The following is a 114,506-nucleotide window of genomic DNA, read 5'->3' on the forward strand; positions in this document are numbered from 1 at the left end:
GCGCGTAGTAGCCGGAGTCCACCTCGACGACGGGCAGCCTGGAGGCGTAGTGCCGCAGCCGGCCCTCGGCGTCCCGCCGCCCGCGCGGATACCAGCCGCTCGTCACGAGCATGCGGTCCGTCCACGAGCAGGCCCCGACCAGGATGTCACCCATGGAAGCCCGGGTACCCCGGGCTCCCGCGCGTGTGTCCCCCTACTCGGTCGCCGTGGGCCGGCGTGAGGCCGCCGTCGCCTCGTCCACGTCGGTGAGCGGGCGCAGCCGGTAGGTGTACGTGTGGTCGCGGTCGGCGAAGAGCTTGAACTCGTCGTGGGTGTGCGCGCCCCGGCTGTTGTCGCCGCCGACGCCCATCTGGCGGTGGTTGACCCGCAGCACGACGGCGTCCCGCGGGGTCAGCTGGTAGTCGTGCCGGACGCCGGCCGACAGGTCCTCCGGGGTGAAGTGCGAGGCGTTGACCTCCAGGAGGGGTTCGCCCGACACCAGCAGACCGCGCCCGCCGCCGTCGGTCAGGGCCGCCCAGCGGACGTCGGTCTTGTTGCCGTTCTCCTGCGGGCGGATGCAGGGGGGCCACTGGTCGGCCACGGCCGACGTGTGAAGGCCCACGTCGGTACCGGTGTTGCGGTCCCAGTGGTTCTCCTCGGGGCCGCGTCCGTAGTAGTGCAGGCGGTCCAGGCGGCGCGGCAGGAACAGCAGCGTGCCGGCCTCCGGGATGTACGGCAGGTCCGGCGCGCCCGGACGCAGTGTGTTGTCGACCTTGATCTCGCCGTTGCCGAACACCGTGTAGGTGGTGGTGTACGTCGACTCGGTGGAGGTCGGCAGGGTGCCGCCGACCATGGTCTCGACGGCCCGCTCGCCGAGGGCCCGTACGGTGACGCCGGTGACCTTCCGCCGGGCGCCGGCGTCGCGCCAGGTCTGGTTGCGGGTGTGCCGGCCGTTGCCGTGGTCGTTGTCGGTGGGCGCCCGCCAGAAGTCGGGCACCGGCCCGGAGGTGATCAGGCGGGTGCCCTTCACCTCGTAGGAGGTGAAGGTGCCGCTGCTCCTGTCGACGGTGACCGAGAAGTCCCTGCCGGTGACCCTGATGTCGTCGTCGCGGTTCTCGTGGCGCAGGGCCGGGACGCGCGACAGCGGTACGGGGGTCACGGCCGGGCTCTTGGCGTCGAGCGGGAGCTGCTGCCGGGCCACCTCGAAGCCGGCCTCGGCCCACTTCGTGGACTCCTTGGTGGTGAAGGAGAGTTGGAGGACCGACGCCTTCCCCCTGCGTCACCTTCGACTGGAACCAGCGGCCGGCGGAGAACCACGGGTACCGCGAGCGGGTATCGATCACCGCGGAGCAGAAGGGGAAGGCCGCACCGCGGGCGAAGGCGCTGACCACCGCCTTGGGGAAGCAGGCGGACACCGGCGCCACGGAGGACGGGCTCCGCACGGCGGTCGCCGAGGCCGTCGGAGTACCGCCGGAGGGGGTCGAGATACGGCTGCGGGGCTTCGGGGTCCCCGATCACGGTGTGCTGGTCGGCGGCGGGAGTGCGAACCGGGTGTGCCTCGTCGGCACGGTCGACGCCGCCGACCGCGTCGAAGTGGAGGTCGTCGGCCGCACCGTCGAGGGCACGTGTCTGCCGGGCGAGGGCGGACACTGACATCCGGGGCGATGCCCCCGAGACTGCGGCGACGACCGCCCCGCACACCCGCGCGCCGCACACCGACCGCGACCGTCCGCCCCCGGGGGCGGGGTCAGCCGCGCCGCCAGGTCTGGTTGGCGGTGCCGGTGCAGGGCCACAGCTTGACCGGCGTGCCGTCGGCCTCCTCGCCCCACCACACGTCGGCGCACTTGTTGCCGGCTTTGAGCGACACCAGGTCCTCAGTGCCATTGATCTTGAACTTCTGCCCGCTCGACCCGTCGCACCGCTGCAGCCGGATGGCTGTGCCCTTCTCCACCGACCCTCCGTCCAGCCCCATGCACAGGTCTTCGCCGATGCGCAAGGTCCGGTCGGCGTCGTGGAAGGACCAGATCTGGGCGCCCGCCGAGGCTCCGCAGGACTGGATGACCAGTCCCGCCCCGACTCCCCGGGAGGTCGCGGTGAGGCACTTTCCGGTGCCGGCGCTGACGATCCGGGCGGTGGCGACGGTGAGCGTCGTGTCCGCCTTCTTCTCGGCCCGCCGGGCCGGCTCCTTCGCCGTGTCCTCCTCCTGCTTGCTCCGCGGGGCGGACTGCGGGCTTGCGTCGGCGACGGAGCCGGAACCGGAACCGGAACCGGAGTCGTCCGGGGGCGCCTTGCCGTCGTCCTTCCCCTCCTTCTGCCCGCCCTTCTCGTCGTCGCCCTCCTCGTCCTTCGACGAGTCGGCCGGAGCGTCGTCCTTCGAGGGCTCAGCGGCATAGACGCCCGGCGACTGCTGTGCCTCCTGACCGTCGAGCAGCTCCCGGGAGTCGGCAGCCGCGGTGGCGTGGCCCTCGCGCTGCTCGTCCCGGTCGTCGCCGGCCATGATCAGCAGCGGTACGGCGAGCAGGATCACCCCGGCGATTCCGGCGGCGGCCAGCATGGGGGCCTTCGGCCTCCCCGGCGCTCCGTCGCCGTCGCCGCTCCCCCTCCCGGCCTCGCCGGACCGGCGGGCGCCGCCGAGTGCGGCAGCCAGTCCGGACAAGGAGTCCGCGGCGCCGCCCGGCGACGCGGCGCGGGCCGGTGTGGCAGTGCGGGCCGGTGTGGCGGCGCCGCCCGGCGACGCGGCGCGGGCCGGCGACGCGGTGCGGGCCGGTGACGCGGTGCGGGCCGGTGTGGCGGTGTCCGCCGCCGAGGTCTCCGGCCGTTCCCCGCGGTCCGTGTCCGGTTCCGCGGCCTCTTCCCGTGCCTCCGGCTCGTTCGCGGCCGAGGCCGTTCCGGGCTCGGCAGTGGCAGTGGCAGTGGCTGTGGCTGTGGCTGTGGCTGTGGAGAGGGTTTCCGTCTCGTCCCGGCCGGTCTCGCCGGCCCCTGTGGCGCCTTCGGCGGTGGCGGCCGTGCCACGGCGCGGGGCGGGCCGCAGCACGGCCTGCTCCACGTCGTCGCCCACCGGGGGCAGCACCACCGCGCGGCGGACCGGTGGCCCGTCGTCGGTGCCGGCCGGGCGGGCGGACGCGCCGTCACCCGGCCTGTTCTGGCGTGACATCGCTCGTTCTCCTTCGGTCTCACGGTTGTCTGCCGCACGGCAGCCGGGGCGCGGTGCCGGGTTCACGGCACCACCGGCCTCCACCGGGCGTGGACGGCTGCCGCACGAAGAGCGTCCCGCCGGGGGGGTGACGAGCATGACGCCGTCCGGGGCGATCACCTCCGGCTCCCGGCCGTCGGCGACCCGCCCGGCCGGGCAGGGCCGGTCCGTCCGCTCGTGCCCGGCACCGGAGAGCACCGGCCGCACCCGGTCGGTACCCCGGTCCCGCGGGGTGTCCAGGACGCCGCACAGCCGCGCCCGGCGTGCGGGTGTCCCGCGCCGGCCGGCACGGTGGCCGTGTCCTCCCCCGCCGGCGGCCATGACCGCCACCGCCGCCTCGGCCGGGGCGGCCATGACCGTCACCGCCGCCTCGGCCGGGGAGGGAAAGCCGTCACCGGCCGGGGCAGCACCGCGCGCGGGGTGCCGCTCCCGCGCGTCCACGACGGCGGGACCGGATCGGTTCATGGCCACCGCGGCACTGTAGCGAGGGCGGGTGACCGCAAGACGTCCGCGCCGTCACTCCACCGACTCCCGCGCGTACCCTCCTGGTCACCTTTCCCGTCCCGTGGCGCACCGTCGACCCGGCCGGCCGTCGCCGGTGCCGTGGCCGAGGGCGGCGGTGGTCCCGGCGCCCGTCGGGCGGTACCCGGGATCCCGCCGTCGACGGTGCTCGGCCGGCTGCGCGGTTCCCGTGGTTCCCGTCAGCCGACTTGCCGGGAGAACGCCTCGTACGCCCGGTCGTCGAAGAGGACGAACCTCACCTCCTCGACGGCGGTCGGCGTGTTCCGGACCGTCTCCACCGCGATGCGGGCCGCGTCGTCCATCGGCCACCGGTACACGCCGGTGGAGATCGCCGGGAACGCGACCGTCCGGGCACCCAACTCGTCGGCCACGCGAAGCGACTCCCGGTAGCAGGAGGCGAGCGGCGCGGGATCGCTGTCCGAACCCTGGTGCACCGGGCCGACGGTGTGGATCACCCAGCGGGCGTCGAGGCGGCCGGCGGTGGTGGCGACCGCCTGGCCGGTCGGCAGGCCCCTGCCGTACCGGGAGGCGCGCAGGGTGCGGCATTCGGCCAGGATCTCCGGGCCGCCCCGGCGGTGGATCGCACCGTCCACGCCTCCCCCGCCGAGCAGGGACGAGTTCGCCGCGTTGACGATCGCGTCGGCGCTCTGACGGGTGATGTCACCCTGGACGAGCGTGATCGTGGGGGTCATGTCCGGCGCAGCCTCCTCCACACGGCCTTCGCCGCGTTGTGTCCCGACATGCCGTGCACACCGGGGCCGGGTGGGGTGGCCGACGAGCAGATGAAGACGGCCGGGTGCGGGGTCGTGTATGGGGACAGGGAGAGTTTGGGGCGCAGCAGGAGCTGGAGCCCGGAGACCGCGCCGGAGGCGATGTCCCCGCCGACGTAGTTGGCGTTGCGGGCGGCGAGTTCGGGCGGTCCCGCGGTGGCGCGGGCCAGGACGCGGTCGCGGAATCCGGGGGCGTAGCGCTCCAGTTGGCGTTCCATGGCGTCGGTGAGGTCGCCGGTCCAGCCGTTGGGCACGTGTCCGTACGCCCAGAAGACGTGTTTGCCGGCCGGGGCGCGGGTGGGGTCGGCGACTCCGGGCTGCACGGTGATGAGGAAGGGCGCGTCGGGGGCGCGGCCCTCGCGGGAGGCGGCGCGCAGGGCGGCGCCGATCTCGTCGCTGTCCGCGCCGATCTGCACGGTGCCGGCGGTGCGGGCCTCCGGCGCGGTCCAGGGCACGGGGCCGTCCAGCGCGTAGTCGATCTTGAAGACGCCGGGGCCGTAACGGTAGTTCGCGTAGTGGTCGCCGAAGCCGGCGATGCGGGCCAGGGCGGTGGGCGAGGTGTCGAAGACGTACGCCCGGGCCGGCGGCAGGTCGTCGAGGCGCTTGACCTCGTAGTCGGTGTGGACGCTGCCTCCGAGGTCCTTCAGATACGCGGCGAGGGCGTCGGAGATGGCCTGGGAGCCGCCGCGGGCGACGGGCCAGCCGCGGGCGTGCGCGGCGAGGGCGAAGACCAGGCCGACGGCGCCGGTGGCGAAGCCGCCGAGCGGGGCCATGACATGGGCGACGAGGCCGGCGAACAGGGTGCGGGCCCGCTCGTCGCGGAAGCGGCGCGTGAGCCACGTCGACGGGGGCAGGCCGAGCAGGCCGAAGCGGGCGAGGGTGACCGGGTCGCGGGGCAGCGCGGTCATCGGCAGGGACATGAAGTCGCGGGCCAGGGTGTCCCACTTGGGCAGGAAGGGCTCGACGAGCCGGCGGTACGCGCCGGCGTCGCGCGGTCCGAAGGAGGCGGCCGTCTCCCCGACCGACCGGGACAGCACGGCCGCCGTGCCGTCGGGGAAGGGGTGCGCCATGGGGAGTTCCGGGTGCAGCCACCGAAGCCCGTAGCGCTCCAGTGGGAGGGCGCGGAACGCGGGTGAGTTGACGGCGAGGGGGTGGGCGGCGGAGCAGGGGTCGTGGTGGAAGCCGGGGAGGGTGAGTTCCTCGGTGCGGGCGCCGCCGCCGACGGTGTCCTTCGCCTCGAACAGGGCCACCGAGAAGCCGCGCCGGGCCAGCTCCACGGCAGCGGTCAGCCCGTTCGGCCCCGCTCCCACCACGACCGCATCGAGCATCGACGGCACCTTCGGACTCCTTTGTCAGCCGACGGCCACTGGGGGATCAGGATATGCCTGGGCGCCGGCGTTCTCCCGGGGCCTTGGGCGGGGGTGTGCCATCAGGCTCCGTCCGTCAGCAGTTCCACCACCCGGCGGGCGGTGGCCGCGTCGCGGGCCGCGGCGAAGGGCAGGGTGTTGCCGCCCCTGATGCCGAAGGGCTCGCCCGCGCGGGTGAGGTGGGCGCCGCCCGCCTCCTCCACGAGGAGCAGACCGGCCGCGTGATCCCACGCGGCTTCCCAGCTGAACGCGGTGGCGTCGGACTCGCCGCGGGCGACGGCCAGGTACTCCAGTCCGGCGGAGCCGCAGGGGCGGGGTGCCACGCCGTCCGTCCACAGGCCGAGCAGGGCGCGCTTCTGCTCGTCCGTGGTGTAGTCCGGGTGGGAGGTGGCCACCCGGAGGTCGCGGCCGGGTTCCGGGGAGCCCGCGCGCAGCCGCTCGCCGTCGAGGTGCGCGCCCCGTCCCCGTACGGCCGTGGCGAATTGGTCGCGGGCGGGGGCGTAGGTCCAGGAGGCGTGCACGACTCCGCCCCGCGCGAGGGCGACCAGGGTGCAGAAGCCGCTTTCGCCGCGCACGAACTGGCGGGTCCCGTCGACGGGGTCGACGATCCACACCGGCGCCTCGGCCTGTATCGCCTCGTACGACGCCGGGTTGGCGTGCACCGCCTCCTCGCCGACCACGACCGAGCCGGGCAGCAGGGCGGCGAGCGCGTCCGTGAGATACAGCTCGGCGTTGCGGTCGGCGTCCGTCACCAGGTCGTGCGGGCCGGCCTTGAGGTCCACGTCGTGCTCGCCGAGCCGCCGCCAGCGCGGCACGATCTCCTGCGCCGCGGCCGTGCGGACCAGTTCCTCCACGTCGGAGGTGTGCCGGGCGAGAAACTCGTCGATGGTTTCGTTGGTCTCGATCATGCCTCCATGAGAGCACGCGCCACTGACAATCCCCGCCCGCCCGGTGCACAGCGGGTGGAATCGGGATGAAAACGGGGTGCCCGCCCACGGCGTCATGGGCTCAGCGGCCCACCGCGTAGCCCTGCATGCCGCGCGGGTTGGCCGCCGCGGAGAGGACGCCGGTGGCCGGGTCCCGGGCGACCGCGCAGAGCCGGCCCTCCGACCAGGCGTCGCCGACGACCACCTCGTGGCCGCGCCGGCGGAGCTCCTCCACCACCGCCGGGTCCGTGCGGGACTCGACGGTGACGCTGCCGGGGCGCATGCCGCGCGGGTAGAAGGAGCCGGGGAAGCTGTCGTTGTGCCAGTTGGGGGCGTCGACGGCGCCCTGGAGGTCGAGTCCGCCGCGTACCCGCTCGCGCAGGGCGACGGCGAGGAAGAAGTGCAGCTGCCACTGGTCCTGCTGGTCCCCGCCGGGCGTGCCGAACGCCATGACGGGCACCCCGTCGCGCAGGGCCATGGACGGGGTGAGCGTGGTCCGGGGGCGGCGGCCGGGGGTGAGGGTGCCCGGCAGTCCCTCCTCCAGCCAGGTCATCTGCAGCCGGGTGCCGAGCGGGAAGCCGAGTTCGGGGACGACGGGGTTGGACTGGAGCCAGCCGCCGCTGGGGGTGGCCGCGATCATGTTGCCCCAGCGGTCGACGACGTCCAGGTGGCAGGTGTCGCCGCGGGTGCCGCCGTCGGCGGAGACGTCGGGTTCGCCGGGCACGGGGGACGTCGGGCTCTTGGCGACGGTGGGCTCCCCGGCACCCATCGGACCGAATCCGGGGTCCTCGGTGGCCACCACGCGCGCGTGGGCGCTCAGCTTGGGGGTGCGCCCGCCGGGGCTGCCGGGCCGCAGGTCGTGGGAGGCGCGGGGGCCGACCCCGGTCCGCCGCTCGGCGTTGTACTCGGCCGACAGCAGGTCGTCGAGCGGCACCTCGGCCGCGTCCCCGTACCAGGCCTCGCGGTCGGCCATGGCGAGCTTGCAGCCCTCGATCAGCAGGTGCATGTACTCGGCGGAGCCGTAGCGGGGCAGTTCCGGCGGGAGCAGGGCGAGTTGCTGGAGCAGGACCGGGCCCTGGCTCCAGGGGCCGGCCTTGCACACGGTCCAGCCGTCGAAGTCGTACGTCACCGGGGTCTCGTAGGTGGCGGACCAGCCGGCGAGGTCGGCGGCGGTCAGGGTGCCGGTGTGGCGCTCGCCGCTGGTGTCCATGGTGGGGCGCCCGGCCTGCCGGACCAGTGCCTCGGCGATGAACCCGGTCCGCCACACCTCCCGCGCGGCGTCGATCTGCGCCTCCCGGTCCCCGGCCCCGGCGACCTCGGACAGCAGCCGCTTCCAGGTGGCGGCGAGGGCGGGGTTGCGGAAGAGCTCACCGGCGCGCGGGGACCGGCCGCCGGGCAGGTACACCTCGGCCGAGGAGGTCCACTCCGTCTCGAACAGCTCGCGTACGGTCTCCACCGTCCCGCCGACGCGCTCCACGGGCGGGTGCCCGTCCTCGGCGTACCCGACGGCGTACTTCAGGACGTCGGCGAGGGTCTTGGTGCCGTGGTCGCGCAGCAGGAGCAGCCAGGCGTCGAAGGCGCCGGGCACGGCCGCGGCGAGCGGTCCGGTGCCGGGGACGAGGTCCAGGCCGAGCCCCTTGTAGTGGGCGACGGTCGCCCCGGCCGGGGCGACGCCCTGCCCGCACAGCACCCGCACCTCGCCGCCGGCCGGCGCGAGCAGGATCGGCACCTCGCCGGCCGGGCCGTTGAGGTGCGGCTCGACGACGTGCAGGACGAAGGCCCCGGCCACGGCCGCGTCGTAGGCGTTGCCGCCGTCCTCCAGCACGGCCATCGCCGACTGCGAGGCCAGCCAGTGGGTGGAGGACACCATGCCGAAGGTGCCTTGAAGTGTGGGTCGAGTCGTGAACCGCATCTCTCACCTCGGTGTCGGCGTGCGTCGGTCGACCCATCCAACACCAAGCGCCCCGTGGGGAGAATCCGGGGAGGACGAGCGCGGGACCGTCTCCTCCGCGGAGCCGGCGCGGTGCCCCGCACCCACGGAACCGGCAACTCCGGTGGAGGATTTCGGACCTCACGCGGGCCGGGGACCCGAGTTCTCGTCCGCTCACGTCAGGGACCGGTCGGCGCCAAAGGTGTTGACAACGATGTCAAGCGCGTGATCTAGTCCGCTTCCGTCCAGCCGGATGCCGCTGATCGCACTGCGGGGGGAGGCTCACACCGATGACCTGCGCACGAACCGATCGGCCCATGTCGGGGTGCGTGCTCCCCGCCCCTGCCCGAGCACCGCACGTGTGACCGGTCGAAGGCGCCCGCTCCGTCCGTCGCTCGGAGTTCACCCCTCATGTCGCGCAGCACATGACGGGTGAGGAACAGGAGACCGCTTCCATGCACAGACCCCTCCGCCGGTTGCGTCACCGCGCATCGACGGTCCTCGCCGCACTGCTCGTCGCCGGCGGCGCCCTGGGACCGGTGCCGGCCGTCGCCCAGGCCCCCGCGGCCGACCCTCAACTCACCTCCCTGGTCAACCCGTTCATCGGCACACAGAACTTCGGCAACACCTTTCCCGGCGCGAGTGCCCCCTTCGGCATGGTCCAGGTCAGTCCGGACACCGGCGGCCAGGGAGGCTACGACCACCAGCAGGACAGGATCCACGGGTTCAGCCAGACCCACCTCTCCGGCGTCGGCTGTTCCGTCATGGGCGAGCTGCCGCTCATGCCGACCACCGGAGCGGTCGACGACGTCGACCCCGAGGCCTACCGCTCGGCCTACTCGCACGACGACGAGGACGCCGAACCCGGCTACTACCGCGTCGGGTTGAAGACGTACGACATCGACGCCGAACTGACCGCCACACCCCGCACGGGATGGCAGCGCTACACCTTCCCCTCGACCGACCGCGCCAACGTCCTGTTCAACACGGGCAAGGCCAACCAGCGGGTGTACAGCTCGGAGGTGCATGTCGTCGGCGACCGGACGGTCGAGGGCCGGGTCGAGGCGGGCAACTTCTGCGCGGGCAAGGACCGGCACACCGTCTACTTCACGGCGGCCTTCGACCGGCCGTTCGTCTCGCACGGCACCTGGCGGGGCACCACCCCCGCCCCCGGTGAGCGGGACGCGGCCGGCGAGGGCGGCAACGGCGCCTGGGTGACCTTCGACGCCGGCGCCGACCGTGACGTCGTCGTCAAGGTGGGGCTCTCCTACACGGGCCTCGACGGTGCCCGGAAGAACCTGGAGGCGGAGACGGACGACTCGTACGACTTCGACGCCACCCGCGCGGCACTGCACGCCACCTGGGAGCGGCAGCTCGCCGCCGTCAGGATCGGCGGTGGGCCGGCCGAACGGCGACGCGCTTTCTACACGGCCCTCTACCACGCGCAACTGCACCCGAACCTGGCCGGAGACGTCGACGGCCGGTACGCGGGCTTCGACGGCAGGACCCACACCGCGTCCGGGTTCACGCCCTACCAGAACCTGTCGCTGTGGGACACCCACCGGCCGCAGAACCAACTGCTCCAGATGCTGCAGCCGGAGGTCGCCCGCGATGTCGCCCTGTCGGTCGTCGCGATCGGACGGGACGGCGGCTGGCTGCCGCGCTGGTCGCTCGCCAACAGCGAGACCAACATCATGACCGGTGACCCGGTGACCCCCTTCCTCGTCGAGGCGTGGTCCAAGGGCCTGCTCGCGGGCCACGAGAAGGAGGCGTACGCGCTCCTGCGGAAGAACGCCCTCGGTACGCCGCCGGACGACTCCCCCTACAACGGCCGTGCGGGAAGCGTCACTTACCAGGAGCGTGGCTACATCCCCAGCGGGCTGGAACCGGGGAAGGACTGTCCGGACAAGGGCGGCGACAACGACTGCCGTCATCCCGCCTCGGCGACCCTGGAGTACGCGGCGGCGGACGCGTCGCTGGCGCTGATGGCCAAGGGGCTGGGGCACACCGCGGACGCCCGCGTGTTCGCGGCACGCGGTCAGTGGTACCGGAACCTGTGGGACTCCTCGATCAAGCAGTTCCGGCCGCGTACGACCGACGGCACCTGGCTGACGCCGTACGACCCCGTGGAGGCGGGCCACCAGTTCCACGAGGGCGGCGCCCACCAGTACCAGTGGCTGGTGCCCCAGGACCCGGCCGGGCTGGTGTCCCTGATGGGCGGCAGGCGGGAGGCCGAGAAGCGGCTCGACGCCTTCTTCGCGTACGACAAGCTCCTCGCGGACCCCGCCGGGACCGCCCGCGAGGACTGGATCTCGGCACCGTACGACTACTACGGGAAGCCGACCTACAACCCGAACAACGAGCCCGATCTGCACTCCCCGTACATGTACTTGTGGGCCGGGGCGCCCGCCAAGACCGCCACCGTGGTGCGCGCCGCGATGACGCTCTTCACGGACGGGCCCGACGGCATGACCGGCAATGACGACCTGGGCACCATGTCGGCCTGGTACGTCTTCTCGTCCCTGGGGCTGTACCCGACGACGAACGGCGGTGACTTCCTCGCCGTCTCCAGCCCGCAGTTCCCGTCGGCGGTCATTCGCATCGGCGCCTACGGGAACCGGCAGGGCGGCACTCTGACCGTCGAGGCGCCGGGCACGAGCGACACCGAACGCTACGTGGAGCGGGCGGAGTTCGACGGGAAGAACCTGCGCAGGACCTGGCTGGACTGGGACGCGGTCGCCAAGGGCGGAACCCTCGCCTTCGAGATGAGCGGCGAGCCGTCGGCGTGGGGCACGGGCAAGACCGCGGAGCCGCCGTCCGTGAACCGCGCGGCGGCCGATTCCCGCCGGCACCTCGACGCGTCGCTCCGCACCGGCTCCGACGTCCTGCCGACGGCCGGCAGCGCGCAGAGCGTCCGTCTGGACCTGGACGTGCTGGGCCAGTCCCCCGGCACGCTGCGGGTCGGCGTGGACGCGCAGGCCCCCGGCGGCTGGACCGTGAAGACCTCCGAGCCCTTCTCGCTCACGTCCCATCGGCTCCCGGTCCAGCGGACCGCGGCGGTGGACGTGACCGTGCCGGCCGGAACCGCACCGGGTACGTACACCGTGCGGATCACGGCGGACGCGAAGGGCGTGGGGAGCGTGGAACGGACCGCGACCATCGAGGTGCGCGCCGCGGCCCGCTGCGCGGCGGACACCGACGAGCAGTGTGCCGTGGACCTCGGCAAGGAGCTGAACCACGACGGAACCGCGACCGTCGCGGCGTCCGGCGAGGGCGACTTCGACGGAGGGGGATGGAGCTACGACGGTGATCTGCTGCCCGCGGCAGGTCCGGTCGTCCGGGACGGCGTGACCTACGACGCTCCCGATCCGTCCGGGACGGCCGCGAACTTCGTCGAGGCCCGCGGTCAGGCCATGCTGCTCCCGGCCGGCTCGTACGGCGCGCTGCGCCTGGTCGCCGCGGCCCACCACGGCCCGGTGACGACCACGCTCACCGTCCGCTACACCGACGGAACCACCGCCGGACTGCCGGTCACCGTGGGCGACTGGGCGGGAGCGGCACCGCAGGGCGGCTCCGTCGCCCTGGAGATGCCGCACCGGATCAAGCGCGGGCAGGGCGTGGACGGCCCGCCGGTGCGACTGTTCGGTTCCTCCGCGGAACTCGACGCGTCGAAGACGGTGCGTTCCGTCGGCCTGCCGGACGATCCCCGGGTGCAGATCTACGCGATGACCCTCGGGTAGGACTCCGTACGTTCGCCGGCCCTCGCCTCCCGGTCGGGAGGTCGCTCGGTGGCAGCGTGACCGTGGTGGTCACGCTGCCACCCGCGTACGGACCGCCACGAACCGGCGCCGTCCGCGGTGGCGCGGGCCCTTGGCCATGTCGTCCCGTCCCGCCGGGCGGCGGGTCACCGACCGGCGCCGGCGTCCTCACGGTCGGGTGTGGTCGCGGTGCCCTCGCCGGCGCGGCGGCGGGCGTCCTCGTCGGTGCGGGCGTCGTAGCTGATGAGCTTGGGCAGCGCGGCGGCGAGCAGGCCCACCGCGGCGACGCAGGCGAGGCCGCCGCTCCAGATCGCCGGGCGGGCGCCGGTCCAGCCGGCCATCGCCCCGGCGCGGACCTGGCCGAGCTGGGGGCCGACGCTGTAGGAGAGGACCTCGATGCCGGCGAGCCGGCCGCGCAGCCGGTCGGGGATGGTCTGGTTCCAGATGGTCGAGCGGCCGAGACCGCTGAGCATGTCCCCCGCTCCCGCCAGGCCGAGGCACGCCAGGACCAGCCAGACGTTCGACGTCCAGCCGGCCGCCGCCATGGCCAGGCCCCAGCCGGCGGCGCCGAACACCACCAGCAGGCCGTGCCGCCGGGTGCGGGAGACCCAGCCGCTGGTCAGGCTGAGCAGCAGTGACCCGACGGCGCCCGCCGAGTACATCAGGCCCAGTGACCAGTCGGCGTCGAGCTCGTCGGCGAGGAAGGGGAAGATGGTGTTGGGGAAGGCGAAGAACATCGCCGCCAGGTCCACCGCGTACGTGCCCAGGAGCACCGGCCGTGACCAGGCGTACCTGGCTCCTTCGGCGATGCCGCGCAACGACGGCTTGGCGGCGTGCTCGACGGGCGGCACGGGTGAGAGCCGGCGGCACATCAGGACCGACGCGAAGAAGCAGACCACGGTGGTGGCGTAGGCGGGGACGTTGCCCGCGTACGCCACCACGAGGCCGGCCAGCGCGGGTCCGCCGATCGCGCCCGCCTGCCAGCGCAGGGCGTTCAGCGCGGCCGCGGCGGCGAGCTGCTCGTGCGGGACGATCCGGGCCAGCAGTGAGTCCAGGGCGGGGCGCTGGAGCCCGGCGAGCGCCGCGACCCCGGCCGCCACCACGTACAGCGGCCACAGCATGGGGTGCGGCAGCAGCGCGTTCAGCAGCAGGACGACGGCCAGCAGTCCCAGTCCCACCTCGGTGAGCACGATGACCTTGCGCCGGTCGACCGCGTCCGCGAGTGCCCCGCCGTACAGGCCGAAGACCACCAGCGGCACCAGTTCGACGGCGCCCATCGCGCCCACCGCGAGCGGTGAGCCGGTCAGTTCCTTGATCTGGAGCGGCAGCGCGATCAGCGCCATCACGCTGCCGAGGTAGGTGACCAGGCCCTGCACCCACAGGAGGCGGAAGTCGCGGGAGGAGCGCCAGGGCGCCAGGTCGGGCAGTACTGCGGTGAGCTTCTCGATCATGGTTCAGCGGCTCCCGACCGCGTACCGCGGCGAGCGTGGTGTTCTCATCGACCCGTGTTCCACTTCCGGTCCGGGGTGCCGGGGCTCGCACGTCCGGACAGCGGGCTGTGGTCGGGAGCGGGGCACCGGACTTGCCGAGCAAGTCAGGTAAGGCTTACCTGGACAGCGTATGGAGTGGAGGCGCGCTGATCAATCGAGCTTTTCCGGCAGTCCTCGTGGCGATCGGGACATGGAGGGGGGTGCGGGCTCCCCGGTGCCCGGCCAGGTGACCAGGAACGGTCCGGGTGCCGGCGGGTCCCTGATGACACAAGTACGGGGACGCGGCCGGCGACGGCCTCGACGACCGTCCGCAGCGCCACCTCCCGCTGCCGGTCGGTGAGGAAGACGACCTCGCTGCTGGAGCCCAGGGCGAACGGCCCGTGCGCTCCCCCACCACCGGACCCCGCTCGACTCGGCTGCAAAGCACCGCTCACCGGAGCCGGCCCGATCCGAACGACACCCCCTGGCCCCGTCGGCCGGTGACGGAAGGGGACGGGGGCGCGGGGTCGTAGTACTCGGTGAACAGCTGGCCCACCAGCTCGCCGCGGCTGGACACGCCGAGCTTCCCGAAGATCGCCTTGATGTGGTCGCGCACGGTGTGCGGCGACAGATGGAGCTCCTCGGAGATGCCGCTGGTGGACAGGCCGCGCGCCACCCGCTGGGTGACCTCGAACTCCCTTTCCGACAGCTCGTAGGCCTGCACGATGAGCGGTGTGACGTCGGAGACCGGGGCGCGTTCGATGACCACCGCGGAGACCCCCACCCGTCCGTCGGCTCCCCGCAGGCAGGACGCGTGGCAGACCAGCCAGCGGCCGGTGCGGGTGCGCATCCTGATCCGCGCGGTGTCGCCGCCGCGCTCCTCCGCGATCGCCCTGGCCCGCATCGCGGTGCCGTGCACCCACAGCGGTACGCGGATGCCGAGCGCGGTGAGCGAGGCGGGGCCCTCCGGCATCTCCTCCAGATAGCGCCGTGCCTCGTCGTTGGCCGAGACCAGGGCGCCGTCGGCGTCGAACAGCAGCAGCCCGGTGCCGGTCAGCGCGTCTTCGGAGGGCTCGGGGCGCCGCTTGGCGTACGCCCTGAGCAGGCGGGCTATCGGCGTGCCCAGGTCCTCCAGGAACGCGCGCTCCCCGGTGCTGAACTCGGCCCGCCCCTTCTCGCGGAACAGGCTGACGTACCCGTGCGGCCTGCCGTCCACCCGCAGTACGGCCCGCAGTTCGTCGTGCACCCCGCGCGGTGCCAGGAAGCCCCGGTACAGGGAACTGCGCTCGGGCTCCCCGCCGGTGGCGGCCCACAGGCTCGCCACCGGCACCGGCGCCAGCGCGAGGTCCCGGAACAGGTTGACCTTCTCCGTGAACAGCTCGTACTGCCAGTAGACGGCGCAGCTGTGATCCTCGATGTTCTCCGCGAAGACCGGCGACGTGACCATCCCGGTCTCCGGGTCCGTGGCACGCCAGACGGCGGCGTCGTACGGGACCACCCTGCGCAGTTGCGTCGCGAGCGTGCTGAACAGCGTGTGCGGGCTGTCGGCACGTCCGGCACGTGAGATGAGCTCGTCGCGTCCGATGGCAGTGGGCATGCTCCGGCACTCCGTTCCGGGGTGACCTGTGGATGATGAGATGAGCCTTGCCTGTCCCCAATCGAACACCACCGTACGCCACTTGGCGGTACCGGGCCGGTGACGGCGGCCGGAGCCGGCCGCCGTCACCACACCTCGTCCGGCAACCACTGCGCATGACGGGACGCCCCGGCCAGGACGGACCCGTCCGCGTGGAGGTCCACGGCCGGCAGATCCGCCGGCTCCGGCATCCTCGGCATCTCCGGTCCGACGTAGAGCGGGTCGGTCCGGACGTCCTCGATCCCGAGCGGCCGGAGCAGCGCCAGGAGTGCGGGCCGTGACAACCGGATCCACCGCTGGGTGGGCCCCAGCGCCGCGTGGAGCCGTTCCTCGCCGGTGAAGGCGAGGCCGACCCGCTCCCGGCCGGCACCCGGCCGGGCCGTACGCACGACGGCCGGCGCGCCCTCGTGGTCGCCGGCCCGGACCGGAACGAACAGGAGCGCGTCCACTACGTCACGTCTCGAGGCAGAACTCGTCGAGCGGGTAGCCGACGTGCCGGTCCTCCGTCGGCAGGAAGCCGAGCACCTTGTCGCCGGGCTTGAGCTCGGTGCTGTTGAGGACCGTGCCACCCGGGCCCAGCACCCGCACGTGCCAGTCGTCCTGCAGGATCAGGTTGACCTCGCGGCCGTCGGCGGAAACCGCGTTCACCGAGATCAGCGGCCTGGTCTCGATCTTGACCCGGCCCACGGTGACGAGCCGGGTGCGGCCCTCGACGTCGGCGGCCACGACCTTGCTGCCCGCCTTCAGCTCGCTGAGGTAGTTGGTGCGGCCGTCCTTGGACAGCGTGTACGAGTGGATGGCGCCGGCGTTCACCCGGAACGGGCGGGTCGGCATGTACGGCAGCGGGTGGGTCTCGCTGACGCAGAGGATCATGCCCTTGGAGTGCGACCCGACCAGGATGCCCTCGTCCTTGCGGAAGTAGGTGCACGTGTCGACGCAGGCGCGCTCGCCCATGCCGACGTGCTCGGTGCTGACGACCTCGAGCTCGGTCAGGGTCAGGTCGGGGGTCTCGGCGTTCACCACGGCCTTCAGGGCGGTCGCGTCGCCGACCTTGCGGGGCGCCATCATGACGCCGTCGGAACCGTGCTCGAGCACGCCGAAGATGATCTCGGCCTCCTCCACGTCGGCGGCCACCGTGATCAGGCTGCCCCGGGAAGCGGCGGACGCCGCGATGACGATCTCCAGCGGGATCTTGGTGGGGTCGCGGAACAGCAGCAGGCTCCACTGCTCGGTGCGCGCCGACTGGCAGGCGTCCTCGAGCGTCTTCGCGTCGACGATCTCCACGAACCGGCCGAATTCCAGCCCCGGATGCCGGATCGCCAGCTCGGCGGGGGTGATCTTGTGGAAGTCCGGGTCCACGATGACCACGGTGGCCTCGCCGAAGTCCTCCGGGAGGGCCTTGCCCCGGGGGAACAGCACCTTGGTGACGGTCGGGGGCAGGCCCTCGAGGGCTGCCGGGTCCGACGCGACGATGCCGTCGACCCGCTGGTGCAGCGCCTCCTGGACGATGGCGTCCCGCGCCTCGTCGAGGTTCCGGATGTCCAGCCAACTGAGCTTCATGCGTAGGGCTCCTAGAGGTCACACACTGTGGATGAGGTGGGCCAGCTTCGCGGCCATGGCGCCGGGATCGGGCGCCTCGAAGACGTTGCGGCCCATGGCCACGCCCGCGACGCCCGCGCTCAGCGCCTCGCCGACCTGCGCCAGGACCTGGCCCTCGTCGTCGTTGCGCGGGCCGCCGACGGTGATGACCGGGACGGGAGAGCGGGAGGTGATCTCCTTCATCTCCGTCACCGAACCGACGTACGGGGCCTTCACCAGGTCGGCTCCGAGATCGGCGGCCAGGGACACCGCGTGCGCGACCAGTGCGGGATCGCGCGGATCGCTGATCCTGGGGCCGCGGGGGTACATCATCGCCAGCAGCGGCACGTTCCAGCGGTCGCAGGCGTCGGCGACCGCGGCCAGGTCGGATATCTGCTGCTGTTCGCTGTCCGAGCCCAGGTTGACGTGCACGCTCACCGCGTCCGCGCCCAGCCGCAGGCTCTCCTCGACGCCGGCCACCAGGTACTTGGCGTCCGGGTCGGCGGCGTGCACGGTGCCGGCGCTCAGATGGACGATGAGCGAGGTGCTGCCGAACCAGGCGGGATCGACGTGCCGGAGACTGCCCTTGTGCAGGACGACCGCGTCCACCCCATGGGTGGCCAACCGGCCCACGAGCGCGTCGAGCCCCTCGCCGCCGGTGATCGGACCGTCGCTCACCGAGTGGTCCAGCGGCACGATCAGCAGCCGTTCGGAATCGTTTCGGTAGAGGCGCCGCAGGCGGAGCCGCCTGCCGAACGCGCCGTTGGAGATCATGGGAGTTCCTCATTTCTCCGTGCCGGTCTTGGGAACAACCCTGATGAGGGCGGGTATCTCCGGCATCTCGTCCGGATATCGCGTACGGGGCGTTTCCGATATCGACGGAGAACATCAGCGGTCAAGACTCGTGGACAACCGGCGAGAAAGGTGTCCACAAGTGACGACCATGAAGATTGACGGGCACGGCCTGAGCATCGGCCAGACCGTGGCCGCCGCCTCCCGCGAAGGTTCGGATTTCGCGGTCTCCGAGAGCGCGTTGCGGGCCATGAACGCCTCCCGGAACCTGAAGCTGGAGATCCTCGCGACCGGCAAGCCCATCTACGGGGTGACGACGGGTTTCGGTGACAGCGTCAACCGGCAGATATCTCCCGAGAAGACCGCGCGGCTGCAGAACGAGCTGATCCGCTACCACCTGAACGGAACCGGCCCGCTGGCCTCCGACGAGGTCGTGCGCGCCACCCTGCTGATCCGCGCCAACTGCCTGGCCCGGGGCAACTCCGGCGTCAGCCTCCCCGTCGTGGACCTGCTGCTGGACTTCCTCCGGCACGACGTCCTGCCGACCATTCCCGAACGCGGCTCGGTCGGCGCCAGCGGCGACCTCGTCCCGCTCTGCTACCTCGCCCACGCGCTGACCGGCCAGGGCAAGGTGCGCCACCGCGGCGAGACGCGCCCGACCGCGGACGTGCTGGCCGAACTGGGCCTCGAGCCCGTGACGCTGGAGGCCAAGGACGGGCTCGCGCTGATCAACGGCACCTCCTTCAGCTCGGCGTTCGCCGTCCTGAACACCGAGGCGGCGGCCGAACTCGCCGAGGTGGCGGACATCTGCACCGCGCTGGCGAGCGAGGGCATGCTCGGCAACCGGGGCCACTACGCGCCGTTCATCCACGCCGAGAAGCCGCACAGCGGCCAGGGCGCCAGTGCCGCGCTCATCCACGAACTGCTCGAGGGCTCCGCGCTCGCCATGACCTACGACCAGGTCGTCGACCTGAACGTCCCGCTGGACGGCCGGCACTACCAGAAGCTCACGCGCAGCATCCAGGACCGCTACTCGCTGCGTTGCGCCCCGCACGTCAACGGCGTGCTGCGGGACATGCTGGACTGGGTCCGCACCTGGATGACGGTGGAGATCAACTCCTCCAGCGACAACCCGCTGTTCGACCCCTCCACGGGCGCCGTGTACAGCGGCGGCAACTTCTACGGCGGGCACGTCGTCACCGCGATGGACTCGCTGAAGACCGCCGTCGCCGGCGTCGCCGACCTGCTCGACCGGCAGCTCGCGCTCCTGGTCGACGAGAAGTTCAACAACGGCCTCACGCCCAACCTGATCGCCCGGGTGGACGACGACGACACCGAGGCCGGGCTGCAGCACGGTTTCAAGGGCATGCAGATCGCGTGCTCCTCGCTCACCGCCGAGGCGCTCAAGCACGCGGGCCCGGCCTCCACCTTCTCCCGCTCCACCGAGGCGCACAACCAGGACAAGGTCAGCATGGCCCCGATCGCGGCGCGCGACGCGCGCAACGTGATCGAACTGACCCGTGAGGTCGCGGCCATCCATCTCCTCGCGGCCTGCCAGGCCGTCGAACTGCGCGGCGTCGACGAGATGAGCCCCCGTACCAGGGCCGTGCACACGCGCATCCGCAAGGAGGTCCCCTTCGCCGCCAGGGACCGGCAGATGGACGACGACATCGCCGCGGTCGTGGAGATGATCTCCTCCGGCGCCCTCACCGAGGCCGCGCGGGTGGGAGCGGATCTGTGACCGTCACCCTGAACACCGGGGCAACCGGCGCGCTGCCGGCCATCGGCGACTGGAAGACCTTCGACGAGCTGCGGGCGCTCCAGCGGGAGCGGATCGGGCCGACGCTGCGGCACGCCCTCGACTCGCCGTTCTACGCGAAGCGTCTTCGGGCCGGGCAGGAACTGTCCACGGTGGGCCTCACCGGGAAGTCGGACCTGCGCGACAGCTACCCCTTCGGCATGCTCGGCGTGCCCAAGGAGCGCCTGGCCACCTACCACGAGTCCAGCGGCAGCACCGGTAACCCCACTCCCGCCTACTTCACGGAGGCGGAGTGGACCGACCTGGCCGACCGGTTCGTCCGCAAGACCGTCCCGCTCGGCCCTCAGGACACCATGCTGGTGCGCATCCCCTACGGGCTGGTGCTCGCCGGGCACATGGCCCACTGGGCCGCCATGCGCGGCGGCGCGACCGTCGTCCCCGGCGACTGCCGCTCTCTCGCGGTGCCCTATTCGCGGGTCGTGCGCGTACTGCGCGACCTCGAGGTGACGCTGACCTGGTCCACGCCGAGCGAGAGTCTGCTGTGGGTCGCGGCGGCCAAGGCCGCCGGCCATCCCGTCGGCTCCTTCACGTCGCTGCGGGCGCTGTACGTGGCGGGCGAGCCGATGAGCAGCGCGCGCCGCCGCCGGATCGAGGAGCTCTGGGGCGCCCCGGTCATCGAGGAGTACGGCTGCACCGAGGTCGGCCCGCTGGGCAGCGACTGCCCGTACGGCCGGATGCACTTCTGGGCCGACCGGGTGCTGCCGGAGATCTACGACCCGCAGACCGGCGACGTCACGGCCGAGGGCACCGGGCAGTTGGTCATCACCCCCCTGTACCGGGAGGCGATGCCGCTGGTGCGCTACAACCTCGAGGACGTGGTGGAACTGCGGTACGAGGACTGCCCGTGCGGGTGGCGGCTCCCCACCGTGCGGGTGTTGGGCCGGCTCGGCCAGGGTCACACGGTCGCCGGGCGGCGCCTCGGGCAGATCCAGGTGGAGGAGCTGGTCTACCGGCTCCCGGCCTCCTACGGCGTGCTGTTCTGGCGGGCCAGGGCCGAACGGGACCGTCTGGTCGTCGAGATCGAGGTGCCCGGCCCGGACGGCGGGGCGGCCGCCGCGTCGCTCGCCGCGTCCGTCGAGGCGGAACTCGGGGTGCCCTGCGTGGCCGGCGCGGTGCCCGAGGGCACGCTGGTGCCGACCGCGTTGCTGACGGAGCGGCTGGACGCCATGAAGCCGCGCAAGCTGTTCGGGCCCGACGAGGACTGGGGGCAGGCCGTTGTCCGGGGTTGAGACATGGTGATCGTGATGATGCCGCAGGCCACGGCGTCGGACCTCGCCGCGGTCGTCGCGCGGGTCGAGTCGGCGGGCGGCGAGGCGTTCGTCAGCCGCGGCACGAGCCGCACCGTCGTCGGACTGGTCGGCGACGTCGAGCAGTTCGGCACGCTCAGCCTCGGTGCCCTGCGCGGGGTCGCCGAGGTGCTGCGCGTCTCGGTGCCGTACAAGCTGATCAGCAGGCAGAGCCATCCGGAGCGGTCGGTGGTCCGGGTGGGCGGGGTACCGATCGGCCCCGGGGCCCCGACGCTGATCGCCGGGCCCTGCGCGGTGGAGACGCCGGAGCAGACGCTGCGGGCGGCGCTCATGGCCCGGGCGGCGGGCGCGACCGTGCTGCGGGGCGGCGCCTTCAAGCCCAGGACCTCCCCCTACGCCTTCCAGGGCCTGGGAGAGGCGGGGCTGAGGATCCTCGCCGACGTCCGGGCCGAGACCGGACTGCCCGTCGTCACCGAGGTGGTCGACGCCCACGACGTCGAACTGGTCGCCGCGTACGCCGACATGCTGCAGATCGGCACGCGCAACGCGCAGAACTTCGCGCTGCTGCAGGCCGTCGGCGACGTGGGCAAGCCGGTGATGCTCAAGCGGGGGATGTCCGCGACCGTCGAGGAGTGGCTGATGGCCGCCGAGTACATCGCGCAGCGCGGCAACCTCGGCATCGTGCTGTGCGAACGCGGCATCCGGACGTTCGAGACGGCGACGCGCAACACACTGGACATCGCCGCCGTGCCCGTCGTCCAGCGGCTGTCGCATCTTCCCGTCGTCGTCGACCCCTCCCACTCGGGCGGGCGGCGCGACCTCGTGCTGCCCCTCACCCGGGCGGCGCTGGCCGTCGGCGCCGACGGGGTCATCGTCGACGTGCACCCCGACCCGACGACCGCGCTGTGCGACGGACCCCAGGCCCTCGTCCACGAGGACCTGGAGGAACTCGGCGCGACGATGCGCGGCGGGTCCGCCGGGCGGCGCCGGATCCCCGACGAGGTCGCCCCCTCGCGGTGACGGCCGCCGGCCGCCGGGTCCGTCCCGGCGGCCGGCGGCCCGAATCCTCCTCAAACGGGGGATGGGCCGCGGCCCCCGCGGTTGGAACAGTCGTCCCATCCCGACAAACAACCGGGTCCGGGAGGACTGAGGATGACGACAGGCAAGAGCATCGTGAAGCCGGCCGCGGCGGAACTCTCCGAACGGCTCCGCGGACGGGTCCTGCTTCCGGGAGACGACGACTTCGGCCATGAGCTCGAGGGGTTCAACCAGATCACCGAGCACTCCCCGGACCTGGTGGCGGTCGTGGCCGGCGCCGGGGACGTGCGCGAGGCCGTGGCCTTCGCCGCCGCCCGCGGGATGCCGATCGCCGTCCAGGCCACCGGCCACGGCCCGTCCACCGCGGCGGACGGCGGGTTGCTGATCAGCACCCGGCGGATGCGGGACGTGAGCATCGACCCGGTCACGAGGACCGCCCGGGTCGAGGCCGGCGCCCAGTGGTTCGAGGTGGTCGAGGCGGCCGCCGAGCACGGCCTCGCCCCGCTCAGCGGTTCCTCCCCGATCACCGGAGTGGTCGGCTACACCCTCGGCGGCGGCCTCGGGCTGATGGCCCGCAAGTACGGCTACGCCGCCGACCGGGTCACCGCCGTGGAGATCGTCACCCCCGACGGGCGGTCGCACCGGGCCACCGCCGACCAGGACACCGACCTCTTCTGGGCCGTGCGCGGCGGCAAGGGCAACTTCGGCGTCGTCACCGCCCTCGAGTTCGGCCTCGTACCGGTGTCGCGACTGTACGGCGGCGGGCTCTTCTTCGCCGGCGAGTCCGCCGCGGAGGTGCTGCACGCCTGGCGCGTGTGGACCACGACCGTGCCCGAGGACCTCACCTCCTCCCTGGCGTTGCTGCGGCTGCCGGACGTCGAGGCGATCCCGCCCTTCCTGCGCGGCCGGTTGACCGTGCACGTCCGGATCGCCTACCTGGGTTCGGCGGAGGACGGGGACGAACTGGTCGAGCCGCTGCGCGCGTCGGGCCCGCTGGTCGTCGACACCCTGGCCGACATGCCGTACACGAGGAGCGGGGAGATCCACAACGACCCGGCCGAGCCGATCCCCTACAACGAGCGGTCGATGATGCTCCGTGAGCTGGACGGGGCGGCGACGGACGCGCTGCTGGCGCTGGCCGGTCCGGGCGCCGACTGCATCGACCTGGTGGTGGAGCTGCGGCAGCTGGGCGGTGCGGTCGGCCGGCCGCCCGAGGTGCCGAACGCCGTCGACCACCGGGACGCCGCGTTCGCGCTGTCGACCCTCTCCCTCCCCGACGACCGGCCCCCGCTCGTGGTGGACGGCATGGCCGCGTGGGGCACCGGGCGCCGCTACCTCAATTTCCTGGCCAGTCCCGACACCGCGGATCTCACCGAGAGCGGTTATGAACCGGCCACTTTCGCCCGGCTGGCCGAGATAAAGGCGAAAGTTGACCCGGCCAATATTTTCCGTTTCAACCACAACATCGCGCCGCGTTCCTCCCGGATCTGACCCGGGTACGGCCGCGCGGCCACGGTACGGCCGCGCGGCCACCGGCGCGATATCCCTCCGATACATCCCGCTGGAAGGCTGGCGGGGACGTTTAGCACTGTTCGGAAGATTACCCACGGGGAGGACAAGCGTGAATCGACGTGACGCGATGAAGGGAATAGCGGGCGCGGCCGCCGTCGTGACGGCGCCCGCCGCCGTCATCCACGCGGGCAACACCTGGGCCGCCGCGAACGACGACGCGGCCGCGCCCCGGGCGGCCGAGGAGTCCGGGGACCTCTACACGGAGCAGTACAAGGGCCGCACGATCACCGTGTCGAAGAGCGGCGAGAAGGTGCACATCGACGGCAGGGAGCTGCACCTCATGAAGCTGGGAGAGGGCGCCTACCTCAGCTCGATGTGCCACTACCGGCACGAGCCGACCCCGCTGGCCGCCGGCCGCCAGGCCGTCGACGAGCTGCGCGGGGCGAACCTGCTGCCGTCCGCCGGTCACCACCACGCCTGACCCGGCCGCGAGAGAACCGAGAAGGAAGAAGCCGATGGTTCCCGTTCGCAAGAACCACCTCAACATGACCGCCAGAGAGAAGAAACGCTTCATCCGCGCGTTGCTCCGTGTCAAGGAAATAGGCGTCTACGACGAGCTGGTCCGGATCCACATACGGATCAACTCGGGCGACTACCTGGACAAGGACGGCGGCGTCGGCAAGCGCTGGGGTCACATGAGCCCGGGTCTGTTCCCGTGGCACCGCCAGTACCTGCTGGTCCTCGAGAGGGCGCTCCAGCGGGTCGATCCCACCGTCACCATCCCCTACTGGGACTGGACCAAGGACCAGAGCCAGGACTCGCCGCTGTGGGCCGACGACTTCATGGGCGGCAACGGCCGGCCCGGTGACCGCAAGGTCATGACCGGCCCGTTCGCCCGCTGCAACGGCTGGAAGCTCAACGTCAGCGTGGTCCCGGTCGGCGACGAGCACCCCGCGTTCAACGGCAACTACACGGCGGACGACCGGGACTACCTCGTCCGCGACTTCGGCACCACGAACCCCGACCTGCCCACCGCGAAGGAGCTGGAGGACACCCTCGCCATCCCCACGTACGACACCCCGCCCTACAACTACACCTCCGGCTACGGCACCGAGACGCAGTCCCTGCGCAACCACCTCGAGGGGTACGCGAAGTTCCCCCACGAGGCCAACCTGGGCAAACTGCACGGCGCCGGCCACACCTGGGTCGGGGGGCACATGCTGTACATCGGGTCGCCCAACGACCCCATCTTCTTCATGCACCACTGCTTCCTCGACAAGGCCTGGTCGATCTGGCAGCAGCAGCACCCGGACGTTCCGCAGTACCTGCCGGTGGAAGAACACCCGGACGTCCCCTCGCTGCACACCGAGCTCGCGCCGTGGTACACGATGACACCGGCCGATCTGCTGGATCACACGAAGTTCTACCGTTACGAATAGTTTCCCGCGGGGACCGGAGAACGGCAGTTGCCATCGGCCTTTCCGTAACGCCGATGGCAACTGCGTCTGCACTCGTGCGGACGCTCGCTCGTCCGCATCTGACGTTCCGCACATCACTACCGGGGGTATGGATATGTGCGCCGACTACGCGTTCCGAATACTTGGCCCGCTGCTCGTGACCAACGGGGGAGAAAAGATCGACATAAGCGGGGTCCGCAGGCAGAAGTTATTGACGGCACTGCTGCTCCAGCCGAATCAGATGGTCAGCCTCGACCGGCTCGTCGACGCCATGTGGGACGACAAGCCGCCCGCGTCCGCCCACGGACAGATCCGTATCTGCGTCTCCGGCCTTCGTCGCCTGCTCAGGGGGAGCGAGCGCGACAGTGTGATCGAGACGCACCCGTCCTGCTACCGGATCAGCGTGCACGGCGACGCCCTGGACCTGTTCACGTTCGAGCGGACGGTCTCCCAGGGGCGGGCCATGGTCCGCGACAACCAGCTGGAGCGCGCCGAGAGACTGCTGCGGTCCGCGCTCGCGCTGTGGCGCGGACCGGTCGCGGCGGGCCTCGACAGCTCGGCGCTGGCCTCGCTCGTCGTCAGGCTCCACGAGGACCGGCTGACGGTGCAGGAGGAGTACTTCGACGTGGCGCTGAGGCTGGGGCGGCACCAGCAGATCATCGGCGATCTCACCGGTTTCGTCACCGAGAACCCCTTTCGGGAGCGCGCTTGCGCCCAGCTGATGCTGGCGCTGTACCACTCGGGCCGGCAGGCGGACGCCCTGGAGACCTTCCGCACCGTCAGGATGCGGTTCTCCGAGGACCTCGGCATCGAGCCGGCCCGGGACCTGCACGTCCTGCACCAGTCGATCCTGGTCGGGCGGCTCTCCCCGACGGCGCCGCTTTCCCCGGACGTACCGGCGCCCCCTTCCTCCCGCTCCAACGGCCACCAGGTCCGTCCGGGCCACGTCGCGCTGCTCCCGCGGACCTCGCCGAACACCGTCACGGCCGACCCGATGGAGCAGCTGCGCCTGGAGAACGACCAGCTCCGCGTCGAACGCGACGGGCTGCGGCGGATCCTGTCCCTGTGGCTGGATCTGAACGGCAGTGACCCGTGCGCGGCGGCCTCCTGAACCGGTCCACGACAACGCCCTTCCCCCGGTCCCCGACGGAGCGGACCGGGGGAGGGGCGTCCTCATGTCTTCGCCGGCACGGCCCGGTCAGGCTTCCTGCTGCGCCCGGGCGGGCGGGAGCATCAGGGCGGTCAGACCCGCGAGCAGCGGGAGCGCCGCGACGACGGCGAGCGCGCTGGTGAGGTCCATGTGCTCGGAGAGCGTTCCGGCCGCGGCGGAGCCGATGCCGCCGCCGACGAAGAACAGCAGGTTGAGCACGCCCATGGCGCCGCCGCGCTTGGCGGGCTCGAGACGGCTGGACAGCACGGCGGTGGTGAGCACCTGGGTGGCCGCGAACGTCGCCATGCCCATCGACGTGCCGATCAGCATGACGACGATGCCGCCGTCGACGAGACCGACGATCCCCAGGAACACCGCGCAGCTCACGGCGGTCCCGGCCAGCAGCAGACTGCCGCCCCTGCCGACGGTGAGCTTGCTGGCCACCCGGGCGGCCACCGCGCCGACGACCGCGCCCGGCAACAGCCAGGCGCCGATCTTGAACACGCCCCAGCCGTACTGCACGGTGAGGATCTGCGGTACCGCGTACATCGCGGCGAACAGACCGGCGTAACCGCCCACACCGATCATCGCGGAGACCAGGAAGGTCCGGTCGGTGGCCAGTTCACGCGAGAGGAACCCGTCGGGCCGCCTGCCGATGTGCGCCACCAGGCCCGCCGCCGACAACACGAGGAGCACGGCGAGCGCGACGACCAGCGGGGTGCCGAGGTCGAGGGAGGACGCCTGGATGAGCAGGAGCAGCGAGGTGGCGCCGGTGCCCAGCAGGACGCCGCCCATCACGTCGACCGCCTTGCCGTAGCCGGGGCGGGAGGCCGCGAGCTCCAGGCAGAAGGGCACCAGCAGCAGGGAGAGGGCCGGCAGCACCAGCGTGAGCCGCCAGTGCATCCAGTCCGTCACCATGCCGCCCATGAGGGTGGCCGTGGAGGAGAAGAGCGCCATGGACGCTCCGAAGATCCCCAGGATCTTCGTACGGTGTTCGGGCGCCGCCGACGACGCGAGCGTGAGGGCGCTGGAGGTGATGGCGCCGGAACCCGCCGCCTGGACGAACCGGCCGGCGATCAAGGTGCCGAAGTTCGGGGCGACCAGGCACAGCACCGCGCCGACGGCCAGGAACAGGGCTCCGGTGAGGAGGGTGTTGCGCACGCCCCACTTCTCGGAGAGCCGTCCGAAGAAGGCGGTGCCCACGCCGAGCGCGAGGGCGTGCGCCGTCAGCACCCAGCCGGCGACGGCCGGGCGGACCTCCATCGACATGGCGACATCGGGCAGCGCCACGCCGGCGGCCGTCACTCCGAAGATCACGGGGCCGAAGAGGGCTCCGAGCCTGAGCCCGGTCGAACCCGCACCGGGTGTGCTTCGCGGCGGGGCCTGCACCGCGCTGGTGGTCGTCATCGAGAGTCGTCCCTTCCAGGATTCGTAAGGTGTGCCGAGTCGGCGTATTCAGGGGGTCGGAGGCTCCGCACGCGGGGGACTCGCCCGCTCCTCGCACGCGGCAGGATGTTGTGGTCGAACCGGAAGAGGTTCTCCGGGTCGTACCGGGCCTTGATCTCGCCCAGCCGTGCGTAGTCGGCGGGCTCGTAGCCCCGCTCGGACAGCCGGGCGGTCCCCGGTCCGGTGAGGAAGTTGAGGTGGCTGCGGCCCGTTCCCCGGTGCGCCATGCCGTCCACGACGTGCTCCGGGCGTCCGCCGGGCGGTCCGAGCGTGGTCAGGCAGTACGCGGCGTCCCGGTGGTCGACGGCGCCCGGCACCGCGGCCGGCCGGCCGAGCGCGCCGCCCATGTGCCGGACCTCGACCACGATGTCCGTGCAGTCGCTGCCGGGGCCGGCGAGGCGGAGCAGGTCGTCGGCCGCGTCCGGGCCCAGCTCGCGCAGCATGACCGAGCGTTCGTCGTAGGGGAACGGGGAGGCCGGATCGCCGTGGATGTCCGCGAAGCGGGTGTAGGGCATCTCCTCCAGCGTGTCCACGAGCGTCGGGGCGATCTTGCGCAAGGGCCTGACCAGCCGTTCCCCCTCGTCGCCGGGGCCGAGGTGGGCGATGCGGACGTGCACCACGCACCCGCCGCGCAGGAAGGGCGGGACCGGCTCCCGGTCGGGCATCCGCAGCAGTGCCAGGGAGGAGGCCGTCTCCTCCGGCACGGACTCGGTCCACGACCGCCAGGCGTGCAGCACCTCGGCGGCGGTGTCACCGGGGAAGAAGAGTCCGCCGCCGTAGAGCCGGGTCACCGGGACGAGCCCGAACTCGACGGCGGTCACCACGCCGAAGTTGCCCTTGCCGCCGCGCAGCGCCCAGAAGAGGTCCGGGTGCCGCTGTGCGGTGGCGGTGCGCGGCCGTCCGTCGGGGGTGACGATGTCCACCGCGGTGACGTGGTCGGCGGCGAAGCCGTACGCGCGGGACAGCAGCGCCAGTCCCCCGCCCAGGGTGTAACCGACCACTCCCACCAGCGGCGAGGAGCCGTTGAGCGGGGCGAGTCCGTGGACGGCGGCCGCGTCGACGACCTGGTGCCATCGCGCGCCCGCCTCGACCCGGGCGACCGCGGCGACGGGGTCGATCGTCACTCCGGCCATCCGGCGGGTGTTGATGAGCAGTCCGGTCCCCTCGGTGACGCGCGAGGGGCCGTGGCCGGTCGCCTGGACCGCCGTCGGCAGTCCGGTCTCGGCCGCGAAGGCGACGGCCTTGCGCACCTGCGTCGCGTCCCGCGCGCCGAGGGCGATCGCGGGCCGGTGCCGCGAGACCCGGTTGAATCCGGCGGTCTCGGCCGCGTATCCGTCGTCCCCGGGCCCGAACACCGGACCGGACAGACGGCCGGCAAGCCTTCGCGCGGTTGCCGGTCTGTACATGCGTCAGCCCTCCGGGACGGAGCCAGTCGGTTCGCTGATCACACTTCCAGCGCCGGCTCACAGGGCCCATCCCTCCATTGAGGGGAAGTGGGCGTCAGGAGTGCGGACTCCCGGATTCCGGCCGCCCGGGTCCGTGCGCGCCGGAGGAGGGCTGCACCGGCATGTCGCCCAGGACGCGGAGCATCTCGACCAGTTGCCCCGTCCGCCGCTCACCGAGCAGGTCCTCCACCCGCGCGTGCAGTCGCGCGGCCTCCTCGACCGCCTCCGTCAGCCGCCCGCGGCCGGCGCCGGTGAGGGCGACGATGCGGCGCCTGCGGTTCGCCGGGTCCATCTCCTTGGTCACCAGCCCGCGCGCCTCCAGGCGGTCCAGCAGGACGGTGAGCGTGGAGCGGTCGATCGCCGCCAGGGCCCCGAGCGCGGACTGGTCCAGGCTGCCGTGGTCGTCCAGGGCGAGCAGCACCGCGAACTGAGGACTGGTCAGGTCGGGCAGGCGCTGCTGCCACAGCGCCGTCCACGCCTGTCCGGCCCTGCGCAGCTGATGTGGCAGGGCTTCTTCCAGTTGTGGCCGCGGCCGGGGGCTTGCGTTCGTCATGACGGTCAGTATATTCAGTACAAGGATATTCCGTACACGGAAGATTGCGGTGGGGGCAGGATGCGACTGATCGTGGGAATGACCGGTGCCACCGGCGCGGTGCTGGGCGTGCGGCTGCTCACCGAGTTGCACAGGAACCCGCGGGTGGAGACGCATCTGGTGCTCAGCCGCTGGGCACGCGCCACGGTGGAGCTGGAGACCGGCCTGAGCGCCCGCGACGTGGCCGCGCTGGCCGACGTCACCTACTCACCCGACGACCAGGGGGCGGCGATCTCCTCCGGCTCGTTCCCCACCGACGGCATGGTGATCGTCCCGTGCAGCATGAAGACGCTGGCCGGCATCCGGGCCGGGTACGCCGAGGGGCTGATGGGCCGCGCCGCCGACGTGACGCTCAAGGAGCGGCGCCGGATGGTGCTGGTGCCGAGGGAGACCCCGCTCCACGAGATCCATCTGGCGAACATGCTGGAACTCGCCCGCATGGGCGTCTCGATCGTGCCTCCCATGCCCGCCTTCTACAACCGCCCGGAGTCGGTCGACGACATCGTCGGCCACATCGTCATGCGCGTTCTCGACCAGTTCGGGCTCGAGGCCGCCGGAGCCCGGCGCTGGGACGGCTTTCCGCGGCCCTCGGCCGGGCGGGCGGCCCCCACGGCCGGCGTCCCCGCAGTACGCCACAACGGCTCGAAGCAGAGGAGCGCCCGTTCATGACCAGCCCCACGACCGACCCCACGACCAGGCCGGTGATCCGGTTCGGCGAGCTGCGCGGTTACCTCGACGCGCTGGAGGCCCTCGGTGACCTGCACCGCGTCACACGGCCGGTGAGCGCCGACCTGGAGGCCGCCGCGATCAGCCGGCTGTCCTGCGAACGGCAGTCGCCCGCCCCGCTGTTCGAGAACGTGGAGGGCGTCGCTCCGGGCTTCCGGCTGCTCGGGGCGCCCGCCGCGCTCAGTGCCGCCCCCGGCAAGCCGCTGGCCCGGGTCGCGCTGTCCGTCGGACTGCCCGCCGGGACCACCGCGGCCGAACTGGTCGACCACCTGGCCCGCACCCGCGACGCGCGGCCCGTGCCCCCGCGGCCGGTCGCGCGGGAGGACGCGCCCTGCAAGCAGAACGTGCTGCTGGGCGACGACGCCACCCTCGACCGTTTCCCGGTGCCCCGCGTCCACGAGTTCGACGGCGGCGCCTACGCCAACACCTGGGGGATCATCGTCGCCAGGACGCCGGACGGCCGGTGGACCAACTGGTCCATCGCCCGGATCATGCTGATCGACGGCAAGCACATGACCGGCCTGGTGATACCGGCGCAGCACATCGGCATGATCTGGCAGGAGTGGGTGAAAACCGGCAGGCCGATGCCGTACGCGCTGGTGCAGGGCGGCGACCCGGCCATCCCGTTCGTCGGCGGCATCCCGCTGCCTCCGGGGGTCGACGAGGCCGGCTACATCGGGGCGCTGCACGGCGAGCCGGTCGACGTCGTGCGGTGCGAGACCGTGGACCTGGAGGTGCCCGCGGGCGCGGAGATCGTCATCGAGGGGCACCTGTCCGTCGGCCGCGACGCGCGGGAGGGTCCGTTCGGCGAGTTCGCCGGGTACGGCTCCACCGAGACGTCGATGCAGCCGGTGTACACGGTCGAGGCCATCACCCACCGCGACGACCCGATCTGGCCGCTGGTGGCCGAGGGACGGCCGGTGGACGAGTTCCACACCGTGACGGGCGTCGGACAGGCGGCCGAGGTCCTGGCGGAGCTGCGCGCCGCCGGACTGCCGGTCACCACCGCCTGGTCGCCGCTGCGCGCGGCGTCGCACTGGATGGTGGTCACCGTCCCGCGGGACTGGCGGGAGCGGCTGCCCGGCGTCGACTCGGCCGAGCTCACGCACCGGATCGGCAAGGTGCTCTCCGAGTCCCACTCGGGCCGTGCCACGGCGGCCACCTTCGTCCTGGACGACGACATCGACCCGGCCGACGACACCGACCTGTTGTGGGCACTGGCCACCCGGATCCACCCGCTGGACCGGTCGGAGGCGTGGTACGGCTTCGTCCACCCGCTGCTGAACTGCTACACGCACGAGGAGCGCGCTCTCCAGTCCGGCCCGATCGTCTTCCACGACGGGCTGCTGCCCGCCCCGGGCGAGGGCCGGCTCCCGCACAGCTCCTTCGCCCAGGCGTATCCGGAGCGCATCCGGCGCCGGGTCCTCGACCACTGGGACGACTGACACCACATCCCGGACCACCGCGGTGCGGGTGAAGGGTCCCTCCGAACCTGGATGGAGCACGTGAACACTGAGCAACGGCACGAAGGGCCCGGGGCCCTCCCCCGCGGCGCGGCGATCAGCCCCGGGGGCGGCGTCCGATGAAGACCGCCCTGGTCATAGGAACCGGACTGATCGGCACGTCCGCGGCCCTGACGCTCGCCGGGCGCGGCGTCACCGTCCACCTGACCGACCACGACCCGCACCGGGCCCGGACGGCGGTGGCCCTCGGCGCCGGCAGCGACCAGCCGCCGCCCGGCCGCGTCGATCTCGCGCTCGTGGCCGTGCCGCCCGCGCACACCGCCTCGGTGCTGGCCGAGGCCATGCGCGCGGGGGTGGCGCGCGGTTATGCCGACGTCGCCAGCGTCAAGGGCGGGCCCCGGCGCGAGCTGGAGGACCTGGGCCTCGACCTCCGCTCGTACATCGGTACGCATCCGATGGCGGGCAAGGAGAATTCGGGCCCGCTCGCGGCGAGCGCCGACCTCTTCGAGGGCCGGCCCTGGGTGCTCACCCCGGTGCCGGACACCGACACCGAGGTGCTGAACCTCGTCCTCGAACTGGTCGCGCTCTGCCGCGCCGTGCCCGTCGTCATGGACGCCGCCGCCCACGACCGGGCCGTCGCCCTCGTCTCGCACACGCCCCAGCTCATCTCCTCGATGGTCGCCGCCCGGCTGGAGGCCGCGGACGAGACGATGGTGCGTCTGTGCGGCCAGGGCATCCGCGACGTGACCCGGATCGCCGCCTCCGATCCCCGGATGTGGATCGAGATCCTCTCCGCCAATCCCGGGCCCGTCGCCGAGGTGCTCGCGGGGGTGGCGGCCGACCTGGAGGAGACCGTCGAGTCGCTGCGGGCCCTGCAGTCCGCCGACGAGGCCAAGCGGCGCGGCGGCGCGGCGGGCATCGAGGACGTCCTGCGCCGGGGCAACGCGGGCCGGGGCCGGGTGCCGGGCAAGCACGGCGAGGCGCCCGCCTCCTACGAGACGGTGGCCGTCCTCATCAGCGACCGGCCGGGCGAACTGGCGCGGATCTTCGCGGACACCGGACGCGCGGGGGTCAACATCGAGGACGTGCGCATCGACCACGCGACCGGCCGGCAGGCGGGGCTGGTACAGCTCATGGTGGACCCCGCGGCGGCCCCCGCCCTGAGCGCGGCCCTCGGCGAACGCGGCTGGTCGATCCACCACTGACGGGGCGGGGCCCGCCCCGGGGCCGCGCGGGCGCGGAACATCCCCGCCCCCGTCGGTGTTGGTGTCCACGGCAGCGGTGAAAGGCGGAGTCGTGCACGGTGAGTACAAGGTTCCCGGCGGCAAGCTCGTCGTCGTGGACGTGGACGTGGAGGACGGCGTGCTGCGCCGCGCGCGGGTGGCGGGCGACTTCTTCCTCGAACCCGACGAGGCGCTGGACGCCGTGAACCGCGCCCTGGACGGCGCCCCCGCCGACACCGGCGCCGCCGGTCTGGCCGCGCGGATCGACGCGGCCCTCCCCGAGGGGACCGTGATGTACGGGCTCACCTCGGAGGGCGTCGGCATCGCGGTGCGCCGCGCGCTCGCGCACGCCACCGACTGGACCGACTACGACTGGCAGGTGCTCCACGAGGGCCCGCAGCCGCCCGCCCTGCACATGGCGCTGGACGAGGTGCTGACCGCCGAGGTCGCCGCGGGCCGGCGTCCGCCGACGCTGCGGGTGTGGGAGTGGGGCGCCCCGGCGGTGATCATCGGCAGCTTCCAGTCGCTGCGCAACGAGGTCGACGCCGAGGGCGCCCGGCGGCACGGCATCGAGGTGGTGCGCCGGATCTCCGGCGGCGGCGCGATGTTCGTGGAACCCGGCAACACCATCACGTACTCGCTGTCGGTGCCGGAGGCGCTGGTGCAGGGGCTGTCGTTCCAGGACAGCTACGCCTACCTCGACGACTGGGTGCTGGGCGCGCTCGGCGAGATGGGGATCCGGGCCTGGTACCAGCCGCTGAACGACATCGCCACCGACCAGGGAAAGATCGCGGGTGCCGCGCAGAAGCGGATCGTGGGTCCGGACGGCGGCCCCGGCGCGGTGCTGCACCACGTGACGATGGCGTACGACATCGACGCCGACAAGATGCTCGACGTGCTGCGCATCGGCCGGGAGAAACTGTCCGACAAGGGCACCAAGAGCGCGAAGAAGCGGGTGGACCCGCTGCGCCGGCAGACCGGTCTGCCGCGCGAGGCCGTCATCGAGCGGATGATCGACTCGTTCCGCGCCCGGTACGGGTCGGCGGACGGCAAGGTGACGGACGAGGAGCTGGCCCTCGCGGAGGAACTGGCACGGACGAAGTTCACCACGCCGGACTGGACCGCCCGCGTGCCGTGAGGCGCGCAAATCACCTCTTCACGGGGGTAATTGAGGCAAGACGGCGCCTTTGGCGGTACGCACCTGTCACCGCCCCTGCACGGAGCGAGTTGGCCCTTCCCGCACCACGGGAACGCGTGTGACACTGGCGTCCCGTCCGCTGTGCGGACCCCCTCCGCACCGTTCCCCATGAAGAGTGCGCCGTGCGTTCCTTTCCTCTGCCGATCGCCCTGACCGCGCGCCTGTCCCCGGTGATCGTCCTCGCCGCGGCCGGCTGGGCGCTGTCCTCCGGTACGCCGGCCGCGCCGCCGGAAGCCGCGGACCGGCCGACCGGGAAGACGAAGACCCAGTCCGCGTCCGCCCCTTCGCGGACACAGGTGGCGAAGACGTACACCGCCGCGCCGGCGCCCTGCGACAGCGTCGCCGAGAAGAGCGTCAAGTCCCTTGTGCCGGGCGCCAAGACGGCCGGCAAGGAGATCCGGTCCACGGACTCGAAGCTGCGCCGCACCTGTTCCTGGAACGCGCTCAAGGGCTACGAGTACCGCTGGCTCGACGTCTCCTTCGAGGTGCTGGAGTCGGACGAGGCGGCGGAGCGGTCGTACCAGGGGCGGCTGGAGGACAAGAGCGGCGGGGGCGCGGTCCCCGGGCTCGGGGACGCGGCGTACTCCGTCGTGAACCTCACCACCGAGGACAAGCAGCAGACGCGCGAGGGCGTGGTGGTGGCCCGCGCCTCCAACGCGCTGGTGATCGTGACGTACAACGGCAGCGACTTCGAGTCGAAGAAGGCGCCGAGCACGGACGAGATCAACAAGGGCGCCATCAAGGCCGCGAAAGAGGGGATGGCGGCCCTGAAGAAGAACCGGAATTGATGGTTCCGTGACATCCGTCACGCGAGTCGACGATCTGTTCGGGTCGCTTAGTAGGAATCCCTCCGGCGACATAGGGGACTTGTCCGTCTTGCCGTGAATGCGGAACGGGCTCCGGCGGGTGGTGGTCCGGCGGGGAGCCGGGCGTCACGCCTTCTTCGTCGCACGGGGGTTTCTGACGGCGCGGCAGGCGCCCCGGAGGGCCCCTGGCGGGCAGGTCGGCACGGTCTCCCGTCCGCCGCAAGGCCCTCACCGGTCTACGAGGCGCGGTAGTAGAAGAGCCCTTTGCGCCCGGCGCCGGGGCGTCCCAAGAATGACCAGCCTCCGGACAGCAGGGGTGAGGTCACGCATGGGAAAGCATCGCCATCAGAAGCAGTACCGGCGGACGGTCGTCGCGGCGGTCGCCGTAGGAGTCATAGGCATACCCTCGGTCGCCATGGCCTGCACGGACTGGCCCGACGAGGGACAGCGGCAGGACCGGGGCACGGCGGCCGGGGCCGAGGACAGGTGGGGCGACCCCGACTGGTACGACCGGTGGAGCAGCCGGCAGCACGGTGAGCCGACGCCCGTACCGTCGGACACGCCGACCGCCACCGCGAGCGCCTCGAAGCCCGGTACGCCGGAGGGCAGCGGCGCGGAGCCGTCGCAGAAGCCGAAGACGAAGGCCCCCGAGGCAACCGCCTCCAAGGCCGCTTCCAAGCCCACCGCCAGGCCCACGACCGCGGCCCCCGAGCCCACCACGGCCGCCCCGAAGCCCACGACCGCGGCTCCGAAGCCCACCACGGCCTCCCCGGAGCCCACCACCGGGGCCCCCGGGCCCGCCGGTGCCTCCGGTGCCGTCGCCAAGGTCGTGGAACTCGTCAACGCCGAGCGCGGCAAGGTCGGTTGCTCCCCGGTGAAGGTGAACGCCACCCTCACCAAGGCCGCGCAGGACCACAGCGAGGACATGGCGGCGAGCGGCAGCATGTCGCACACCGGGTCGGACGGCTCCTCACCCGGCGACCGCATCACCCGCGCCGGTTACGGCTGGAGCACCTACGGCGAGAACGTCGCCTACGGCTACTCCGCCCCCGAGCAGGTGATGGCCGGCTGGATGGCCAGCCCCGGCCACAAGGAGAACATCCTCAACTGCGCCTTCAAGGAGATCGGTGTCGGTCTCGCCCAGCCGGGCTCCTACTGGACCCAGGACTTCGGCACGGCCCGGTAGCCCCCGGTACGCTCACGCGCGCCGGTGGCCCGCCATCAGCGCGACGTACACGACGAGCGACGCCGCCAGACCCACCGCCCAGCCGTAGTCCGCGAGGGGCTTCAGGAAGGGGATCAGCCCGTCCTCGGGGAAGGGACCCTTCCCCGGGGCCGAGTGGGAGCCGCCCACCGCGAGCACCCCGCCGGCCAGGAAGGCGGCGACGGCACGCAGGTTCCAGCCGGAGGTGTACCAGTACCGCCCGCCGGGCGTGTACAGGTCGGGCAGGTCCAGGGCGGTGCGGCGGACGATCCAGTAGTCGGCGACGAGGATCCCGGCGACGGTGCCGAGCAGCCCGCCGACGAGACCCAGCCAGGTGAAGATGTACAGCTCGGGCGTCCCGGTGAGCTTCCACGGCATGATCAGCACGCCGACGACACCGGTGATCAGCGCGCCGGTGCGGAAGCTGATCAGCCGCGGTGCCAGGTTCGCCAGGTCGTACGCCGGTGACACCACGTTCGCCGCGATGTTCACCGAGAGGGTGGCGACGAGCACCGTCACCAGGGCGAAGAGCAGCCCGAAGACGTTGTCGGTCTTCCCGGCGAGTGCGACGGGGTCCCACACCGGGGCCCCGTACACCGCCTGGCTGCCGGACGTCACGAACACCGACAGCAGCGCGAACAGGGTCATGGTGGTGGGCAGTCCGAGCGTCTGGCCCCAGACCTGGGCGCGCTGCCCCGCGCCGAAGCGCGTGAAGTCGGGGATGTTCAGGCTCAGGGTCGACCAGAACGCGATCATGCCCATCAGGGACGGGAAGAACACCGGCCAGAAGTCGGCGCCCCAGCCGAGCCGGGACGGCTGGCCGAGCAGCGGTCCGAGACCGCCGGCCTTGTCCGCGATCCAGACCAGCAGCACCAGCGCGCCCACGATGACGAACGGCGCGGCCCAGTTCTCGAACCGGCGCAGGGTCTCCATGCCCCGGTGGATGATGGCCAGTTCGAGCGTCCAGAACAGCGCGAAGCACACCCACAGCGTCCACGGCCGGCCCCCGACCTCCGACGCCTGGGCCCAGCCGCCGAACACCTTGCCGAGCAGCACGAAGATGCCCTGGCCGCCGACCCAGGTCTGGATGCCGAACCAGGCGCAGGCCACCCCGGCCCGGATCAGCGCCGGCAGGTTGGCGCCGCGCAGCCCGAACGAGGCGCGGGCCAGCACCGGGAACGGGATGCCGTACTTGGGTCCGGCGTGACCGGTCAGCAGCATCGGCGCGAGCACGATGACGTTGGCGAGCGCGATGGTGAACACGGCCTGTTTCCAGTCCATGCCGAGCGCGACGAGACCGGAGGCGAGCAGCCAGGAGGGGATGTTGTGCGCCATCCCGACCCACAGGGCGGTGAAGTTGTACGTCGTCCAGCGGCGGCGGGCCAGCGGGACGGGCAGCAGGTCGTCGTTGACGAAGCGGCTGTCGGTGAGGGTGGTGCCCGGCGGGAGTTCGACGCGTCCCGCCGGGTCGGGTATGGGTGGGCCGGACGGCGTGGGCGGGACGGTCGCGGTCATGGGCGGGCCCCTTCGGCGAGGACTACTACTGGTGGAGTGCCGGGATGATCTCCGCGCCGTAGGCGTCGATCGTCGTCTCCTGCGCGTCGTGCATGTCGTACACGGCGAACTGGTCCACGCCCAGCTCCCGCAGTGCCCGCAGCTTCTCGATGTGCGCCTCGGGCGGGCCGAGCAGACAGAACCGGTCGACGATCTCGTCGGGGACGAAGTCCGTGGACGGGTTGCCGGCCCGCCCGTGGTGGCTGTAGTCGTAGCCGTGCCGTTCCTTGATGTACGACGTCAGCGCCTCGGGGACCAGGCCGGAGTGCTCGCCGTAGCGGGCGACCAGGTCGGCGACGTGGTTGCCGACCATGCCGCCGAACCAGCGGCACTGTTCACGGGCGTGCGCCAGGTCGTCGCCGACGTACGCGGGGGCGGCGACGCAGACGGTGACGGACGCGGGATCGCGCCCCGCCTCCACGGCGGCGGCGCGCACGGCCTTCACCATCCACTCGGTCAGGTACGGGTCGGCGAGCTGGAGGATGAAGCCGTCGGCCCTGCGTCCGGCGAGGGCGAGCGCCTTCGGCCCGTACGCGGCCATCCAGACGGGCAGCTTCCCGTCCCGCACCCACGGGATCCGCAGCGGCTGCCCGTCGACCTCGGCCTCGCGTCCCTCGGCGAGGTCGCGGATCGCGTCGATGGCCTCGCCGAGGCGGGCCAGGGTGCCCGGCCTGCGTCCGGCGACGCGCATCGCGGAGTCGCCGCGGCCGATGCCGCAGACGGTGCGGTTGCCGTACATGTCGTTGAGGGTGGCGAAGGTGGAGGCGGTGACCTCCCAGGTGCGGGTGCCCGGGTTGGTGACCATCGGACCGACCTTCAGTTTCGCGGTGTTGGCCAGGATCTGGCTGTAGATCACGAAGGGTTCCTGCCACAGTACGGCGGAGTCGAAGGTCCAGCCGTGGGTGAAGCCGTTGCGCTCGGCGCGCTTCATCAGGCTGACGACCCGTGCGGCCGGCGGGTCGGTCTGCAGGACGAGTCCGAAGTCCATGCGCGGCTCTCCTAGGTGAGGTACTGACAGGTGGACCGCGGGGTGTAGACGCCGTGTCCGGCCCGCCCGGTGTACTCCCGGTCGGTGATGACGGGGACGCCGCGCGAGAGGACGGTCTCGACGCGTCCGGTGACCCGCTTGCCCTCGTAGGCCGAGTAGTCGACGTTCATGTGGTGGGTGCCGGCGGACATGACCTGCTCCGCGTGCGGGTCGTAGATGACGACGTCGGCGTCGGCGCCGGGCGCGAGGGTGCCCTTCTTCGGGTACAGGCCGAACATCCGGGCCGGGGTGGCGCAGGCGATCTCGATCCAGCGGCGGCGGGAGATGTGTCCGTCGAGGACGGCCTGGTGGAGCAGGTCCATGCGGTTCTCCACGCCCGGGAGACCGTTGGGGATCTTGGAGAAGTCGCCCCGGCCGAGTTCCTTCTGGCCCGTGAAGCAGAAGGGGCAGTGGTCGGTGGAGACCACCTGGAGGTCGTTGGTGCGCAGGCCCCGCCACAGCGCGGCCTGGTGCTCCCTGGGCCTGAGCGGGGTGCTGCACACGTACTTGGCGCCCTCGAAGCCGGGCTCGGCGAGGTTGTCGGTGGAGAGGAACAGGTACTGCGGGCAGGTCTCGCCGAAGACGTGTCCGCCCTCGTCGCGGGCGCGCGCCAGCTCGGCGACCGCCTCGGCCGCGGAGACGTGGACGACGTACAGCGGGGCCCCGGCGACCTGGGCGAGCCGGATGGCGCGGTGGGTGGCCTCGGCTTCCAGCAGGGCCTTGCGGACCTCGCCGTGGTAGCGGGGGTCGGTCTCGCCCCGGGCGAGGGCCTGTTCGACGAGCACGTCGATGGCGATGCCGTTCTCGGCGTGCATCATGATCAGCCCGCCGTTCTCGGCGGAGCGCTGCATGGCGCGCAGGATCTGGCCGTCGTCGGAGTAGAAGACTCCTGGATACGCCATGAACTGCTTGAAGGACGTGACACCTTCTTCCACCAGAAGGTCCATTTCCTTCAGCGTCTCGGAGTTGACGTCCGAGACGATCATGTGGAAGCCGTAGTCGATGGCGCAGGTGCCCTCGGCCTTGGCGTGCCAGGCGTCCAGGCCCTGGCGCAGGGACTGGCCGACGCTCTGCACGGCGAAGTCGACGACGGTGGTCGTACCGCCCCAGGCGGCGGCCCGGGTGCCGGTCTCGAAGGTGTCGGAGGCGGAGGTGCCGCCGAACGGCAGCTCCATGTGGGTGTGGACGTCGACCCCGCCCGGGAGGACGTACTTGCCGGTGGCGTCGATGGTCCGGTCGGCGGTGAAGGCGTCGGCGGCCGGGGTGGCGGAGGCCGCGAGGGCGGCGATCCGGCCGTCCTCGATCAGGACGTCGGCGTGGATCTCGTCGGAGGCGGTGATGACCAGACCACCACGGATGACGGTACGGCTGCTCATGGTGCTCCCTCTCTACGAGCTTCTGCGAGCTTCTGCGAGCCGGTGCTACGACGTGCTCCGCAGGGCGCGTTCGAGGATCCCGGCGCCTTCCTCGGCCTCCGCGACGTTGAGGGACAGCGGCGGGGCGACGCGCAGGGCGCTGGTGTTGTGGCCGCCGCCCTTGCCGATGAGCAGGCCGTCCGCACGGGCCGCCTCCAGGACGGCGGACGCGGCCGCCGGGTCGGCCTCGTCGGTGCCGGGTTTCGCCAGCTCGATGCCGATCATCAGCCCGCGCCCGCGCACCTCGCGGACGGCGGGGACGTGGGCGGCGGCGGCCCGCAGCCGCTCGATGAGCAGGCCGCCGACCCGGCGGGCGTTGCCCTGGAGGTCGTGCTCCAGCAGGTAGTTGAGGTTGGCGAGGCCCGCCGCCATGGTGATCTGGGTGCCGCCGAACGTCGAGATGCTGTTGGCGTCCAGGCAGTTCATGATCTCGGCGCGGGCGACGACCCCGCCGATGGACATGCCGTTGCCGATGCCCTTGGCGAAGGTCAGCATGTCGGGCGGTCCGCCGCGGCCGTGCGCCTGCCAGCCCCAGAAGTGCTCGCCGGTGCGGCCCCAGCCGGTCTGCACCTCGTCGGCGATCCACAGGATGCCCCGCTCGTGCAGCACCTCGCGGAAGGCCGCGTACAGGCCGTCGGGAGGCGAGGTGAAGCCGCCGACGCCCTGGATCGGCTCGGCGATCAGTGCGGCGGGCGGGCGGGTGTGGCCGAGGACGTCCTTCAGGTCGTCGACGCAGGCCGCGACGAAGTCGTAGTCGTCGAGCGCGGCGAACGGGCCCCGGGTGCGCACGCCGCCATGGACGTAGTGCGTCTGGAGCGGGGAGAGCGAGGTCGGGGACCAGCCGCGGTTGCCGGTGATGCCGACCGAGCTGAAGGAGCGGCCGTGGTAGCTGTTGCGCATCGCCAGGATCGTGTTGCTGTTCCGGTAGGCGGTGGCGAGCAGCAGGGCGGTGTCGTTGGCCTCGGTGCCGGAGGTGGTGAAGAAGACCCGGGCGTCCGGGATGCCGCTCAGCTTCGCGATGCGTTCGGCGAGTTCCACCATCTGCCGGTTGAGGTAGAGCGTGGAGGAGTGGACGATCCGGCCGGCCTGGTCGCTCACCGCCTTGGTGACCTCGGGCAGGGCATGGGCGGTCATGGTGGTGAGGATGCCGCCGAAGAAGTCGAGGTAGCGGTTGCCCCGTGAGTCCCAGACGTGGCGGCCCTCGCCGTGGGTGATCTCGATGGGCTCCTCGTAGTAGAGGGCGAGCCAGTCGGGCAGCACGGACCGGTGGCGGCCCAGCAGGTCGCCGGTCACGGCCGCACCAGCCCCTCGTAGGCGTCGGGGCGGCGGTCGCGGTAGAAGGCCCACTGCTGCCGCACCTCCTCGATGAGGTCGAAGTCCAGGTCGCGGACCACGAGTTCCTCCTTGCTGTCGCTGGCGACGTCGCCGACGAACTGTCCGCGCGGGTCGACGAAGTACGAGGTGCCGTAGAAGTCGTTGTCGCCGTACTCCTCCACGCCCACGCGGTTGATCGCGGCGACGAAGTACTCGTTGGCGACGGCCGCCGCGGGCTGCTCCAGCCGCCACAGGTGGGACGAGAGGCCGCGGTGCGTGGCGGACGGGTTGTAGACCAACTGGGCGCCGTTGATGCCGAGTTGCCGCCAGCCCTCCGGGAAGTGGCGGTCGTAGCAGATGTAGACGCCGACCTTGCCGACGGCGGTGTCGAAGACGGGCCAGCCGAGGTTGCCGGGCCGGAAGTAGAACTTCTCCCAGAACCCCTTGACCTGCGGGATGTGGTGCTTGCGGTACTTGCCGAGGACGGTGCCGTCGGCGTCGATCACGGCGGCGGTGTTGTAGTAGTAGCCCGACTGCTCGACCTCGAACACCGGTACGACGATCACCATGCCGGTCTCGCGGGCCAGCTCCCGCATCCGGTGGACGGTCGGCCCGTCGGGCACGGGCTCGGCCCAGCGGTAGTGCTCGGGGTCCTGGACCTGGCAGAAGTAGGGGGCGTTGAACACCTCCTGGAACCCGATGACCTTCGCGCCCCGCCGGGCCGCCTCACGGGCGTGCTCCTCGTGTTTCGCCAGCATGGACTCGGTGTCACCGGTCCAGGTGGCCTGGACCAGAGCGGCACGTACGACGTTGGCCATGAGCTGCTCCTTCGACGCGACGTCAGAGCCTCTACGCCCGTAGAAACGGCCGTAGAGGGACGAACGTAAGCCTCTCGGGCGGCCTTGCCAAGACCATCGTCGTGAACCCGCTGGGTCGATCGTGTTTCAGCACTCCTGTGGGTGAGCCCGCCGGACTCAGGCGGCGACCGGAGCCTCCGGCGCCGTAGGCGCGCACCGCCCCACCAGGTCGTCCATCGACAGACCGAGCGCGCCGGCCAGCGCGGCCACCGTGAAGAAGGCCGGGGTCGGGGCGCGCCCCGTCTCGATCTTGCGGAGGGTCTCCGCGGAGATGCCGGCGTCCGCCGCGATCTCGGCCATGCTGCGGCCGCCGCGTGCCTCGCGCAGCAGCCGGCCGAGCCGCTCGCCGCGTTCGCGCTCTTCGGGGGTCAAGGGGGTGCGCACCATGGCACCCATTCTAATACCGGTATAGTAATTGGCATGGTGGAGCTGAAGACCGACACATCGATCGATGCCATGTACGAGGCGGGCCAGGTCGTCGCGCACGCGCTGACGGCCGTACGGAACGCCGCCGACGTGGGCGTCTCCCTGCTGGAGCTGGACCAGGTGGCGCGGGACGTGCTGCGCGCGGCGGGCGCGACCTCGCCCTTCCTGGGCTACCGGCCCTCCTTCGCGCCGACCCCCTTCCCGGCCGTGATCTGCGCGTCCGTCAACGACGCGATCGTGCACGGCATCCCGGACGGCTACCGGCTGCGCGACGGGGACCTCGTCTCGATCGACTGCGGCGCCCAGCTGGGCGGCTGGGCCGGGGACTCGGCGATCAGCTTCACCGTGGGCACCCCGCGCCCGGCCGACGTGACACTGATCGGGACCGCCGAGCGGGCGCTCGCGGCGGGCATCGAGGCGGCCGTCGTCGGCAACCGCATCGGCGACATCGCGCACGCGATCGGCACGGTGTGCCGCGCCGGGGGGTACGGCATCATGGAGGACTTCGGCGGCCACGGCATCGGCCGCCGCATGCACGAGGACCCGGGCGTGCCGAACGAGGGCCGGCCGGGGAGGGGCATGCCCCTGCGGCACGGCATGGTGTTCGCGATCGAGCCCATGCTGATCGCGGGCGGCACCGACACGTACCACGCCGCCCCGGACGGCTGGACCCTCCGCACCGACGACGGCTCCCGCGCCGCCCACGTGGAACACACGGTGGCGATCACGGAGACGGGCCCCCGCATCCTCACCGCCCGCCGAGCCGCGTGAGAACGCTCCCCTCACCCACACGAAACGGAGTAGGGCGGTGCACGCCGAGGCTGGTGAACGCGCCCCGGCGGCTCCCCTTCCACACACCCGCCCGGACCGGCGCACCGGGCGGGTGGTGCGGCGCGGAAGGCAAGGTGGAAACGTTTCTTCGCGTGGACACCGGAGTGATCCGCACACCCCTACCGCACCTGAAAGGACGGAGCCGGGCCGACCCGCAAGCGGAATCGCCAGGCATTTTGCACACAGTCATATTTTCTTGGGTCTTCTTGCCCTGCCCGGCAGTTCTGCCGCTAGCTGGGTGCCGCGCCGCTCCTCGCCCTGGACTCCCGATGAGTCACGGGCACGTCGACGAGGGGAGCGGGCCGAGCAACCAGCACGCGAGGAGAGTCATGAAGAAGGCATACGAAGCGCCGACCCTCGTCCGTCTCGGTACGTTCCGCAAGGAGACCGGGCTCCTGGGCAAGCACGGCAACGACCGGCTGATCCTGAGCAAGAACTGACGGACGGCACCGACCCGACGTCATGACACCACTGCACGCGAGTGCGGGGACGGGCCCCGGCGACGCGCACCTCGCGGTCTTCACCGACCGCGAGGAGGCGGCCGCCGCGGCCCGCTCCTTCGCCCGGTCCGGCTGCCGGACCGTGAGCCATCCCTCGGGCCGGCCCTGGCTGGTCGGCCACTGGCGCGACGACGAGGCCGTCACCGTGCGCGCCGGTGACGCCGCCCTCGCGGTCATCGGCTGCTGCCCCGTGACGGCGGACGAGCTACGGCGCAGGGCGGCCCGGTTGCGCGACCTCGCCGAGATCGACGCGCTGGCCCGCTCCCTGCCGGGCAGCTTCCACCTGATCGCCGCCCTCGACGGAAGGATCCGGGTCCAGGGCACCGCCTCCGGCCTCCGGCTGGTCTTCCACGCGGAGATCGCCGGCGCCCGGGTCGTCGCCACCCGGGCCGACCTGCTCGCCGACGCCCTCGGGCTCGACCCCGATCCCGCGGAACTGGCCGTCCGGCTGCTGTGGCCCGCCCCGTATCCGCTGTACGAGACGTCCCTGTGGCCCGCGGTCACCGCCGTACCCCCGCAGGACGCGGTGGTGGTCGCGGCGGACGGGCGCGGCGCACGGCACACGCGGTGGTGGACGCCACCCGAACCGGTCGTGCCGCTGGTGGAGGCGGCCGGCCCGATCCGCGCGGCGCTCCAGGACGCCGTCGACGCGCGGACCCGGCAGGGTGGCGTGGTCAGCTGCGACCTGTCCGGCGGGCTGGACTCCACCTCCGTCTGCTTCCTCGCCGACCGCTCCCCCGCCCGCGTGGTGGCCTCCACATGGCCGGGACGCGACCCGGCGGACACCGACCTGTACTGGGCCGAGCGGGCGGCCCGCCATCTCCCGGACGTCGAGCACGTGGTCTGGGACGCGGACGCCTCGCCGCTGGTCTACGACGACCTGCTGGGCATCGACGACGTGCTGGACGAACCCACCATCGGCGTGATGGACCGCTCCCGGGCCCTGCACCACCTGCCGGGGCTGGCCGCGCGCGGCAGCCGCGTCCACCTGACCGGTATCGGCGGCGACCACGTGGCCTGGTGCTCCGAGGCGTACTACCACCGGCTGCTGCGCACCCGCCCGCTGCACGCGCTGCGGCAGCTGCGCGGGTTCCGGGCCCTGTGGCAGTGGCCGCTCGGCGGCACGGTCCGCGCCCTGGCCGACACACGACCGTACGGGAAGTGGCTCGCCGACACCGCCGGCCGGCTGCGCGAACCGGCCGCGCCGTCCTCCGTCGGCACGGGACTCGGCTGGGGCATGGCTCCCCGCCTGCTCGGCTGGGTGACCGCGGACGCCGAGGGGCTGGTGCGGCGGGCGCTGCTCGACGCCGTCGCGACGGCGACTCCGCTGCACCCCGACCGGGGCATGCACGCGGATCTGGAGCAGATCCGCTCCACCACGCGTGTCATCAGGCAGTGGGACCACATGGCGGCCCGCGCCGGCCTGCCCATGGCCTCGCCCTTCTTCGACGACCGGGTCATCGAGGCGTTCCTCGCCGTGCGCCCGGCCGAACGGGTCACGCCCTTCCGGTACAAGCCGGTGCTGACCACCGCGATGAGCGGGGTGGTTCCCGAGCCGTGCCTGCGCAGGACGAACAAGGCCGCGGCCTCCATGGACGCCTCCAACGGACTGCGCGAGAACCGTGCCGACCTGCTGGCGCTGTGGGAGGACTCCCGCCTGGAGCGACTCGGTCTGGTGGACGGCGCCGAGCTGCGCCGTCTCGCCCGGCGGCCGGCCTCCCCCGGACTGTCCGACGCCGTCCTCTACTCGACGATCGCCGCCGAGGTGTGGCTGCGCGGGCGCTCCCGCAGCCGCGGCGGCTCCTCTGCCCGCACCGGCACCCGTGTCCCGTAGGACCTGTCCGACGATTCCCGCCTGCCGCACGTGCCGCGAGGCCCCGTCCGCGGCGCAGAAAGGTGATGCCATGCCCCTGCGTTTCGACGCACACGTCTCCACGGCCGAGACCGACTACGGCACCGTGCTCCTGGACGAACGGGCCGGAAGATACTGGGAGTTGAATCCCACCGCCACGCTGGTGGTGCGGGCGCTGCTGGACGGCGGCGAGGTCGCCGACGCGGCCGCCGCCCTGGTCCGCGAGTTCGACATCGACACGGCGCAGGCCCTGCGGGACGTCCAGGCGCTCGTCGGTGATCTGCGCGAGGCGGGGCTGGCCTCATGACGACACCCAGCGCGCTGGAACGCCCCACCGGTGTGCCGTTCGGACAGCGGCTGGCCGCCCGGCTGGTCCTGGCGCCCGCCACCGCCCTCGCCCTGCTGCCGCCGCGCCGCATCCGCGCCGTGCTGCGTGTGCTGCGGTGCGGCGCGGCACCCGCCACCGCCGTCCAGGCGCAAGGCGCGCGCGACGCCCTGTGCGCCGTGAGCCTGCGCTGCACCGGGCCGAAGGGGTGCCTGCCGCGTTCCCTGGGCGCCGCGCTGCTGTGCCGGCTGCGCGGGACGTGGCCGACCTGGTGCGCCGGGGTCCGTGTCGTGCCGCCCTTCACCGCCCACGCCTGGATCGAGGCCGAGGGGCATCCGGTCGGCGAAGGCGTGCCCGACGGCTACTTCGCCCGGCTGGTCTCCGTGGAGCCGTCCTCCCGCCCACCGTCGCGATGACCGACCACCGGCCCCCGGCCCCCGGCGATCCGGCACCGGCACGCCCGACGCCCACCGGTCCGACGACCGAGGACCCCGCACCCCCCGGTCCGACGCACCCCGAACCGGCGGCCCCCGGCCAAACCGCCGGAAGCCCACCGTGTGCCGGGGCGCCGGCCGGTGTTCCGGACCGGGACGCCGGGCAGCGGGACGAACCCGCCGGCCCCCCGGGGTCCTCGGGTGAGGACCGGTCCACCCGGGCCGCGCTCCGTACGCTCTACCGCCTCACCGCGGGGCACCGGCGGGCCATCGGCGTGGCCGTCCTGCTGACCCTCGCGGGCTCCGCCCTCGGGCTGGCCCAGCCGCTCGTCGCCCGGCAGGCCGTGGACGCGAGCGGCCACGGGCGGGTCGTCTGGCCGCTGCTGGCGCTGCTCGGCGCGCTGTTCGCCGCCGAGGCCGTCACCGGCTCGGTGGGCCGCTTCCTCCTGGAGCGCATGGGCGAGGGCGTCGTACGACAGCTCCGGCTCGGCCTGGTCGACCGGCTGCTCCGGCTGGAGATGCGCGAGTACGACCGCCACCGCGGCGGCGACCTCGTCTCCCGCGTCACCGCCGACACCACCCTGCTGCGCGAGGTCGTCTCCCAGGCCCTGGCCGATCTGGTGACCGGGAGCATCGTCGCCGCCGGGGCGCTCGTCCTGATGGCGTGGCTCGACCCGCTGCTGCTGCTCCTCGTCGCCCTGACCGTGGCCGTCGCGGCCGGTGTCGTCACCTCGCTGCTCAAGGCGATCCGGTGTGCCTCGGAGCGCATGCAGCACGCGGTCGGCGCCATCGCCGCCGACCTGGAGCGGGCGCTGGGCGCCCTGCCCATGGTCCGGGTGCACCGCGCCGAGGCACGGGAGTCGGCCCGTGTGGGGGCCCGGGTGCGGGAGGCCCACGACGCGGGCGTGCGCACCGCGAAGCTCGCCTCCGTGATGAGCCCCGCCGTCGAACTCGCCGTCCAGGGCTCCTTCCTCCTCGTCCTCGTCGTCGGCGGCCTGCGCGTGGGCGGGCGGTCCGGTTCCCTGGGCGATCTCGTCGCCTTCCTGCTGTACGCCTCGTACCTCGTCCTGCCGCTGTCCTCCGTGTTCCACGCGGTGGGTCTGGTCCAGCGCGGCATGGGCGCCCACCGGCGGGTCGAGCAGGTGATGCGCCTCCCCGTCGAGCACACCGGGCCGGCCGCCACGCCGGTCCGCCACGCCGCCCGGCCCCGCGCCGGGGCGGAGCGCGACGGCGAGCGGCCCGCGCTCGCCCTGGACGACGTCCACTTCGGCTACGAACCGCACCGGCCCGTGCTGCGCGGTGTGTCCTTCGCCGTCGCCGCGCGCCGCCAGGTCGCCCTGGTGGGCCCCTCGGGCGCCGGGAAGAGCACGGTCTTCGCACTGGTCGCGGGCTTCTACGAGCCGGACTCGGGCGCCGTGCTCTTCGACGGCCGGCCGGCCGCCGAACTGGGCCGCGACGCGTGCCGGCGCCGTATCGCCGTCGTGGACCAGAACACCCACGTCGTCCACGGCACCCTGCGGGAGAACATCGCCTACGCCGTGCCCGACGCCCCGGAGGCGGAGCTGAGGCGGGTGGTGGAACTGGCCAGGCTCGAAGAGGTCGTCGACCGGCTGCCCGGCGGCCTGGACGCCGTCGTCGGCGAGCGCGGGAGCACCCTCTCCGGCGGCGAACGCCAACGCGTGGCACTGGCCCGTGCCCTGCTCGCCCGTCCCTCGCTGCTGCTGCTCGACGAGCCCACCTCGCACCTGGACGCGATCAACGAAGCGGCGCTGACCACGGTGATGAAGGACGTGGCCCGGGAGTGCGCCCTGCTGGTCGTCGCCCACCGCCTGTCCACCGTGCGGCACGCCGACCACATCGTCGTCCTGCACCGGGGCCGCACGGCCGGCCAGGGGCGGCACGAGGAGCTGCTGGCCGCGAGTCCCCTCTACCGGGAGCTGGCCGCGAGCCAGATGCTGCGGCCGGGCGGCGACCGGGCCGCGCGCCGCGCCCCGTCGTCCTACTGAACATGCCCGCGGATACGGATCGTGTCATCGTGGGCATGAGCGAGCCCCCACCGGGTTACCCGGCCCCGGCACGTCGACCCAGCGAAGGAACGGATGACGATGACGAGTGGTTTCGTCGGCCCGGAGGGCGACCCCTTCGCGGAATTCCTCTCCCGCTTCTTCGGCGGGCCACGCCCCCGCCAGATCGACATCGGCCGACTCCTCAGCCAACCCGCCCGCGAACTGGTCCGCGGCGCCGCCCAGTACGCCGCCGAACACGGCAGCCGTGACCTGGACACCCAGCACCTCCTGCGCGCCGCCCTCTCCGCCGAGCCGACCCGGAGCCTGCTCAGCCGGTCCGGCGCGGACCCCGACTCCCTGGCGTCCCAGATCGACGACCGCTCCGGCCCCGTACAGCACGGTCCGGGCGAGGTCCCGCCGCCGACCTCGCTGTCCCTCACCCCCGCCGTCAAGCGGGCCCTGCTGGACGCGCACGAGATGGCCAGGGCGTCCGGCGCCGGCTACATCGGCCCGGAGCACGTGCTCACCGCCCTCGCCGCCAACCCCGACTCGGCCGCGGGGCACATCCTCAACGCGGCCCGCTTCGCCCCCTCCGGCCCGCCCGAGGCCCCCGAGGCCCCACAGCCCCGCGCCGAACGGCCCCGCCCCGCGACCGGTACGCCGACCCTCGACAAGTACGGCCGTGACCTCACCGCGATGGCCCGCGAGGGCCGTATCGACCCGGTGATCGGACGCGACGACGAGATCGAGCAGACCGTCGAGGTGCTCTCCCGGCGCGGCAAGAACAACCCGGTGCTGATCGGTGACGCGGGCGTCGGCAAGACCGCCGTGGTGGAGGGGCTGGCCCAGCGGATCGCCGAGGGGGACGTGCCCGACGTGCTCCTCGGGCGGCGCGTGGTCGCCCTGGACCTGACGGGGGTCGTCGCCGGTACCCGCTACCGGGGCGACTTCGAGGAGCGGATGAACAACATCGTCGAGGAGATCCGGTCCCACTCCGACCGGCTGGTCATCTTCATCGACGAGCTGCACACCGTCGTCGGCGCCGGGGGCGGGGGCGAGGGCGGCTCGATGGACGCGGGCAACATCCTCAAGCCGGCCCTCGCCCGCGGCGAGCTGCACGTCGTGGGCGCGACCACCCTGGAGGAGTACCGCCGGATCGAGAAGGACGCGGCGCTGGCCCGCCGCTTCCAGCCGATCATGGTGCCCGAGCCGACGCCCGCGGACGCGATCGAGATCCTGCGCGGCCTGCGGGACCGGTACGAGGCCCACCACCAGGTCCGCTACACCGACGAGGCCCTGCTCGCGGCCGTGGAGCTGTCCGACCGCTATCTGAGCGACCGCCGCCTGCCGGACAAGGCCATCGACCTGATCGACCAGGCCGGCGCGCGGGTGCGGCTGCGGGCCCGGACCAAGGGCACGGACGTACGGGCCATGGAGCGCGAGGTCGAGCAGCTGACCTGCGACAAGGACCAGGCGGTCGCCGACGAGCAGTACGAGCAGGCCACGCAGTTGCGGGACCGCATCGTGGAGCTGAAGCAGCGGATCACGGACGCCGGCGGCGACGGCGAGGTCGACGAGGGGCAGGGCCTGTGGGTGGACGCCGAGGCGATCGCCGAGGTGGTGGCCCGGCAGACGGGCATCCCGGTCAGCCGCCTCACCGAGGAGGAGAAGGACCGGCTGCTCGGTCTGGAGCAGCACCTGCACCAGCGGGTCGTCGGCCAGGAGGAGGCGGTGCGCGTCGTCTCGGACGCGGTACTGCGCTCCCGCGCGGGGCTCGCCAGCCCCGACCGGCCGATCGGCAGCTTCCTGTTCCTCGGCCCGACGGGCGTCGGCAAGACGGAGCTGGCGCGGGCGCTCGCCGAGGCGCTGTTCGGCAGCGAGGACCGGATGGTGCGCCTCGACATGAGCGAGTACCAGGAGCGGCACACGGTCAGCCGGCTGGTGGGCGCCCCGCCCGGCTACGTGGGGCACGAGGAGGCCGGTCAGCTCACCGAGGTGGTGCGCCGGCACCCGTACTCGCTGCTGCTGCTCGACGAGGTGGAGAAGGCCCATCCGGACGTCTTCAACATCCTGCTCCAGGTCCTCGACGACGGCCGGCTGACCGACTCGCAGGGCCGGACGGTGGACTTCACCAACACCGTGATCGTGATGACCAGCAATCTCGGTTCCGAGGCGATCACCCGGCGCGGCGCGACCCTGGGTTTCGCGTCCGGCGGCGCGGACGCGGACGAGGAGGCGCGGCGCGAGCAGATCCTGCGGCCGCTGCGGGAGCACTTCCGGCCCGAGTTCCTCAACCGGATCGACGAGATCGTGGTGTTCCGCCAGCTGACCGCGGAGGAGCTGCGGCGGATCACCGACCTGCTCCTTGAGGGCACCCGGCGCGGGCTCAAGGGGCAGGACGTCTCGGTCGACTTCACCGACGCGGCCGTGGACTGGCTGGCCGAGCGCGGCTACCAGCCCGAGTACGGTGCCCGGCCGCTGCGCCGCACCATCCAGCGGGAGGTCGACAACCAGCTCTCCCGGCTGCTGCTGGACGGCCGGGTCCGGGAGGGCGGCCGGGTGACGGTGGACGCGGAGGACGGGCGCCTGGTGTTCCGTACGCAGGAGACACCGGCACCCGAGCTGTGAGCGAGCGGAAGGGGCGCCCCCGGACGGGGGCGCCCCGCCGTGTGTCTAGCGCGTCGGACGGACCACCATCGCCGAGCCGCCGCCCCGGCGGACCTTCTCCGCCGCCGCGAGCCACGTGCCGTCCGGCAGCCGCTGTACGGCCGTGGCCGCGCCGATCTCCGGGTTCTCCCGGAAGGAGTGCCCGATGGCCTCCAGGCGCTGCCTGACCTCACTGTCGTACAGGCCGGGTTCGAGGTCCGTCAGCGCCGTGTTGCGCTGGCTGGCGCGCGGCGCGGCGATCGCGTCGACCAGGGGCAGCCCGCGGTCGAGGAACCCGGTGAGGGTCCCCAGCACGGTGGTGATGATGGTGGAGCCGCCGGGCGAGCCGAGCGCCACCACCGGCCGGTCGTGCCGGTCGAGCACGATCGTCGGTGAGATGGACGACCGGGGCCGCTTGCCGGGGCCCGGCAGGTTCGGGTCGTGCACGGCGGGGTCCGCCGGGGCGAAGGAGAAGTCCGTCAGCTCGTTGTTGAGCAGGAATCCGCGGCCGGGCACGGTGATGCCGCTGCCGCCGGTCTGCTCGATGGTGAGGGTGTAGGCGACGACGTTGCCCCACCGGTCGGCGGTGGTGAGGTGCGTGGTGTTCTCGCCCTCGTACGTCGTCGGGGCGGCCTCGCCGCCGCTCGCGCAGGGCTCCGGGTCTCGGGGGTCGCCGGGGGCGAGGGGGCTGGTGAGGACGGCGTCGTCCCTGATGAGGCACTCGCGGGAGTCGGCGAACCGCTGGGAGAGCAGTTCCTCCGTCGGTACGTCCTCGAAGGCGGGGTCGCCGACCCAGCGCCCCCGGTCGGCGAACGCGATGCGGCTCGCCTCGATGAAGCGGTGCAGGTACTGGGCGTCGCTCGCCCCGGAGAGGCCGGTGCGCTCCAGGATGTTGAGCGCCTCGCCGACGGTGGTGCCGCCGGAGGAGGAGGGCGCGATGGAGTAGACGTCCAGGCCGCGGTACGAGGTCTTGGTGGGCGGCTGGAACTTGGCGCGGTAGGCGGCGAGATCGCGTTCGGACAGCTCGCCGGGCCGGGCGTTCCAGCCGGAACCGGGGTCCACGGGCGGCTTGTTGACCGTCTTCACGATGTCCCGGCCGATGTCGCCCCGGTACAGGGCGTCGACGCCCTCGCGGCGCAGCTCCTTGTAGGTGCGGGCCAGATCGGGGTTCCTGAAGGTGGAGCCGACGACCGGGAGTTCGCCGTCCGGGAGGAACAGTTCGGCCGTGTCGGGGAAGTGGCGGAAGCGGGTCTCGTTGGCGGCGGTCTGCGCGCGGAAGGTCCCGTCCACGGTGAAGCCGTCGCGGGCGAGGCGTTCGGCGGGCTTCAGGACCGTCCCCAGGCCCCGCTGGCCCCACTTGTCGAGCGCCCGCTGCCAGGTGGCGGGCGTGCCGGGGGTGCCGACCCCGAGTCCGCTGCTGACCGCTTCGGCGAACGGGATCGGCTCGCCGTTCTCCAGGAACAGTCCGGAGTCGGCGGTCAGCGGGGCCGTCTCACGGCCGTCGAGGGTGTGCACGGTGCGCGAGCGGGCGTCGTAGTAGACGAAGTAGCCGCCTCCGCCGACACCGGCCGAGTAGGGCTCGGTGACGCCGAGCGCCGCGGCCGTGGCGACGGCCGCGTCGACGGCGTTGCCGCCCTTCCTCAGGATCTCGATCCCGGCGGCGGAGGCGTCGGCGTCGACGCTGGAGACCGCGCCGCCGTGGCCGACGGCCACCGGGACCTTGGGGGTGTGCCGGGAGGGTGTCGCGTGCTGGGTCGGCGGCGGGGCCGCCCCCACCGACAGCACGGCGGCACCGACCGCCAGGACTGCGAGATTCCGTGCGACAGGACGACGCATCCGCACCTCCGGTAAACGGCTGTCCGCGCAGCCTAGTTCGTCACCGGGCTCCCGTCAGGGATGCCGAAGGGGTGTGCCGTCCCGTCGTCCGGTGGGCCTTGCGGCCTGCGTCTCGAACACGGGTTTGCGTGGGACCGCTAGCATGCGCGCCCATGAGTGACGACGTGCGCAACATCGTTCTGAGCGTGGTGGCCGCCGGCATCAGCGCCGCGCTGGGCTGGATAGCCCGTACCTACCTGTGGAGGCGGAAGCTCCGGCGCAAGCAGACGTTCTTCGGCCTGCCGGAGAACTCCGAGTGCCTGCTCGTCGTCAACCGCGATCCGGCGACGGCGGAACCGGCGGTACACCGCTTCGACGTGTTCGCGCTCCTTGAGCTCTCCGCGCTGATCAAGGACTGCGGGGCGCATGTCCAGATGGTCACCCAGGACGCGGCCCACCAGGGCTTCGGCGAGCGGACCGAGTTCTGTGTGGGCGGGCCGGGGTCGAACCGGCGGATGGTGGCCCACATGGCGGCCATGCTGCCGGGGGTGCGGGTCAACGTCGACCCGGAGCCGGGCCCGGACCGGGGCGCCTTCCAGATCGGCTCCGAGCGCTACCGCATGGACCCGGGCATCACCGAGTACGTCCTGCTGGCGCGGCTGACCGCGGGTGAACGGCGCGAGACGCGGCCGGTTTTCCTGTTCTGCGGTCAGCGCGCGATCACCAACCAGGCCGCGACCCGCTATCTCGCCCGCAACCACGAGCGGCTGGCCCGCAAGCACGGCTCGAACTCGTTCGTCCTGCTGCTGAAGGTGATCAACTCGCAGGCGTACGGCCCCGATGTGGTCGAACTGGTCGCGGACGTGACCAGGGTCGCGCAGACCGCGCTGCCGGCTGCCGCGCCGCGCACCGGTCACCGGGCGGACTGACCCCGTCCAGCACCACCCGTCCGGCGCGCAGCTGACCTTCTCCTCGTCGGCGTGCGACCCGTCGGGGTCGCGCCCGCCGCGCGAGCAGTGATCTCCGGCTGCCGCCGGACGGGTCCGGCCGATGTGATCCGCCGCCCCGTTGGACGCGGGGCGGTGGGCCCCTCCCGGTGGCGGTGTCCCCGCTCCTGGCGCGGAGTCCCCTCCCCCACCGGGATGAAGGGACCATCCTAGTCGAGGTCCGGACGGAGGGGTCTACGGGCGTCACCCCGTTCAGTGCTTGAGGATCTTGGAGAGGAAGTCCTTGGCCCGGTCGCTGCGCGGATCGCCGAAGAACCCGTCGGGCGTACGGTCCTCCACGATCCGGCCGTCGGCCATGAAGACCACGCGGTTGGCGGCCGAGCGGGCGAAGCCCGTCTCGTGCGTGACCACGATCATGGGCATGCCCTCACCGGCCAGTTGCCGCATGACCTCCAGGACCTCGTTGATCATCTCCGGGTCCAGGGCGGAGGTCGGCTCGTCGAACAGCATCACCTTGGGCTCCATGGCCGGCGCCCGCGCGATCGCCACGCTCCCCCAGTGCCTTGATGGCCTGGGAGGTACCCCCAGCTGCTGACCGCCCGAGAGCTGCGCCGGGTACTCGTCCGCCTGGCCGGCGACACCGACCCGGTCGAGGAGGGCGCGTGAGCGCCGGTCGGCGTCCTCCTTCTCGCGTCCGCGGACCTTCACCTGGCCCAGCGAGACGTTCTGCAGCACGGTCTCGTGCGCGAAGAGGTTGAACGACTGGAAGACCATGCCGACATCGGCGCGCAGCCGCGCCAGCGCCTTGCCCTCGTGCGGGAGCGGCCGTCCGTCGGGCAGGATCGTGCCGGACCGGACGGTCTCCAGCCGGTTGATCGCCCGGCACAGCGTCGACTTCCCCGACCCCGACGGGCCGATGACGACGACCACCTCTCCCCTGTCCACGGTGAGCCCGATGCCCTGGAGGACGTGGAGGTCCCCGAAGTACTTGTTGACGTCACGCAGCTCGATCAGCGGATCGACGGCCACACCCGTCCCTCCTCGTCCTCAGCCGTGCGGTGGTCGCCGCAACGTATCCGGGCAAGATCACCGGGAAGGCGCGACACGCACTCTTCGGCCATTAGCCGTATTTACTCCGGTTTGCCCGTTTTGCACCGATCTGCGGGTCGGGGCCTCACGCCTCCGCGACCTCCGCGTACAGCTGGGACAGCTCGGGCACGCCGTCGGCCGCCCACTCGTGTCCGGCGTCCACGACGTCGAACTCCCGTCCGGAGGCGATCCGTACGACCGGCTGCCCGTCGGCGCGGATCTCCCAGGCGGCCCCCGGCACGGTGCGCACGATGACGGTGCCGAGGTACAGCCCCGCGTCGTTGCCCAGCCAGTTCGAGGTCTCCTCGTCGTCCCGCCAGCGCGGCACCAGTTGGTCCAGCGCCTCCAACGAGGCCGGGGAGTCGTCGAGTCGGACACCCGCCCGGTCGGCCTGGGAGCGTAATAGCTCGCACTCGGCGAGGAGTTCCGCGATGCCCTCGGGATCGGGAACCCCCGCCCTCCGGCGCCGGCTGCCCAGGAAAGGGATGTTCATACCTCCAGCCTGTCATTCGTACCGTGTCTCGCACCACAGGCGCGCGGGTCGGACGACGGCCGGCGGCGCCCCGCTACACGTCGAGGTCCACCACGACCGGCGCGTGGTCCGAGGCGCCCTTGCCCTTGCGCTCCTCGCGGTCGACGTAGGAGTCCGTGACCGCCTTCGCGAAGGGCTCGTTGCCGTACACCAGGTCGATGCGCATGCCCCGGTTCTTGGGGAAGGCGAGCTGGCGGTAGTCCCAGTACGTGAACGGGTGCTCGTACTTGAGGGGGCGCGGGACGACGTCGGAGAGGCCGGCCTCGCGCAGGGAGGCGAGGGCGGCGCGCTCGGCGGGGGTGACGTGGGTGGAGCCCTCGAAGTCGGCCCGGTCGTAGACGTCGTCGTCGGTCGGTGCCACGTTGTAGTCGCCCAGGACGGCGAACGGGCGGTCGCCCGCCGCGTCGCCGGCCACGGCGGCCTTCAGCGCCTCGAACCACTGGAGCTTGTACGCGTAGTGGGGGTGGTCCACCTCGCGCCCGTTGGGCACGTACACCGACCAGACGCGGACCGGGCCGCAGGTCGCGGAGACGGCGCGGGGCTCGACGGAGCCGTCGTAGCCGGGGTCGCCCGGCAGGCCCTTGACGACGTCCGTCAGGCCGACGCGGGAGAGCACCGCCACGCCGTTCCACCGGCCGGTGGCGTTCACCGCCGACTCGTAGCCCAGCTCGCGCACCTCCTCCACCGGGAACCTCTCCTCGGCGACCTTGGCCTCCTGGAGGCACAGCACGTCCGTGCCGCTGCTCTCCAGCCAGGCCAGGAGCCTCGGCAGGCGGGCGGTGATCGAGTTCACGTTCCAGGTCGCGATGCGCATGTTCCACAACCTACCCGGCACCTGTGACAACGCGCGCCCGCCGCCCGCCGGGTCACAGCTCGGCGGAGCCTCCCGGCGCGAGCCGCAGGTGTTCCGAGCCGCCGAGCGCGCCGATCTGACGGTCGTAGATCGGCCGGGCGAGGTCGGTGAGGAGGGCGTCGTGGATGTCGTAGGCGCGCCGCGGCCTCACCTCGCGGACGTAGTCGATGACTTCGGAGATCTTGTTCCAGGGGGCCATGACCGGCAGCATCAGCGTCTCGACCGGCCGGTCGGGGACGGTGAGCGCGTCACCCGGGTGGAAGAGCTTCCCGCCGTCGACGAGGTAGCCGACGTTGGTGACGCGCGGGATGTCCGGGTGGATCACCGCGTGCAGCTCGCCGTGGACCTGTACGTCGAAACCGGCGGCGGTGAAGGTGTCGCCGTGGCCGACGGTGTGCACGCGGCCCGGGAAGGCCGCCGAGAGCTGTTCCGCGACCGACTTCAGGGTCCAGACCTCGGCGCCCGGGTTCGCCTCCAGGGCGGCCCGCAGCCGGCCCTCGTCGAAGTGGTCGGGGTGCTCGTGCGTGACCAGGACGGCGTCGGCGCCGAGGGCCGCGTCCTCCTCGCTGAACATCCCGGGGTCGAGGACGAGGACGCGTCCGTCCTTCTCCAGGCGGACGCAGGAGTGCGACTTCTTGATGAGCTTCATGATTCCATCCTGCCCCCGTCCCGTTCACGGCCGCGCGGAGCACCCCTGGGGCTCTCACTCCTGGGGCGTGGTCTCCTCGTGGACGACCTGCCGGGCCACCCGGAACGCGCTGTTCGCCGCCGGGATGCCGCAGTAGACGGCCGCCTGGAGCAGCACCTCCTTGATCTCGTCCGGGGTGAGCCCGTTGCGCAGGGCGGCCCGGGTGTGGAAGGCGAGCTCCTCCAGGTGGCCGCCGGCGACGAGGGCGGTGAGGGTGACGCAGCTGCGGGTGCGCCGGTCGAGTCCTGGCCGGTCCCAGACCTCACCCCAGGCGTAGCGGGTGACGAGCTCCTGGAAGTCGCCCGAGAACGCGTCGGCCTCGGCCAGGATCCGGTCGACGTGCGCGTCGCCCAGCACCTCCCGGCGGACCTTGATGCCGGTGTCGTACGCGTCGGGCCTGCCCTGCGGCTGCTGCGGTACGACGGGCGGGGCGATCTCGGCGACGGGCGCGAGCTGCGGCGGGGCGGCGGCCGGCACCGGATTCACCACCGCCGCGGGCAGGGCGGTCTGCCCGGTGACGGGCTCGAAGGCGGGCTGCCAGGCGGTGGAGAAGTGCCGCACCAGCAGATCGGTGACGGCGGCCGGCTGCTCCACCGGCACCAGGTGGGAGGCGCCGGGCACGACGGCGAGCCGGGCGTCCGGGATCCCGGCGACCAGCGTACGGGCCTCGGCGGGGCCGGTGACCTGGTCCTCGGAGCCGACCAGCACCAGGGTGGGCACGCCGACGCTGCCGAGTCCGGCCCGCACGTCGAACGAGGCGAGCGCCTCGCAGGCGGCGATGTAGCAGCCGGGGTCGGTGGTGCGCACCATCTGCACGGCCCACTCGGTGATCGCGGGCTGGGCGGCGGCGAACCCGCCGGTGAACCAGCGCTCCGGCGAGGAACGGGCGATGGGGTCGAGCCCGTTCGTCCGTACGACCACCCCGCGCCGGCGGAACTCGTCCGCCGTACCGAAGCGGGGCGAGGCGGCGATCAGCGCGAGCGACGCGACCCGCTCGGGATGGCGCAGGGCCAGCTCGATCCCGACGGCGCCGCCGAGCGCGCAGCCGGCGTAGCCGAAGCGCTGCACGCCGAGGCCCTCGAGGGTGACGAGCAGCCGCGCGGTGAGTTCGGCGACCGAGCCCGCGGGGTGGGCGGGGGCGCCTCCGTGTCCCGGCAGATCGAACCGGAACACACGCCACTGCTTCGTCAGCTCGGGAACCTGCCGGTCCCACATGTGCCATGTAGCACCGAGGGAGCATCCCAAGACCAGGACCGGAGCCTGTTCTGGCCCGTCAAAGCGGTATTGCAAGGTTTCGACGTTCTTCTCACTCACCCGCTCACGCTCCCACATCTCACACTCTCTTCGTGAGCGGGGGCGGGGTCGCTCGCGAGACCTCCCCACGTGTCCGCTGCCTGACGAAGATCCTCCACATCCGGCTTCACATACCAACGCTTCGTGGTCTTGACGTTGGTGTGCCCGGCCCAGCGGGCCAGGAGGTGATCCGGCACCCCGTTGTTCGCGAGGTACGTGAAGCAACTCGCGCGGGCGTCGTACATGCGGACCCGCCGCAGCCCGTGCTCGTCCATGACCTTGTACACCCGCTCACGCAACTGCCGCCCGTTGAGTACCCTGCCGAGTTCGTCCACGAGCACGTACCCACTGTCCTCATACCTCTCCCCCGCGGCCGGCTTCTCGGCCACCTGCATGGTCCTGAAACACGTCAGCGCCTCCCTGGCCAGATCTGGCAGGGGAAGCTGCCGCTCAGCGGCGAGAGACTTCGTGTCCTTCTCCACCACGGTCCTGCTCCCCATCAGTGTTCGCGTGTTGGCGACAGCCAGGGTGGCCTTGTCCAGGTCCACATCGGCCCAGCGCATGCCACAGATCTCCGCCGGCCGCAGACCCATCAGGGAAAGAAGGAAAGGGCCGTAGGGGCGATCGTCCTTCACCGCGCGCACGAAGGCATGAACCTCCTCGACGTTCCAGGGCTGCACCACTGCCCTGGCGCTGCGCTCCGCCTTGCGTGCTTTCCGAGGGATCGTGACCTCCTGGGCAACGTTCGCGGCGATCAGGCGCCGGGCTACTGCCCGGTTCAGCGCATCCTTCAGCCGCGCCAGGGACATCTCCGCTGAGGTCACCCCCAGACCCACCCCCGTCTTGGCACCGCGGCCCTCCCGAAGCGCCCACCTCATCCACGCTTCAACGTGGTCCTCGGTCAGATCCTGTAGCCGGATGTGCCCAAGCTTCCCCCGGACACGACCCAGGGTCATCGTGTAGCTGTAGACAGTGCTCTCTTCCAGGTCTTCCGCCTTCTTCGCGAGCCACTGGTCGAGCCGTTCGTTCACCGTGATCTTGTTGGGCTCGAGGAGCGTCCCCTCGTAGCGACGGTTCGTGATGCGGGCATACTCGACCTTCGCCTCCCTCAGCGTGCCGAAGGTACGGGTCAACTGCCTGCGCTTCCCGGTAGCGGGATCGCTCCCTACATCGACCACAAACCGATACCGGACCTTCCCCTTCGCATTCGGCGGGAGCTTCTTGATCGGATCAGACAGGACTACTCACTCTCCTTGAAGGCGTGGAACCCTTCCACGCAGGCACAGGCATCGCTGCGTTTCAGCGAAGGACGCCACGTCATCAGGACGGCAGGCGACGGGACCTTTCCCTTCTCCCAGGGACCTGCGGCTCCGTCCACCTTGTCTGGCACGGCTCCCCCGCCGAGCTCAGTCGAATGGGACAACTTCAATGGTCGTCACCGTCGCCGGTTTGGCCAACCGGCGATCATGGTCTATGTTCCGCTCGCCACTGGCGGGCTCCGGCCTCACCATCGCCGATACGACCTCGATCAGGAACTGAAGTCCATCCCGTGAGGCAGTTGCCGTTGCGGGGGTGGTGCACCACGAGGAGTGCAGCGCGTCCACCGGAGGCCGTATCGCCTGTATCACCCGTACCCTTCGTGGTGTCTACGGCGTCACATAGCGGGCGCCAAACCACTGGAAGGCAATAGCCCGTGCTGATTGCTCAGCGTCCGTCCCTGACCGAAGAGGTCGTCGAAGAGTTCCGCTCCCGGTTCGTGATCGAGCCGCTGGAGCCGGGCTTCGGCTACACCCTCGGAAACTCCCTCCGCCGCACCCTCCTGTCGTCGATCCCCGGTGCCGCCGTCACCAGCATCCGCATCGACGGCGTCCTGCACGAGTTCACCACCGTGCCTGGCGTCAAGGAGGACGTCACCGACCTGATCCTCAACATCAAGCAGCTGGTCGTCTCCTCGGAGCACGACGAGCCGGTCGTGATGTACCTGCGCAAGCAGGGTCCGGGTCTGGTCACCGCCGCCGACATCGCGCCCCCGGCCGGTGTCGAGGTGCACAACCCCGACCTCGTCCTCGCCACGCTCGACGGCAAGGGCAAGCTGGAGATGGAGCTGACCGTCGAGCGCGGTCGCGGCTACGTCTCCGCCGTGCAGAACAAGCAGGTCGGCCAGGAGATCGGCCGTATCCCGGTCGACTCCGTCTACTCGCCGGTCCTCAAGGTCACCTACAAGGTCGAGGCGACCCGTGTCGAGCAGCGCACCGACTTCGACAAGCTGATCGTCGACGTCGAGACCAAGCAGGCGATGCGTCCGCGTGACGCCATGGCCTCCGCCGGCAAGACCCTGGTCGAGCTGTTCGGTCTCGCCCGCGAGCTGAACATCGACGCCGAGGGCATCGACATGGGCCCGTCCCCCACGGACGCCGCCCTCGCCGCCGACCTGGCGCTGCCGATCGAGGAGCTCGAGCTCACGGTCCGCTCCTACAACTGCCTCAAGCGTGAGGGCGTTCACATGGTGGGTGAGCTCCTGGCACGCTCCGAGGCGGACCTCCTGGACATCCGCAACTTCGGTGCGAAGTCGATCGACGAGGTCAAGGAGAAGCTCGCCGGCATGGGCCTGGGCCTCAAGGACAGCCCGCCCGGATTCGACCCGACCGCCGCTGCCGGCGCCTTCGGCGCCGACGACGCGGACGCGGGTTTCGTGGAGACCGAGCAATACTGAACGCTGCGCTGAACCGGTCATAGAGACACCTCGCGTACGGAGACAGGCGAACCTCCACGCTGTTCCCTGCTCGCTGGGCGGCCTCCACCGGGCCTGCGCCCGCGCACAAACCCTGGCGAAGACAGCCGACGATAAGGCGGCGCAGCTCCGCCACTTCACGTACGAGCCGCTGCTCGGCCAGCTGGCCGTCGCCGGCTTCCGGCCTTGCCTGCTGTTCCCGTCACCCAGCTGGTCTGCCTCGCCATCTCAGCAGACGTGATACGGCACCTTTACGTCGTCAGTAACGTCTCTGGGACATCTGAAGTCTGTTCGTGCCAGCACCAAGGGCAATTACGGAGGCCGCCGCGGAGGTCAGTGCGAGTGCGATGAACAGGCCGGGATAGCCGCCGAGCGATCCTGCCGGCGCTGTTCCCGCGAACGGCGCCAGGGCAGACGCGATGGTGGCAGGCGCGGCCAGTAGCCCCGAGAGGCTCCCGTAGTGAGTCGCTCCCCAGCGATCTGTGACGGCGGTGGCCTGGAGCAGGGTGAGGTTGCCGCGCACCATGCCGGCTGCGACCGCGATGCCCACAAGCAGAGGGAAGGGGCCGGAGACCAGCGCGAACACGGCGGTCGTGGTCCCACCGAGCGTGATCAGGGCGACGGTGCGGGTGGTGACACCTGTGCGGCTGGCGAGGGTTGCGTAAAGGGTGCGGCCGAGGGTCCGGCCCGCGCTGCCCAGGCCGAGGGCCCAGGCGGCGGCCGTGGGGCTGGCGCCTCGCGTGATCAGCAGGGGTACGAGGGCGATGACGACCGCGTACATGGCGAAGCTGTTCAACGTGATCGCGGTGGCGAGCATGAGGAACGGTCGGCTGCGGGTCACCGATTCGCTGCGGACATCCCGTTGGGAGGGTGGCGCCGGCTCGGGCGGCCAAGATCCTCGTAGCGCGAGGGCATGGGCGGGTATGGTCACGCCGGCCAGGAGCACTGCGAGTACGGCGTACGTGCTGCGCCAGCTCAGGTGCTCGGCGAGCGTGGCGGTCAGTGGGGCGAAGACGGTGGAGGCCAGGCCGCCGGCGAGCGTGACGGTGGTGAGGGCGCGGACGCGGTCTTCGCCCCACCAGCGGGTGAGGGCGGCGAAGGCGGGCTGGTAGAAGGTGGCGGCCATGACTACGCCGGCCAGCAGCCAGGCGGCGGTGAATGCCGCAAGGTTGGGGGCGTAGGCGATGGCCAGCACGGCGGCGACGCCGAGGACAGAACCGGTGGTCATCACGGCGCGCGGGTCTCGGCGGTCGAGGATGCGGCCGACGGGTATGCCGGTGAGGGCGGATACCAGGAGCGCGCCTGAGAAGGCGGCGGCGGTGGCGGTCGCCGACCAGCCGGTGGAGGCCGCGATCTGCGGATTCAGAACGGGGAAGGCGTAGTAGACGATCCCCCAGCTACGGGGAAGGCGTAGTAGACGATCCCCCAGCTGGTGATCTGGGTGGCGCACAGCGCGGGCAGGGCGGCGCGAGGCCGTGACCGGTCCCCCGCCCTGGTCACGGCCTCGCTGGTGTGGAGGTTGGTCATCGGCGCATCAGCAGCAGCCGCTCGTGCAGGCCGGCGCCTTGGCGTCGGCCTCGGCGGAGCCGGCGCAACAGGTGCTGCCCTGCTGCTTGGCCATGGAGTCGGCGTCGGCCTTGACGACGTACACCTCCCAGGGTTCCTGCCCCGGGCCGTGGACCCAGACCTTGTCCTGGACGGCGTAGCAACAGGTGGTGTCGTTCTCCACGTCGGTGGCCAGACCGGTCTCGCCCAGACGGGCGGTGGCGGCATGGACTGCTTCGGTCGTCTCGACCTCGACGCCGAGGTGGTCCGTGCGGGTCGCCTCACCTGCGGCGCCTTCGATGAGGACGAGCTTGAGCGGGGGCTCGGTGAGGGCGAAGTTGGCTTAGCCGTCGCGGAGTTTGGCGGGCTCGGTGCCGAAGAGCTCGCTGTAGAAGGCGACGGACGCGTCCAGGTCCGGAACACGGAGGGCGAGTTGTACACGGGACATGGCGTACCTCCTGCTGGAAGGGTCGGGTTGGCGGGTCAGCAGCCGCCGGACGAGGCGGTGGCGCCGATCCCGATCTGCAGGGTGGCCGGGGTGGCGCAGCACCCGCCGCCTTCGCTGTTCCGGGCGGCGTCGGGTTCGTCGAACAGGCCGGCGCCACCGCACACGCCCGTCTCCGGGAGGGTCAACTCGACGCGCTCGGCGGCCTCCAGGTCTCCGGCGAGAGCGGCGGTGATGGAGCGGACCTGCTCGTAGCCGGTCATGGCGAGGAAGGTGGGGGCGCGGCCGTAGGACTTCATGCCGACCAGGTAGATGCCCTGCTCGGGGTGGGAGAGTTCGTTCACGCCGTGCGGGTAGACCGTGCCGCAGGAGTGGACGTTCGGATCGATGAGCGGGGCCAGGGCGGTCGGGGCCTGAAGGCGTTCGTCGAGGCCGAGGCGGACCTCGGAGAGGAAGGTCAGGTCGGGCCGGAAGCCGGTCAGGACGATGACCTCGTCGACCGGGTCGAGGCGGCGGCCGTCCTCGGCGACGAGGACCAGGCGGCCGTCCGCGTCGCGTTCGACGGCCTCGGTGCGGAAGCCGGTGACCGCGTCCGCGTGCCCCTCGTCCACGGCTGCCTTCGCGGCCAGGCCGAGGGCGCCGCGTGCGGGCAGCTGGTCGGCCTCGCCGCCGCCGAACGTCGAGTCGCTGATGCCGCGTCGCAGGATCCACAGGCCCTTGGTGCCCGTGCCGTCGTCGGCCTTGGCGAGGTCGGCAAGGTAGGCGAGGGCGGTGAAGGCGGAGGCGCCGGAGCCGATCACGGCGGTGCGCTTGCCCGCGTAACGGGCGCGCACGGCGGGGTCGTTGAAGTCGGGCACACGGTAGGCGATGTGGTCGGCGGCCGCCTTCTCGCCGAGGGCCGGCAGACCGCTGCCGCCCGCCGGGGACGGGGTCGCCCAGGTGCCGGAGGCGTCGATGACGGCGCGGGCGAAGATTCGCTCCTCGTGGCCGTCGGCGTAGGTGATGTGGATGACGAAGGGCTGGGCCTCACGGTCGGCGTCGACGATCCGGTCGCGGCCGGAGCGGGAGACGCCCGTGACGGTGGCGCCGGTGCGGACCCTGTCGCCGAGGGCGTCGGCGAGCGGCTGGAGGTACTGCTCGGCCCAGTCCCCGCCCGAAGGGTAGGTGGCGGTGTCCGGCTTCACCCAGCCGGTGGGTGCCAGCAGCTTCTCGGCGGCCGGGTCGGTGACCTCGCCCCACGTGGAGAACAGCCGCACGTGCGCCCACTCACGAACCGCCGCTGCGGCGACCGGGCCGGCTTCCAGGACCAGCGGGGTGAGGCCGCGGTCGACCAGGTGGGCGGCGGCGGCGAGTCCGGCGGGGCCGGCTCCGATCACGACGACGGGCAGCTCGGTGGTGGCAGGCGCGTTCACGGTCGACTCCTCGGTGTTTCGACATCTGTCGATGGCTTGCGCGGCCAGCATGCCACCTGTTTCGATAGACGTCAACATAGACATTCATCGAATCTGGGGGGTTCATTCATGGAACACGTCGACGTCGCGGTGATCGGCGGCGGGCAGTCCGGACTGGCCGCGGCACGCGCCCTGCGACAGCGAGGCTTCAAGCCCGTAGTACTGGAGGCGTCCGAGGCCGCGACGGGATCGTGGCCGCGCTACTACGACAGCCTCACGCTGTTCTCGCCCGCCCGGTACAGCTCACTGCCCGGGATGCCGTTCAACGGTGCCGACCCGGACCGCTACCCGCACCGGGACGAGGTCGGCGCCTATCTGGCCGCGTACGCCGCCGGGCTGGACGCGGACGTCCGCACCGGCCGGCGCGTCACCGCCGTCCGCCGGGCCGACGGGGGGTTCGAGGTGGAGCTGGCGGGCAGCAGCCGACTGACAGCGCGCGCCGTCGTCGCCGCCTCGGGCACCTTCGGCCGCCCGTACCGTCCGGCGTTGCCGGGCCTGGAGGGCTTCACCAGCACGGTGCTGCACGCCGCCGACTACCGCAGCCCGGCCCGGTTCGCCGGGCAGCGGGTCATCGTGGTGGGGGCGGGCAACTCGGCCGTGCAGATCGCTGCCGAGCTCGCCAAGGTGGCCCGGGTGACGCTGGCCAGCCGCGCCCCGGTGAAGTTCGCCCGCCAGCACCTAGGGGGCCGCGACCTGCACTTCTGGCTGAAGTTGACCGGCTTGGACATCGCCCCGCTCGGACGGCTGCTGCGCACCCCGCCGACCCAGCTCGTCATCGACGACGGCCGCTACCGGGCCGCCCTCGCCCAGGGGGCGCCGGACCGGCGAGAGCTCTTCACCGGCATCGACGGTGCTGAGGCCCTCTGGCCGGACGGGATGCGGGAGGATGTGGATGCGATCGTCCTTGCCACCGGCTACCGCCCTGACCTGCCCTACCTGGCCGCCCTCGACGGCGCACTCGATGCGGCGGGGCATCCCCGGCACCGCGACGGCGCCTCGCTCACGCATCCCGGGCTGGTATTCGTCGGGCTGGAGTGGCAGCGCAGCCTGTCGTCCAATTCCCTGCGCGGCGTGGGCCGGGACGCCGACCGCGTCGCACGGCGGCTGGCACACCACCTCAACCGGGGCTGACCGCTCCGCGCCTCGCCCGCCTGGTTCGACGTGTGTCAACATAGACGTATGTCGAATGCCCAAGTGCTGCCGCTGATAGAGCCCGCCGACGGCCAGGCCGTGGCGCCGTGCTGCCCGCCGCTGACCGAGCGACCGTTCAGCGCGGAGGAGGCCGAGGTGGCCGCGCGGATGTTCAAGGCGCTCGGCGACCCGGTGCGGCTGCGGCTGTTCTCCGCGGTCGCCTCGCACGAGGGTGGCGAGGCGTGCGTGTGCGACATCTCCGACGTCGGCGTCTCCCAGCCGACCGTCTCCCACCACCTGAAGAAGCTCAAGGAGGCCGGCCTGCTGACCTCCGAGCGGCGCGGCACCTGGGTCTACTACCGCGTCGAGCCGTCCGTGCTGGCCGCGATGGGCAAGCTGCTGACCATAGCGCCGGTCCCGGCCTGAGCGTGATCAAGGACGGGGGCGGGGGCCACCCTGTCCAGCCCGACCCCGGCCGACGCATCCCGGTAACCGTCGTACCGATGGCGGCCGAGCTTGGCGTGGACGCGCGCGGAGTGGTGCTCGGTTGGGTGCTGCCACGAAGGCGGGGTGAGGGGTAATGAAGAAGTTCAGTGCGTCGCAGCACACCGCGGCGGCCGACCCGTCGGCTTCGCGACGGCCGATGAACACGACCGCGTCCATCGGCTCCCATTGCGCGCTGCCGCCGGTGAAGGTGATGGTCACCGGCTGGTCGTTGACCGGGTCGCAGGAGGAGATCCGCACGTCCTGCCCGCCGAGCATGGCGGAGATGCCGAGGGCGTCGACGGCGCACATCGACCACACCTGCGCTCCGCTCGCCAGGCTCACCCGGTGCCGGGTCCCGACCGCCGAGAACGGGTACGCCGCCCGGATCCACCCGGCGGCGTCGAGGGTCAGGAGGTCCTCGCGGTCCAGCTCGGCGAGGACGTCGGCCGCAGTCCTCCCCGCGACGGCGGCTATCGGATCGAGTGCGGTGCTGTCCGGTGCCGCGCCTTCGGCAGCGAAGTGCCGCAACACCGCCTGGTGGACGGCGCGTAGCCCGCGCTCGGCCGGGGCGCGCCGACCACGGCCGAACCGTCCGACGGGATCCAGCCGATCCGTCGTGCAGCACTCCTGTCCCTCGGCAGCCCGCATGCCCAGCGCCTGGCGCAGGGCCTGGATGCTCGGGGCCCCGTCGCACGGCCGTCCGCGTCCCGGTAGAGGCGGCAGGACACACTCGCCGGGGCACCGGCCATCGCGAACGGGTCGACGCCGTCGAGCAGGACGGTGGGTGAGCCCGTCATGCCCCAGCGGGCGGCCTCGGCCTCCTCGCACACCTCGACGACCTCCACCTCGGCGCTCCGGCCGGCCAGCGCCGCGGTGATCCGCTCCCGTACGACCGGCACGTTCGGGCAGTGAGGCACCGCAAGGATGGTGATCCGCATGTCCGCCCTCCTCCCAGTCCAGGGCTACTCGCCCGGACCGTAGACCTTCCAGTGCACTGGAAGGTCAAGGCGCTAGCGTGGAGGTGTGCGTATCGGCGAGCCGGCGGCGGGCGGGCTGACCACCAAGACCATCCGGTTCTACGAGCAGGCCGGACTGCTGCCCGCGCCCCCGCGTACCTCGGGCGGCTACCGCGACTATCCGCGGCACACCCTCGCCAGGCTGGGCTTCATCCGTGACGCCCAGGCCGCCGGGCTCACCCTCGCCGAGATCCGCTCCGTGCTCGCTCTGCGCGACAGCGGGCAGGCGCCCTGTGCCCAGGTCGGTGCGCTGATCCACCAGCATTTGGCGGAGATCGACCGGCGGATGGCCGAACTGCGCGAGGCCCGTACCGCGCTGCGGGAGCCGGCCCGGCGGGCAGCGGTGACCGATCCCGATGCGTGTTCCGAGGGCGAGATCTGCACCATCCTCAGCCGGCCATGACCGACTTCCGGTCCGAGGCCGGTACGAGGCGGGGGATGAGGCGTACGTGGGCGACCACGCCGATGACCTCGACGAGGGTCTGGGTGACCACGACGACCGCGGCGACGGCCAGATCGTCGGGCAGGGCGAGGGCGAGGGCGAGGGGCAGCACGACCAGCGAGTTGCGGGTCGCGCCGGTGAAGACCACAGCCCGGGACGCGGGGGCGTCGAGCCGGAACAGGCGTGCCACCAGGCGCCCGGCGAAAGCCATGACGATCAGGAAGACGGCGTAGACAGGGATGACGGCCGCCACGTCGCCGAGGCGACCGTCCAGCTTGGGGACCTGGGAGGCAACGACCGTGATCAGCGTGACGGCCGTCAGCGGCACCATGGTCGTGGTCGCAGCACGGGAGACCGTCTGGCCGACGGGACGGCGCGCGGCCCACGCCTGCAGGGCCCACGCCAGGGCGAGCGGGATGACGATCAGAAAGAGGAAAGCTTGCGGGAATGGGCCCGCCTTGACGATGTTCCCCAGGTCCGGGCCCATGAACAGGTGCAGGAAGCCGGGCAGGAGCAGCATCTGGGCGACGAGCAGGAGCGGGGTGGCGGCCAGCAGGCGGCGGCTGTCGCCGCCGGCCAGTCCGCTGAAGACGATCACGTAGTCCACGCACGGGCACAGCAGCACGAGCAGGACGCCGACCCGGACCGCCTGGTCGGCGGGCAGGAATGTGAACAGGACTGCCACGACGAGGGGCACGACCACGAAGTTCACGGTCATCGCGGCGGACAGGAACCGGCCGTCGCGCAGCGAGCGGATCAGATCTGCGGCCGGGACCTGGAGGAAGGTGACGAACAGCAGCGGACCGAGGACGGGGTCGATGGCGTGCTCCAGGCCAGGGCCAGCGGCGGGCGCCGCCCAGCCGAGGAGGCCCCCCAGGGCCATGGCGCCGAGGTAGATCGCGACCTGGCGGTCCTCCATCCGTCCGACCAGACCGCACGGTTGCGACGACACCCTGTCCGACTCCTTGCTGCTGTTCATACTGATCCGTGTGGCTGGCTCGTGTGGGGACGCGGGTTCATGGTGGCAAGCGGCCGGGGTCGCGGTCCGACGGGATCCGGGTGGGCATGTCTACATCCACCGGGCTGTGCCCGCTACGGCAGGCCGACGCCTGCTGTCGGCGGCGGTGCACCCACAGGGCCGCCACGACGGCGGCGACCGCGACCACGGCGAGAGCCGGTAGCCAGATCGCGCCGATGACGGAAGCGGCTCCGATGCCGCCCAGCACGGCCGGCAGTGGTCCGGCGCAGCACACCGCGCAGGCGGCCACCGCGAAGAGCCCCATGCTCAGGACGGACTTGTCGGAGGAGGGCGGGGTGGTCACGAGGCGGCTCCGAAGAGGTCGGCCAGCAGGGATCCGGCGGCCTCGGGGGCGCGCACGGTCAGCGTCAGCGAGGCAGGGCTCAGGTGCAGCGAGAAGTCGAAGAAGGCGCAGCAGCCCTGCTCTGCCGCCGCCAGCGCGGCGAGTTCGGCCGCCAGTGCGGGGTGCTGGGAAAGGTCAGGCGCCCCCCGTCCGAGACCTCCTCACGCCCCGCGGCTCGGGCGATCAGAGCCTGTCACTGCGCCGTCCGCTCCCCCAGTCCGTCGCCGCCCGGGGTGCAGGCCACCGGCGCCTCCCGCCACAGCCCATCGGCCTCGGCCGGCGCCAGCGACGTGGCGGGCGGACGGGTGGGTGCCCTTCGTGGCGATGTGGCCGCGGAGTCCGCGGAGTTGGAGCGGAGCGAGGTGGGAGAGGGCCGGGCGGAAGCCCGTGCACCAGATGATCGCGTCCGCCTCGGCCCTGATGCCGTCGGCCCATTGGACGCCGCCGGGGACGAGGCGGCTGAACATCGGTGCGGCTTCCAGCAGTCCGCGGTCGCGGGCTTCGCGGACGGGCGGGACGGCGACGATGTCGCCGAGCGAGGCGACGCCTCCCGTGTCCGTGCGTCCCTCGTCCAGGGCTCGGCGGCGGGCGGTGGCCGCATCGAAGAGGGCCCGGCCGTCGATGTCGTCGGCCAGGAAGCGGGGCGGGCGTTGAGTTGCCCACGTCAGCTGGGTGTCGTAGGCGAGGTCGGCGGCGATCTGGGAGCCGGAGTTGCCGCCGCCGACCACGACGACGCGGCGGCCGGCGAAGTCCTGCGGTCGCCGGTACTCGACGGTGTGCAGCTGCTGTCCGTCGAAGTCCTCTCGGCCGGCGACGGCGGGGAGGAAGGGCCGCCACCAGGAGCCGGTCGCGCTGATCACGGCTTGGGCGTGCCAGGCGACGGAATCGGTCTCCACACGTAGGAGCCGGCCTTCGCGGTGCACCCCGGAGACGCGTACCGGCCGCTCGATGGGCAGCTCGTAGCGTTTCTCGTAGTCCCTCAGGTAGGTCACCACATGTCCGGCTTCCGGATACTCCTGCCCCGGCTGCGGCGGCATGAGCCGCCCGGGAAGGGAGGAGAAGGCCGCCGGGGAGAACAAGTGGAGCGAGTCCCAGGTGTGCTGCCAAGCGCCGCCGGGCGTGGCCTGGGCGTCGAGGATGACGAAGTCCACGCCCAGACGGCGCAGGTGATAACCGGCAGCAAGGCCGGACTGGCCGCCGCCGACGATCACCACCTGCGTGCGCCGGACGCTCGTCATGAGGTACGGATCATGCTCGCGGTCTGCGGGCAGCACGCCGCGTGGGCGCGGTGAGCCGTAGCGCACGTGCCGCACAGCAGCCGCCGCGCCGGCGGCTCGGTGGCCGCCTGGCGTGAGACCGGCTTCGTGCAGGTCAGGTACTGCTCGGAGACTCCGGCGTGGACGGCGCAGACGGCGGCTCCGCACTGCGCACAGACGCCGACAGCGGCGACTTGGGCACCGATGCCGGCGCAGTCCAGGCAGTGCATCAGCCCTCCTGCCGTGCCGGCGTCAGCTGCTGCGCGGCGCTGAACTTCCGCCGCCAGGCCAACGACACGTACACGAGTGCGACCAGGACCGGCACCTCGATGAGCGGGCCGACCACACCCGACAGGGCCTGGCCGGAGGTGACGCCGAAGGTGGCGATGGCGACCGCGATGGCCAGCTCGAAGTTGTTGCCCGCCGCGGTGAAGGCGAGCGTGGCGGTGCGGTCGTAGGCCAGGCCGATGACCTTGCCGACGGCGAAGGTACCGAACCACATGACCGCGAAGTACACCAGCAGCGGCAGCGCGATGCGGGCCACGTCCAGCGGCTGCGAGGTGATGGTCTTGCCCTGCAGGGCGAAGAGGATGACGATCGTGAAGAGCAGGCCGTACAGGGCCCACGGGCCGATCTTCGGCAGGAAGTTGGACTCGTACCGCTCGCGGCCCAGCTTCTTCTCGCCGAGGCGGCGGGTGAGGAACCCGGCCAGCAGGGGGATACCGAGGAAGATGACGACGTTCAGAGCGATCTTCCACATGGAGATGTCCAGGTGCTCGCCGTCACCCAGGCCCAGCCAGCCCGGCAGGATGTCGAGGTAGAACCAGCCGAGCAGGCCGAACGCCAGGACCTGGAAGACCGAGTTCAGGGCCACGAGCACGGCGGCGGCCTCGCGGTCGCCGCAGGCCAGATCGTTCCAGATGATGACCATGGCGATGCAGCGGGCCAGGCCGACGATGATCAGGCCGGTGCGGTACTCGGGCAGGTCCGGCAGGAACATCCACGCCAGCGCGAACATCACCGCCGGGCCGACGATCCAGTTGATGACCAGCGACGAGATCATGAGCGGCTTGTCGCCGGTGACGGCGTCGAGCCTGTCGTAGCGGACCTTGGCCAGGACCGGATACATCATGATCAGCAGGCCGACGGCGATCGGCAGGGAGATGCCGCCGATCTCGACCTTCGCCAGGGCGTCGTTCAGGCCGGGGATCAGCCTGCCCAGGCCGAGGCCGAGGGCCATGGCGACAAGGATCCAGACGGCGAGGAAACGGTCGAGCGTCGACAGCTTCGCGACGACCGAGGACTCTTCGGTGGTCGCAGCTGCTTCGGTGGGGGTCACGGACAGGCCCTCTTGTTCTCGGCGGCATTGCGAGCGGACTCGGCCAGGTCGGCGAACTGGCCGGCGAGCCGGGCGATGACGTCGGGGCGCAGCTTGTAGTACGTGTACCGGCCGCACGGCTCCGTCTCGACCACCCCGGCCTCGCGCAGCACCCTCAGGTGGTTGGAGAGGTTGGTCTGCTTCGCACCGGTCTCTTCGATCAGGTGCGTGGAGCAGAGCGTCTCCTTGGCGAGAAGGGTGACGATCTGGAGGCGGAGCGGGTCGGCGAGGACCCGCATCAGATCAGTGTCGACTGACGTCATCATGGACTGATACTCTCACATCAGTGGTGACTGACACCACCTGGCGCTGAACTCATCCGCGCCTGATGTCGTCGTGAGACAAGAGAGACCTCCGATGTCCGACAAGCCTTCCGTGCTCTTCGTCTGCGTCCACAACGCCGGCCGTTCCCAGATGGCCGCCGCGTGGCTGACCCACCTGGCCGGGGATCGTGTCGAGGTCCGTTCCGCCGGCTCCAACCCGGGCGACCACGTCAACCCGGCCGCAGTCGAGGCCATGCGCGAGGTCGGCGTCGACATCTCCGCCGAGGTCCCGAAGATGCTCACCGTCGACGCGGTGAAGGAGTCGGACGTCTGCATCACCATGGGCTGCGGCGACACCTGCCCGGTCTTCCCCGGCAAGCGGTACCTGGACTGGCAGCTGGAGGACCCGGCGGGCCGGGGCGTCGAGGCCGTCCGCCCGATCCGGGACGAGATCAAGGTGCTGGTCGAGGGCCTGATCAAGGAGATCGCGCCGGAGCCCGAGGCATGAGCACGGCCACGGACATCCGCGACGTCATCGTCGTCGGCTCCGGCCCCGCCGGATACACCGCCGCCCTCTACACCGCCCGCGCCTCGCTGAAACCGCTGGTCTTCGAGGGCGCGGTCACCGCCGGCGGCGCACTGGTGCAGACGACCGAGGTCGAGAACTTCCCCGGCTTCCGCGACGGCGTCATGGGCCCGGACCTGATGGACAACATGCGGGCCCAGGCCGAACGCTTCGGCGCCGAGCTGGTTCCCGACGACATCGTCGCCGTCGACCTCACCGGTGAGGTGAAGACCGTCACCGACAGCACCGGTACGGTCCACCGGGCCAAGGCCGTCATCGTGGCGACCGGCTCGCAGCACCGCAAGCTGAACCTGCCCGGCGAGGACGCGCTCTCCGGCCGTGGCGTGTCGTACTGCGCCACCTGCGACGGCTTCTTCTTCCGCGAACACGACATCGTGGTCGTCGGCGGCGGCGACACCGCGATGGAGGAAGCCACCTTCCTCTCCCGCTTCGCCAAGTCCGTGACCATTGTCCACCGGCGCGACGCCCTGCGGGCCTCCAAGGCCATGCAGGACCGCGCCTTCGCCGACCCGAAGATCTCCTTCGCCTGGAACAGCGAGGTCGCCGCAGTCCACGAGGACGGCGGCAAACTCGCCGGACTCACCCTGCGCGACACCGTCACCGGCGAGACCTCCGAGCTCGCGGCCACCGGCCTCTTCGTGGCCATCGGCCACGACCCGCGCACCGACCTGGTCACCGGCCAGCTGGACCTGGACGACGAGGGCTACCTCAAGGTCGCCTCCCCCTCCACACGGACGAACATCCCCGGCGTCTTCGGCGCGGGCGACGTCGTCGACCACACCTACCGCCAGGCGATCACCGCAGCCGGCTCCGGCTGTGCGGCGGCCCTGGACGCCGAGCGGTACCTCGCCGCGCTCGCCGACGCACCCGAGGCGGTTGCGGCCGCCGCCGTCTGACGGCACCCGCCCGTTCCGTACGAGGAGACCCGCATGGCCCTCAAGAACGTCACCGACGCGTCCTTCGAGCAGGACGTCCTGAGCAGCGACAAGCCCGTGCTCGTCGACTTCTGGGCGGCCTGGTGCGGCCCGTGCCGCCAGCTCGCACCCTCCCTGGAGGCGATCGCGGCCGAGCACGGTGACGCCATCGAGATCGTCAAGCTCAACATCGACGAGAACCCGGACACCGCCATGAAGTACGGCGTGATGTCGATCCCGACGATGAACGTCTACAAGGGCGGCGAGGTCGTGCAGACGATCGTCGGCGCCAAGCCGAAGGCCGCACTCGAGCGCGACCTCAAGGACTTCCTCGGCTGACCGCAGCTTCGCAGAAGGGGGCCTCTGAGGCCCCTTCACACACCCACGCACAGGCATGCAACAGGCTTGGCTGACGCATGCCGAAGCGGCTGAGCCCCTCACCGTCGGGGGCGGCCCGGTTCACGAAGGAGCCATGAATGTCCGCTGTCGAGGTGTACGACCCGGCGATGTGCTGTTCCACCGGTGTCTGTGGGCCGTCGGTCGACCCGGCGCTGACCCAGTTCGCCGCTGACATCGAGTAACTCGGCACGGCCGGTGTCGAGGTGCACCGCTTCGGGCTCTCCACTGATCCCGGCAGGTTCGTCGCGGAGTCCCAGGTGAGCTCGCTCCTGAAGGAGAAGGGCGACGACGCGCTGCCCGCCGTCCTCGTCGACGGCGTGGTGCGCTGCTCCGGCCGGTACCCCACCCGCGGGGAACTCGCCGAGTGGACCGGTGCGCCCACGCAACGCCCTGGCCTCATGATGATCCAGGACTCCGGCGCCGACAGCGGCTGCGGCTGCGGCCCGGAAGGCTGCTGACATGACCCTCGCCGCACGGTCCGTTGTTCTCGGTGGCCTGCGGCGCCGCCGCGACGCCGTATCTGTTCTTCACCGGCAAGGGCGGTGTCGGCAAGACGTCGACCTCCTCGGCGGTCGCCGCCGGGCTGGCCGACGCCGGGCGCAAGGTCCTCCTGGCCGGCACCGACCCGGCCTCCCACCTCGACGAGGTCCTGGGAGCCGAGGCCGGACAGGAGCCCACCCGCGTCCCCGGGGCACCAGGTCTGTACGCCATGAACATCGACCCGGCCGCCGCCGCGGCGCGGTACCGGGAGAAGGTCGTCGGACCGTATCGAGCGGCCCTGCCCGCCTCGGCCATCACTCAGATCGAGGAGCAGCTCTCCGGCGCGTGCACCGTCGAGATCGCCGCCTTCAACGAGTTCGTCGCGCTGCTGACCGACCCGGAGATCGCGGCCCGGTTCGATCACGTCGTCTTCGACACCGCGCCGACGGGACACACCATCCGGCTGCTCAGCCTGTCGGCCGCGTGGTCCGACTTCCTGATCACCAACCCCGGTGGCGCCTCCTGCATCGGACCGCTGGCCGAGCCGGGTGCCCAGCAGCAGCGGTACGCCCAGGCGATGGAGGCGCTCGCCGACCCGGCGCGCACCACCGTCGTCCTGGTCACCCGCCCCGACACCGGCCCCCTGGAGGAGGCCGGGCGCACTGCCTCGGAGTTGCGTGCCCTCGGTATCGGCCACCAGCGGCTGGTCATCAACGGCGTCTTCACCGCCGCGCGCCAGGACGACCCGCTGGCCGTCGCCCGGCAGCGGCGCGGGGAAGAGGCGTTGGCCCAACTGCCCTCCGGCCTGGCTGACATCACCGAGGTGGAGCGGGTGCCGCTGCTGGCCGTCCCGCCCGTCGGGCTCTCCGCGCTGCGGGCCATGCTCGCCCCGCAGACGGCGGCAGAGCCGCTCACTGTCACGCGCGTCCAGGGAGATGAGACCACGGGGCTCGGGCCGCTCATGGACGAGATCAGCGACGGCGGCAGCGGCCTGGTGATGACGATGGGCAAGGGCGGAGTCGGAAAGACCACCGTGGCCGCCGCGGTCGCCGCCGACCTCGCTCGCCGCGGGCACCGGGTCACGCCGACCACCACCGATCCCGCGGCCCATGTCGACATGATCGCGGGCGCCGGAAGCGAGAACCTGAGGATCACCCCGCATCGACCCCGCCGCCGAAACCGCGGCCTACACCGCCGCCGTGCCGGCACAGGCCGGTGCGAGCCTGAACGAGGACGCCCTCAGGCTGATGGCCGAGGACCTGGACTCCCCGTGCACGGAGGAGATCGCGGTCTTCTACGCCTTCGCCCGCACGGTGGCCGAAGCCGCCGACCGGTTCGTGGTGGTCGACACCGCCCCCACCGGACACACGCTTCTGCTGCTCGACGCGTCCAGGGGCTACCGGCGGCAGCTGTCCCAGCAGACGGGGCAGACGCCGCCTGAAGCTTCCCCTTGAGCGTGGACATCTGGCGACCGGGATCTTGAAAGGTTCCAGAGGAAGTGGTGCCGGGTGGGAGGCAAGTACACGAAGCGGTACTCGGAGGAGTACGAGCGGGACGCGATCGAGCTCGTGCGCTCGTCAGGACGGACGGTGACCGAAGTCGCCCGCCAACTCGACGTCAGTGCCGAGTCGTTGCGTGCCTGAGTCGAGAAGGCCAAGGGTGAGGACGGCGTCGCCGTCGGCGCTGGTGGTGACGGCCAGGCCGCCGGAGAGGTCGGAGGCGGTGCGCTTGACGGTGGTGGCGGAGCCCGCGGCGTCGGTGGTCACCGTCCACGAGGTGGTGTCGCAGCCACAGCTGTGGTGGTTCACCGTGGTGCTCGTGGTCGACCGGGTGGTGCCGCCGTCACCGGTGGTCGAGGAGGCCAGGCGGCCGGCGGCGTCCGGGCCCAGGGTCTTGCGGCTGGTGCCGAGGGCCTCCGAGGCGACCCCCTCTTCGGTGAGGTGCCCGAGGAGCAGCAGCGGGTGACGACGGCGTCGGACGGGCGCCTCCCGCGGCCGGTGCCGATTCGGAGCCGACCCCCGGACGGGCGTACTCGCAGCGAGGTGTCGCTCTCGAGGCACGTCCCGCCCGTCGCCGAACGTCCTGCCCCGGCCCGTCGCTCGGGCGTCGTGGTGGCGCAGCCACAGGACCAGGTGCCGGTCCTGGTCGTTGGCGAGGGGGTCGGCGTCGTGGGCGGCGCGTCCGCCGACGGTGGAGGGCATGACGAAGGCGCAGGTGGCCGAGGTGTCCTCGTGGTGGCTGGCCATGTCGGCGCGCAGGATCGCCTCGGCGAGCCGGTCGGTGTCGGCGGTGCGCAGGGTGGCCGGCAGGCGCAGCAGGGTCGTGGCGGTCAGGACGCTCCAGCAGTGCGGGAAGACGTCGCCCCGGAGCCGGTTCTCGCCGAACCGGTAGCCGTCCCGGTGCCGGATGGCGATGCCGTGCGGCCGTGCGTGCGGCTCTGGGATCCGCGCCGCGGGGCGTCGGTCTCCTGGGTACGGCGGACCCGGGGCTCGCCGGGGGCCGGCGTGATCCGATCGTGCCGCGACACCCACCGCGGGTGCTCCGCTCCGTCGGGGAAAGGAGATCACACGGGCAATGGATCACCCTGTCCCGGACTCCGGGTACCGTCAGGGTATGAGTCATCCGCACCCCGAACTGAAAGCCGCCCCACCCCTTCCCGAAGGAGGGCTGCGGGTCATCGCCCTGGGCGGCCTGGGTGAGATCGGCCGCAACATGACCGTCTTCGAGCACGCGGGCAAGCTGCTCATCGTCGACTGCGGTGTGCTGTTCCCCGAGGAGACCCAGCCCGGCGTGGACGTGATCCTGCCGGACTTCACCTCGATCCGCGACCGGCTGGACGACGTCGTGGCCGTGATCCTCACCCATGGCCACGAGGATCACATCGGCGGCGTGCCGTACCTGCTGCGCGAGCGGCGCGACATCCCCGTCGTCGGCTCCAAGCTGACGCTGGCGTTCCTGGAGGCCAAGCTCAAGGAACACGGCATCCGGCCGCGTACGGTGCGGGTGCGGGAGGGCGACCGGCGCGGCTTCGGGCCCTTCGACTGCGAGTTCGTGGCGGTCAACCACTCCATCCCCGACAGCCTCGCGGTCGCGATCCGCACCCGGGCCGGGATGGTGCTGCACACCGGCGACTTCAAGATGGACCAGTTCCCCCTCGACGACCGCATCACCGACCTGCGCGCCTTCGCCCGCCTCGGCGAGGAGGGCGTGGACCTGTTCCTCACCGACTCCACCAACGCCGAAGTACCCGGCTTCACCACCTCCGAGCGGGAGCTGAACCCGGCGATCGAGCAGGTGATGCGCACCGCGCCGCGCCGGGTCATCGTCTCCAGCTTCGCCAGCCACGTGCACCGCATCCAGCAGGTCCTGGACGCCGCCCACCAGCACGGCCGCAAGGTCGCCTTCGTCGGCCGGTCGATGGTCCGCAACATGGGCATCGCCCGTGACCTGGGCTACCTGAAGGTCCCCTCCGGTCTGGTCGTGAGCACGAAGGAACTGGAGAAGCTCCCGGACCACAGGATCACTCTGGTGTGCACCGGCTCCCAGGGCGAGCCGATGGCCGCGCTGTCACGGATGGCCAACCGCGACCACGTGATCCGCATCGGCAAGGGCGACACGGTCCTGCTCGCCAGCTCCCTGATCCCCGGCAACGAGAACGCCATCTACCGGGTGATCAACGGACTCACCCGGTGGGGCGCCCACGTGGTCCACAAGGGCAACGCCAAGGTGCACGTCTCCGGGCACGCCAGCGCCGGCGAACTCGTGTACTGCTACAACATCGTCAAACCCCGCAACGTCATGCCCGTGCACGGCGAATGGCGCCACCTGCGGGCCAACGGTGACCTCGCCATCCGTACCGGTGTCGACCCCGAACGGGTCGTCATCGCCGAGGACGGCGTCGTCGTCGACCTCGTCGACGGGCGCGCGTCCATCACCGGCAAGGTCCCCGCCGGCAACGTCTACGTGGACGGCATGGAGGTCGGCGGGGCCACCGAAGCATCCCTCAAGGACCGCCTCACCCTCGCGGAGGAAGGCGTCGTGACGGTGGTGGCGATCGTCGACGCGGACACCGGCGCCCTCGCCGAGGCCCCCGACTTCCTGGCCCGGGGCTTCGTCCACGACGAGGCCACCTTCGAGCCGGTCGTCCCCGTCATCGAGAAGACCCTGGCCGCCGCGGCCGAGGAAGGCGTCGGGGACGCGCGCCAGCTCGAACAGCTCATCGCCCGCGCCGTGGCGAACTGGGCGTTCCGCACCCACCGCCGCAAGCCCCTCATCATCCCCGTCATCATCGACGCCTGAGCCACAGCACGGCAGCACGATCCCGGTTCCGGCCCCGCCGGAACCGAGGTCGGGCACGGGAGTCAGGGGCCACCCCGGCAGGCCGGGGTGGCAACGCACTCCTTGGAACACCGACTGGACCTGGCTCCGCAGCTCGAGGCGGGCCGGCTCGATGTGGAGGGCGTCACCGGCGCCGCAGTGGTCGCAGCCGCCCACTCCGACGGCTACGCGGCCACCGGCGCTGCACGGTAGCCGCGCAGGGCATGCGGCTCCCGTGCCGGCGACGCTTGCAGCGACTGAGGTCAGGAAGTTCCAAGCCGAAGTCGCACCGGCCCCGGGCCTCCACAGGTCAGGGGCCGCGCAGCCATGGCATGGCTGCGCGGCCCCTGATCCTGCGTCGGCCCGGCACGAGAGCAGGCGCCTTCGTCCACGTGGGCGTCAGGGTCCTCACGGCGGTCACCTGACGTGGCGTGCGCGATCCCTCGGGCAGGTCTGCGAGGTCAGGCCGGGTTGATGTTCTCGGCCTGCGGACCCTTCTGGCCCTGGGTGACGTCGAACGTCACGGCCTGGCCCTCCTGGAGCTCACGAAAGCCGGTGGAGTTGATCGCGGAGTAGTGCGCGAAGACATCCGGGCCGCCGCCGTCCTGGGCGATGAAGCCGAAGCCCTTCTCCGCGTTGAACCACTTCACAGTTCCCGTTGCCATGTCTTGTACCTTCCAGTCGATGAACGCCTCCCACTCCATGTGGCAGACGGAGGTGATCGCCCTGGTCCCTGCGGCACAGCACAGCAAAACGCCCACACCAGAGGCGTGGGCAGGAGGGAATTCCGAACCACGACAGCTGACACAGACGTTACACGCCCACACACCACGTCACCATGGGAAAGGTTCACGCCGCACACCGGGACCGTGCGGGCGATGCCCGCCGGCGCTGACGGGCACGCTCATCTCATTCCGCTGCCCTCGGGTTCACCGACTCGGCGGCACGGCGATATTCGGCGTTGATGCGCTGGGCTTCCTCGAGCTGGTCTTCGAGGATGACGATCCGGCAGGCAGCCTCGATGGGGGTGCCCCGATCGACGAGTTCCCGGGCACGGGCGGCGATACGCAGTTGGTAGCGGGAGTAGCGGCGGTGGCCGCCTCCGGAGCGCAGGGGGGTGATCAGGCGGGCTTCGCCGAGGGCGCGGAGGAAGGCAGGGGTGGTGCCGAGCAACTCGGCGGCCCGGCCCATGGTGTAGGCGGGGTAATCGTCGTCGTCGAGACGGCCGAACGTGTCGTCTGCTGTCATTGCACCTCTCTGTGGAACGCGTCGAGGGGCCCTGGTGCCGTACGGCACCAGGGCCCCGAAGGAACTACTACACCATCTGCCGGCCCTGATACTGCACCGGCCCTCTGTTTCCGCGGACCCGACCGAGACACTGTCGGGGACGCGGGGATCGCGGTTGCTCGACCGGAGACCACCTCACTATCGATGTCCTGCGGTACCCGGGTCCAAGACTTCCGCCCGGGCGATCCTGATGGCGCTCGGCTCCTCCGTTCTTCCCTCTTGATCAACTACTCACTGACAGAACCTGCGAACTGCTGATACCGCAAACTGCTGGTGGCCTCGGACAGCGCCACTCCTCGGCAGCCGGCCCCGTCGCCCGTCCTGCGTCCGTTCCGGCTTGGAACCCCGCTGCCGAACCTCCCGATGCGCGCGCCCGCAGCCGACGCCTTCACCGAGGTACCGCTCACCACTTCACTGCTGGGTACCGCTCATGGCGGCCCCTGATCACTGCGGGCCACCCGGTCCGGCCGTCAGTCCCGTCACCGTCCTGCAACCGCCTTGGCTTCGGAACTCCACCACCGCACCGTCCTGCGTCACTGCTGCCCGGCAGTTCATCTCTGCCGGGCCTCTCTCGATCTCGGCTACGAGAGAAACCATAACCACACCGCTATCCAATGTCTACTCCGGCTGGCATAGATTTTCGTTCGTTCGAAGACGAGGTAGTTCTCCTCGACCGGCCCATGGGTGGTTCAAGCAGCTCCGAGGCCCCGTCCGACGCTCACCGTCACCCACCGCCGCGCAGCACGTCGGGCCGAGCGTGACGTCGCCGACTGCGCCGCGGCCACCGTCGGCGGGCACCGGCCAACACCGCGTCTCGCGAAGAACACCACCGCCCGGGACGGACGCTTCCAGCCGCGACGCCTCGCGGGTCGGCCGTTGACAGGCGCGGCACGAGGGGCTGCGCCGCTCTCGACGATCCCGGGGTGACCGAGCAGGCCGATCGGAGTGGTCGGAGTCCCCGACCGTGGTCACCGGTGGCCCCGTCATCACCGGTCGGCCGGCTCTCGCAGCCACGCGGAGGCAGCGGGTGTCGAACCTGCTGACGGATTTCGCCCGCTCGGGAGGGTTCACCGCCGTCTTCGACGGACGTGCAGGACGTGGTGCTCCGTCGTCGTGGACGTACCGGCCGACGGGTCGACCGAATGCGCGACGGGGTCGGCCGGACAGCGGCGGACCAGCAGGCCGACGCCACGGTCCAAGGCGGCGGAGAACAGCATCCGCCGCCCCTCCGGACCACCCGGTCGGGCAACGCGGTGACTTTCGGCAGGAAACCCGTGTCGGCCATCCGGTCGGCCTCGTCCGGCACCGTGACGCCCACATGGTCCAGCCCGCAGTCGCCACGGTCGATGAGCTCCTCGAGTCGTCCGGGTGCCGCGACGGCGACTCGGCCCCGCCGCGCAGCGCGCCGGCCCGCCGGCCGGTCGGCATCCCGCCCGCCACCGTGGCCGGCCGCAGCCTGACGGAACTGGAACGCCCCGTGCGCATTGCGTGACTTCGCTCCACTCGTACGGCGAGAACTCTCACCACACGGTCCGCCACATCCTCACTTCGCAAGCACAGATATTGATCCACTCGGAGTGCCACGTTTCAGGAAGAGCGGTCTCACAAAGGGCAACCCCGACCGTCAGGGCAGAGGCGACGGCACACACGGAGTGCGCCATGCGGGCGAAGCCGGTGCCCTGCGAACCGGCACACCGCGTCATTCCGAAGGAATGCGGAACTCGAATTCGGGACGGTCCCACGGCACGGCGGGCGGGTTCGCGGGCACGGTTCCGATCGGCACCGCACCGACGCGGTGGTAGAAGTCCTCGGCGGGAACGTGCGACACGACCTTGACACGGTCGAGCCCGGCGGCACGGGCCTCGGACTGCATGTGCGCGACGAGCAGCCGTCCAATACCCCGTCCTTGCGCTTCGTCCGCGACGAACAGCAGGTCGAGCTCCGGCGGAGCGAGGACGAGCGAGTAGAACCCGAGGACCCGGCCTCCATGCTCGTCGGCGCCGACGGCCACGAAGGCGCGGTGCGCCTCGATGTAATCAGGACCGACCCGGTAGCCCGCGACTGCGGCCGCGTACTTGCCCTCGTAGGCGCCTGAGCCACGCACGAGCCGCGTAAGCCGTTTGGCATCCCGCGCGACGGCCCTCCGTATCGTGATCGACCGGCCGATCGGGGAAGTGCGTGAACTCATCGGGAGAGTATTTCGCACCGGAGAGTGCCTCCGTACGGCGGGTCGGCCGCTCGGGCAGGCGTTCCTGCACCGCTCCCGGGGACCACTCGCCCAGGCCCCGGTCGGCCACGTCGCCGCCGCGGCACAGATCGCCCGCCGGCAGCGGCTGGACGCCCGAACCGCTGCGGAGGAGCCGGCACCGGGCGAGACACCACCCGCTCGGAAGCCTCGCCAGGCCGCACAACAGGGAACGCCGGTTACCCGTCCCGACCAGGTTGAAGACCTCGCGGACGGCATACCGCCCGAGACATCGGATGTTCTCACGCCGGGTCTCGCCCTCCCGGGTGCGGAGTTCGTAGTACGCCCGGGTGCGCGGGGCTTGGCGCAGCGGGGTGAACACGATGTGGCGTGGAGCGGCGTCGGCCTGCCGGTCGCCGCCGCGGCTGCTTCGCCGTGCGCTTCTTCGACCGGGCCCTGGTCGACGCCCCCGCTGACGGCTGGACGCTCGGCGAGGTCCACGCCTTCGAGGAGGGCGACCTCCCGCGTCGGTAGGGGCGCGTCACCCGGAGCCTGCCCCGACAGCCTCCAGCCGGCCGGCTGCCGGACTCAGATGCGGGCCGTCCGGCAGGGGGCCCGGTGTCAGTTCCGGCAGCCGCACCCGGAGGCGCTCTTGGCCTCGGCGACGGTCAGGGCGGGATCGGCGGACGTCTCGGCCGGGGTGCAGCAGGTGTTCACACCGCAACAGGCATCGGCCGACTCCGTCACCTCGGAACGGGTGTCAGCGGCCACCGGCTTGAGGGCGCGGACGATGGCGGAGTGCATGCCGTCGGCGACGGCGTGCGTCGGGGTGATCTCGATGTCGGCGAACCCTGCGGCCCGAAGGCCCTCCCGGTACTCGGCGAAGGACAGCGCGCCCGCGATGCAGCCTGCGTGGTCGCCGCGCTCGCCCCGCTGGGCGGGCGTGAGAGTGTCGTCGGCCACGACGTCGGAGACGCCGATACGGCCGCCGGGCTTCAGCACCCGGAACGTCTCGGCGAACACGGCGGGCTTGTCCGTGGACAGGTTGATCACACAGTTGGAGATCACGACGTCGATGGTGTTCGCGGGCAGCGGGATGGCCTCGATGGTGCCCTTGAGGAACTCGACGTTCGTCGCGCCCGCCTTCTCGGCGTTGGACAGGGCGAGTTGGAGCATCTCGTCGGTCATGTCCAGCCCGTACGCCCTCCCCGACGGTCCGACGCGACGGGCGGAGAGCAGGACGTCGATGCCTCCCCCGGAACCCAGGTCCAGAACACGCTCGCCCGCGCGCAGTTCGGCCACGGCGGTGGGGTTGCCGCAGCCGAGGGAGGCGGCGACGGCTGCCGCCGGCAGCGCGTCGCGATCGTCGGCGGCGTACAGGGGGGAGCCGAAGTCCTCGTCGACCTCGACCGGCTCGGGCCCGCAACAGGCGGTGGCACCCTCGGTGACCTTCACTGCCGCCGCCGCATACCGCTGACGGACGGTTTCCCGCAGGTCGGTGGACTGCTCGCTCATGACTCACTCCCAGGTGGCGGGCCGCAGCATGGACCCGGAACGGCCTGTATCGATGTTCATTGATGCAAGCTTGCGCCTTGAATCGAAAAACGTCAACATAGAAGCATGTCGAAACAAGAGCTTGAGGTGATCGGCCAGGACGCCGCCTGATGCCCGGCTTCGCCCTCCTCCGGACGCCCGCGGATCGGCTGTCCGCCTCCCGGCCCGGACGGATCTCGATCCGGGCGATCTCGGTGATCACGGCGGTGTCTTCCTTCAGGGAGTCGTGGTGTCAGTCGTGGGCGGCGGCCCTGTCGTGCTCGGCGTCGACGCGCACGGTGACGCCCGTCTCCACGAGAGTGCGGGTGGCGTCGACGGAGGCGTAGATCCACAGGATGCGCATGGGCTCGCTGGCGGAGGCGTTGCGGAAACGGTGGGGGTGCCGGCGGGGACGTACGTGGTGCCGAAGCGGGTGACGTGGTGTTCGGTGCCGTCGATCTCCACGATGGCGTCGCCTTCGAGGACGATCACGCTTTCGGGGCAGTTGTGGGTGTGCAGGGCGATGCCCGCACCGCCCTCGAAGAGGGTCTGGCCGGTGAGGAAGACCTCGGCGCCGACCCCCTGGTGACCAGGGGGATGGTGCGGGCGCCGCGGCTGAAGGCGGTCAGTTCGGCGGGCCGCAGTACGGCGGGTGGGAAGGGGGCGAAGCATGGCTCGCCGGTGGGGTGGTTCACAGCGGTCTCCGGGGGGTGTTCAGGCGGCAGGGCCGACGGTGATGTCGCGCCGGTGCCGGGCGGCCTGGGCCGAGGCCGCCGCGTCGAGGATGCCGTCGGCCTCCTGGGGCGACCGGGAGGGGTGGCGGGCGGGTTCGGTGCCGGTGACCGGGCCGGTGGAAACGGTCATCAGGTGGTCCTTCCGGTGTGTTCGACGGTGCGGCGGACCCCGGCAGTGACACCGGCGGCACCGAGGGCGCCGCCGGTGTCACGGGTGCGGGTTCGGGTGGCGGGGTTGTCCGGGACGGTGCCGACCGCACCGGTGACGGCGGCGGCCCGCCGGACACGGGGAAACCCGCGGGATGTCGCGCCGGCTCACGGCTCGCACAAGCCGAGGGGAACGCCGACGACAAGACCGAGCTCCCCTCCGGGGTGTGACAGCCCTCCGGGCGAGGAACGCTCTCGACGGGGCGGCCACGCCCGGCCGGGCACTCACCGCGCCGACCGCAGCGGGAACCCGCCCCGCACGGGACCTCCGTCCGCCCCTCCCCGTACCCAAGGCGCCTGGGGGCGCGTCTGCACGGACCCCGATCAACGGCACTCACGCCGGGCGTCGTGTCACACGCCTGCCACCGAGACCGCACGTCCCCGGCCTCGTCGACGACCGGCACCGCGCCCTCGTCATGCGGACGCTCCAGCAGTTCCTGCGCGGAAGGTCCGACAGCGAGTCCCTCACACGGCGCCGGGACCGATCCGCGCGAACCGTCTCGCCGTCCGGGACGCTCAGGACCTCGAACGCCCCCGCCGGCGGGCAGGCTCCACGCCGTGCCCTGCGGCCACCGCATGATCTTCAGTTGTCGGCCCAGCTCAGGGCACCTGATCCAGACGGCAGGAGAGCCCTCGTTCCGTCTGGACCTATTTTGTCTAGACCTCTTGCCCCGCCCGTGAGCCGCGGGCTACGTTTCCCGCTGTTCGGAGTCCTTCGCGTTCCCTTCGATTCCCTTGACGGGCAAGGCTGGAAGGAGCATGTCCGCATGCAGGACCGGAATCTGTCCAGACGAACGGTTCTCGCCTCCGCGACCGTGGCCGCCGCGAGCACGACGGGCGTCGTGGGCGTGGCGGCCACCCCCGCGGTCGCGCACAGGCGCGACAACCGCCTCAAGAAGATCATCTCCAGGATGAGCATCGAGGCGAAGATCGGCCAGCTGTTCGTGCCGTACTTCTACGGTACGTCGGCGACCTCTCCCAGCCGGTTCGACCAGGACCGCAACCTCGGGGAACTCGGCGTCCGCACCGTGGCCGAGCTCATCGCCAAGTACCACATCGGCGGTGTCATCTACTTCCACGGCTGGACGAACAACATCCAGGACCCCCGCCAGGTAGCGGACCTGACGAACGGTGTGCAACGGGCCTCACTCGCCCTGCCCACCCCCGTCCCGTCCCTGATCTCCATCGACCAGGAGCACGGGGTCAACGTCCGCATCGGCAGCGGCGCCACCCAGCTGCCGGGCGCGATGGCGCTCGGCGCGGGCCGCTCGCTCTCCGACGCGCGCACCGCCGGACGGATCTCGGGCACCGAACTCGCCGCCCTGGGCATCCATCAGAACTTCGCCCCGGTCGCCGACGTCAACGTCAATCCGGCCAACCCCATCATCAACGTCCGCTCCTTCGGCGCCGACGCCCGCGCGGTCGGCCGCATGGTGGCGGCCCAGGTGACGGGTTACCAGCAGGCCGGCGTCGTGGCCTGCGCCAAGCACTTCCCGGGCCACGGGGACACCGGGGAGGACAGCCACACCGGACTGCCCGTGATCACCCACACCCGCGAGGAGTGGGAGCGCGTCGACGCCCCGCCCTTCAAGGCCGCGATCGCCGCCGGCGTCGACTCGATCATGACCGCGCACCTCCAGGTCCCCGCGCTCGACCCCAGCAACGAACCGGCCACCCTGTCGCCCACGATCCTCCAGGGCGTGCTGCGCGGCGAACTCGGCTTCGACGGCGTGATCGTCACCGACGCCCTCAACATGCAGGGCGTACGCACCAAGTACGGCGACGACCGCGTGCCCGTCCTCGCCCTCAGGGCCGGCGCCGACCAGCTGCTGTTCCCGCCGGACATCGACGTCGCCTACAACGGCGTCCTGGCCGCCGTGCGCAGCGGAGAGATCACCGAGGAGCGGCTCGACGAGTCGGTCCTGCGCATCCTGCGGGTCAAGGACAAGGCCGGCCTGCTCAGCGGCAGCCCCTACGTCTCCCCGAAGGTGGTCGACCGGGTCGTCGGCGCCCGCAGCCACCGGCGCACCGCCGACCGGATCGCCGAACGCACCACCACCCTGCTGGTCAACGAGGACGAGACGCTCCCGCTGCGCCGCCGGCAGAGGAAGCTGCTCGTGGTCGGCGCCAGCCCGGCCTTCCCGACCGACGACACCCGCACCACGGTGCCCGAGCTGGCCAGGGCGTTCGACGAACTGGGCTACAGCACCACCCACCTCGCCACCGGCCGGGCACCCGACGCGGCGAAGATCGACGAGGCCGTGGCCGCCGCACGGGGGCGGGACGCGGTGGTGGTCACCACCGACAACGTCGGCGCCACCAGCGCCCAGCGCACCCTGGTGTCCCGACTGCTCGCGACGGGCGTCCCCGTCGTCCACCTCGCGGTGCGCAACCCCTACGACATCGCCCACCTCGGCGCCGTCCCGGCCTCACTGGCCTCCTACTGCTGGACCGGGGTCGAACTGCGCGCCGCCGCCCGGGTGATCGCCGGCCGGGTCGAGCCGCGCGGCAAGCTGCCCGTGCCCGTCCAGCGGGCCGACGACCCGGCCAAGGTCCTCTTCCGCTCCGGACACGGCCTGTCGTACGATGACTGACGCCCGCGCCCCCGCGCGGCTTTCCGCCCGGTGTCCCCTGGAGGGGAGCACCGGGGCCGGCCGGCCCCGGCCCACCGGCCCGGCGTGAGAGCTCGGTTCGGCGGTCCCCACGGTCCGGCCGTCGGGCGGACAAGCCGGCAGCCACTCGGCCGGCGGCTTGTGTCAGGTCCCCCAAGGGCGGACTCCGCTTCACGGGGTCACATGCCGGGGTTCCCGCCGTACTCGTCCTGCGGTCGGGGGCCCTCCAGCGGTAGGTGATCGCGGTGGTACGTCGACTCGAACCAGTCCTCGGTCACGATGAACGGCCGGGTGAGGCGTGTGTCGCCGATCCGTTGCGTCCGTATGAGGAGGCCGAGGTCGGTCAGGGCGAACGACCCGTCGAGGGTGAACAGGATCGTCGCCCCGTGCTCGGCGGCGTAGTCCTCCAAGAGCCACTGCTCCATCCGCTCCGGGTCCTGCCCGGCCAAGGGGACGCCGACGAGGGTGGTCTGGGGGCCGGTGGCCGCGCCGAGCGCGACGCACGCGAGGTGTCCCGCGTCGTTGTAGAAGACGCTCACTCCTGCGGTGGCGAAGTTCTCCTGCGCGTAGGGGCCGCCCACCGGTGTCGCGGGTTCCCGGAGCGCGTGGGCGACCTCGGTCGGGGACATCCCGAGGCGCAACGGGCCCACACCGGCGCCCGGGATCAGTTCCCAGTGTCTCCGTTGCCGGTCCTGCGGCGCGGCGAGACGCAACTGGAGGATGCGGCAGGCGCGTTGCACTTCTTCGTCGGAGGCGACACCCCGGTCACGGCGGGCGCGCGCGAGTTCCGCCCGAAGGCGGGGCAGGGCCGGTGCTGCCGACGGGCCCATACGGTCCAGGAACATCACGATGTGGTGCGCGGTCGCCTCGTTCTTCTCCCACACCTCGAGCAGTGTGCCGATGACACCGTCGGCCTCCGCTTCACCGGCGATGTCCCACACCGCGATGGCGGCGTGGAGACGGGTCCATTCGTAGCCGGCGGTCAGCATCTCCCTCAGCCGCGGCAGTGCGGTCACGGCGGCCGGGCCGATCCGGCCCAGCACGTCAGCGGCATCGCGGTTGCAGTGGCTGCCGAGCAGGTCGTGCAGTCGGGACACGATGTCTGCCGGGTCGCGTTCGAGCTCCCACAGAGCGGCCGTCGCGGCTGCCCGGAGGTCCACGTCCGGCGCGTCGGCCAGCGGGCGGACCACGTCCAGGGCCGATACGGCGTCGGTGCCGAACGAGGCGAGCGCCTCCAGTGCGGCGGCGGCGGAACGCCACTGCTCGTACCGGACCGCGGCGGTGACCGCCTGTGTGATCGCGGGGACGGCGCCCGGGTCGCCGAGCGCGGCCAGCGCGGAGGTCAGGCCTCCGGTGCCGAAGCCGGGCCCGTGCTTCGAGAAGTCGACGGCGGCGAGACGCCGGCACAGCCGCGGCACCAGTTCGTCCGCGCCCCGCCGCAGACAACCCGCGACTTGAACGGCGCGCCAGGCGTCGACGTCCGTGTCCAGCGCCGTCAGCAGCCCGGGCAGAGCGCGCGGGTCGTCGAGGCGTGCCAGTGCCCTCACGGCCTCCTGGTGGGCACGGCGCAGCAGCGGATCGCGCGCCGCCCACACATCCGGTCCGTACGCGGTGCGCTGTGCGGCGACGAAGGCGGCGAGGGCTTCGCGGGCGTTGTCCGTGACGGGCATGAGAGATCCGAGGACCTCCGCCGCCGCCAACGCGGTGTACGGGTCGTCGGGGAGCAGGCACTCCGCGACGAGCGTGACGAGGCGGGCGTGGTTCCCGCGCCAGGAGCCGATCAGGTCCCGGGCCATGCCGATCGCGTCGAAACGGACGGCCGGGTCGGGGCTGCGCAGCTGCTCGGTGAGCAGGGCCGTACGCTCGGGCACGCGGTGGTCCAGCACCCTGTGGAGAGCGCGCAGCAGTGGGGTGGTGGGCGCGTGGACACGGTTGTGCCGGTCCATGTCGGCGAACGCGGCGACGATCTGTGGCGGAGTGTCCGGGGACGCCGTGTCGGGGGCGGGGGTGCACGCACGGGTACCGGAACCGGACCGGCACCGCTTCTCGTCGGTCCTGGGCGGCGGCGCGGGGGTGAGCCGGCGCAACAGGCCGATCGCCGCCGGTACGGTGCCGTCGCCGACGGCTTCCGGGACGCAGCGGGCGTGGTGGACGAGGGCGGCGAGCCGGACATCGGCGTCCGCCGAGGTGTCGTCGGCCAGACCGCGGAGCCAGGCGGTGGCGTCGGCCCGCGCTGCGGGCAGCCGCAGCGCCAGGTCGGCCGTCGTCTCGACCACGAGCAGCCGTTCGACGGTCCCGGACGCGGCGGGCAACCGGGAGCGGAGGACGCCGACCGCGCGGTCGGCGTCGTCGAGGAAGAGGCCCAGGCCCACGATCGCCGCACGCCGCACGCCCGGGTCCACGTCGGCCGCATAGGCGACGAACGCCTCGGAGCGGTCGCGCATCATCGCCGCGCCGTCCGTGCAGGCCGTCGAGGCGGTGCCGTCCGGTGCGAATCGGATGCCGCCGTCATCACGCTCCACGGATTCACGTCCGATACTCACCAACAACCCTATGACGGAAGCACGATCGGGGGTCGCGGGATCGTCGGCCAGCGCGAACAGGAACGGCAGACTCGCCACCGTGCACACGTACACGTCACCCTGGTGGTGGGCCGCACTGTAGAAATCGCCGAACGCCCTCTCCCTGACCTCGGAATCGGGTGAGGCCATCGCCCGGAGCCACACCGGAACGTCCACGGCCGGCCCGTACGCATGCCTCATCGACGACCAGTCGACACTGTCCACATCGTTGATCATGCACGGCACTCTGCCGCAGGGCACTGACAGACCCCCGGGGGCGGGCTTCCGCTCGCGTCGCGGTCGCCCCGCGGAGCTGCGGCCCCTGGCTCCGGCAGCGAGTGCTCATGTCCGGTCGCGTCGCGGAAGGACTTCGGCGTTCGGACCAACTTTCCACGAGAGCGCGGTAGTCGGCGAAACGAGGGCCGGGAACCGTGTCCTGGACCGGCTGACCGTTCAGCCAGCATATTCGGAAGGTGTCGCTCTCGGTGTCGAGTAGACAGCACACTCCGCCGCCGGCGGCGGTGAGGCCGGTGAACACGGCTCTGACGCTTGCGGATCGCTCGAACAGCCGGCTCATCCCCGACGTGGCCGCCACGAAGTCCAGCGACGCGAAGCGCGGGTGGCGCTCAGGCGCGAACCGCACCGTGAGGTAGATGTATCCGATCTGCACTCTTCCGAACTCGTCGGGTTCGGCGTCACTGTCGTGAAACTCGCGCACCGCTTCGTCGACGCCGAACATGATCGAGGTGTCGAGTTCGAGGCTGCCGCCTGTGGAGCAGTCCACCGGTTCGCTCTTGAAACGGGATGTGAACGGGACGACGACCCGGTCACCGCCGGGCAGGGTGACCGTGAGCGGCGTCACTCGACGGGGCGGCGGCGCCGGCTTGGTGAGCTCGTGCAGCGCCCTGGTGACGTTCTGGGCAGGCACAAAGATCCGGTAGCTGTGGTCAAGCCCCGTACGCATCATCCTTTTCCGTCGGACCGGGACTTCCCGTGACATGCCCGTACGTGTTCGGGGCCTGCGCGTTTTCTCGGAGGCGGGCGGGCTCCGGCGAGCAGTTTTCCTTTCTGACGCTCGGTTGGAGTCGTTCACGTCCTGGTGCGACGGGCTCGGGCAGGGCGCGGAAGAGGAGCCAGCTCAGGGCGGGCATGGCGATCAGGGGGGTCAAAGCCGTCCGGAGGGAGGTGGCGTCGGCCAGGTGTCCCAGCAGGGGGCTGATCAGGCCGCCGACGCTGACGGTGAGGCCGAGGGTCACGCCGGCGGCGGTGCCGACCCGGGAGGGCAGGTAGTCCTGGCCGAGGGTGACCTGGAGGGAGAAGGGGACGTACAGGCCGGCGGAGGTGAGGGCCACGAAGAGGAACACGGCCGGACCGGGCACGTGGATCACTCCGGCGACGGCGGCGGTCGAGAGCAGGTAGGACCATCGCGAGACGCGCACCCGGTCGTAGCGGTCGGCCAGAAAGCCGCCCAGCACCGAGCCGACGGCCCCGCCCAGGAACAGCAGGAACAAGGCCACGGTTCCGGCGGCCGCGCCACTGTGCGCGCGCTGCTGGACGTAGAGCGAGATGAAGGTGCTCAGGCCGACGAAGACGACGGAACGGAACACGACCGCCAGGGACAGCTTCACGAACGAGGCCACGTCGTCGGTGCCCTTGGCCGAGGTCGTCCCGGAGGCACCGGCCGTTTGCCGGCCGAGCATCCGGAGCGTCGGCACGCACAGGGTGGCGCCGACGAGCGCGGGCAGAACCAGCAGTGGGGTCCAGCGCAGCGAGCCGTGACCGATGACGGCCGAGACCATGATGGGTGCCAGGGCGAAGCCGAGGTTGCCGCCCAGGGAGAACCAGCTCATGGCACTGTGGCTGCCCCGACCGGCACGTCTGGCGACGCGGGCGGACTCGGGGTGGTAGGCGGCCACACCGATCCCCGAGATCGCGACGAACGTCAGTGTGAGCCCGTACGAGCCGCTCAGGCCGCTCAGCGCGATGCCCACGCCGCCCAGCAGCGTGCCGGCCGGCAGCAGCCACGGCATCGCCCACCGGTCGGTCAGCACGCCGAAGACCGGCTGGGCGACCGACGACAGCAGCGAAGCCGCCAGCACGATGCCGGAAGCGACGGCGTAGCCGTAGTCACGTTCGGCCACGAAGAACGGGATCAGCGCCGCCACGGCACCCTGGTAGACGTCGACGCAGGCATGCCCCACGGCCAGCAGCCAGATCGGTGTGTTCCTTCGCATCTCCCCATGCTGGGCGGCCCGGCCGGTGTCCCGCTTTCGATAAAGTGCCAAGTGATGCAGAAAGTCCGCCACACACCTGTCGCGCCGACCCGGACCCAGCGTCTCGCCTCCGGGGGCGAGATCGACGCCCACCGCCATGACGACCACCAGATCGTCTACGCCGGCCGGGGGACGATCTCCGTCACCACCGACGCCGGCTCATGGGTCGCTCCCGCCACCCGCGCGCTCTGGATTCCGGCGGGCACCGTCCACCATCACCAGGCCCACGGCGAACTCGACCTCCACCTCGTCGGCCTGCCCGCCGCGGTGAATCCCCTCGGTCTCGACAAGCCGGCCGTCCTCGCCGTCGGTCCCCTCCTCCGCGAGCTCATCGTCGCCTACACGCTCACCCCCGAGGACGACAGCCCACCCCGCCTGCGCCTGCGCGCCGTCATGCTCGACCGGCTGAAGGCCGCTCCCGAACAGCCGCTGCACCTGCCCGCCCCGACCACCCCCCTGCTCCGGGAGTTGCACGACATCCTGCGCGCCGACCCGGCGGACAACCGGTCACTCGACGAACTCGGCCGACAGATCGGCGCCGGCGCCCGCACGCTCTCGCGTCACCTCCGCGACGACCTCGGCCTCACCTACCCCCAGTGGCGCACCCAGGTCAGGCTCCACCACGCGCTGGTCCTCCTGGCCGACAACACCCCCGTCACCACGGTCGCCCACCGGTGCGGCTGGTCGTCCGCCAGCACCTTCATCAGCGTCTTCCGCCGCACCTTCGGTCACACCCCCGGCTCCGTTCCCCCCACGTGACGCACGACATGGCGGTCATGGTGACTTCCCTCCGGCTCCGTGGTGCGGCGCGTACCCCCCCAACGAGCCTTGATCGCTGCCGAGCCCGCCGGGTAGCTTGGCCGGCATGACCGACCTCGGACCCGTCGCCTGGCCCCCTGCCCCGATCAGGACCGAGCGGCTGGTGCTCCGTGAGCCCGAAGCCCAGGACCGTGCGGCGGTCATCGAGTTGCTGACCTCGCCGGAGGTGGGCACCTACCTCGGTGGCCCTCGACCGCGTGTCGAGCTCGAACGCGAGATGCCCGGGGCGCCCGGCCGGCGCCCCGGCCTCTTCACCGTCGATCTCGACGGAGCGATGATCGGCCGGATCACGCTCACCAGAGGAACCGGACACCTTCCTCGGGCTGCCGGGAAGGCCGAGCTGGGCTACCTGTTCCTGCCGCACGCATGGGGACACGGGTACGCCTCCGAGGCGTGCACAGCGGCGCTCGGCTGGTTCGCCGGCGCGCTTCCCGACGAACCGGTGGTGCTCGCCACCCAGACCGCCAACGTCCGTTCGATGCGCCTCGCGGCGAAGCTGGGCTTCATCGAGGTGGAGCGGTTCGAGGCCTACGGCGCCGAGCAGTGGTTCGGCGAGTGGTCCCCGGTCACGGCGTCCGATTGAGTCCGCGCTCGCTCGCACGAGGGCGTCCACACGGTCTCGGACACGCGGACATCCACCGGCGCTCCGCCTCGTACGGCAGGAACGACGCTGTCGGGGCACGGGGAGGGGACGGGCCCGTCTCGCCCGTCAGTCGAGGTGGGCGTCCCGGCTCAGGGTCCGCAGCAGGGCGTGCTGTCGGCGGACCTGGTCGCGGCCCCGGTACGGCTCGCGCCGGCCCTCGTACTCGCTCGACAGCCAGCCCCGCCAGTCGGCCGCGCGCAGCGTGGCGACGATCTCCGGCCAGGGGATGTGCAGGTCGGTGAGCCGGTCGTCGATCTCGAAGAACTTCGCCTGGATGAAGTGCACGTGCGGCAGTACGTCGGTCAGGTCGCTCATGGGGACGGCCAGGGGTTCCAGGAAGGCCGGGCGCTTCCTGCCCTCGAAGCCCTCGTGACCGTCGTCGACCGGTGCCGTCTGGAAGATGCCGGTGTCGATGAGCAGCTTGAAGTGGTCGCTGCCGGTGCGGTCGATGAAGTCGAGGTACGCCTGGGTGACCGGGTGCCTGATCGGGGTGGGGCTGTGGATCTCGGGGCAGATGACGATGTCGAGGTCCGCGGCGAGGTCGAGAACCCGCTCCACGGCGGGCTGCCAGATGGGGTGCGGGTCGAGTTCCGGTGTGACGACGCCGAACTTGGGGCGGACGGAGGTGAAGCCGAGCAGCTTGGCCAGCCGCAGGTCGCGTTCAAGCCGGTCCCTGCCCTCCTCGACGGTGAGGTCCCGGTCGCGCCACATGGCCGTGTCGACCCAGGAGCCGTAGTTCGTCGGCGTGAGCCCGTACCGGTCCAGCAGCCGGTGCCAGGTGTCGACCCAGACCGGGTCGGGGTCCGGGTAGCCGGGGATGTTGCCCTCGCCGAGGATCTCGATGCCGGTCGCGCCGAGGTCGGCGATGTCGGCCATGGCGTCCTGGAGGGTCATCGAGGTGTAGAGGTCGCCTGAGTAGCTGTAGAGCGAGACGCCGTAGCGCGGTCCGTACGTCCCGGGGTCGTCGGGCACGATCGTGATCGCGGCGGAGGAGCGGAACACCGAGGGGCCGGCGACCTCGGGGATGTAGGGCCGGCGCAGGTGGACGGCGACCTCCACCTGATGGACGCCCGCGCTCAGGCCGCCCGGGTGGGGGACGGACAGCGTGGCCGGTTCGTCGAGCTGCCACCGTACGTCCGTGGAGGCACGCAGTTCGTCGAGCGTGAAGGTGCGGCCCCGCAGCGTCCAGCGCTGCGCCTCCCGGGGGAACGTGCGGCCGTCGACGATCACGTCGGCACCGTCGACGAGGCTGCCGGCGACGCCGCGGTAGTTGGGGTTGCGCAACTGGAGCCGGAAGCCGGTGACACCGGTGTCGTCGGTCGTGTTGCGGAAGCCGCGCTGCTGGATGATCGGGCGTTCGAGCATGGTGGTCTTTCGTGAGAGGTGGAAGGGCTGCCGGTCGCGGCGGCCCGCGGAGCGCGGTCAGGCGTGGCGCTTCTCGAGGCCGTACAGGCCCATGCAGACCGCCTGTGCCAGGCAGAGCACGGCCGGAAGACCGATGAAGGCCCACTCGATGGCCTGGCTCGCCCGGTCGGAGACGTGTTCGGCGCGGTATCCGCCCCAGGCGAGTGCCCAGGCGAAGAGGGAGCCGCCGAGTGCGGTGCCCACCTTGGTGGCGAAGCTGTAGCCGGCGTACAGCAGGCCCTCGTCGCGGCGGCCGGTGAGGGTTTCGTGGTGGTCGACGGTGTCCGAGACCAGCGCGGGCGCGGCGACGAAGCCGAACCCGCCGAGCAGGTTGGCGAGGAGGAAGACGGTGATGAACGCGGCCGGCTGTCCGTCCAGGAAGAAGAGGAGGACGTACAGGACCGCCGTCGCGGCGAGGCCGATGTTGATGCCGCGGCGCTTGCCGGTGCGGCGCAGGAACCACGGGGTGACGAGGGAACCGACCAGGGCCGAGAGCGAGAACGCCAGCAGGATGTAGCTGGTGGCCCAGGTGTCGTCGAGGACGTCACGGGCGTAGTAGACGGCGCCCGCGGTGATGATGCCCAGGCGGACGAAGGCGACCAGGGAAGCGGCGCTCACCCCGAGCCAGTGGCGGTTGCGGGGCAGGGAGGCGAGGGCGCGCAGGGAGGTGGTCTCGCGGGCGGCCGGTGGGACGGGGCGTTCCCGGCACAGCAGGGCGACGATCCAGTAGAGGAGCGTGCCGGCCGCGCCGAGGACGACGGCCATGCCGGTGAAGCCGCGGGCCCGGTCGGCACCGCCGAGAGCTCCGACGAGCGGCATGACGGCGAGGGAGACGGTGATCAGGCCGAGTGAGGCGCCGACGAACCGGTAGCCGCTCATCTTCAGGCGCGTGTCGGTGTCATCGGTGAGCATGGGCAGCATCGCGCCGTACGGGACGTTGACGAGCGAGTGGCTGACGCCTACGACGACGAAGGTGACCGTGGCCCAGATCACCGCCGTGGTGCCGGTGCCGGGCGTGGTGAAGGCCAGGGCGAAGGCGACGCCGAGTACGGGCGCGGCGAAGATCAGGTACGGGCGGGCGCGGCCGAAGCGGCTGCGGGTGCGGTCCACGGCCAGGCCGACCACCGGGTCGATGACCGCGTCCGCGATCCGGCCGACGAGCAGGATGGTCCCGGCGGTGGCGGCGGCCAGGGCGGCGACATCGGTGTAGAAGTACAGCAGGAACGCCGTCAGCGTGGTCCAGGTCAGGTTGGACGCCAGGTCGCCGAGTCCGTAGCCGAGCTGGGCGGACCTGCTCGGCTGAGGTGGCCCGGCGGAGGGCTGGGGGGCTACGCCGGTGGCGGGTGAGGGCACGGCACTCATCCTCGAGTCCCTTCGGGAAGCAGAGGGCGAGCCGCCACGACGCACGAAAGGCGGGGGGAAGGGGCGGCTGCCGGTGACTGCGGCGGAGCTCGTTCCGACTCCGCTCGCTGCCGTCGGAACTTATGCACGCGACAAACGGAAGTCAATGGTCTCAGCCATACTCCTGTACGTCATCGACACAACGAATGGCGCCTGCGCCCGTTCCGTCTCCCCGCCCGCGGTCGCACCGCCGGTCCGTCCGGCGGCCCGGGAGCGGGCGCCTCAGGGGCCGGTCACGAGGCGCGCGGGCTCCACCGCCGAGGGCCTTCCGTGCGGCGCCCAGGCGGCGAGCGCGTCCGCCGACAGAAGCGTTTCCACCGCGAGGTGGGCCCCGCCGACGACGCCGCCGGTGTCGCCCGCGACCGAGGCCCTGATGGTCAGGTCCGCCGAGGCGAGGGGCAGGGCCCGGCTGCGCACGGTGTGGTCGACGACACGGAGGAAGGTGTCCGCGCCGGTGACGGCGCCCCCGCCGAAGACGAGGCAGTCCGGGTTGTAGAAGTTCACCAGGGCGGCCATCAGGCTGCCGATGCGCTCGCCGGCCCGTGCCACCGCGGTCAGGCACCACGGGTCACCCGCCGCGACACCGCGGCCGATGTCGGCGGGCATGATCTCCCCGGTGGTCCGGTGGATGTCGGCCAGGAAGCGGCTGCGCCCCTCGTGGACGGCGGTGACCGCGTCGCGGGCCAGCGCCCAGCCGCCCGCCAGCGCCTCCAGGCAGCCCGTGCGCCCGCACCGGCACATCACGGAGTTGTCCTCCAGCACGCGGGCGTGCCCGATGTCGCCGGCGGCGCCCTTGCTGCCGCGGTGGATCCTCCCCCCGCTGACGATGCCCGCGCCGATGCCGGTGCCGGCCTTGACGAAGATCATGTGCCGGTCGTCGTCCAACCCCGCGGTCAGGGCCTCGCCGAGGGCGAGCAGGTTGGCGTCGTTGTCGACCCAGACCGGCACGCCGTAGCGGTCCTGGAGCCGCCCGCGGACGTCGAAGCCGTCCCAGCCGGGCATGATCGGCGGCTGCGAGGGCCGCCCCGTCGCGAACTCCACCGGTCCGGGAACGCCGATCACCACGGCCCACAGCCGCGCCTGACCGCGCCCTTCGAGCAGGTCCGCGAACCGGCCGTCGAGGAACTCGAGCGTCTCCTCGGGGCCACGTGCGACGGGCCACTCCAGGTGCCGGTGCTCCAGCACCCCGGCGTCGAGATCGGTGACCGCCACGTCGAGCGCCGCGGCGCCGAGCACCGCCGACAGCACCACCCCCTCCTCGGACCGGAACCGCAGCCGCCTGGGCGCCCGGCCGCCGCTCGACGGACCGGTGTCGGCGTCCTCCAGCAGCCCCAGCTCCATGGCCTCCTCCACCCGCTGGGAGATGACGGTGCGCCCCAGCAGGGCGGCGGCGCCGAGTTCCGGGCGGGTCCGTGCCCGGTTGCGGCGCACCAGGCGCAGAACGGTGGCGAGAGCCTCGTACTGATCGACGGCGGTGGGAGGTCGGCGCGACATGCCGACATCATTCCGCACTTCCGCCGTGGCGGAGCACACTCTTGACGACTTTTGCATGTCGCGTGCAATAGTGCTGTCCGTGAACGCTCATCGGATCCGTGAATGCTCATCGGAGGAGAAGCCGGAGGCTGCCATGACGCAGCAGGTACAGGCCGCGATCGTGGGAACGGGCTTCATGGGGTCCGTCCACGCCCGCGCCGTCACGGCGGCGGGGGGCCGGGTGCGGCTGGTCGCCGGCAGCTCACCCGCTCGCGCCCGGGAACTGGCCGGGGCCGTTCCCGGCGCCGGACCGGTCACCTTCGAGGACGTACTGGCCTCGGACGTGGACGTCGTCCACGTCTGTACGCCGAACCACCTGCACCACGACATGGCCCGGCGGGCGCTGGAGGCCGGCAAGCATGTGATCTGCGAGAAGCCCCTGGCGGTCTCGGTGAAGGAGGCGGAGGACCTCGCGGATCTCGCGGCGCGAACCGGCCGCGTGGCCGCCGTGCCCTTCGTCTACCGCTTCTACGCCTCCGTACGGCTGGCGCGTTCCCTGATCGCGGCCGACCGGCGCGGACCATGGCTGCTGCACGGCTCCTACCTGCAGGACTGGCTCGCCGACGCGAAGGCCGACAACTGGCGTGTGGACACCGACCGCGGCGGCGGCAGCCGGGCCTTCGGCGACATCGGCATCCACTGGTGCGACCTGATGGAGTTCGTCACCGGGCAGCGCGTCACGGCCGTACAGGCCACGCTCGGTCGCGCTCACCCCGTGCGCGCGGGCCGCGCGGTGGCCACCGAGGACGGCGGGGTGCTCTCCTTCCGCACCGACACCGGCGGGCTGGGCTCCCTGGTGATCAGTCAGGCCAGCGCCGGACGCAAGAACCGGCTGTGGTTCTCCTTCGACGGCCCGGACGCCAGCTACGTATTCGACCAGGAGAACCCCGAACGCCTCTGGGTCGGCGGCCGGGACGCCGACCGTGTGCTGACGCGCGATCCCGCGCGCGGCGGGGGAAGGCCGGACGCGCTGCCGCCCGGCCATCCGCAGGGCTACCGCGAGTGCTTCGCCGATTTCGTCGCCGACACCTACGCCGCCGTGCGGGGCGAGAGCGTCGACGGCCTGCCCACCTTCGACGCCGGGCTGCGCGCCGCCCGGCTGACCCGGGCCGTGCTCGACTCGGCCGCCGACGACGCCACATGGACGGAGGTCCCCGCATGAAACTGGGCATGCTCACCGCCTGCCTGCCCGCCTGGCCGCTGGAACGTGTCGCCGGCTGGGCCGCGAAGGCCGGCTACGAGTGCCTGGAGGTCGCCGTCTGGCCGGGCACCGGCGGACGCGACTTCGAGGCGGCGCACATCGACGTCGCCCGCTTCGACGCGGCCGAACGCGAGCGCGTACAGCGGCTGACGCGGGAAACCGGCCTGGAGATCTCCGCCCTGGCGTACTACGAGAACAACCTCCACCCCGACCCCGTACGCCGCGCCGGGATCCGCACCCACCTCAGACACGCCGTCGACGCCGCCCAGGCCCTCGGCGTGCCGTACGTCGGCACCTTCATCGGCCGTGACCCGGCCCGCAGCGTGCCCGAGAACCAGCGGGAAGCCGAACGAATCCTGCCCGAACTCGTCGACTACGCCGGCGAACGCGGCGTACGGCTGGTCATCGAGAACTGCGTGATGGAGGGCTGGCACCCCGACGGCCATCCCGGCAACATCGCCTACTCCCCCGAGCTGTGGGAGTGGATGTTCTCCCTCGGGCTGTACCTCAACTGGGACCCATCCCACCTGATGTGGCTCGGCATCGACCCCCTGACCACCCTCACGCCCTACGCCGACCGCATCGTCCACGCCCAGGCCAAGGACATCGAGCTCGACCCCGTGGCCCGCGACCGGTACGGCTTCTTCGGCACCACCGCCAAGAACGGCGACCCCTGGGCCACCGGCTGGTGGCGCTACCGCGTTCCGGGCCGCGGCCAGGTCGACTGGCCCCGCGTCGTCGACCGGCTCTACGAGACGGGGTTCACCGGCACCCTCTCGGTCGAGCACGAGGACCCGCTGTGGGGTGGCACCCCGGAGAAGGTCTGCCGGGGTCTGACCATCGCCCATCACACCCTGCGTCCCCTCGTCGTGGCCTGATCCCTCACCCCGGAGCCCTCCATGTCCCTCCCCTCGGCAACCTCCTACGACCTCGTCGTCGTCGGCAGCGGTCCCACCGGCAGCACCTATGTACGCGAGGTGTACGACCACCACCCCACCGCCCGCATCCTGCTGCTCGACGCCGGTCCGCGGCTGTCCGACCCGCCCGGCGGCCACGTCAAGAACATCCCCGACCCCGGCGAACGCGCCCGCGCGCAACGCGCCTCCGAAGGCCCCGGTCCGGCCGGCCGGCCGGGCACGTGGTTGCTGGGCGCACCCGACCTGCCCGCGGCCGCCCTCTCCACCAACGTCGGCGGCATGGGAGCGCACTGGACCGGTGCCTGCCCCCGCCCCGGCGGCGGCGAACGCATCGGCTTCGTCCCGGCCGCCGAGATGGACGCCCATCTCACCCGGGCCGAACAGCTCCTGTGCGTCGACTCCCACGCCTTCGACCAGGCCCCCTTCGCCGACGAGGTACGCGGCCGGCTGTCCGCACTCCTCGACGCCGGCCGGCCGGTCCACCGACGGGTGGCCCCGATGCCGCTGGCCGTCACCGGACGGCCCGACGGCGCTCACGTCTGGAGCGGCACCGACGTCGTCCTCGGTCCGGCGGCACGCGACGAGCGCGTCGAGATCGCCGACCGCTGTCTCTGCCCGCGCGTCGTCCTGGACGCCGGCACCGCGACCGGGGTGATGGTGCGCGACCTGGTCACCGGGGAAGAGCGGGCGATCACCGCGCGGGCGGTCGTCGTGGCCGCGGACGCCCTGCGCACCCCGCAGCTGCTGCACGCCTCCGGCATCCGTCCGCCCGCGCTGGGCCGCTACCTCAACGACCAGCCGCAGATCGTGCACGCCGCCCGCCTGCCCGACGACGTCGTCACCGCCCACCGTGCCGTCACCGGCCGCACCCGGGACGAAGACGGCGCCATCGTCCCCCAGAGCGGCGTCAGCTGGGTTCCTTACACCGACGCACACCCTTTCCACGGCCAGGTGATGCAGCTCGACGCCTCCCCCGTCCCGCTCGCCGACGACACCGCTGTGGAGCCCGGCGCCATCGTCGGACTGGGCTGGTTCTGCGCCAAGGACGTCACCGCGGACGACCGGGTCGAGTTCGACGACACCACGGCCGACGCGTACGGGATGCCGGCCATGCGTGTCCACCACCGCTACACCGAGCGCGACCTCACCGCCATCGAGCAGGCCAAGAAGGCCGTCGCCGAGGCGGCAGCCGCCGTGGGGGTCCCCCTGGACGACTCCCCCGTCCTCCTGCCCGCCGGCAGTTCGCTGCACTACCAGGGCACCACGCGCATGGGGCCCGCCGACGACGGCACCAGCGTCTGCGACGGTCACAGCCGCGTCTGGAACACCCGGGGCCTCTGGGTCGCCGGCAACAACGTCATCCCGACCGCCACCGCCTGCAACCCGACGCTGACCTCCGTCGCCCTCGCGGTCCGAGGCGCCCGCTCGCTCGTGGACCATCTGCGCTCGACCGCCGGACACGGCGGAGCAGCCCGTCAGACGGCTGCCGACACCGCGGAAACTTCTCGGACCGATACCGATCAGACAGCAGCTCCCTGACGCAAGCATCCGGTCATTAGGGGTCACCCCCGGAAACCCGTCCCCTCCGGCCGACGCCACCTGCCTACGGTGCCACCGCGGCCGGGGCGGGAACCACCGCCCCGTCGAGGCCGACGCAACCCGTGGAACAACAGATGAGGGAGACGTCCATGGCAACTGTCGAAGTGTCACTGAAGGACATCATGACCGCCGTCGAAGGGTCACTCGGAGCGGCCGTCGTCGACTACTCCAGCGGCATGGCCCTGGGGACGCTGGGCGGGGGCAAGGACCTGGATCTCACCGTCGCGGCCGCCGGCAACACGGATGTCATCCGGGCCAAGCTGCGCACCATGGAACTGCTGGGCCTGACCGGCCAGATCGAGGACATCCTCATCACGCTCGAAAGCCAGTACCACGTCATCCGGCCGGTCAGCGGGCGGAACGGCAACGGGCTGTTCCTGTACCTCGTACTCGACAAGTCCCGGTCGAACCTGGCGATGGCCCGCCACCAACTCAAGCGGATCGAAGAACAGCTGGAGGTGTGAACGACCCGGGAACCGGGTCGACGCGCGCCCATGATGTGAAGACTTCTTCAAGTCACCACATCAACATGGTCCCAATCCGTGGATGCGCGCCGGGCCGAGCAAGAAGGATCGGCTCCGAAGGACAGCACGTCGTGCGGCGGCGCGTCCGTGAGGGCGCCGCCGCACCGTGGAGAACATCCCCGATGCGGCAGGGAGTGCGCGCCCATGCAAGTCCCCCTCTACCAGGCCAAGGCGGAGTTCTTCCGCATGCTGGGACACCCTGTGCGCATCAGGGTCCTGGAACTGCTGCAGCACGGGCCCGTGCCGGTGCGGGACCTGCTCGCCGACATCGACATCGAGCCGTCCAGCCTCTCGCAGCAACTGGCCGTGCTCAGGAGGTCCGGCATCGTCGTCTCGGTCCGGGAGGGCTCCACCGTCCGGTACGCCCTCGCCGGCGGCGACGTCGCCGAGCTCCTCCGCGCGGCCCGCCGGATCCTCACCGAGCTGCTGGCCGGTCAGAGCGAGCTCCTGGCCGAACTCCGGCAGACCGACGCACCCGTGGCGCCGGTCCCCACGAGCAGGCGGGGCTGAGAGGGCCGCCGGACCCGCCGCCCCGCCCGTGCCCGTCACAGGTCGGCCGGTGTGTCCAGACCGGTCAGGGCGCCCACGGGGTCCGGGTCGGGGGTGCCGCGGGGCCACCAGTCGTCGTGGCCCGGCTCGGACTCGTAGGCGTACCACAGGTGGTCGCGGCCGAGGCGGAGCTGGACGTGGCCCCGTGGGTGGGTGAGGCGGTTGCGCCAGGGGCGGAAGGCGGGGAGGTCGGCGGCGAGGAGGAGCGGGCGGGCGCGGTCGAAGCGGCCGGCCGGCGGGTCCCAGGGCTCCTCGAGGACGGCGAGGCCCGTCGGGCCGCCCTGGCGCCAGGCGGCGACCGCGCGCGCCAGCTCGGCTGGGGTGCGGCCGGCGGCTCTGGCGAGGGAGGAGTACAGCGCGCGCGTCGCCGCGGTCAGGCCGGAGCCGGGGCGGGCGGCGGCGAGCCGCACCGCGTCCTGCCAGAGGCTGAGCCGGCCGACCGGGTCGCGGCCGGTGGTGAGCAGGGCGTGCGCGCGGGCGGCGGCGTCGGTGGCCAGCTGGTCCAGCGCGAACGGGTCAGGACCGCCCGGGGACGCGGGGTACACGGGCGGCTGCCCGGGATGCGGTGGCGGGGGCAGCGGGGCCGGGAGCGGCGGGAGTTCGCGGTCGCGGCGGGCGAGGACATCGGCTGCCCGGATGTCCGGCAGGGGTTCCGGTTCCTTCCCCCGGGCGGCGCGGGCCGCGCGGGTGGCGCTGAGCCGGGACAGCGCGTCGATCACCTGGCGCTCACCGCGTCCGCGCAGCAGGAGCAGCACGAACGGATCGGCGTCGAGCAGCCGGGCCGTCTGGTAGCAGAGGGCCGCGGCGTGCTTGCAGGGGTGGCCGGAATCGGGGCAGCTGCACTGCGGGGCGAGGTCGCCGGGGCCGGGCAGCAGCGCCGCTCCGCAGTCGGCGAGGGACTGGGGCATCTCCTTGTCCAGCAGCGCCGCGATGTGACCGGGGCGGTCGGCGGCGGCGTCCAGGAACCGCTCCCAGTCGGCGTCAGTGAACGTCCGCAGCCGCACCTGCACGCGGTACGGCCGCGGGCGGCTGCCCTGCACATACGCGAGGAGCAGTCCCGGTGTGACGGTGATGGCGTCCACATGGCCCCGCTCGGCGTATCCGCGTCCGCGTGCGAGCCGGGCGGCGTCCAGCGCACCCTCCTCCAGCGCCGTGACCCATGCGTCACCCCACCAGGTCTCGGCGAAGCCCTCGCTGTCCGAGGCCCGGGGCGGGAACGCCGGGAAGGTGCGGCGCAGGTCGCCGTCGCGGGCGGGGGCGGCCATGGAGCGGGGGGTGGCGGGTGCGGGCGGTGCGGTGTTCCCCGGGGGGCCGAGGGGAACCGAAGCTCCGCTGCGGGAGCGCGAGCTGTCGGGTGACGCCGGGAGGCCGAGGGGAACCGAAACACCGCTGCGGGAGCGCGAGCTGTCGGGTGACGCCGGGAGGCCGAGGGGAACCGAAACACCGCTGCGGGAGCGCGAGCTGTCGGGTGACGTCAGGGTGCCGCCCGGGCCGGGGGCGTCGTCGGTCCCCGAATCCGGTCCGGGCATGCGGAAGGCGTCCGTGAGCGACTCCCGTACCTCGCGGGCCCGGGCGTCGGCGGCGCGGTCGCCGCGGGTCGTGCGCGGGACGCGGGGTGACGGAGCGCGCCGTTCACGGGGTTCGGCGCCCGCCGTACGGCCGTCCGGTGCCGGACGCGCCCGCGGCGCTTCCCCGCGCGCGGAGCGCAGCGCCTCCCGCGCGATGTCCCCGGGGCGCGGGGCCTCGCGGTGTCCGGCGCCGTCGCCGGCCACGGCCGCCGGGTCCGCGGACGGCGTCCCGGCGGTGGGCGGCCCGGCGGTGGGCGGCCCGGCGGTGGGCGGCCCGTCGCCGTGGGGCCGCTCTTCACGGGGTGCCCTGTCCTCCGCGGGAGGGTGTGCTGCCGGTGCGCCGGTGTCCTCGCGGTCCGGGTCCGCCGCGTCGGCGGGCCCCGCCGTGCCGCGCCGGGCCCGTACCGCCTGCCGCAGCGCCTCACGGGCCACGTCTCCGGGGCGGTGTTCCCGGGTTTCGGGCCGAGCGGGCCGATGGGGTTGGTCGGGCTGTCCGGTGGCCGGGACGGCCGGCTGATCGGGAGCGGGCCGGTGCTCCGGTGCGGCCGTGGCCGTCGGCTCGCGGGTCACCCGTGCGCGGGCCGCGCGCAGGGCCGCGCGGGCTTCGTCGGAGGGGCGGGGGGTCATGCCGGCCTCCGCAGGGACACCAGGTCGGACAGGTCGCGGTCGGACAGCTCCGTGAGGGCCGCCTCGCCGGAGCCGAGGATCGCGTCGGCGAGGGCGCGCTTGGACTCCAGCATCTCGGCGATACGGTCCTCGACCGTGCCCTCGGTGACCAGGCGGTGGACCTGGACGGGCTGGGTCTGGCCGATGCGGTACGCGCGGTCGGTGGCCTGCTCCTCCACCGCGGGGTTCCACCAGCGGTCGAAGTGGACGACGTGGCCCGCGCGGGTGAGGTTGAGGCCGGTGCCGGCGGCCTTGAGGGAGAGCACCAGGACCGGGGTCGCGCCGCTCTGGAAGCGGTCCACCATGTGCTCCCGCTCCGCCACCGGCGTACCTCCGTGGAGGAGTTCGACGGGGACCGCGCGCTCGGCGAGGTGCGCGGTGATCAGGCGGGCCATCCCGACGTACTGCGTGAAGACCAGGGCGGAGCCGTCCTCGGCGAGCAGGGTGTCCAGCAGTTCGTCCAGCAGGGCCAGTTTGCCGGAGCGGGCCACGAGCCGGTCGCCTCCGGCGTGCGCGTGCTCCTCCTTCAGGTAGAGCGCCGGGTGGTCGCAGATCTGCTTGAGCGAGGTCAGCAGCTTCAGCACCAGTCCGCGCCGGCCCATGCCCTGCGCGGACTCGATGGCGTGCATCGACTCGCGCACCACCGCCTCGTACAGCGCGGCCTGTTCGAGGGTGAGCGGTACCGGGTGGTCCGTCTCGGTCTTGGGCGGCAGTTCGGGGACGATGCCGGGGTCGGACTTCTTGCGCCGCAGCAGGAAGGGGCGGACCAGGCGGGCGAGGCGCTCGACGGCCTCCTCGTCCTCGCCGGTCTCCACCGCGCGCGCGTGCCGGGCGCGGAAGGACTTCAGCGGGCCGAGGAGTCCGGGGGTCGTCCAGTCGAGGAGGGCCCACAGTTCGGAGAGGTTGTTCTCCACGGGGGTGCCGGTGAGCGCCACCCGCGCGGGAGCCGGGATCGTGCGCAGTGCCTTCGCGGTCGCGGAGTGGGGGTTCTTGACGTGCTGTGCCTCGTCGGCGACGACCATGCCCCACGTCTGCCCGGCCAGTTCCGGTGCGGCGGAGCGCATGGTGCCGTAGGTGGTGAGGACGAAGCCGCCGTCGAGGCCGTCCAGGGTGCGGTCGGGGCCGTGGAAGCGGCGCACGGGGACGCCGGGCGCGAACCGGGTGATCTCCCGCTGCCAGTTGCCGAGCAGCGAGGCCGGGCAGACCACCAGGGTCGGCTCGGTGCGGGCCCGCTTCAGATGCAGCGCGATGAGGGTGACGGTCTTGCCCAGGCCCATGTCGTCGGCGAGGCAGCCGCCGAGGCCGAGGGAGGTCATGAGGTCCAGCCAGGCCAGGCCCCGCAGCTGGTAGTCGCGCAGGGTGGCGTCGAGGCCGGGCGGCGGCTCGGCGGGCCGCACCCCTGCGGTCAGGCGGTCACGGAGGGCGGCGAGGGCGCCGGCCGGCACCGCCTCGACCGTCTCCCCGTCGACCTCCGCGCGGCCGGTGAGGGCGACGGACAGCGCGTCGACCGGGTCGAGCAGCCCCAGGTCCCGTTTGCGGGCCTTGCGGACGAGGGCGGGGTCGACCAGCACCCACTGGTCGCGCAGCCGTACGACGGGACGGTGGGCCTCGGCCAGGGCGTCCATCTCGGCCTCGGTGAGCGGTTCGCCGCCGAGGGCGAGCTGCCAGCCGAACCGCAGCAGGTCCTCGCTCTCGAAGAAGCCGGTGCCGTCCTTCGCCGAGCCCGGAGCCGGGCGGACCACCGCCGTGACGGTCAGGTCCTGGGCGAGGTCCCGGGGCCAGTGCACGGCGACGCCGGCGGCGGCGAGCCGGGTGGCCGCCACGCCCAGCAGGTCGTTCAGCTCCTCCTCGGAGAGGGCCAGCACATCGGGCACGTCCTGGTCGGAGAGCCGGTCCAGCGGTGGCCAGACCCGGGCCGCGCGGCGCACCGCGAGGGCGGCGTCCACCCGCGCGCGGGGGCCGAAGGCGCTGTCCGCCGCGCCCGCCCACAGGGCCGCCGCGTCGGCCACCAGGGTCGGGTCGGCGAGGCTGTGGACCTGGACGATCGCGGCGCCCGCGCCGCGCGCGCCGTCTCCGTCCCCGCCGGCTCCCCCGCCGGTGCCCTCACCGGTGTCGAAGAGGTCGTAGGCGGACAGGTCGAGGCGGAGCGAGATCCGTACGCCGGCGTCCATGCCGGCGGCGACCTCGGCGGCCCAGTCGTGGGCGTCGGGCAGCCGCTGTGCCTTCCGCGCGGCGAACGGCGGCCCCGAGGCGTACGGCGCGGCCGGGGTGCGGGGCAGGGTGTCGGCGACCGCGTCCAGGAAGGCGCGCACCAGTGCCTCCGGCCGGGGCAGCCGGAGGGGGCCGGGGCCGGGCAGCGGGACGGCGTGGCCCTCGTGGGGCAGGGCGGCGGCCACCGCGCGCAGGTGCGCCACGTCGTCGGGGTCGAGCGGGCCGGCGCGCCAGGCGTCGTGGCCGGTGGCGGTCAGACCGGGCAGCAGCCGGCCGCGGGCGGTGAGCCGCAGGGCGTGCAGGGCGGCGGCGCCCCAGCAGGCGGTGGCGGGGTGGGCCGCGGGGTCGTGCCGGGCGCGGACCAGCAGCGGCAGGGCCTCGTCGACGGGGAGGGAGAGCGCCGGGGTCGTCCGCCGCCGCACCCCCGTGCCGTGCGGGCGGACGACGGTGAGGTCGGTGCGCGACGCGGAGGCGCCGGGTGGTCCGGGCGGCTCTTCGCCGTCGGGGCCGCCCTCGGGGTCGTAGAAGGCGACGCGTCCCTCGCGCGGGAGGGGTGCCGGGAGGAAGACGGCCGCGAGCCGGACGGGGACGTCCGTCCCGTCCGCGTCGCCGGTCCCGGCGGTGTCCCGCCCGGCCGTCACGGTCCGCTCGCTCATACGTCCTGTCACCTCCCGCCCGCCTGTCGGATCAGTCGTCCCCGACTCTACGGGCGGGGTCTGACAATCGGCCCCGGCGGCCGGTGGGGCGGGCGGGATCAGGGCACGGTGCGGGAGACGACGTACACCCTCGGGTAGCCCGGCTTGTCGTGGTTGACGACGACGTCGTGGGTGGGCGCCGGGTCCTTCTGCTCGTGGACGAGGCCGGACCAGGTGCCGGGTCCGTCGAACGTCCAGCCGGTGACCTCCCGGTCGCGCTCACTGATGGTGATGTCGTCCTGCTCCAGGCCGCTCTCCCGCACACCCATGCTGGTGAGGAAGGCGCTCAGGCCCGCGTCGGTGGTCTCGAACTCGACGTAGAGGCGGCTGGTCTTCCAGTTGTTGGTCTCGTAGGAGGCCACCCACCAGGCGGGGTGCGGGACGGGCACCTGGTAGAGGCGGCGCTGCACCTTCGACGGCCAGCCCTCGGTGAGGCCGGTCGCGGAGTACTTCGCCTCCTTGTCCTTGCCGCTGGCCCGGCTCTGGTTCGCGGAGATCACCAGATACCCGGCCGGGACGCCGATGAGCAGCACGATGATCAGCAGGGTGAGCGCCCTGCGGCGGATCATGTGCCGCCGGTCCTCGGCCGGGCGGGGCGCGCCCGGGAGAACCGGCGGCTGGGGGAACTCGTCGCTCACAACGACTCCTGGGTGGTACGGCGGGCCTCCGCGTACCGCTCGTAGCGTTCGTACCGCTCGACCCGGCGGCGCTTGGCGCGGCGGAAGCGGCGGGCGACCAGCCGGGCGAGGTCGGCGGCGCCGACCATGCCGGCCTCGGGGCCGAGCTGGGCGCGGACGATACGGGCCTCGGGGCGGTAGCCGCGGCCGGTGAGGTGCCGCTTGAAGGCGTCCCGCGCGGGGCCGATCAGCAGGTCGTCGGCGGCGGAGACGCCACCGCCGATGACGAAGCAGGAGGGATCGAGGGCGGCGGCGAGGTTGGCGATGCCGACGCCGAGCCACTGTCCGATGTCCTGGAGCAGCTCGATGCACATGGCGTCGCCCTCGCGGGCCAGCTCGGTGATCATCGGGCCGCTGATGTCGGCGATGTTGCCCTTGACGTGCTCGATGATCCCGTAGGCGACCGGTGAGTCGGCGGCGGCCAGCTCGCGGGCCTCGCGCACCAGTGCGTTGCCGGAGCTGTACTGCTCCCAGCAGCCGCGGTTGCCGCAGGGGCAGCGGTGGCCGCCGGGGACGACCTGCATGTGGCCGAACTCGCCGGCCACCCCGTACTTGCCGCGCTTGACCTGACCGTCCTCCAGGATCGCGCCGCCGATGCCGGTGCCGAGCGTGATCATGACGAGGTGGTCCTCGCCGCGGCCGGCGCCGAAGCGCCACTCGGCCCAGGCGGCGGTGTTGGCGTCGTTGTCCACCAGGACGGGGACGGCGAGGCGTTCGGCGATCCGGTCGCGCAGCGGTTCGTTGCGCCAGGACAGGTGGGGGGCGAACAGCACGCGGTTGCGGTCGGCGTCGACCCAGCCGGCCGCGCCGATGCCGACCGCGTGCACGTCGTGCCGGTCGGACAGGTCCAGCACCAGTTCGACGATGGTGTCCTCGACGACCTTGGGGCTCTTGGACTTGTCCGGGGTCTCCGTGCGCAGCCGTTCCAGGATGTTGCCGTCGGCGTCGACGACGCCCGCCATCACCTTGGTGCCGCCGATGTCGATGCCGACCGTCGGAACACGGGGCGCCGTCAGGTGGGAGCGGCGCTCACGGGTGCCGACGGTTCTCAGGACCGGGGCGCGGCGGGAGCCGATGGGGGCGGTGAAGTCGCGGTAGGTGCTCATCGTGTGCGATTGTGCCGCACGGCTCCGCCGGGTGCCGAATGGATCCCGGGTGCGTGGTGTGGATCATTGTCGGGTGCGGGTTGCGTCGTGGTTACTCGCGCCCACGCGGCGGAGCCGCAAATCTATACAGCCCCGCGCCCCTGAGTCGGCTGCAGTTCATGGCGTAGATCGTCCAGCTCGGTTCCGCCGGCCATCTGCCGGGTCAGCTCGTCCAGGGTGATCTCGTCCCGCGTGTGGTTGCCGGCCATCGTGCCGCGCTTCAGCAGGACGAACCGGTCCCCCACCAGGTACGCGTGGTGCGGGTTGTGGGTGATGAAGACGACGCCCAGGCCCTCGTCGCGTGCCGCCGACACGTACTTCAGGACCACGCCCGACTGTTTCACGCCCAGGGCCGCCGTCGGTTCGTCCAGGACGAGGACCTTCGCTCCGAAGTGCACCGCGCGGGCGATGGCCACGCACTGGCGTTCGCCGCCGGAGAGGGTGCCGATGGGCTGGTCGACGTCGCGGAGGTCGATGCCCATGCGGAGGAGTTCCGCGCGGGTGGTGCGGCGCATGTGGTCGACGTCCATGCGCTTGAAGGGGCCGATGCCCTTGCGCGGCTCGGAGCCGAGGAAGAAGTTCCGCCAGACCGGCATCAGCGGGACGACGGCCAGGTCCTGGTGGACGGTGGCGATGCCCCGGTCCAGGGCCTCGCGCGGGGAGGCGAGGCGGGTCTCCTCGCCGTCGAGGACGAGGGTGCCGCCGTCGTGCCGGTGCAGTCCCGCGATGATCTTGATCAGGGTGGACTTGCCGGCGCCGTTGTCGCCCAGCACACAGGTGATCTCACCCGCGTGCACCTCCAGCGAGACGCCTTCGAGGGCGCGGACGTTGCCGTAGTGCTTGCTGACGCCGGACAGCTCCACGAGGGCCGTACGGGGGTCGGTCCGTGTCATTTCGAGGCCTCCGCGCGGCGGCGTACCCAGGTGTTGAGCAGGGTGGCGAGGAGCAGCATCGCTCCGAGGAAGAACTTGAACCAGTCGGGGTTCCACTCGGCGAAGACGATGCCCTTGCTGGTCATGCCGAAGAGCAGCGCGCCGACCGCCGAGCCGACGGCGCTGCCGTGGCCGCCGGTGATCAGACAGCCGCCGATGACGGCCGCGATGATGTAGATCAGCTCGTTGCCGACGCCCTCGCCGGACTGGACGACGTCGTAGGAGAAGAGCAGGTGCTGGCCGCAGATCCAGGCGCCGAAGGCGACGCCCATGTAGAGGGCGGTCTTGGTCCGGGCCACGGGGACGCCCACCGCGCGGGCGGCGTTCTCGTTGCCGCCGACCGCGAAGATCCAGTTGCCGGCGCGGGTGCGCAGCAGGATCCAGCTGCCGAGGGCGACCAGGGCGAGCCACCACAGGACGGTGACCTTGATGTGCGTGCCGCCGACGGTGAGGGTCGACGCGAACAGGGCCCGCGCGGTGGTGAAGCCCTCCATGTCGGCGATGGTCTTGGTGGAGACGGTGCCGCTGATCAGCTTGGTGAAGCCGAGGTTCATGCCGGTCAGCATCAGGAAGGTGCCGAGCGTGACGATGAAGCTCGGCAGCCTCGTGCGGGCCAGCATGATCCCGTTGAAGGCGCCGACGGCGAGCGTGACCAGCAGGGACACGCCGACGCCGACCCAGACGTTGGCGGTCATCCGATAGCTGAACATCGACGACACCAGTGCCGACGACGTGACCAGGACCCCGGCCGACAGGTCGAACTCGCCGCCGATCATCAGCAGCGCCACCGGGACGGCCATGATGCCGATGGTGGAGGACGCGTAGAGCACGGTGCCGAGGCTGGAGGCGCGCAGGAAGCCGTCGGCGGCGAGGGCGAAGCAGCAGAAGACGGCGATCGCGCCGACGAGGGAGCCGAGCTCGGGTCTGGTCAGCAGCCGCTGGAGCGGCGAAGAGCTGCGCAGAAACCTTTCATCAGAGACATCGGAAGAGACATCGGGGGATACGCCGGGAGTCGTCGCGCTCATCGGGTGCCCCGCTGCGTGTAGTCCTCGAGCGCGGCGGCGTCGTCCTCGGTGATGATCTGCGGTCCGGTGAGCACGGGCCGGCCGCCGCCGAGGACGTCGGCGTTGTACCGGTACAGCCACAGCAGGTCGACCGCCTCGTAGCCCTGGAGGTAGGGCTGCTGGTCGACGGCGAAGCCGAGGCTGCCGTCCTTCAGGCCGGCGGCGACCTTGGCGTTGAGGTCGAAGGTGTCGATCTCGGCGTCGCTGCCCGCGCCCTCGCGGGCCTTCACGGCGGTGTCGGCGTAGGGGGCGCCGAGGGTGACGACGGCGTCCACGCCCGCGTCGGACTGGAGCCGGGCCTCGATCGCCGACTGCACGTCGGGCATGCTCGTGCCGTTGACGTGGAGGCGGACCAGCGTGCCGTCGAAGGTCTTCTCCACACCGTCGCAGCGCTGCTCGTGACCGACGTTGCCCTGCTCGTGCAGGACGCAGAGGGCGTTCTCGCGGCCCCGCTCGTTCAGCTCCTCGCCGACCGCCTCGCCGGCGATCGTCTCGTCCTGGCCGATGTGGGTGAGCGCGCCGAACTCCTTGGACTCGGCCGAGCCGCTGTTCACGGTGACAACCGGGATGCCGGCCGCGCGGGCGCGGGCGAGGGACGCCTTCATCGCGTCCGGCTTGGCGAGGGTGACGATGATGCCGTCCACCTTCTTGTCGACGGCCGCGTCCACCAGCTGCGCCTGCTGCTGGGCCTCGTCGTCGTGCGAGTAGAGGAAGTGGATGTTGTCCTTCACCGCGGCCTGTTCGGCGCCGCTGCGGACGATGTCCCAGAAGGTGTCGCCGTCTCCCGCGTGGGTGACCATCGCGAAGGTCCAGCGGGGGGTGTCCACCGCCGCCTGCCCCTGGGCCGCCGCGGCCGCGCGGGCGTCCTCCGCCCGTTTGCCGCCGGTACTGCTGCATCCGGCGAGCGAGAGACTCAGCGCCCCCGCCAGCGCGATGCCCACCCAGGTCGAAAACCGTGACACGAGGACTTGCCCTTCTTGCTGTGCTCTTGCGTATGCAAGGGGCCGATGACCGCACCGGCCCCAAACGCCCCATTCTCGAACACGGGCATCGGGCGTCCCCGCGCGGGGAGCGGAACTCGGTCACATTGTCCTGACATCAAGACGGCACAGTGCGTACGTCGCGGCGGATTGTCAGGACCGCACAAGCAGTTGGAATTCGAACGAGTAGCGGGAGGGCCGGTAGGTGTGGGTGCCGAACTCCACCGCGCGGCCGGTGTCGTCGAAGGTCACGCGCTCCATGGTGAGCAGCGGGGCGCCGGTCTCCTCGCCGAGCCGCTCGGCCTCGCCGGCGGTGGCGGCGCGGGCGCCGATGGTCTGGCGGGCGCTGTGCAGGGTGATCCCGGCGGCCCGCATCAGCCGGTACAGGCCGGTGGCCTCCAGCCGGCCGGTGTCCAGGTCGAGCAGGCCGGGCGGCAGGTAGTTGCACAGGTACGCCATCGGCTCCCCGTGGGTGAGCCGCAGCCGTTCGATTCGGTGGACCTCGCCGTCCTCGGCCACCCCGAGCGCGGCCGCGACCTCGGCGGACGCCGCCACGACGGTGTTGACCAGCACTTTCGTGGCGGGACGCTGACCGGCCGCCTCCAGGTCGTCGTAGAGGCTGCTGAGCTCCAGCGGACGCTTGACCTTGCTGTGCACCACCTGGGTGCCGACCCCGCGGCGGCGCACCAGCAGGCCCTTGTCGACGAGGGCCTGGATGGCCTGGCGGACGGTCGGCCGGGACAGGCCGAGCCGCGCGGCGAGCTCGATCTCGTTGCCCAGCAGGGTGCCGGGGGTCAGCACGCCGTGCTCGATGGCGGACTCCAGCTGCTGGGACAGCTGGAAGTACAACGGCACGGGGGAGCCGCGGTCCACGCTCAGCTCCATCTGTACGGTCGGGTCCACTTCTGGTTTCGGCACGGGCCGAGCGTAGCCCCGCGCGCTGTTGACGGGAAGTCGTGTAGTTCGGTTGTCCGGACATACGCATTGACAGGGAGCGGCGCGGGCCCCACTTTGTTTCCATGCGCATCGGGGTCATCGGTACGGGCCGTCTCGGCACCATTCACGCCCACACACTCAGCAGGCACCGCGACGTCGGCTCCCTGATCCTCACGGACGTCGATCCGGCGCGGGCGCAGGCCCTCGCCCACCGGCTCGGCGAGACGGCGGCACCCGGGGTGGACGAGATCTACACCTGGGGAGTGGACGCCGTGGTGATCACCGCGGCCACGTCCGCCCACGCCGATCTGATCGGCCGGGCGGCCCGCGCGGGGCTGCCGGTGTTCTGCGAGAAGCCCATCTCCCTGGACCTGGCGGGCACGTTACAGGCGATCACGGAGGTCGAGACGGCCGGGACCGTCCTGCAGATGGGGTTCCAGCGCCGTTTCGACGTCGGGTACACGGGCGCGCGGGAGGCGGTGCGCTCGGGCAGGCTCGGCCGGCTGCACACCGTACGGGCGATGGCCGGCGACGCGGAGCCGCCGCCGGCCGGGTATCTGCCGCAGTCCGGCGGGCTGTACCGGGACGCCCTGATCCACGACTTCGACATGCTGCGCTGGGTGACCGGCCGGGAGGTCACGGAGGTCTACGCGGCCGGGTCCGACGCCGGACCCGCGATGTTCCGCGAGGCGGGTGACGTGGACACCGGCGCGGCGCTCCTCACCCTCGACGACGGCACGCTCGCCACGGTCACCGCGACCCGGCTGAACGGCGCCGGCTACGACGTACGCATGGAGCT

97 protein-coding genes and 6 pseudogenes (2 of these 103 running past the window's edge) are annotated in these 114,506 nt (G+C 72.1%); 46 read left to right on the forward strand and 57 right to left on the reverse strand.

What is annotated here, in order from left to right:
- Positions 1-154, reverse strand: partial view of a DUF72 domain-containing protein gene (locus tag ACIA6T_RS17620; protein ID WP_399447369.1) — the start only. It extends 701 nt beyond the left edge of the window; the window shows 154 of its 855 coding nt (coding positions 1-154); it begins with the start codon at positions 152-154; its stop codon lies beyond the left edge, outside the window.
- 39 nt (positions 155-193) lie between these two features.
- A pseudogene (locus ACIA6T_RS17625) lies at positions 194-1,252 on the reverse strand (beta-galactosidase domain 4-containing protein); the annotation flags it as partial.
- A gap of 122 nt (positions 1,253-1,374) precedes the next feature.
- Between ACIA6T_RS17625 and ACIA6T_RS17630 the strand changes: the two are divergent.
- On the forward strand, positions 1,375-1,632 hold the full coding sequence (locus tag ACIA6T_RS17630) for a hypothetical protein (protein ID WP_399447370.1): 258 nt from the start codon (positions 1,375-1,377) through the stop codon (positions 1,630-1,632).
- Between the two features lie 94 nt (positions 1,633-1,726).
- On the opposite strand, the gene ACIA6T_RS17635 is transcribed toward ACIA6T_RS17630, so the two are convergent.
- The 5 genes from ACIA6T_RS17635 to ACIA6T_RS17655 all read right to left on the reverse strand — a co-directional run bounded on the left by ACIA6T_RS17635 (position 1,727) and on the right by ACIA6T_RS17655 (position 8,669).
- Positions 1,727-3,637, reverse strand: a complete 1,911-nt coding sequence (locus ACIA6T_RS17635) for a ricin-type beta-trefoil lectin domain protein (protein ID WP_399447484.1) — start codon at positions 3,635-3,637, stop codon at positions 1,727-1,729.
- A gap of 236 nt (positions 3,638-3,873) precedes the next feature.
- On the reverse strand, positions 3,874-4,386 hold the full coding sequence (locus ACIA6T_RS17640; protein ID WP_399447371.1) for an O-acetyl-ADP-ribose deacetylase: 513 nt from the start codon (positions 4,384-4,386) through the stop codon (positions 3,874-3,876).
- A complete protein-coding gene (locus ACIA6T_RS17645; protein ID WP_399447372.1) occupies positions 4,383-5,792 on the reverse strand; it encodes a phytoene desaturase family protein in 1,410 nt (469 codons plus the stop codon). Before ACIA6T_RS17645 ends, ACIA6T_RS17640 begins: the two co-directional genes overlap by 4 nt.
- Before the next feature lie 101 nt (positions 5,793-5,893).
- Positions 5,894-6,739, reverse strand: a complete 846-nt coding sequence (locus ACIA6T_RS17650; RefSeq protein ID WP_399447373.1) for an inositol monophosphatase family protein — start codon at positions 6,737-6,739, stop codon at positions 5,894-5,896.
- Positions 6,740-6,839: 100 nt separating this feature from the next.
- Positions 6,840-8,669, reverse strand: a complete 1,830-nt coding sequence (locus tag ACIA6T_RS17655) for a gamma-glutamyltransferase family protein (protein WP_399447374.1) — start codon at positions 8,667-8,669, stop codon at positions 6,840-6,842.
- Positions 8,670-9,142: 473 nt separating this feature from the next.
- Between ACIA6T_RS17655 and ACIA6T_RS17660 the strand changes: the two genes are divergently transcribed.
- On the forward strand, positions 9,143-12,427 hold the full coding sequence (locus tag ACIA6T_RS17660) for a GH92 family glycosyl hydrolase (protein ID WP_399447375.1): 3,285 nt from the start codon (positions 9,143-9,145) through the stop codon (positions 12,425-12,427).
- A gap of 164 nt (positions 12,428-12,591) precedes the next feature.
- Here the strand turns inward: ACIA6T_RS17660 and ACIA6T_RS17665 are convergent, their stop codons facing one another.
- From ACIA6T_RS17665 to bagB, 5 genes are all read right to left on the reverse strand, one after another.
- Complete coding sequence (locus ACIA6T_RS17665; RefSeq protein WP_399447376.1) at positions 12,592-13,896, reverse strand: MFS transporter; 1,305 nt, start codon at positions 13,894-13,896, stop codon at positions 12,592-12,594.
- A gap of 469 nt (positions 13,897-14,365) precedes the next feature.
- Positions 14,366-15,511 (reverse strand): LuxR family transcriptional regulator BagY/FevT, encoded by a 1,146-nt coding sequence (gene bagY, locus ACIA6T_RS17670; protein WP_399447377.1) that lies wholly within the window; start codon positions 15,509-15,511, stop codon positions 14,366-14,368.
- A gap of 125 nt (positions 15,512-15,636) precedes the next feature.
- Positions 15,637-15,999 carry an SAV_915 family protein gene (locus ACIA6T_RS17675; protein WP_399447378.1) on the reverse strand — a complete coding sequence of 121 codons (363 nt, stop codon included), beginning with the start codon at positions 15,997-15,999 and terminating at the stop codon, positions 15,637-15,639.
- 4 nt (positions 16,000-16,003) lie between these two features.
- The gene (gene bagC / locus ACIA6T_RS17680) at positions 16,004-17,110 is read right to left on the reverse strand and encodes a bagremycin/ferroverdin biosynthesis 3,4-AHBA synthase BagC/FevH (protein ID WP_385053804.1); all 1,107 of its coding nucleotides are present in this window, start codon (positions 17,108-17,110) and stop codon (positions 16,004-16,006) included.
- A gap of 18 nt (positions 17,111-17,128) precedes the next feature.
- Positions 17,129-17,902, reverse strand: a complete 774-nt coding sequence (bagB, locus tag ACIA6T_RS17685; protein ID WP_385197350.1) for a bagremycin/ferroverdin biosynthesis DhnA-type aldolase BagB/FevI — start codon at positions 17,900-17,902, stop codon at positions 17,129-17,131.
- 169 nt (positions 17,903-18,071) lie between these two features.
- Between bagB and bagA the strand changes: the two genes are divergently transcribed.
- The 7 genes from bagA (at position 18,072) to bagI (ending at position 26,104) form a co-directional block, all read left to right on the forward strand.
- The gene (gene bagA / locus ACIA6T_RS17690) at positions 18,072-19,661 is read left to right on the forward strand and encodes a bagremycin/ferroverdin biosynthesis tyrosine ammonia-lyase BagA/FevW (RefSeq protein ID WP_399447485.1); all 1,590 of its coding nucleotides are present in this window, start codon (positions 18,072-18,074) and stop codon (positions 19,659-19,661) included.
- Positions 19,658-20,968: a bagremycin/ferroverdin synthetase BagE/FevW gene (bagE, locus tag ACIA6T_RS17695; RefSeq protein WP_399447379.1), complete on the forward strand. Its 1,311-nt coding sequence runs from the start codon at positions 19,658-19,660 to the stop codon at positions 20,966-20,968. The genes bagA and bagE overlap by 4 nt, the downstream gene beginning before the upstream one ends.
- Before the next feature lie 3 nt (positions 20,969-20,971).
- Complete coding sequence (gene bagF / locus ACIA6T_RS17700) at positions 20,972-22,006, forward strand: phospho-2-dehydro-3-deoxyheptonate aldolase BagF/FevY (RefSeq protein ID WP_399447380.1); 1,035 nt, start codon at positions 20,972-20,974, stop codon at positions 22,004-22,006.
- Positions 22,007-22,138: 132 nt separating this feature from the next.
- Entirely contained in the window at positions 22,139-23,515 is a 1,377-nt protein-coding gene (gene bagG, locus ACIA6T_RS17705) for a bagremycin/ferroverdin biosynthesis FAD-dependent oxygenase BagG/FevA2 (RefSeq protein WP_399447381.1), read from the forward strand.
- Positions 23,516-23,645: 130 nt separating this feature from the next.
- The gene (gene bagZ, locus ACIA6T_RS17710; RefSeq protein WP_399447382.1) at positions 23,646-24,017 is read left to right on the forward strand and encodes a bagremycin/ferroverdin biosynthesis copper chaperon BagZ/FevE; all 372 of its coding nucleotides are present in this window, start codon (positions 23,646-23,648) and stop codon (positions 24,015-24,017) included.
- Between the two features lie 34 nt (positions 24,018-24,051).
- Positions 24,052-24,975, forward strand: coding sequence for a bagremycin/ferroverdin biosynthesis o-aminophenol oxidase BagH/FevF (gene bagH / locus ACIA6T_RS17715; protein ID WP_399447383.1), 924 nt, complete (start codon positions 24,052-24,054; stop codon positions 24,973-24,975).
- Positions 24,976-25,102: 127 nt separating this feature from the next.
- Entirely contained in the window at positions 25,103-26,104 is a 1,002-nt protein-coding gene (gene bagI, locus ACIA6T_RS17720; protein ID WP_399447384.1) for an AfsR/SARP family transcriptional regulator BagI/FevR, read from the forward strand.
- 87 nt (positions 26,105-26,191) lie between these two features.
- Here bagI and bagJ read toward each other — a convergent pair whose 3' ends face one another.
- From bagJ to bagL, 3 genes are all read right to left on the reverse strand, one after another.
- The gene (gene bagJ, locus ACIA6T_RS17725; protein WP_399447385.1) at positions 26,192-27,550 is read right to left on the reverse strand and encodes a bagremycin/ferroverdin transporter BagJ/FevB; all 1,359 of its coding nucleotides are present in this window, start codon (positions 27,548-27,550) and stop codon (positions 26,192-26,194) included.
- Positions 27,547-28,995 (reverse strand): bagremycin/ferroverdin biosynthesis FAD-dependent oxygenase BagK/FevA1, encoded by a 1,449-nt coding sequence (bagK, locus tag ACIA6T_RS17730; protein ID WP_399447386.1) that lies wholly within the window; start codon positions 28,993-28,995, stop codon positions 27,547-27,549. The genes bagJ and bagK overlap by 4 nt, the downstream gene beginning before the upstream one ends.
- Positions 28,996-29,089: 94 nt before the next feature.
- On the reverse strand, positions 29,090-29,587 hold the full coding sequence (gene bagL, locus ACIA6T_RS17735; RefSeq protein WP_399447387.1) for a MarR family transcriptional regulator BagL/FevM: 498 nt from the start codon (positions 29,585-29,587) through the stop codon (positions 29,090-29,092).
- 60 nt (positions 29,588-29,647) lie between these two features.
- Between bagL and bagM the strand changes: the two genes are divergently transcribed.
- The 6 genes from bagM (at position 29,648) to ACIA6T_RS17765 (ending at position 36,228) form a co-directional block, all read left to right on the forward strand.
- Complete coding sequence (bagM, locus tag ACIA6T_RS17740) at positions 29,648-30,295, forward strand: bagremycin/ferroverdin biosynthesis UbiX family decarboxylase BagM/FevK (RefSeq protein ID WP_399447388.1); 648 nt, start codon at positions 29,648-29,650, stop codon at positions 30,293-30,295.
- Positions 30,292-31,797, forward strand: a complete 1,506-nt coding sequence (gene bagN / locus ACIA6T_RS17745; protein WP_399447389.1) for a bagremycin/ferroverdin biosynthesis UbiD family decarboxylase BagN/FevL — start codon at positions 30,292-30,294, stop codon at positions 31,795-31,797. Before bagM ends, bagN begins: the two co-directional genes overlap by 4 nt.
- A gap of 137 nt (positions 31,798-31,934) precedes the next feature.
- Positions 31,935-33,020, forward strand: coding sequence for a prephenate dehydrogenase (locus ACIA6T_RS17750; protein WP_399447390.1), 1,086 nt, complete (start codon positions 31,935-31,937; stop codon positions 33,018-33,020).
- Positions 33,021-33,111: 91 nt separating this feature from the next.
- A complete protein-coding gene (locus ACIA6T_RS17755; RefSeq protein WP_399447391.1) occupies positions 33,112-34,176 on the forward strand; it encodes a biotin/lipoate A/B protein ligase family protein in 1,065 nt (354 codons plus the stop codon).
- Between the two features lie 182 nt (positions 34,177-34,358).
- Positions 34,359-35,024, forward strand: coding sequence for a hypothetical protein (locus tag ACIA6T_RS17760; RefSeq protein ID WP_399447392.1), 666 nt, complete (start codon positions 34,359-34,361; stop codon positions 35,022-35,024).
- Positions 35,025-35,370: 346 nt separating this feature from the next.
- Positions 35,371-36,228: a CAP domain-containing protein gene (locus tag ACIA6T_RS17765; RefSeq protein ID WP_399447393.1), complete on the forward strand. Its 858-nt coding sequence runs from the start codon at positions 35,371-35,373 to the stop codon at positions 36,226-36,228.
- 12 nt (positions 36,229-36,240) lie between these two features.
- Here ACIA6T_RS17765 and ACIA6T_RS17770 read toward each other — a convergent pair whose 3' ends face one another.
- The 6 genes from ACIA6T_RS17770 to ACIA6T_RS17795 form a co-directional block, all read right to left on the reverse strand.
- On the reverse strand, positions 36,241-37,761 hold the full coding sequence (locus tag ACIA6T_RS17770; protein WP_399447394.1) for an NCS1 family nucleobase:cation symporter-1: 1,521 nt from the start codon (positions 37,759-37,761) through the stop codon (positions 36,241-36,243).
- Between the two features lie 25 nt (positions 37,762-37,786).
- A complete protein-coding gene (locus ACIA6T_RS17775) occupies positions 37,787-38,788 on the reverse strand; it encodes a TIGR03842 family LLM class F420-dependent oxidoreductase (RefSeq protein WP_399447395.1) in 1,002 nt (333 codons plus the stop codon).
- Between the two features lie 11 nt (positions 38,789-38,799).
- Positions 38,800-40,203 (reverse strand): dihydropyrimidinase, encoded by a 1,404-nt coding sequence (gene hydA, locus ACIA6T_RS17780; RefSeq protein ID WP_399447396.1) that lies wholly within the window; start codon positions 40,201-40,203, stop codon positions 38,800-38,802.
- Positions 40,204-40,248: 45 nt separating this feature from the next.
- A complete protein-coding gene (locus tag ACIA6T_RS17785; protein ID WP_399447397.1) occupies positions 40,249-41,535 on the reverse strand; it encodes an aspartate aminotransferase family protein in 1,287 nt (428 codons plus the stop codon).
- On the reverse strand, positions 41,532-42,374 hold the full coding sequence (locus ACIA6T_RS17790) for a nitrilase-related carbon-nitrogen hydrolase (protein WP_073931194.1): 843 nt from the start codon (positions 42,372-42,374) through the stop codon (positions 41,532-41,534). Before ACIA6T_RS17790 ends, ACIA6T_RS17785 begins: the two co-directional genes overlap by 4 nt.
- A gap of 156 nt (positions 42,375-42,530) precedes the next feature.
- Complete coding sequence (locus ACIA6T_RS17795) at positions 42,531-42,800, reverse strand: helix-turn-helix domain-containing protein (protein WP_399447398.1); 270 nt, start codon at positions 42,798-42,800, stop codon at positions 42,531-42,533.
- Between the two features lie 33 nt (positions 42,801-42,833).
- Here ACIA6T_RS17795 and map point away from each other — a divergent pair, with 33 nt between their 5' ends.
- From map to ACIA6T_RS17830, 7 genes are all read left to right on the forward strand, one after another.
- Positions 42,834-43,610 carry a type I methionyl aminopeptidase gene (gene map / locus ACIA6T_RS17800; RefSeq protein ID WP_399447399.1) on the forward strand — a complete coding sequence of 259 codons (777 nt, stop codon included), beginning with the start codon at positions 42,834-42,836 and terminating at the stop codon, positions 43,608-43,610.
- 389 nt (positions 43,611-43,999) lie between these two features.
- Positions 44,000-44,110, forward strand: a complete 111-nt coding sequence (locus ACIA6T_RS17805; RefSeq protein WP_106409850.1) for a keywimysin-related RiPP — start codon at positions 44,000-44,002, stop codon at positions 44,108-44,110.
- A 22-nt stretch (positions 44,111-44,132) separates the two neighbouring features.
- Complete coding sequence (locus tag ACIA6T_RS17810) at positions 44,133-46,004, forward strand: lasso peptide isopeptide bond-forming cyclase (RefSeq protein ID WP_399447400.1); 1,872 nt, start codon at positions 44,133-44,135, stop codon at positions 46,002-46,004.
- Between the two features lie 70 nt (positions 46,005-46,074).
- Positions 46,075-46,329 carry a lasso peptide biosynthesis PqqD family chaperone gene (locus ACIA6T_RS17815; protein WP_352380475.1) on the forward strand — a complete coding sequence of 85 codons (255 nt, stop codon included), beginning with the start codon at positions 46,075-46,077 and terminating at the stop codon, positions 46,327-46,329.
- Positions 46,326-46,763: a lasso peptide biosynthesis B2 protein gene (locus ACIA6T_RS17820; protein ID WP_399447401.1), complete on the forward strand. Its 438-nt coding sequence runs from the start codon at positions 46,326-46,328 to the stop codon at positions 46,761-46,763. Before ACIA6T_RS17815 ends, ACIA6T_RS17820 begins: the two co-directional genes overlap by 4 nt.
- Before the next feature lie 293 nt (positions 46,764-47,056).
- Positions 47,057-48,787 carry an ABC transporter ATP-binding protein gene (locus ACIA6T_RS17825; RefSeq protein WP_399447402.1) on the forward strand — a complete coding sequence of 577 codons (1,731 nt, stop codon included), beginning with the start codon at positions 47,057-47,059 and terminating at the stop codon, positions 48,785-48,787.
- A gap of 99 nt (positions 48,788-48,886) precedes the next feature.
- The gene (locus ACIA6T_RS17830) at positions 48,887-51,415 is read left to right on the forward strand and encodes an ATP-dependent Clp protease ATP-binding subunit (protein ID WP_399447486.1); all 2,529 of its coding nucleotides are present in this window, start codon (positions 48,887-48,889) and stop codon (positions 51,413-51,415) included.
- A 45-nt stretch (positions 51,416-51,460) separates the two neighbouring features.
- Here the strand turns inward: ACIA6T_RS17830 and ggt are convergent, their stop codons facing one another.
- Positions 51,461-53,269, reverse strand: a complete 1,809-nt coding sequence (gene ggt / locus ACIA6T_RS17835; RefSeq protein ID WP_399447403.1) for a gamma-glutamyltransferase — start codon at positions 53,267-53,269, stop codon at positions 51,461-51,463.
- Between the two features lie 152 nt (positions 53,270-53,421).
- Between ggt and ACIA6T_RS17840 the strand changes: the two genes are divergently transcribed.
- Positions 53,422-54,177 carry a hypothetical protein gene (locus ACIA6T_RS17840; RefSeq protein WP_399447404.1) on the forward strand — a complete coding sequence of 252 codons (756 nt, stop codon included), beginning with the start codon at positions 53,422-53,424 and terminating at the stop codon, positions 54,175-54,177.
- Between the two features lie 270 nt (positions 54,178-54,447).
- Here the strand turns inward: ACIA6T_RS17840 and ACIA6T_RS17845 are convergent, their stop codons facing one another.
- The 6 genes from ACIA6T_RS17845 to ACIA6T_RS17870 form a co-directional block, all read right to left on the reverse strand.
- The gene (locus ACIA6T_RS17845) at positions 54,448-55,224 is read right to left on the reverse strand and encodes an amino acid ABC transporter ATP-binding protein (RefSeq protein WP_399447405.1); all 777 of its coding nucleotides are present in this window, start codon (positions 55,222-55,224) and stop codon (positions 54,448-54,450) included.
- 145 nt (positions 55,225-55,369) lie between these two features.
- Positions 55,370-55,777, reverse strand: a complete 408-nt coding sequence (locus ACIA6T_RS17850) for a DUF6278 family protein (protein WP_399447406.1) — start codon at positions 55,775-55,777, stop codon at positions 55,370-55,372.
- 73 nt (positions 55,778-55,850) lie between these two features.
- Positions 55,851-56,630: an exodeoxyribonuclease III gene (locus ACIA6T_RS17855; RefSeq protein WP_399447407.1), complete on the reverse strand. Its 780-nt coding sequence runs from the start codon at positions 56,628-56,630 to the stop codon at positions 55,851-55,853.
- 52 nt (positions 56,631-56,682) lie between these two features.
- Positions 56,683-57,318 (reverse strand): MBL fold metallo-hydrolase, encoded by a 636-nt coding sequence (locus ACIA6T_RS17860; RefSeq protein WP_399447408.1) that lies wholly within the window; start codon positions 57,316-57,318, stop codon positions 56,683-56,685.
- Positions 57,319-57,372: 54 nt separating this feature from the next.
- Entirely contained in the window at positions 57,373-58,689 is a 1,317-nt protein-coding gene (gene pcaC, locus ACIA6T_RS17865) for a 4-carboxymuconolactone decarboxylase (protein ID WP_399447409.1), read from the reverse strand.
- Positions 58,668-59,828 (reverse strand): tyrosine-type recombinase/integrase, encoded by a 1,161-nt coding sequence (locus ACIA6T_RS17870; protein WP_399447410.1) that lies wholly within the window; start codon positions 59,826-59,828, stop codon positions 58,668-58,670. Before ACIA6T_RS17870 ends, pcaC begins: the two co-directional genes overlap by 22 nt.
- Positions 59,829-60,343: 515 nt before the next feature.
- Here ACIA6T_RS17870 and ACIA6T_RS17875 point away from each other — a divergent pair.
- Complete coding sequence (locus tag ACIA6T_RS17875) at positions 60,344-61,363, forward strand: DNA-directed RNA polymerase subunit alpha (protein ID WP_399447411.1); 1,020 nt, start codon at positions 60,344-60,346, stop codon at positions 61,361-61,363.
- Positions 61,364-61,640: 277 nt separating this feature from the next.
- Here ACIA6T_RS17875 and ACIA6T_RS17880 read toward each other — a convergent pair.
- The 3 genes and pseudogenes from ACIA6T_RS17880 to ACIA6T_RS17890 all read right to left on the reverse strand — a co-directional run bounded on the left by ACIA6T_RS17880 (position 61,641) and on the right by ACIA6T_RS17890 (position 64,783).
- Positions 61,641-62,908 (reverse strand): annotated as a pseudogene (locus ACIA6T_RS17880) (MFS transporter).
- A gap of 7 nt (positions 62,909-62,915) precedes the next feature.
- Positions 62,916-63,374 (reverse strand): annotated as a pseudogene (locus tag ACIA6T_RS17885) (ArsI/CadI family heavy metal resistance metalloenzyme).
- A gap of 35 nt (positions 63,375-63,409) precedes the next feature.
- Positions 63,410-64,783, reverse strand: coding sequence for an NAD(P)-binding domain-containing protein (locus ACIA6T_RS17890; protein ID WP_399447412.1), 1,374 nt, complete (start codon positions 64,781-64,783; stop codon positions 63,410-63,412).
- 108 nt (positions 64,784-64,891) lie between these two features.
- Between ACIA6T_RS17890 and ACIA6T_RS17895 the strand changes: the two genes are divergently transcribed.
- Both ACIA6T_RS17895 and ACIA6T_RS17900 read left to right on the forward strand, forming a co-directional pair.
- Positions 64,892-65,953, forward strand: coding sequence for a flavin-containing monooxygenase (locus tag ACIA6T_RS17895; protein ID WP_399447413.1), 1,062 nt, complete (start codon positions 64,892-64,894; stop codon positions 65,951-65,953).
- A gap of 48 nt (positions 65,954-66,001) precedes the next feature.
- Positions 66,002-66,379: an ArsR/SmtB family transcription factor gene (locus ACIA6T_RS17900; protein WP_399447414.1), complete on the forward strand. Its 378-nt coding sequence runs from the start codon at positions 66,002-66,004 to the stop codon at positions 66,377-66,379.
- A gap of 6 nt (positions 66,380-66,385) precedes the next feature.
- Here ACIA6T_RS17900 and merB read toward each other — a convergent pair whose 3' ends face one another.
- Entirely contained in the window at positions 66,386-67,087 is a 702-nt protein-coding gene (gene merB / locus ACIA6T_RS17905) for an organomercurial lyase (RefSeq protein WP_399447415.1), read from the reverse strand.
- Positions 67,088-67,462: 375 nt separating this feature from the next.
- On the opposite strand from merB, the gene ACIA6T_RS17910 reads away from it, so the two are divergent.
- Positions 67,463-67,858 carry a heavy metal-responsive transcriptional regulator gene (locus ACIA6T_RS17910; protein WP_399447416.1) on the forward strand — a complete coding sequence of 132 codons (396 nt, stop codon included), beginning with the start codon at positions 67,463-67,465 and terminating at the stop codon, positions 67,856-67,858.
- Here ACIA6T_RS17910 and ACIA6T_RS17915 read toward each other — a convergent pair.
- The 6 genes from ACIA6T_RS17915 to ACIA6T_RS17940 form a co-directional block, all read right to left on the reverse strand.
- A complete protein-coding gene (locus ACIA6T_RS17915; RefSeq protein ID WP_399447487.1) occupies positions 67,845-68,816 on the reverse strand; it encodes a bile acid:sodium symporter in 972 nt (323 codons plus the stop codon). The genes ACIA6T_RS17910 and ACIA6T_RS17915 overlap by 14 nt on opposite strands.
- Before the next feature lie 97 nt (positions 68,817-68,913).
- Positions 68,914-69,219 (reverse strand): hypothetical protein, encoded by a 306-nt coding sequence (locus tag ACIA6T_RS17920; protein WP_399447417.1) that lies wholly within the window; start codon positions 69,217-69,219, stop codon positions 68,914-68,916.
- 200 nt (positions 69,220-69,419) lie between these two features.
- Entirely contained in the window at positions 69,420-70,496 is a 1,077-nt protein-coding gene (locus ACIA6T_RS17925) for an ArsO family NAD(P)H-dependent flavin-containing monooxygenase (RefSeq protein ID WP_399447418.1), read from the reverse strand.
- Positions 70,493-70,744, reverse strand: a complete 252-nt coding sequence (locus ACIA6T_RS17930; protein ID WP_399447419.1) for a DUF2180 family protein — start codon at positions 70,742-70,744, stop codon at positions 70,493-70,495. The genes ACIA6T_RS17925 and ACIA6T_RS17930 overlap by 4 nt, the downstream gene beginning before the upstream one ends.
- Positions 70,744-71,853: an ACR3 family arsenite efflux transporter gene (gene arsB, locus ACIA6T_RS17935; protein ID WP_399447420.1), complete on the reverse strand. Its 1,110-nt coding sequence runs from the start codon at positions 71,851-71,853 to the stop codon at positions 70,744-70,746. Before arsB ends, ACIA6T_RS17930 begins: the two co-directional genes overlap by 1 nt.
- A complete protein-coding gene (locus ACIA6T_RS17940; protein WP_399447421.1) occupies positions 71,850-72,158 on the reverse strand; it encodes an ArsR/SmtB family transcription factor in 309 nt (102 codons plus the stop codon). Before ACIA6T_RS17940 ends, arsB begins: the two co-directional genes overlap by 4 nt.
- Positions 72,159-72,249: 91 nt before the next feature.
- On the opposite strand from ACIA6T_RS17940, the gene ACIA6T_RS17945 reads away from it, so the two are divergent.
- From ACIA6T_RS17945 to ACIA6T_RS17985, 9 genes and pseudogenes are all read left to right on the forward strand, one after another.
- The gene (locus ACIA6T_RS17945; RefSeq protein WP_399447422.1) at positions 72,250-72,663 is read left to right on the forward strand and encodes an arsenate reductase ArsC; all 414 of its coding nucleotides are present in this window, start codon (positions 72,250-72,252) and stop codon (positions 72,661-72,663) included.
- Positions 72,660-73,637 carry a thioredoxin-disulfide reductase gene (trxB, locus tag ACIA6T_RS17950; RefSeq protein WP_399447423.1) on the forward strand — a complete coding sequence of 326 codons (978 nt, stop codon included), beginning with the start codon at positions 72,660-72,662 and terminating at the stop codon, positions 73,635-73,637. Before ACIA6T_RS17945 ends, trxB begins: the two co-directional genes overlap by 4 nt.
- A gap of 33 nt (positions 73,638-73,670) precedes the next feature.
- The gene (gene trxA, locus ACIA6T_RS17955; RefSeq protein ID WP_399447424.1) at positions 73,671-73,994 is read left to right on the forward strand and encodes a thioredoxin; all 324 of its coding nucleotides are present in this window, start codon (positions 73,671-73,673) and stop codon (positions 73,992-73,994) included.
- Positions 73,995-74,161: 167 nt separating this feature from the next.
- Positions 74,162-74,512: pseudogene (gene arsD / locus ACIA6T_RS17960) on the forward strand (arsenite efflux transporter metallochaperone ArsD).
- Between the two features lie 32 nt (positions 74,513-74,544).
- A pseudogene (locus ACIA6T_RS17965) lies at positions 74,545-75,651 on the forward strand (TRC40/GET3/ArsA family transport-energizing ATPase); the annotation flags it as partial.
- Positions 75,652-75,733: 82 nt separating this feature from the next.
- Positions 75,734-75,988, forward strand: coding sequence for an ArsA-related P-loop ATPase (locus tag ACIA6T_RS17970; RefSeq protein ID WP_399447425.1), 255 nt, complete (start codon positions 75,734-75,736; stop codon positions 75,986-75,988).
- A 114-nt stretch (positions 75,989-76,102) separates the two neighbouring features.
- On the forward strand, positions 76,103-76,177 hold the full coding sequence (locus ACIA6T_RS17975; RefSeq protein WP_399447488.1) for a hypothetical protein: 75 nt from the start codon (positions 76,103-76,105) through the stop codon (positions 76,175-76,177).
- Between the two features lie 970 nt (positions 76,178-77,147).
- Positions 77,148-78,833 (forward strand): ribonuclease J, encoded by a 1,686-nt coding sequence (locus tag ACIA6T_RS17980; RefSeq protein WP_399447426.1) that lies wholly within the window; start codon positions 77,148-77,150, stop codon positions 78,831-78,833.
- Positions 78,834-78,935: 102 nt separating this feature from the next.
- Positions 78,936-79,064, forward strand: a complete 129-nt coding sequence (locus tag ACIA6T_RS17985) for a hypothetical protein (protein ID WP_399447427.1) — start codon at positions 78,936-78,938, stop codon at positions 79,062-79,064.
- A gap of 248 nt (positions 79,065-79,312) precedes the next feature.
- Here ACIA6T_RS17985 and ACIA6T_RS17990 read toward each other — a convergent pair whose 3' ends face one another.
- The 4 genes and pseudogenes from ACIA6T_RS17990 to ACIA6T_RS18005 form a co-directional block, all read right to left on the reverse strand.
- Positions 79,313-79,516, reverse strand: coding sequence for a cold-shock protein (locus ACIA6T_RS17990; protein WP_123545149.1), 204 nt, complete (start codon positions 79,514-79,516; stop codon positions 79,313-79,315).
- A gap of 244 nt (positions 79,517-79,760) precedes the next feature.
- Positions 79,761-80,099: a helix-turn-helix domain-containing protein gene (locus ACIA6T_RS17995; RefSeq protein ID WP_399447428.1), complete on the reverse strand. Its 339-nt coding sequence runs from the start codon at positions 80,097-80,099 to the stop codon at positions 79,761-79,763.
- 1,124 nt (positions 80,100-81,223) lie between these two features.
- A pseudogene (locus ACIA6T_RS18000) lies at positions 81,224-81,602 on the reverse strand (DEAD/DEAH box helicase); the annotation flags it as partial.
- Between the two features lie 235 nt (positions 81,603-81,837).
- Positions 81,838-82,326: a GNAT family N-acetyltransferase gene (locus tag ACIA6T_RS18005; RefSeq protein WP_399447429.1), complete on the reverse strand. Its 489-nt coding sequence runs from the start codon at positions 82,324-82,326 to the stop codon at positions 81,838-81,840.
- Between the two features lie 387 nt (positions 82,327-82,713).
- Here ACIA6T_RS18005 and ACIA6T_RS18010 point away from each other — a divergent pair, with 387 nt between their 5' ends.
- Positions 82,714-82,857, forward strand: coding sequence for a hypothetical protein (locus ACIA6T_RS18010; RefSeq protein WP_399447430.1), 144 nt, complete (start codon positions 82,714-82,716; stop codon positions 82,855-82,857).
- An 87-nt stretch (positions 82,858-82,944) separates the two neighbouring features.
- Here ACIA6T_RS18010 and arsM read toward each other — a convergent pair whose 3' ends face one another.
- Positions 82,945-83,838, reverse strand: a complete 894-nt coding sequence (gene arsM / locus ACIA6T_RS18015; protein ID WP_399447431.1) for an arsenite methyltransferase — start codon at positions 83,836-83,838, stop codon at positions 82,945-82,947.
- 732 nt (positions 83,839-84,570) lie between these two features.
- Entirely contained in the window at positions 84,571-84,720 is a 150-nt protein-coding gene (locus tag ACIA6T_RS18020; protein ID WP_399447432.1) for a hypothetical protein, read from the reverse strand.
- A gap of 844 nt (positions 84,721-85,564) precedes the next feature.
- Here ACIA6T_RS18020 and ACIA6T_RS18025 point away from each other — a divergent pair.
- Positions 85,565-87,391, forward strand: a complete 1,827-nt coding sequence (locus ACIA6T_RS18025) for a glycoside hydrolase family 3 protein (protein ID WP_399447433.1) — start codon at positions 85,565-85,567, stop codon at positions 87,389-87,391.
- A gap of 197 nt (positions 87,392-87,588) precedes the next feature.
- Here the strand turns inward: ACIA6T_RS18025 and ACIA6T_RS18030 are convergent, their stop codons facing one another.
- The gene (locus ACIA6T_RS18030; RefSeq protein ID WP_399447434.1) at positions 87,589-90,207 is read right to left on the reverse strand and encodes a HEAT repeat domain-containing protein; all 2,619 of its coding nucleotides are present in this window, start codon (positions 90,205-90,207) and stop codon (positions 87,589-87,591) included.
- Between the two features lie 710 nt (positions 90,208-90,917).
- Positions 90,918-92,204 carry an MFS transporter gene (locus ACIA6T_RS18035; RefSeq protein WP_399447435.1) on the reverse strand — a complete coding sequence of 429 codons (1,287 nt, stop codon included), beginning with the start codon at positions 92,202-92,204 and terminating at the stop codon, positions 90,918-90,920.
- 54 nt (positions 92,205-92,258) lie between these two features.
- Between ACIA6T_RS18035 and ACIA6T_RS18040 the strand changes: the two genes are divergently transcribed.
- Positions 92,259-93,002 (forward strand): AraC family transcriptional regulator, encoded by a 744-nt coding sequence (locus ACIA6T_RS18040; protein WP_399447436.1) that lies wholly within the window; start codon positions 92,259-92,261, stop codon positions 93,000-93,002.
- Between the two features lie 106 nt (positions 93,003-93,108).
- Entirely contained in the window at positions 93,109-93,645 is a 537-nt protein-coding gene (locus ACIA6T_RS18045; RefSeq protein WP_399447437.1) for a GNAT family N-acetyltransferase, read from the forward strand.
- Between the two features lie 126 nt (positions 93,646-93,771).
- Here the strand turns inward: ACIA6T_RS18045 and ACIA6T_RS18050 are convergent, their stop codons facing one another.
- The 3 genes from ACIA6T_RS18050 to ACIA6T_RS18060 form a co-directional block, all read right to left on the reverse strand.
- A complete protein-coding gene (locus tag ACIA6T_RS18050; protein WP_399447438.1) occupies positions 93,772-95,070 on the reverse strand; it encodes a DUF6379 domain-containing protein in 1,299 nt (432 codons plus the stop codon).
- A 57-nt stretch (positions 95,071-95,127) separates the two neighbouring features.
- Positions 95,128-96,471, reverse strand: coding sequence for an MFS transporter (locus tag ACIA6T_RS18055; RefSeq protein ID WP_399447439.1), 1,344 nt, complete (start codon positions 96,469-96,471; stop codon positions 95,128-95,130).
- Between the two features lie 261 nt (positions 96,472-96,732).
- Positions 96,733-98,004: an ROK family protein gene (locus tag ACIA6T_RS18060; protein ID WP_399447440.1), complete on the reverse strand. Its 1,272-nt coding sequence runs from the start codon at positions 98,002-98,004 to the stop codon at positions 96,733-96,735.
- A 133-nt stretch (positions 98,005-98,137) separates the two neighbouring features.
- Here ACIA6T_RS18060 and ACIA6T_RS18065 point away from each other — a divergent pair, with 133 nt between their 5' ends.
- From ACIA6T_RS18065 to ACIA6T_RS18085, 5 genes are all read left to right on the forward strand, one after another.
- Positions 98,138-99,205 (forward strand): Gfo/Idh/MocA family protein, encoded by a 1,068-nt coding sequence (locus ACIA6T_RS18065; protein WP_399447441.1) that lies wholly within the window; start codon positions 98,138-98,140, stop codon positions 99,203-99,205.
- On the forward strand, positions 99,202-100,122 hold the full coding sequence (locus ACIA6T_RS18070; protein WP_399447442.1) for a sugar phosphate isomerase/epimerase family protein: 921 nt from the start codon (positions 99,202-99,204) through the stop codon (positions 100,120-100,122). The genes ACIA6T_RS18065 and ACIA6T_RS18070 overlap by 4 nt, the downstream gene beginning before the upstream one ends.
- A gap of 21 nt (positions 100,123-100,143) precedes the next feature.
- Positions 100,144-101,700 (forward strand): GMC oxidoreductase, encoded by a 1,557-nt coding sequence (locus ACIA6T_RS18075; RefSeq protein WP_399447443.1) that lies wholly within the window; start codon positions 100,144-100,146, stop codon positions 101,698-101,700.
- A gap of 149 nt (positions 101,701-101,849) precedes the next feature.
- Complete coding sequence (locus ACIA6T_RS18080) at positions 101,850-102,224, forward strand: hypothetical protein (RefSeq protein ID WP_073931149.1); 375 nt, start codon at positions 101,850-101,852, stop codon at positions 102,222-102,224.
- A 204-nt stretch (positions 102,225-102,428) separates the two neighbouring features.
- Positions 102,429-102,794 (forward strand): ArsR/SmtB family transcription factor, encoded by a 366-nt coding sequence (locus ACIA6T_RS18085; protein ID WP_399447444.1) that lies wholly within the window; start codon positions 102,429-102,431, stop codon positions 102,792-102,794.
- A gap of 35 nt (positions 102,795-102,829) precedes the next feature.
- Here ACIA6T_RS18085 and ACIA6T_RS18090 read toward each other — a convergent pair whose 3' ends face one another.
- From ACIA6T_RS18090 to ACIA6T_RS18125, 8 genes are all read right to left on the reverse strand, one after another.
- Positions 102,830-105,028, reverse strand: coding sequence for an SWIM zinc finger family protein (locus tag ACIA6T_RS18090; protein WP_399447445.1), 2,199 nt, complete (start codon positions 105,026-105,028; stop codon positions 102,830-102,832).
- Positions 105,025-107,934 (reverse strand): DEAD/DEAH box helicase, encoded by a 2,910-nt coding sequence (locus ACIA6T_RS18095; protein ID WP_399447446.1) that lies wholly within the window; start codon positions 107,932-107,934, stop codon positions 105,025-105,027. Before ACIA6T_RS18095 ends, ACIA6T_RS18090 begins: the two co-directional genes overlap by 4 nt.
- A 98-nt stretch (positions 107,935-108,032) precedes the next feature.
- Positions 108,033-108,611: a sugar kinase gene (locus tag ACIA6T_RS18100; RefSeq protein WP_399447447.1), complete on the reverse strand. Its 579-nt coding sequence runs from the start codon at positions 108,609-108,611 to the stop codon at positions 108,033-108,035.
- Complete coding sequence (locus ACIA6T_RS18105) at positions 108,608-109,756, reverse strand: ROK family glucokinase (protein WP_399447448.1); 1,149 nt, start codon at positions 109,754-109,756, stop codon at positions 108,608-108,610. Before ACIA6T_RS18105 ends, ACIA6T_RS18100 begins: the two co-directional genes overlap by 4 nt.
- A gap of 122 nt (positions 109,757-109,878) precedes the next feature.
- Positions 109,879-110,688 carry an ATP-binding cassette domain-containing protein gene (locus ACIA6T_RS18110; protein WP_399447449.1) on the reverse strand — a complete coding sequence of 270 codons (810 nt, stop codon included), beginning with the start codon at positions 110,686-110,688 and terminating at the stop codon, positions 109,879-109,881.
- Positions 110,685-111,752: an ABC transporter permease gene (locus tag ACIA6T_RS18115; RefSeq protein ID WP_399447450.1), complete on the reverse strand. Its 1,068-nt coding sequence runs from the start codon at positions 111,750-111,752 to the stop codon at positions 110,685-110,687. Before ACIA6T_RS18115 ends, ACIA6T_RS18110 begins: the two co-directional genes overlap by 4 nt.
- Positions 111,749-112,753, reverse strand: coding sequence for a sugar ABC transporter substrate-binding protein (locus tag ACIA6T_RS18120; RefSeq protein WP_399447451.1), 1,005 nt, complete (start codon positions 112,751-112,753; stop codon positions 111,749-111,751). Before ACIA6T_RS18120 ends, ACIA6T_RS18115 begins: the two co-directional genes overlap by 4 nt.
- A 171-nt stretch (positions 112,754-112,924) precedes the next feature.
- Positions 112,925-113,656: a GntR family transcriptional regulator gene (locus tag ACIA6T_RS18125; protein WP_399447489.1), complete on the reverse strand. Its 732-nt coding sequence runs from the start codon at positions 113,654-113,656 to the stop codon at positions 112,925-112,927.
- A gap of 134 nt (positions 113,657-113,790) precedes the next feature.
- On the opposite strand from ACIA6T_RS18125, the gene ACIA6T_RS18130 reads away from it, so the two are divergent.
- Positions 113,791-114,506, forward strand: the 5' portion of a protein-coding gene (locus ACIA6T_RS18130; protein ID WP_399447452.1) for a Gfo/Idh/MocA family oxidoreductase. It continues 310 nt past the right edge of the window; 716 of the gene's 1,026 nt are visible here — the first part of the coding sequence; its start codon is at positions 113,791-113,793; its stop codon lies beyond the right edge, outside the window.

It is taken from the genome of Streptomyces sp. NPDC051740 (assembly GCF_044453165.1).
Classification (GTDB): domain Bacteria; phylum Actinomycetota; class Actinomycetes; order Streptomycetales; family Streptomycetaceae; genus Streptomyces; species Streptomyces atrovirens.

Coding starts and splice junctions, on each gene's coding strand:
- ACIA6T_RS17635 (WP_399447484.1), bottom strand. CDS start 3,637: ATGAACCGATCCGGTCCCGCCGTCGTGGACGCGCGGGAGCGGCACCCC.
- ACIA6T_RS17640 (WP_399447371.1), bottom strand. CDS start 4,386: ATGACCCCCACGATCACGCTCGTCCAGGGTGACATCACCCGTCAGAGC.
- ACIA6T_RS17645 (WP_399447372.1), bottom strand. CDS start 5,792: ATGCTCGATGCGGTCGTGGTGGGAGCGGGGCCGAACGGGCTGACCGCT.
- ACIA6T_RS17650 (WP_399447373.1), bottom strand. CDS start 6,739: ATGATCGAGACCAACGAAACCATCGACGAGTTTCTCGCCCGGCACACC.
- ACIA6T_RS17655 (WP_399447374.1), bottom strand. CDS start 8,669: ATGCGGTTCACGACTCGACCCACACTTCAAGGCACCTTCGGCATGGTG.
- ACIA6T_RS17660 (WP_399447375.1), top strand. CDS start 9,143: ATGCACAGACCCCTCCGCCGGTTGCGTCACCGCGCATCGACGGTCCTC.
- ACIA6T_RS17665 (WP_399447376.1), bottom strand. CDS start 13,896: ATGATCGAGAAGCTCACCGCAGTACTGCCCGACCTGGCGCCCTGGCGC.
- bagY (WP_399447377.1), bottom strand. CDS start 15,511: ATGCCCACTGCCATCGGACGCGACGAGCTCATCTCACGTGCCGGACGT.
- bagC (WP_385053804.1), bottom strand. CDS start 17,110: ATGAAGCTCAGTTGGCTGGACATCCGGAACCTCGACGAGGCGCGGGAC.
- bagB (WP_385197350.1), bottom strand. CDS start 17,902: ATGATCTCCAACGGCGCGTTCGGCAGGCGGCTCCGCCTGCGGCGCCTC.
- bagA (WP_399447485.1), top strand. CDS start 18,072: ATGAAGATTGACGGGCACGGCCTGAGCATCGGCCAGACCGTGGCCGCC.
- bagF (WP_399447380.1), top strand. CDS start 20,972: ATGGTGATCGTGATGATGCCGCAGGCCACGGCGTCGGACCTCGCCGCG.
- bagG (WP_399447381.1), top strand. CDS start 22,139: ATGACGACAGGCAAGAGCATCGTGAAGCCGGCCGCGGCGGAACTCTCC.
- bagH (WP_399447383.1), top strand. CDS start 24,052: ATGGTTCCCGTTCGCAAGAACCACCTCAACATGACCGCCAGAGAGAAG.
- bagI (WP_399447384.1), top strand. CDS start 25,103: ATGGATATGTGCGCCGACTACGCGTTCCGAATACTTGGCCCGCTGCTC.
- bagJ (WP_399447385.1), bottom strand. CDS start 27,550: ATGACGACCACCAGCGCGGTGCAGGCCCCGCCGCGAAGCACACCCGGT.
- bagK (WP_399447386.1), bottom strand. CDS start 28,995: ATGTACAGACCGGCAACCGCGCGAAGGCTTGCCGGCCGTCTGTCCGGT.
- bagL (WP_399447387.1), bottom strand. CDS start 29,587: ATGACGAACGCAAGCCCCCGGCCGCGGCCACAACTGGAAGAAGCCCTG.
- bagM (WP_399447388.1), top strand. CDS start 29,648: ATGCGACTGATCGTGGGAATGACCGGTGCCACCGGCGCGGTGCTGGGC.
- bagN (WP_399447389.1), top strand. CDS start 30,292: ATGACCAGCCCCACGACCGACCCCACGACCAGGCCGGTGATCCGGTTC.
- ACIA6T_RS17750 (WP_399447390.1), top strand. CDS start 31,935: ATGAAGACCGCCCTGGTCATAGGAACCGGACTGATCGGCACGTCCGCG.
- ACIA6T_RS17765 (WP_399447393.1), top strand. CDS start 35,371: ATGGGAAAGCATCGCCATCAGAAGCAGTACCGGCGGACGGTCGTCGCG.
- ACIA6T_RS17770 (WP_399447394.1), bottom strand. CDS start 37,761: ATGACCGCGACCGTCCCGCCCACGCCGTCCGGCCCACCCATACCCGAC.
- ACIA6T_RS17775 (WP_399447395.1), bottom strand. CDS start 38,788: ATGGACTTCGGACTCGTCCTGCAGACCGACCCGCCGGCCGCACGGGTC.
- hydA (WP_399447396.1), bottom strand. CDS start 40,203: ATGAGCAGCCGTACCGTCATCCGTGGTGGTCTGGTCATCACCGCCTCC.
- ACIA6T_RS17790 (WP_073931194.1), bottom strand. CDS start 42,374: ATGGCCAACGTCGTACGTGCCGCTCTGGTCCAGGCCACCTGGACCGGT.
- ACIA6T_RS17795 (WP_399447398.1), bottom strand. CDS start 42,800: ATGGTGCGCACCCCCTTGACCCCCGAAGAGCGCGAACGCGGCGAGCGG.
- map (WP_399447399.1), top strand. CDS start 42,834: ATGGTGGAGCTGAAGACCGACACATCGATCGATGCCATGTACGAGGCG.
- ACIA6T_RS17805 (WP_106409850.1), top strand. CDS start 44,000: ATGAAGAAGGCATACGAAGCGCCGACCCTCGTCCGTCTCGGTACGTTC.
- ACIA6T_RS17810 (WP_399447400.1), top strand. CDS start 44,133: ATGACACCACTGCACGCGAGTGCGGGGACGGGCCCCGGCGACGCGCAC.
- ACIA6T_RS17815 (WP_352380475.1), top strand. CDS start 46,075: ATGCCCCTGCGTTTCGACGCACACGTCTCCACGGCCGAGACCGACTAC.
- ACIA6T_RS17820 (WP_399447401.1), top strand. CDS start 46,326: ATGACGACACCCAGCGCGCTGGAACGCCCCACCGGTGTGCCGTTCGGA.
- ACIA6T_RS17830 (WP_399447486.1), top strand. CDS start 48,887: ATGACGAGTGGTTTCGTCGGCCCGGAGGGCGACCCCTTCGCGGAATTC.
- ggt (WP_399447403.1), bottom strand. CDS start 53,269: ATGCGTCGTCCTGTCGCACGGAATCTCGCAGTCCTGGCGGTCGGTGCC.
- ACIA6T_RS17840 (WP_399447404.1), top strand. CDS start 53,422: ATGAGTGACGACGTGCGCAACATCGTTCTGAGCGTGGTGGCCGCCGGC.
- ACIA6T_RS17850 (WP_399447406.1), bottom strand. CDS start 55,777: ATGAACATCCCTTTCCTGGGCAGCCGGCGCCGGAGGGCGGGGGTTCCC.
- ACIA6T_RS17855 (WP_399447407.1), bottom strand. CDS start 56,630: ATGCGCATCGCGACCTGGAACGTGAACTCGATCACCGCCCGCCTGCCG.
- ACIA6T_RS17860 (WP_399447408.1), bottom strand. CDS start 57,318: ATGAAGCTCATCAAGAAGTCGCACTCCTGCGTCCGCCTGGAGAAGGAC.
- pcaC (WP_399447409.1), bottom strand. CDS start 58,689: ATGTGGGAGCGTGAGCGGGTGAGTGAGAAGAACGTCGAAACCTTGCAA.
- ACIA6T_RS17895 (WP_399447413.1), top strand. CDS start 64,892: ATGGAACACGTCGACGTCGCGGTGATCGGCGGCGGGCAGTCCGGACTG.
- ACIA6T_RS17900 (WP_399447414.1), top strand. CDS start 66,002: ATGTCGAATGCCCAAGTGCTGCCGCTGATAGAGCCCGCCGACGGCCAG.
- merB (WP_399447415.1), bottom strand. CDS start 67,087: ATGCGGGCTGCCGAGGGACAGGAGTGCTGCACGACGGATCGGCTGGAT.
- ACIA6T_RS17915 (WP_399447487.1), bottom strand. CDS start 68,816: ATGGAGGACCGCCAGGTCGCGATCTACCTCGGCGCCATGGCCCTGGGG.
- ACIA6T_RS17925 (WP_399447418.1), bottom strand. CDS start 70,496: ATGACGAGCGTCCGGCGCACGCAGGTGGTGATCGTCGGCGGCGGCCAG.
- ACIA6T_RS17930 (WP_399447419.1), bottom strand. CDS start 70,744: ATGCACTGCCTGGACTGCGCCGGCATCGGTGCCCAAGTCGCCGCTGTC.
- ACIA6T_RS17940 (WP_399447421.1), bottom strand. CDS start 72,158: ATGATGACGTCAGTCGACACTGATCTGATGCGGGTCCTCGCCGACCCG.
- ACIA6T_RS17945 (WP_399447422.1), top strand. CDS start 72,250: ATGTCCGACAAGCCTTCCGTGCTCTTCGTCTGCGTCCACAACGCCGGC.
- trxB (WP_399447423.1), top strand. CDS start 72,660: ATGAGCACGGCCACGGACATCCGCGACGTCATCGTCGTCGGCTCCGGC.
- trxA (WP_399447424.1), top strand. CDS start 73,671: ATGGCCCTCAAGAACGTCACCGACGCGTCCTTCGAGCAGGACGTCCTG.
- ACIA6T_RS17980 (WP_399447426.1), top strand. CDS start 77,148: ATGAGTCATCCGCACCCCGAACTGAAAGCCGCCCCACCCCTTCCCGAA.
- ACIA6T_RS17990 (WP_123545149.1), bottom strand. CDS start 79,516: ATGGCAACGGGAACTGTGAAGTGGTTCAACGCGGAGAAGGGCTTCGGC.
- ACIA6T_RS17995 (WP_399447428.1), bottom strand. CDS start 80,099: ATGACAGCAGACGACACGTTCGGCCGTCTCGACGACGACGATTACCCC.
- ACIA6T_RS18005 (WP_399447429.1), bottom strand. CDS start 82,326: ATGAGTTCACGCACTTCCCCGATCGGCCGGTCGATCACGATACGGAGG.
- arsM (WP_399447431.1), bottom strand. CDS start 83,838: ATGAGCGAGCAGTCCACCGACCTGCGGGAAACCGTCCGTCAGCGGTAT.
- ACIA6T_RS18020 (WP_399447432.1), bottom strand. CDS start 84,720: ATGACCGTTTCCACCGGCCCGGTCACCGGCACCGAACCCGCCCGCCAC.
- ACIA6T_RS18025 (WP_399447433.1), top strand. CDS start 85,565: ATGCAGGACCGGAATCTGTCCAGACGAACGGTTCTCGCCTCCGCGACC.
- ACIA6T_RS18030 (WP_399447434.1), bottom strand. CDS start 90,207: ATGATCAACGATGTGGACAGTGTCGACTGGTCGTCGATGAGGCATGCG.
- ACIA6T_RS18035 (WP_399447435.1), bottom strand. CDS start 92,204: ATGCGAAGGAACACACCGATCTGGCTGCTGGCCGTGGGGCATGCCTGC.
- ACIA6T_RS18040 (WP_399447436.1), top strand. CDS start 92,259: ATGCAGAAAGTCCGCCACACACCTGTCGCGCCGACCCGGACCCAGCGT.
- ACIA6T_RS18045 (WP_399447437.1), top strand. CDS start 93,109: ATGACCGACCTCGGACCCGTCGCCTGGCCCCCTGCCCCGATCAGGACC.
- ACIA6T_RS18050 (WP_399447438.1), bottom strand. CDS start 95,070: ATGCTCGAACGCCCGATCATCCAGCAGCGCGGCTTCCGCAACACGACC.
- ACIA6T_RS18055 (WP_399447439.1), bottom strand. CDS start 96,471: ATGAGTGCCGTGCCCTCACCCGCCACCGGCGTAGCCCCCCAGCCCTCC.
- ACIA6T_RS18060 (WP_399447440.1), bottom strand. CDS start 98,004: ATGTCGCGCCGACCTCCCACCGCCGTCGATCAGTACGAGGCTCTCGCC.
- ACIA6T_RS18065 (WP_399447441.1), top strand. CDS start 98,138: ATGACGCAGCAGGTACAGGCCGCGATCGTGGGAACGGGCTTCATGGGG.
- ACIA6T_RS18070 (WP_399447442.1), top strand. CDS start 99,202: ATGAAACTGGGCATGCTCACCGCCTGCCTGCCCGCCTGGCCGCTGGAA.
- ACIA6T_RS18075 (WP_399447443.1), top strand. CDS start 100,144: ATGTCCCTCCCCTCGGCAACCTCCTACGACCTCGTCGTCGTCGGCAGC.
- ACIA6T_RS18080 (WP_073931149.1), top strand. CDS start 101,850: ATGGCAACTGTCGAAGTGTCACTGAAGGACATCATGACCGCCGTCGAA.
- ACIA6T_RS18085 (WP_399447444.1), top strand. CDS start 102,429: ATGCAAGTCCCCCTCTACCAGGCCAAGGCGGAGTTCTTCCGCATGCTG.
- ACIA6T_RS18090 (WP_399447445.1), bottom strand. CDS start 105,028: ATGACCCCCCGCCCCTCCGACGAAGCCCGCGCGGCCCTGCGCGCGGCC.
- ACIA6T_RS18095 (WP_399447446.1), bottom strand. CDS start 107,934: ATGAGCGAGCGGACCGTGACGGCCGGGCGGGACACCGCCGGGACCGGC.
- ACIA6T_RS18105 (WP_399447448.1), bottom strand. CDS start 109,756: ATGAGCACCTACCGCGACTTCACCGCCCCCATCGGCTCCCGCCGCGCC.
- ACIA6T_RS18110 (WP_399447449.1), bottom strand. CDS start 110,688: ATGACACGGACCGACCCCCGTACGGCCCTCGTGGAGCTGTCCGGCGTC.
- ACIA6T_RS18115 (WP_399447450.1), bottom strand. CDS start 111,752: ATGAGCGCGACGACTCCCGGCGTATCCCCCGATGTCTCTTCCGATGTC.
- ACIA6T_RS18125 (WP_399447489.1), bottom strand. CDS start 113,656: ATGGAGCTGAGCGTGGACCGCGGCTCCCCCGTGCCGTTGTACTTCCAG.